At 44.3% G+C, this 115,343-nt stretch carries 115 protein-coding genes and 1 pseudogene (2 of these 116 cut by a window edge); 78 read left to right on the plus strand and 38 right to left on the minus strand.

The features are described 5' to 3' along the window. A protein-coding gene (locus WG943_RS07040; protein WP_340407752.1) for a cyanophycinase crosses the window boundary here: on the plus strand, positions 1–248 show its end. The gene continues 673 nt to the left of window position 1, outside the view; the window shows 248 of its 921 coding nt (coding positions 674–921); the start codon falls outside the window, past its left edge; it ends in the stop codon at positions 246–248. A 51-nt stretch (positions 249–299) separates the two neighbouring features. Here the strand turns inward: WG943_RS07040 and WG943_RS07045 are convergent, their stop codons facing one another. Continuing rightward, the gene (locus WG943_RS07045; RefSeq protein WP_340407754.1) at positions 300–1,235 is read right to left on the minus strand and encodes an isoaspartyl peptidase/L-asparaginase family protein; all 936 of its coding nucleotides are present in this window, start codon (positions 1,233–1,235) and stop codon (positions 300–302) included. Positions 1,236–1,413: 178 nt separating this feature from the next. Between WG943_RS07045 and WG943_RS07050 the strand changes: the two genes are divergently transcribed. The 3 genes from WG943_RS07050 to WG943_RS07060 all read left to right on the plus strand — a co-directional run bounded on the left by WG943_RS07050 (position 1,414) and on the right by WG943_RS07060 (position 3,130). After that, a complete protein-coding gene (locus tag WG943_RS07050) occupies positions 1,414–1,785 on the plus strand; it encodes a DUF3127 domain-containing protein (RefSeq protein WP_340407755.1) in 372 nt (123 codons plus the stop codon). Positions 1,786–1,945: 160 nt separating this feature from the next. Further along, positions 1,946–2,593: an AlbA family DNA-binding domain-containing protein gene (locus WG943_RS07055; protein WP_340407757.1), complete on the plus strand. Its 648-nt coding sequence runs from the start codon at positions 1,946–1,948 to the stop codon at positions 2,591–2,593. Positions 2,594–2,605: 12 nt separating this feature from the next. Beyond that, on the plus strand, positions 2,606–3,130 hold the full coding sequence (locus WG943_RS07060; RefSeq protein WP_340407758.1) for a hypothetical protein: 525 nt from the start codon (positions 2,606–2,608) through the stop codon (positions 3,128–3,130). Between the two features lie 42 nt (positions 3,131–3,172). Here the strand turns inward: WG943_RS07060 and WG943_RS07065 are convergent, their stop codons facing one another. After that, complete coding sequence (locus WG943_RS07065) at positions 3,173–3,637, minus strand: hypothetical protein (RefSeq protein WP_340407759.1); 465 nt, start codon at positions 3,635–3,637, stop codon at positions 3,173–3,175. A 271-nt stretch (positions 3,638–3,908) separates the two neighbouring features. Here WG943_RS07065 and WG943_RS07070 point away from each other — a divergent pair, with 271 nt between their 5' ends. Further along, on the plus strand, positions 3,909–5,330 hold the full coding sequence (locus tag WG943_RS07070; RefSeq protein ID WP_340407760.1) for a PhoH family protein: 1,422 nt from the start codon (positions 3,909–3,911) through the stop codon (positions 5,328–5,330). Between the two features lie 77 nt (positions 5,331–5,407). Here WG943_RS07070 and WG943_RS07075 read toward each other — a convergent pair whose 3' ends face one another. Further along, positions 5,408–6,022, minus strand: a complete 615-nt coding sequence (locus WG943_RS07075) for an FMN-binding negative transcriptional regulator (protein WP_340407761.1) — start codon at positions 6,020–6,022, stop codon at positions 5,408–5,410. A 58-nt stretch (positions 6,023–6,080) separates the two neighbouring features. Continuing rightward, positions 6,081–6,656, minus strand: coding sequence for an SRPBCC family protein (locus WG943_RS07080; protein ID WP_340407762.1), 576 nt, complete (start codon positions 6,654–6,656; stop codon positions 6,081–6,083). A 210-nt stretch (positions 6,657–6,866) separates the two neighbouring features. Between WG943_RS07080 and WG943_RS07085 the strand changes: the two genes are divergently transcribed. The 6 genes from WG943_RS07085 to WG943_RS07110 all read left to right on the plus strand — a co-directional run bounded on the left by WG943_RS07085 (position 6,867) and on the right by WG943_RS07110 (position 13,914). Further along, on the plus strand, positions 6,867–7,319 hold the full coding sequence (locus WG943_RS07085; RefSeq protein WP_340407763.1) for a YkvA family protein: 453 nt from the start codon (positions 6,867–6,869) through the stop codon (positions 7,317–7,319). A 275-nt stretch (positions 7,320–7,594) separates the two neighbouring features. Next, complete coding sequence (locus tag WG943_RS07090; RefSeq protein WP_340407764.1) at positions 7,595–9,919, plus strand: S46 family peptidase; 2,325 nt, start codon at positions 7,595–7,597, stop codon at positions 9,917–9,919. Between the two features lie 227 nt (positions 9,920–10,146). Beyond that, positions 10,147–11,019, plus strand: a complete 873-nt coding sequence (locus WG943_RS07095) for a TolB family protein (RefSeq protein WP_340407765.1) — start codon at positions 10,147–10,149, stop codon at positions 11,017–11,019. A gap of 80 nt (positions 11,020–11,099) precedes the next feature. Next, positions 11,100–12,287, plus strand: coding sequence for a dipeptidase (locus WG943_RS07100; protein WP_340407766.1), 1,188 nt, complete (start codon positions 11,100–11,102; stop codon positions 12,285–12,287). Between the two features lie 118 nt (positions 12,288–12,405). After that, a complete protein-coding gene (locus tag WG943_RS07105; protein ID WP_340407767.1) occupies positions 12,406–13,152 on the plus strand; it encodes a class I SAM-dependent methyltransferase in 747 nt (248 codons plus the stop codon). 114 nt (positions 13,153–13,266) lie between these two features. Continuing rightward, positions 13,267–13,914: a hypothetical protein gene (locus tag WG943_RS07110; RefSeq protein ID WP_340407768.1), complete on the plus strand. Its 648-nt coding sequence runs from the start codon at positions 13,267–13,269 to the stop codon at positions 13,912–13,914. A gap of 61 nt (positions 13,915–13,975) precedes the next feature. Here WG943_RS07110 and WG943_RS07115 read toward each other — a convergent pair whose 3' ends face one another. Further along, on the minus strand, positions 13,976–14,851 hold the full coding sequence (locus WG943_RS07115) for an SDR family oxidoreductase (RefSeq protein ID WP_340407770.1): 876 nt from the start codon (positions 14,849–14,851) through the stop codon (positions 13,976–13,978). Between the two features lie 126 nt (positions 14,852–14,977). On the opposite strand from WG943_RS07115, the gene WG943_RS07120 reads away from it, so the two are divergent. Continuing rightward, a complete protein-coding gene (locus WG943_RS07120) occupies positions 14,978–15,379 on the plus strand; it encodes a nuclease A inhibitor family protein (protein WP_340407772.1) in 402 nt (133 codons plus the stop codon). Between the two features lie 56 nt (positions 15,380–15,435). Here the strand turns inward: WG943_RS07120 and WG943_RS07125 are convergent, their stop codons facing one another. Both WG943_RS07125 and WG943_RS07130 read right to left on the minus strand, forming a co-directional pair. Beyond that, entirely contained in the window at positions 15,436–16,323 is an 888-nt protein-coding gene (locus tag WG943_RS07125) for a DNA/RNA non-specific endonuclease (protein WP_340407773.1), read from the minus strand. Positions 16,324–16,492: 169 nt separating this feature from the next. Then, the gene (locus tag WG943_RS07130; RefSeq protein WP_340407775.1) at positions 16,493–17,947 is read right to left on the minus strand and encodes a phytoene desaturase family protein; all 1,455 of its coding nucleotides are present in this window, start codon (positions 17,945–17,947) and stop codon (positions 16,493–16,495) included. A 74-nt stretch (positions 17,948–18,021) separates the two neighbouring features. Between WG943_RS07130 and WG943_RS07135 the strand changes: the two genes are divergently transcribed. From WG943_RS07135 to WG943_RS07150, 4 genes are all read left to right on the plus strand, one after another. Continuing rightward, positions 18,022–18,849: an SDR family oxidoreductase gene (locus WG943_RS07135; protein ID WP_340407776.1), complete on the plus strand. Its 828-nt coding sequence runs from the start codon at positions 18,022–18,024 to the stop codon at positions 18,847–18,849. Positions 18,850–18,960: 111 nt separating this feature from the next. Then, complete coding sequence (locus tag WG943_RS07140) at positions 18,961–20,193, plus strand: BaiN/RdsA family NAD(P)/FAD-dependent oxidoreductase (RefSeq protein ID WP_340407777.1); 1,233 nt, start codon at positions 18,961–18,963, stop codon at positions 20,191–20,193. 83 nt (positions 20,194–20,276) lie between these two features. After that, a complete protein-coding gene (locus tag WG943_RS07145; protein ID WP_340407778.1) occupies positions 20,277–20,729 on the plus strand; it encodes a ferritin-like domain-containing protein in 453 nt (150 codons plus the stop codon). A 74-nt stretch (positions 20,730–20,803) separates the two neighbouring features. Next, entirely contained in the window at positions 20,804–21,595 is a 792-nt protein-coding gene (locus WG943_RS07150) for a DUF6544 family protein (protein ID WP_340407780.1), read from the plus strand. Between the two features lie 319 nt (positions 21,596–21,914). Here WG943_RS07150 and WG943_RS07155 read toward each other — a convergent pair whose 3' ends face one another. Further along, positions 21,915–23,750 carry a DEAD/DEAH box helicase gene (locus WG943_RS07155; RefSeq protein ID WP_340407782.1) on the minus strand — a complete coding sequence of 612 codons (1,836 nt, stop codon included), beginning with the start codon at positions 23,748–23,750 and terminating at the stop codon, positions 21,915–21,917. A 624-nt stretch (positions 23,751–24,374) separates the two neighbouring features. Here WG943_RS07155 and WG943_RS07160 point away from each other — a divergent pair. The 9 genes from WG943_RS07160 to WG943_RS07200 all read left to right on the plus strand — a co-directional run bounded on the left by WG943_RS07160 (position 24,375) and on the right by WG943_RS07200 (position 37,243). Then, complete coding sequence (locus tag WG943_RS07160) at positions 24,375–24,914, plus strand: hypothetical protein (protein ID WP_340407783.1); 540 nt, start codon at positions 24,375–24,377, stop codon at positions 24,912–24,914. 237 nt (positions 24,915–25,151) lie between these two features. Further along, entirely contained in the window at positions 25,152–28,553 is a 3,402-nt protein-coding gene (locus tag WG943_RS07165) for a UvrD-helicase domain-containing protein (RefSeq protein WP_340407784.1), read from the plus strand. A 64-nt stretch (positions 28,554–28,617) separates the two neighbouring features. Continuing rightward, positions 28,618–30,861 carry an ATP-binding protein gene (locus tag WG943_RS07170; protein WP_340407786.1) on the plus strand — a complete coding sequence of 748 codons (2,244 nt, stop codon included), beginning with the start codon at positions 28,618–28,620 and terminating at the stop codon, positions 30,859–30,861. Between the two features lie 119 nt (positions 30,862–30,980). Continuing rightward, a complete protein-coding gene (locus WG943_RS07175; protein ID WP_340407788.1) occupies positions 30,981–31,535 on the plus strand; it encodes a DUF4287 domain-containing protein in 555 nt (184 codons plus the stop codon). 75 nt (positions 31,536–31,610) lie between these two features. Continuing rightward, on the plus strand, positions 31,611–32,045 hold the full coding sequence (locus WG943_RS07180; RefSeq protein ID WP_340407790.1) for a VOC family protein: 435 nt from the start codon (positions 31,611–31,613) through the stop codon (positions 32,043–32,045). A 16-nt stretch (positions 32,046–32,061) separates the two neighbouring features. Next, positions 32,062–32,352 carry a hypothetical protein gene (locus WG943_RS07185; protein WP_340407792.1) on the plus strand — a complete coding sequence of 97 codons (291 nt, stop codon included), beginning with the start codon at positions 32,062–32,064 and terminating at the stop codon, positions 32,350–32,352. A 38-nt stretch (positions 32,353–32,390) separates the two neighbouring features. Further along, on the plus strand, positions 32,391–35,288 hold the full coding sequence (locus WG943_RS07190) for a PD-(D/E)XK nuclease family protein (protein ID WP_340407793.1): 2,898 nt from the start codon (positions 32,391–32,393) through the stop codon (positions 35,286–35,288). 433 nt (positions 35,289–35,721) lie between these two features. Next, positions 35,722–36,597 carry an AraC family transcriptional regulator gene (locus WG943_RS07195; protein WP_340407795.1) on the plus strand — a complete coding sequence of 292 codons (876 nt, stop codon included), beginning with the start codon at positions 35,722–35,724 and terminating at the stop codon, positions 36,595–36,597. A gap of 289 nt (positions 36,598–36,886) precedes the next feature. Beyond that, a complete protein-coding gene (locus WG943_RS07200; RefSeq protein ID WP_340407797.1) occupies positions 36,887–37,243 on the plus strand; it encodes a DUF983 domain-containing protein in 357 nt (118 codons plus the stop codon). Positions 37,244–37,310: 67 nt separating this feature from the next. Here the strand turns inward: WG943_RS07200 and WG943_RS07205 are convergent, their stop codons facing one another. Both WG943_RS07205 and WG943_RS07210 read right to left on the minus strand, forming a co-directional pair. Beyond that, a complete protein-coding gene (locus WG943_RS07205) occupies positions 37,311–38,297 on the minus strand; it encodes an aldo/keto reductase (RefSeq protein ID WP_340407799.1) in 987 nt (328 codons plus the stop codon). Between the two features lie 65 nt (positions 38,298–38,362). Continuing rightward, positions 38,363–38,758 (minus strand): hypothetical protein, encoded by a 396-nt coding sequence (locus WG943_RS07210; RefSeq protein WP_340407800.1) that lies wholly within the window; start codon positions 38,756–38,758, stop codon positions 38,363–38,365. 269 nt (positions 38,759–39,027) lie between these two features. Here WG943_RS07210 and WG943_RS07215 point away from each other — a divergent pair, with 269 nt between their 5' ends. Further along, the gene (locus tag WG943_RS07215; protein WP_340407801.1) at positions 39,028–40,056 is read left to right on the plus strand and encodes an N-acetylmuramoyl-L-alanine amidase family protein; all 1,029 of its coding nucleotides are present in this window, start codon (positions 39,028–39,030) and stop codon (positions 40,054–40,056) included. 286 nt (positions 40,057–40,342) lie between these two features. On the opposite strand, the gene WG943_RS07220 is transcribed toward WG943_RS07215, so the two are convergent. Continuing rightward, complete coding sequence (locus WG943_RS07220) at positions 40,343–41,608, minus strand: serine hydrolase (protein WP_340407803.1); 1,266 nt, start codon at positions 41,606–41,608, stop codon at positions 40,343–40,345. A 225-nt stretch (positions 41,609–41,833) separates the two neighbouring features. On the opposite strand from WG943_RS07220, the gene WG943_RS07225 reads away from it, so the two are divergent. The 5 genes from WG943_RS07225 (at position 41,834) to WG943_RS07245 (ending at position 46,513) form a co-directional block, all read left to right on the plus strand. Next, on the plus strand, positions 41,834–42,430 hold the full coding sequence (locus WG943_RS07225; protein WP_340407805.1) for a hypothetical protein: 597 nt from the start codon (positions 41,834–41,836) through the stop codon (positions 42,428–42,430). Between the two features lie 104 nt (positions 42,431–42,534). Then, on the plus strand, positions 42,535–43,512 hold the full coding sequence (locus WG943_RS07230) for a hypothetical protein (protein ID WP_340407807.1): 978 nt from the start codon (positions 42,535–42,537) through the stop codon (positions 43,510–43,512). Positions 43,513–43,527: 15 nt separating this feature from the next. Next, positions 43,528–44,421 carry a M1 family aminopeptidase gene (locus tag WG943_RS07235; RefSeq protein WP_340407809.1) on the plus strand — a complete coding sequence of 298 codons (894 nt, stop codon included), beginning with the start codon at positions 43,528–43,530 and terminating at the stop codon, positions 44,419–44,421. 114 nt (positions 44,422–44,535) lie between these two features. Then, positions 44,536–45,108, plus strand: a complete 573-nt coding sequence (locus WG943_RS07240) for a GNAT family N-acetyltransferase (RefSeq protein WP_340407810.1) — start codon at positions 44,536–44,538, stop codon at positions 45,106–45,108. A gap of 28 nt (positions 45,109–45,136) precedes the next feature. Beyond that, positions 45,137–46,513, plus strand: a complete 1,377-nt coding sequence (locus WG943_RS07245) for an MBL fold metallo-hydrolase (protein WP_340407811.1) — start codon at positions 45,137–45,139, stop codon at positions 46,511–46,513. A gap of 228 nt (positions 46,514–46,741) precedes the next feature. Here the strand turns inward: WG943_RS07245 and WG943_RS07250 are convergent, their stop codons facing one another. The 4 genes from WG943_RS07250 to WG943_RS07265 form a co-directional block, all read right to left on the minus strand. Next, entirely contained in the window at positions 46,742–47,206 is a 465-nt protein-coding gene (locus WG943_RS07250) for an RES family NAD+ phosphorylase (protein ID WP_340407812.1), read from the minus strand. Continuing rightward, on the minus strand, positions 47,203–47,631 hold the full coding sequence (gene parS, locus WG943_RS07255) for a type II RES/Xre toxin-antitoxin system antitoxin (RefSeq protein ID WP_340407814.1): 429 nt from the start codon (positions 47,629–47,631) through the stop codon (positions 47,203–47,205). The genes WG943_RS07250 and parS overlap by 4 nt, the downstream gene beginning before the upstream one ends. Before the next feature lie 86 nt (positions 47,632–47,717). Then, positions 47,718–48,266, minus strand: coding sequence for a hypothetical protein (locus tag WG943_RS07260; protein ID WP_340407816.1), 549 nt, complete (start codon positions 48,264–48,266; stop codon positions 47,718–47,720). Further along, positions 48,256–48,741: an RNA polymerase sigma factor gene (locus tag WG943_RS07265; protein WP_340407817.1), complete on the minus strand. Its 486-nt coding sequence runs from the start codon at positions 48,739–48,741 to the stop codon at positions 48,256–48,258. The genes WG943_RS07260 and WG943_RS07265 overlap by 11 nt, the downstream gene beginning before the upstream one ends. Before the next feature lie 173 nt (positions 48,742–48,914). Between WG943_RS07265 and WG943_RS07270 the strand changes: the two genes are divergently transcribed. From WG943_RS07270 to WG943_RS07285, 4 genes are all read left to right on the plus strand, one after another. Next, the gene (locus WG943_RS07270; protein ID WP_340407818.1) at positions 48,915–49,640 is read left to right on the plus strand and encodes a tetratricopeptide repeat protein; all 726 of its coding nucleotides are present in this window, start codon (positions 48,915–48,917) and stop codon (positions 49,638–49,640) included. Between the two features lie 70 nt (positions 49,641–49,710). Next, positions 49,711–50,427: a tetratricopeptide repeat protein gene (locus WG943_RS07275; RefSeq protein ID WP_340407819.1), complete on the plus strand. Its 717-nt coding sequence runs from the start codon at positions 49,711–49,713 to the stop codon at positions 50,425–50,427. A 96-nt stretch (positions 50,428–50,523) separates the two neighbouring features. After that, positions 50,524–51,405, plus strand: a complete 882-nt coding sequence (locus WG943_RS07280) for a bifunctional transcriptional activator/DNA repair enzyme AdaA (protein WP_340407820.1) — start codon at positions 50,524–50,526, stop codon at positions 51,403–51,405. 103 nt (positions 51,406–51,508) lie between these two features. Beyond that, the gene (locus WG943_RS07285; RefSeq protein WP_340407822.1) at positions 51,509–52,387 is read left to right on the plus strand and encodes an OmpA/MotB family protein; all 879 of its coding nucleotides are present in this window, start codon (positions 51,509–51,511) and stop codon (positions 52,385–52,387) included. Positions 52,388–52,520: 133 nt separating this feature from the next. Here WG943_RS07285 and WG943_RS07290 read toward each other — a convergent pair whose 3' ends face one another. Both WG943_RS07290 and WG943_RS07295 read right to left on the minus strand, forming a co-directional pair. Continuing rightward, positions 52,521–53,396, minus strand: a complete 876-nt coding sequence (locus WG943_RS07290) for a c-type cytochrome (protein WP_340407823.1) — start codon at positions 53,394–53,396, stop codon at positions 52,521–52,523. Between the two features lie 16 nt (positions 53,397–53,412). Beyond that, the gene (locus WG943_RS07295) at positions 53,413–53,991 is read right to left on the minus strand and encodes a cupin domain-containing protein (RefSeq protein WP_340407825.1); all 579 of its coding nucleotides are present in this window, start codon (positions 53,989–53,991) and stop codon (positions 53,413–53,415) included. Between the two features lie 122 nt (positions 53,992–54,113). Between WG943_RS07295 and WG943_RS07300 the strand changes: the two genes are divergently transcribed. After that, on the plus strand, positions 54,114–55,109 hold the full coding sequence (locus WG943_RS07300) for a helix-turn-helix transcriptional regulator (RefSeq protein ID WP_340407827.1): 996 nt from the start codon (positions 54,114–54,116) through the stop codon (positions 55,107–55,109). Here WG943_RS07300 and WG943_RS07305 read toward each other — a convergent pair. Continuing rightward, positions 55,106–55,594 (minus strand): DUF2062 domain-containing protein, encoded by a 489-nt coding sequence (locus WG943_RS07305; RefSeq protein WP_340407829.1) that lies wholly within the window; start codon positions 55,592–55,594, stop codon positions 55,106–55,108. The genes WG943_RS07300 and WG943_RS07305 overlap by 4 nt on opposite strands. Positions 55,595–55,956: 362 nt before the next feature. Between WG943_RS07305 and WG943_RS07310 the strand changes: the two genes are divergently transcribed. The 5 genes from WG943_RS07310 (at position 55,957) to WG943_RS07330 (ending at position 61,625) form a co-directional block, all read left to right on the plus strand. Beyond that, on the plus strand, positions 55,957–58,743 hold the full coding sequence (locus WG943_RS07310; RefSeq protein WP_340407830.1) for an outer membrane beta-barrel protein: 2,787 nt from the start codon (positions 55,957–55,959) through the stop codon (positions 58,741–58,743). Between the two features lie 115 nt (positions 58,744–58,858). Next, the gene (locus tag WG943_RS07315; RefSeq protein ID WP_340407831.1) at positions 58,859–59,254 is read left to right on the plus strand and encodes a hypothetical protein; all 396 of its coding nucleotides are present in this window, start codon (positions 58,859–58,861) and stop codon (positions 59,252–59,254) included. A gap of 21 nt (positions 59,255–59,275) precedes the next feature. Then, positions 59,276–59,995 carry a helix-turn-helix domain-containing protein gene (locus WG943_RS07320; RefSeq protein WP_340407833.1) on the plus strand — a complete coding sequence of 240 codons (720 nt, stop codon included), beginning with the start codon at positions 59,276–59,278 and terminating at the stop codon, positions 59,993–59,995. 96 nt (positions 59,996–60,091) lie between these two features. After that, the gene (locus tag WG943_RS07325) at positions 60,092–61,276 is read left to right on the plus strand and encodes an acyltransferase family protein (protein ID WP_340407835.1); all 1,185 of its coding nucleotides are present in this window, start codon (positions 60,092–60,094) and stop codon (positions 61,274–61,276) included. Positions 61,277–61,418: 142 nt separating this feature from the next. Next, complete coding sequence (locus tag WG943_RS07330) at positions 61,419–61,625, plus strand: YgaP family membrane protein (protein WP_340408122.1); 207 nt, start codon at positions 61,419–61,421, stop codon at positions 61,623–61,625. A gap of 52 nt (positions 61,626–61,677) precedes the next feature. On the opposite strand, the gene WG943_RS07335 is transcribed toward WG943_RS07330, so the two are convergent. Further along, positions 61,678–62,778: a DUF5694 domain-containing protein gene (locus tag WG943_RS07335; protein WP_340407836.1), complete on the minus strand. Its 1,101-nt coding sequence runs from the start codon at positions 62,776–62,778 to the stop codon at positions 61,678–61,680. A gap of 151 nt (positions 62,779–62,929) precedes the next feature. Beyond that, entirely contained in the window at positions 62,930–65,356 is a 2,427-nt protein-coding gene (locus WG943_RS07340; RefSeq protein WP_340407837.1) for an outer membrane beta-barrel family protein, read from the minus strand. Between the two features lie 211 nt (positions 65,357–65,567). On the opposite strand from WG943_RS07340, the gene WG943_RS07345 reads away from it, so the two are divergent. Beyond that, positions 65,568–66,581, plus strand: a complete 1,014-nt coding sequence (locus WG943_RS07345; RefSeq protein ID WP_340407838.1) for a sensor histidine kinase — start codon at positions 65,568–65,570, stop codon at positions 66,579–66,581. A gap of 281 nt (positions 66,582–66,862) precedes the next feature. Next, positions 66,863–67,618: a LytR/AlgR family response regulator transcription factor gene (locus WG943_RS07350; RefSeq protein WP_340407840.1), complete on the plus strand. Its 756-nt coding sequence runs from the start codon at positions 66,863–66,865 to the stop codon at positions 67,616–67,618. 140 nt (positions 67,619–67,758) lie between these two features. On the opposite strand, the gene WG943_RS07355 is transcribed toward WG943_RS07350, so the two are convergent. Beyond that, positions 67,759–67,941: a multidrug resistance efflux transporter family protein gene (locus tag WG943_RS07355; protein ID WP_340407841.1), complete on the minus strand. Its 183-nt coding sequence runs from the start codon at positions 67,939–67,941 to the stop codon at positions 67,759–67,761. Between the two features lie 6 nt (positions 67,942–67,947). Then, positions 67,948–69,060 carry an AI-2E family transporter gene (locus WG943_RS07360; protein WP_340407842.1) on the minus strand — a complete coding sequence of 371 codons (1,113 nt, stop codon included), beginning with the start codon at positions 69,058–69,060 and terminating at the stop codon, positions 67,948–67,950. 128 nt (positions 69,061–69,188) lie between these two features. Here WG943_RS07360 and dbpA point away from each other — a divergent pair, with 128 nt between their 5' ends. Together dbpA and WG943_RS07370 are read left to right on the plus strand one after the other, a co-directional pair. Beyond that, positions 69,189–70,571 carry an ATP-dependent RNA helicase DbpA gene (dbpA, locus tag WG943_RS07365; protein WP_340407844.1) on the plus strand — a complete coding sequence of 461 codons (1,383 nt, stop codon included), beginning with the start codon at positions 69,189–69,191 and terminating at the stop codon, positions 70,569–70,571. A 46-nt stretch (positions 70,572–70,617) separates the two neighbouring features. Next, a complete protein-coding gene (locus WG943_RS07370) occupies positions 70,618–71,613 on the plus strand; it encodes a zinc dependent phospholipase C family protein (RefSeq protein WP_340407845.1) in 996 nt (331 codons plus the stop codon). 72 nt (positions 71,614–71,685) lie between these two features. On the opposite strand, the gene WG943_RS07375 is transcribed toward WG943_RS07370, so the two are convergent. From WG943_RS07375 to WG943_RS07385, 3 genes are read right to left on the minus strand one after another with little or no spacing between them, the layout of a single operon-like run. Further along, entirely contained in the window at positions 71,686–72,150 is a 465-nt protein-coding gene (locus WG943_RS07375) for a hypothetical protein (protein WP_340407846.1), read from the minus strand. Continuing rightward, complete coding sequence (locus tag WG943_RS07380; RefSeq protein WP_340407847.1) at positions 72,143–72,676, minus strand: hypothetical protein; 534 nt, start codon at positions 72,674–72,676, stop codon at positions 72,143–72,145. The genes WG943_RS07375 and WG943_RS07380 overlap by 8 nt, the downstream gene beginning before the upstream one ends. Next, entirely contained in the window at positions 72,673–73,221 is a 549-nt protein-coding gene (locus tag WG943_RS07385) for an RNA polymerase sigma factor (RefSeq protein WP_340407848.1), read from the minus strand. The genes WG943_RS07380 and WG943_RS07385 overlap by 4 nt, the downstream gene beginning before the upstream one ends. Positions 73,222–73,474: 253 nt before the next feature. Here WG943_RS07385 and rmuC point away from each other — a divergent pair, with 253 nt between their 5' ends. The 3 genes from rmuC to WG943_RS07400 all read left to right on the plus strand — a co-directional run bounded on the left by rmuC (position 73,475) and on the right by WG943_RS07400 (position 77,420). After that, the gene (rmuC, locus tag WG943_RS07390; protein WP_340407850.1) at positions 73,475–74,809 is read left to right on the plus strand and encodes a DNA recombination protein RmuC; all 1,335 of its coding nucleotides are present in this window, start codon (positions 73,475–73,477) and stop codon (positions 74,807–74,809) included. Positions 74,810–74,940: 131 nt separating this feature from the next. Continuing rightward, a complete protein-coding gene (locus WG943_RS07395) occupies positions 74,941–75,447 on the plus strand; it encodes a nuclear transport factor 2 family protein (RefSeq protein WP_340407852.1) in 507 nt (168 codons plus the stop codon). A gap of 143 nt (positions 75,448–75,590) precedes the next feature. Further along, a complete protein-coding gene (locus tag WG943_RS07400) occupies positions 75,591–77,420 on the plus strand; it encodes a M2 family metallopeptidase (protein ID WP_340407853.1) in 1,830 nt (609 codons plus the stop codon). A gap of 243 nt (positions 77,421–77,663) precedes the next feature. Here WG943_RS07400 and WG943_RS07405 read toward each other — a convergent pair whose 3' ends face one another. Further along, complete coding sequence (locus WG943_RS07405) at positions 77,664–79,322, minus strand: cation:proton antiporter (protein WP_340407854.1); 1,659 nt, start codon at positions 79,320–79,322, stop codon at positions 77,664–77,666. A 685-nt stretch (positions 79,323–80,007) separates the two neighbouring features. Between WG943_RS07405 and WG943_RS07410 the strand changes: the two genes are divergently transcribed. Then, complete coding sequence (locus WG943_RS07410; RefSeq protein WP_340407855.1) at positions 80,008–80,685, plus strand: DUF2490 domain-containing protein; 678 nt, start codon at positions 80,008–80,010, stop codon at positions 80,683–80,685. A gap of 4 nt (positions 80,686–80,689) precedes the next feature. Beyond that, the gene (locus WG943_RS07415) at positions 80,690–81,448 is read left to right on the plus strand and encodes a carbonic anhydrase family protein (RefSeq protein ID WP_340407856.1); all 759 of its coding nucleotides are present in this window, start codon (positions 80,690–80,692) and stop codon (positions 81,446–81,448) included. A 78-nt stretch (positions 81,449–81,526) separates the two neighbouring features. Here WG943_RS07415 and WG943_RS07420 read toward each other — a convergent pair whose 3' ends face one another. Beyond that, positions 81,527–82,747: a pyridoxal phosphate-dependent aminotransferase gene (locus WG943_RS07420; protein ID WP_340407858.1), complete on the minus strand. Its 1,221-nt coding sequence runs from the start codon at positions 82,745–82,747 to the stop codon at positions 81,527–81,529. A gap of 192 nt (positions 82,748–82,939) precedes the next feature. Beyond that, positions 82,940–83,395 carry an AAA family ATPase gene (locus tag WG943_RS07425; RefSeq protein WP_340407860.1) on the minus strand — a complete coding sequence of 152 codons (456 nt, stop codon included), beginning with the start codon at positions 83,393–83,395 and terminating at the stop codon, positions 82,940–82,942. Between the two features lie 137 nt (positions 83,396–83,532). On the opposite strand from WG943_RS07425, the gene WG943_RS07430 reads away from it, so the two are divergent. The 7 genes and pseudogenes from WG943_RS07430 to WG943_RS07455 all read left to right on the plus strand — a co-directional run bounded on the left by WG943_RS07430 (position 83,533) and on the right by WG943_RS07455 (position 89,586). Further along, positions 83,533–84,228 carry an SIR2 family NAD-dependent protein deacylase gene (locus WG943_RS07430; RefSeq protein WP_340407861.1) on the plus strand — a complete coding sequence of 232 codons (696 nt, stop codon included), beginning with the start codon at positions 83,533–83,535 and terminating at the stop codon, positions 84,226–84,228. Between the two features lie 425 nt (positions 84,229–84,653). Continuing rightward, positions 84,654–84,776 (plus strand): annotated as a pseudogene (locus tag WG943_RS21225) (sulfatase-like hydrolase/transferase); the annotation flags it as partial. A gap of 30 nt (positions 84,777–84,806) precedes the next feature. After that, on the plus strand, positions 84,807–84,932 hold the full coding sequence (locus tag WG943_RS07435) for a hypothetical protein (protein ID WP_340407863.1): 126 nt from the start codon (positions 84,807–84,809) through the stop codon (positions 84,930–84,932). Positions 84,933–85,366: 434 nt separating this feature from the next. Then, on the plus strand, positions 85,367–87,640 hold the full coding sequence (locus WG943_RS07440; RefSeq protein ID WP_340407865.1) for a TonB-dependent receptor: 2,274 nt from the start codon (positions 85,367–85,369) through the stop codon (positions 87,638–87,640). A 184-nt stretch (positions 87,641–87,824) separates the two neighbouring features. Then, positions 87,825–88,436: a trimeric intracellular cation channel family protein gene (locus tag WG943_RS07445; RefSeq protein ID WP_340407866.1), complete on the plus strand. Its 612-nt coding sequence runs from the start codon at positions 87,825–87,827 to the stop codon at positions 88,434–88,436. A 100-nt stretch (positions 88,437–88,536) separates the two neighbouring features. After that, complete coding sequence (locus WG943_RS07450) at positions 88,537–88,980, plus strand: RDD family protein (RefSeq protein ID WP_340407868.1); 444 nt, start codon at positions 88,537–88,539, stop codon at positions 88,978–88,980. Positions 88,981–89,124: 144 nt separating this feature from the next. Further along, on the plus strand, positions 89,125–89,586 hold the full coding sequence (locus WG943_RS07455) for a DoxX family protein (RefSeq protein ID WP_340407869.1): 462 nt from the start codon (positions 89,125–89,127) through the stop codon (positions 89,584–89,586). Between the two features lie 26 nt (positions 89,587–89,612). Here the strand turns inward: WG943_RS07455 and WG943_RS07460 are convergent, their stop codons facing one another. Next, positions 89,613–89,918: a ferritin family protein gene (locus WG943_RS07460; protein ID WP_340407871.1), complete on the minus strand. Its 306-nt coding sequence runs from the start codon at positions 89,916–89,918 to the stop codon at positions 89,613–89,615. Positions 89,919–89,984: 66 nt separating this feature from the next. Then, the gene (locus WG943_RS07465; protein WP_340407873.1) at positions 89,985–91,061 is read right to left on the minus strand and encodes an o-succinylbenzoate synthase; all 1,077 of its coding nucleotides are present in this window, start codon (positions 91,059–91,061) and stop codon (positions 89,985–89,987) included. A 234-nt stretch (positions 91,062–91,295) separates the two neighbouring features. Between WG943_RS07465 and egtB the strand changes: the two genes are divergently transcribed. The 5 genes from egtB (at position 91,296) to WG943_RS07490 (ending at position 96,929) form a co-directional block, all read left to right on the plus strand. Further along, complete coding sequence (gene egtB / locus WG943_RS07470; RefSeq protein WP_340407874.1) at positions 91,296–92,564, plus strand: ergothioneine biosynthesis protein EgtB; 1,269 nt, start codon at positions 91,296–91,298, stop codon at positions 92,562–92,564. 1 nt (position 92,565) lies between these two features. Beyond that, on the plus strand, positions 92,566–93,576 hold the full coding sequence (gene egtD, locus WG943_RS07475) for an L-histidine N(alpha)-methyltransferase (protein WP_340407875.1): 1,011 nt from the start codon (positions 92,566–92,568) through the stop codon (positions 93,574–93,576). Between the two features lie 70 nt (positions 93,577–93,646). Further along, complete coding sequence (locus WG943_RS07480) at positions 93,647–94,753, plus strand: pyridoxal phosphate-dependent aminotransferase (protein ID WP_340407876.1); 1,107 nt, start codon at positions 93,647–93,649, stop codon at positions 94,751–94,753. 174 nt (positions 94,754–94,927) lie between these two features. Further along, positions 94,928–96,277: an MATE family efflux transporter gene (locus WG943_RS07485; protein WP_340407878.1), complete on the plus strand. Its 1,350-nt coding sequence runs from the start codon at positions 94,928–94,930 to the stop codon at positions 96,275–96,277. Between the two features lie 67 nt (positions 96,278–96,344). Continuing rightward, positions 96,345–96,929, plus strand: a complete 585-nt coding sequence (locus WG943_RS07490) for a DUF922 domain-containing protein (protein ID WP_340407880.1) — start codon at positions 96,345–96,347, stop codon at positions 96,927–96,929. Positions 96,930–96,993: 64 nt separating this feature from the next. Here WG943_RS07490 and WG943_RS07495 read toward each other — a convergent pair whose 3' ends face one another. After that, positions 96,994–98,523 carry an FAD-dependent oxidoreductase gene (locus tag WG943_RS07495; protein WP_340407883.1) on the minus strand — a complete coding sequence of 510 codons (1,530 nt, stop codon included), beginning with the start codon at positions 98,521–98,523 and terminating at the stop codon, positions 96,994–96,996. 274 nt (positions 98,524–98,797) lie between these two features. Here WG943_RS07495 and WG943_RS07500 point away from each other — a divergent pair, with 274 nt between their 5' ends. Next, positions 98,798–99,154, plus strand: coding sequence for a tRNA-binding protein (locus WG943_RS07500; RefSeq protein WP_340407885.1), 357 nt, complete (start codon positions 98,798–98,800; stop codon positions 99,152–99,154). Positions 99,155–99,210: 56 nt separating this feature from the next. On the opposite strand, the gene WG943_RS07505 is transcribed toward WG943_RS07500, so the two are convergent. Beyond that, positions 99,211–99,591: a DUF4296 domain-containing protein gene (locus tag WG943_RS07505; RefSeq protein ID WP_340407886.1), complete on the minus strand. Its 381-nt coding sequence runs from the start codon at positions 99,589–99,591 to the stop codon at positions 99,211–99,213. A gap of 58 nt (positions 99,592–99,649) precedes the next feature. On the opposite strand from WG943_RS07505, the gene WG943_RS07510 reads away from it, so the two are divergent. The 8 genes from WG943_RS07510 (at position 99,650) to WG943_RS07545 (ending at position 105,740) form a co-directional block, all read left to right on the plus strand. After that, entirely contained in the window at positions 99,650–100,531 is an 882-nt protein-coding gene (locus WG943_RS07510) for a DUF58 domain-containing protein (RefSeq protein ID WP_340407888.1), read from the plus strand. Further along, positions 100,524–101,435, plus strand: a complete 912-nt coding sequence (locus WG943_RS07515; protein WP_340407890.1) for a hypothetical protein — start codon at positions 100,524–100,526, stop codon at positions 101,433–101,435. Before WG943_RS07510 ends, WG943_RS07515 begins: the two co-directional genes overlap by 8 nt. Further along, on the plus strand, positions 101,419–102,468 hold the full coding sequence (locus WG943_RS07520; protein WP_340407891.1) for a VWA domain-containing protein: 1,050 nt from the start codon (positions 101,419–101,421) through the stop codon (positions 102,466–102,468). Before WG943_RS07515 ends, WG943_RS07520 begins: the two co-directional genes overlap by 17 nt. 179 nt (positions 102,469–102,647) lie before the next feature. Then, positions 102,648–103,331, plus strand: coding sequence for a YggS family pyridoxal phosphate-dependent enzyme (locus WG943_RS07525; protein ID WP_340407892.1), 684 nt, complete (start codon positions 102,648–102,650; stop codon positions 103,329–103,331). Between the two features lie 155 nt (positions 103,332–103,486). Next, on the plus strand, positions 103,487–104,329 hold the full coding sequence (locus tag WG943_RS07530) for a glycerophosphodiester phosphodiesterase (protein WP_340407894.1): 843 nt from the start codon (positions 103,487–103,489) through the stop codon (positions 104,327–104,329). 117 nt (positions 104,330–104,446) lie between these two features. Then, positions 104,447–104,896, plus strand: coding sequence for a DUF2750 domain-containing protein (locus WG943_RS07535; protein WP_340407896.1), 450 nt, complete (start codon positions 104,447–104,449; stop codon positions 104,894–104,896). 114 nt (positions 104,897–105,010) lie between these two features. Further along, on the plus strand, positions 105,011–105,361 hold the full coding sequence (locus tag WG943_RS07540; RefSeq protein WP_340407898.1) for a hypothetical protein: 351 nt from the start codon (positions 105,011–105,013) through the stop codon (positions 105,359–105,361). A gap of 1 nt (position 105,362) precedes the next feature. Continuing rightward, a complete protein-coding gene (locus WG943_RS07545) occupies positions 105,363–105,740 on the plus strand; it encodes a DUF423 domain-containing protein (RefSeq protein WP_340407900.1) in 378 nt (125 codons plus the stop codon). A gap of 76 nt (positions 105,741–105,816) precedes the next feature. Here the strand turns inward: WG943_RS07545 and WG943_RS07550 are convergent, their stop codons facing one another. The 3 genes from WG943_RS07550 to WG943_RS07560 form a co-directional block, all read right to left on the minus strand. Continuing rightward, positions 105,817–106,263 carry a DUF1573 domain-containing protein gene (locus tag WG943_RS07550; RefSeq protein WP_340407901.1) on the minus strand — a complete coding sequence of 149 codons (447 nt, stop codon included), beginning with the start codon at positions 106,261–106,263 and terminating at the stop codon, positions 105,817–105,819. Positions 106,264–106,342: 79 nt separating this feature from the next. Beyond that, entirely contained in the window at positions 106,343–107,749 is a 1,407-nt protein-coding gene (locus WG943_RS07555; RefSeq protein WP_340407902.1) for an ATP-dependent DNA helicase, read from the minus strand. Between the two features lie 288 nt (positions 107,750–108,037). Beyond that, complete coding sequence (locus tag WG943_RS07560) at positions 108,038–108,508, minus strand: PaaI family thioesterase (RefSeq protein ID WP_340407904.1); 471 nt, start codon at positions 108,506–108,508, stop codon at positions 108,038–108,040. 37 nt (positions 108,509–108,545) lie between these two features. Here WG943_RS07560 and WG943_RS07565 point away from each other — a divergent pair, with 37 nt between their 5' ends. The 3 genes from WG943_RS07565 (at position 108,546) to coaD (ending at position 110,640) form a co-directional block, all read left to right on the plus strand. After that, positions 108,546–109,037 carry an NUDIX domain-containing protein gene (locus WG943_RS07565; protein WP_340407905.1) on the plus strand — a complete coding sequence of 164 codons (492 nt, stop codon included), beginning with the start codon at positions 108,546–108,548 and terminating at the stop codon, positions 109,035–109,037. An 81-nt stretch (positions 109,038–109,118) separates the two neighbouring features. After that, positions 109,119–110,000 (plus strand): DUF3822 family protein, encoded by an 882-nt coding sequence (locus tag WG943_RS07570; protein ID WP_340407906.1) that lies wholly within the window; start codon positions 109,119–109,121, stop codon positions 109,998–110,000. Between the two features lie 160 nt (positions 110,001–110,160). After that, complete coding sequence (gene coaD / locus WG943_RS07575) at positions 110,161–110,640, plus strand: pantetheine-phosphate adenylyltransferase (protein ID WP_340407907.1); 480 nt, start codon at positions 110,161–110,163, stop codon at positions 110,638–110,640. On the opposite strand, the gene WG943_RS07580 is transcribed toward coaD, so the two are convergent. Then, positions 110,594–111,274 carry an NUDIX hydrolase gene (locus WG943_RS07580; RefSeq protein ID WP_340407909.1) on the minus strand — a complete coding sequence of 227 codons (681 nt, stop codon included), beginning with the start codon at positions 111,272–111,274 and terminating at the stop codon, positions 110,594–110,596. The genes coaD and WG943_RS07580 overlap by 47 nt on opposite strands. A 109-nt stretch (positions 111,275–111,383) precedes the next feature. Between WG943_RS07580 and pyrE the strand changes: the two genes are divergently transcribed. Together pyrE and WG943_RS07590 are read left to right on the plus strand one after the other, a co-directional pair. Continuing rightward, positions 111,384–112,025, plus strand: a complete 642-nt coding sequence (pyrE, locus tag WG943_RS07585) for an orotate phosphoribosyltransferase (RefSeq protein ID WP_340407911.1) — start codon at positions 111,384–111,386, stop codon at positions 112,023–112,025. Between the two features lie 359 nt (positions 112,026–112,384). Next, positions 112,385–112,882: a metallophosphoesterase family protein gene (locus WG943_RS07590; protein WP_340407912.1), complete on the plus strand. Its 498-nt coding sequence runs from the start codon at positions 112,385–112,387 to the stop codon at positions 112,880–112,882. A 107-nt stretch (positions 112,883–112,989) separates the two neighbouring features. Here the strand turns inward: WG943_RS07590 and WG943_RS07595 are convergent, their stop codons facing one another. Then, complete coding sequence (locus WG943_RS07595) at positions 112,990–113,259, minus strand: hypothetical protein (RefSeq protein ID WP_340407914.1); 270 nt, start codon at positions 113,257–113,259, stop codon at positions 112,990–112,992. Between WG943_RS07595 and WG943_RS07600 the strand changes: the two genes are divergently transcribed. Then, entirely contained in the window at positions 113,252–114,295 is a 1,044-nt protein-coding gene (locus WG943_RS07600) for a threonine aldolase family protein (RefSeq protein WP_340407915.1), read from the plus strand. The two genes, WG943_RS07595 and WG943_RS07600, sit on opposite strands and share 8 nt — an antisense overlap. 156 nt (positions 114,296–114,451) lie before the next feature. Beyond that, positions 114,452–115,081, plus strand: a complete 630-nt coding sequence (locus WG943_RS07605; protein ID WP_340407917.1) for a DNA-3-methyladenine glycosylase family protein — start codon at positions 114,452–114,454, stop codon at positions 115,079–115,081. 102 nt (positions 115,082–115,183) lie between these two features. Here WG943_RS07605 and WG943_RS07610 read toward each other — a convergent pair whose 3' ends face one another. Further along, positions 115,184–115,343: the 3' end of a DNA topoisomerase IB gene (locus WG943_RS07610; RefSeq protein ID WP_340407918.1), read on the minus strand. Its footprint extends 929 nt past the window's final position; 160 of the gene's 1,089 nt are visible here — the last part of the coding sequence; its start codon lies beyond the right edge, outside the window — the gene reads right to left on this strand; its stop codon occupies positions 115,184–115,186.

Genomic DNA, 115,343 nt, shown 5'->3' on the forward strand with positions numbered 1-115,343 from the left:
TAGGTGAAGACACCGGTGTGCTTATAACAGAGGGCCACATAATTGAAACCATCGGCTCTAACCTGGTGGTAATTGCAGACAGCCACGAAATTAACTACACTAATGTAAATGAGGTTGAAATGGGCAGGCCGGTAGCAATATCAAACCTGATCATGCATGTACTGGCCAAAGGCAATGTGTATGATATTGAAACACGGGAGTTCTTTAAGGATGCAGCCGACTTTAAACCAGCAAGACTTCAGGTTTAAAGTCGGCTGCTATTAGCCATAGGTTCGGCAGCAGCTAGGTAACCTATACTTTTACCCCTCCCGGTAAATTGCCACAAAGGGCTCTTCATCATTTATCCTGCTTGCCCGATACATTCCTTCTGAATTAAAGGTAAGTGCAACATCGCCAGCTGGGCTTACAGCTATCAGTCCACCCTCACCGCCTAAATCTACTAGTTTCTTCAGTACCACCTCTTCACAAGCCTGCTGCAAAGTATAGCCTTTATATTCCATTAAACACGATACATCATAGGCAACCACGGCACGCATAAAATACTCGCCATGCCCGGTGCAGGAAATTGCGCAGGTGTTATTATTAGCATAAGTACCCGAACCTATTATAGGTGTATCTCCTATCCTGTTAAAGCGCTTGTTCGTCATGCCACCTGTAGAGGTAGCGGCAGCCACATTGCTTTCTCTGTCTACAGCAACTGCTCCAACTGTTCCAAATTTATCATCTACGTTTTCAGTATGGTCCAGCATAAAAAGATCGGAATCCCGTATCTCGGTCCATTGATCATACCGGAATTTGTTAAAGAAATACCGCTCGGGAGCAAACTCAATATCATGGTTAAGGGCAAACTCTTCGGCGCCATAACTACTGAGCATAACATGATCTGAGTGATTGATTACAGCCCGTGCTAGCTTAATGGGATTTTTTATATTTCTGACACCTGCTATAGAGCCTGCATCCAGGGTTTTTCCGCACATGATTGAGGCGTCCATCTCGTGTTTGCCCTCTTTTGTAAACACGGAGCCCCGACCAGCATTAAACAGTGGATTATCCTCCAGGTAGGCAACGGCAAGTTCTACGGCATCCATGGCATCTCCGCCATTTTTAAGAATGTTGTGGCCTGCCAGCAGCGCCTTTTCCAGCCCCGCCCTGAAAGCCTTGTCCTGATCGGCTGTTAAGGATGCTTTTGTAATGGTGCCTGCCCCACCGTGTATCGCGATAGCTATGTTTGACATATTAAATTTTTACAGTTTTGTGTACCGCTATAGCTTACGCCTACAACTATAAAGCAGTTAAGAATTTAGGTAAAGGCAAGTATATTTATGCAGAAATACTGTACTTTCAAGAACCTTTTTCAGCAGGAAAATAGTTATCTTTGTTCTTAACTAGATAACTTATTTTAAAAGATTAATTATGTCGTTTGATATCCAAGGTAAACTTTACGAGGCATTTGAGGAGCAGCAGATAAGCGAGAAATTCAGAAAGCGTGAATTCGTGCTGGAGATTCCGGATGGCTCTTTCACACAGTATGTAAAGTTTCAGCTAACGCAGGACAAGTGCAACCTGTTAGATCAGTTTAAGAACGGAGACGAGGTAAAGGTAACGTTTAACCTTACTGGCAAACCTTTCACTAAGAACGGCCAAACCATGTACTTTACCAACTTGCAGGCCTGGAGAATGGAGCCGGCATCTAACAATTTTGGCGGTGCACCAGCTGGCGCCCCGCAGCAGCAGGAAGCTCCTTCGTTTTACAGCAGCGATGCCGACAACGACTTGCCATTCTAATAACAGCAAGACCAATTATACCAAAAGCGAGCTCTGTGCTCGCTTTTTTTTTGATGTAAAGTATAACTTAAGGCTCCATTTTTGCTATAAGGAGAGTAGCACCACATCCATCCAAAGTATAAAGTATACTTTGTGCTATAAGCTTAATGTAATTACATACATGTTTAGCACGCCCTATAACCCACTCGAAGAACTAAGGCGCATGATCCTTCGTGGCGAAAACGACACTGTGGATTTTAAGCAGCGCATTACACAACCAGAAAAAATTGCGCGTACTCTTGTGTCGTTTGCCAACACGCGCGGTGGCACCATACTAGTAGGCGTAAAAGACAATGGCTACATCTGCGGCATAGATCCCGATGAGGAAATGCACACCCTACAACTGGCCTCTGAGTTTTATTGCGACCCGCCTATTCAATTAGATTACGAAGAGATAGAAAACGACCACCGCACTGTACTTAAAGTAACCGTACACGAAAGTAACTCCAAGCCACACTTTGCTAAAGTAAAGGAAGACGACTGGCGCGGCTATGTGCGGGTAAAAGATACCAGCGTGCAGACAAGCAAAATGGTAAACAAAACACTGCAGAACGAACAACCCGAACAGTTTGAGAAGCTACCCCTGGAGCGCCATGAGAACGCTGTACTGGAATATTTAAAGACTGCACCACGTATAACCCTAAAGCAGTACATGAAGCTGGCTAACTTATCGCAACGCAGAGCTTATCGTACCCTCGTAAAATTAGTTATACACGGCTACCTGCGCCTGCACGATAAAGAGAAAGAAGACTACTATACTTTAGTTTAAAATCTTTACTTAATGAAATACAGGCATATTCATTATCTAGACTTTGAACCTGGCATTGAGGAGAATGTAGTGCTGGATGCAGCTATTAAACTCGCGGAGAAAGGCGGCGAACCAAACTTTTTTCTGAAGGCTGCCAGTTTTCTCTGTAAACACACCCAGGCAGACTATGTGGCAATTGGATTACTGAGTAAAGACAAGCTTCACGTAAGTACCTGTATTATGCTATACAATAGAATAGTACAGGATAACTTTACCTATTCCTTAAAGGGCACACCTTGTGCTGATGTTGTCACACAAAAATTCTGCTACTACCCTTTCGGAGCTAAAGAGTACTTTCCAGATGATAAACTGCTCCGTAAAATGAATATTGAAAGCTACCTGGGCACCCTGCTTTTGTCGCCTGAAAGCGAGGCAATAGGCATTGTAGAGTTGCTCAGCATAAAGCAAATTGAGAATCCCGCATTAGCCGAACACCTGATCTTGGTGCTGAGCCCTGTATTAGAAACAGAACTGTTAAAGCATCAGGCTAAGAATTAACTTATGGTTGCCAGTAAAATAATTTGATTAGTAGAGTATAGGTTACTTCCTACCCACCAGGTTACCGTTACTGTAAACTTCAATGTGGCTGAAGGCACCGCTGGTGTCATATACTTCCCAGTCTCCGTACCAATAATATTTCTCCAGCGTGCTTGTTTCTATAAAGCGTGCGGTGCCTTTTCTGGCCAGTTTACCATTTTCGTGGTACTTCTCTACCTTAATATCATTACTCTTGCGGCTATATTTTTCTTTCATGTAGCGGGTACCGTTGGGGTAATAATACCTCCAGGTGCCTACTTCCCGGCCATGCCTGAACCTGCCGTTCCTGATTACTGTATTTTTCTCGCCAAAGTATACTTTCCAGCGGCCATGGTAACGCCCTTGCTTGTCTGTGCGGTTAATCTTAAACCAAAGGAAGCCTCTCTCTGGCTTAGACTTGATAACCTCCTGCGCTGTTCCAGAAAGGGGTATTATAGTAAGTAGGAAAAGTATGAGAAGTAAGCGCATAGTATCTCCGGTAAACATTTAGTGCTGCTAAAGTATAAATTTAAATTTTAATCAACTAATAATTTAGTTATACTTTTTATACTTTATAATGTTTTACAAATCAATTGGATATAAAGTATTCTGTAGCAAAACCTAAAATAAGGCACTCATAACTTCGGCCGGCAGGATCATATATTCGTAAACTACTATAAACAAGCACCTGTACGCCAGGAGCTGCCCCCGGACAAGAAGCACCTGTTAATTTAAGGTTTCACTCTAAAACCCTTCGCCTATGGCAACCATAAGCAAAACAACCCAAAACCCAGATCAGACTACTGCCCCCACACTAAACGGAAGCAAGAAAACAAAACCCAGAACCAAAAAACTTTCAGAAACAGACCAGAAGAAGATTTTTGTACTTGATACCTCGGTTATACTTTATGACCACAGTGCCATTAAAAACTTTCAGGAGCACGACGTGGCCATACCCATTACAGTACTCGAAGAGCTTGATAACTTTAAAAAGGGCAACGATATTAAGAACTTTGAGGCGCGTGAGTTTATCCGCTTCATAGATAAATTATCTGCAGAGCATAAGCTGCAGGATTGGCTGCCCCTGAATGGCAAAAACAAGGGTAAGTTTAAAGTGCTGATGAACAACAGCTCTAGTCTGGATGCTGTCAATATATTCGGAGACAAGAACGACCATCACATACTCAATTCCGCTCTGCAATTGCAGCAGGATATGCCAGGGCATAAAGTAGTGATGGTTACCAAGGACATTAACCTGCGCCTGAAAGCACGAGCCCTAAACCTGATATCAGAAGATTATGAAACAGGCAAGATACAAGATGTGGCTGGCCTCTATACCGGAAACGACACTGTAGAGGATGTACAGGCAAATGTTATAAACGAATTGTATGAGAAAGGCCAGTGCGATGTAACTAAGGTTTTTACGGAGGCGCCCACCGACAACCACTACTATATCTTAAAAAGCTTTAAGAACTCGGTACTGGCCTTTTATAATGCCACAGACAAGCAGTTAGAGCGGGTTGATAAGCTGAGTGCCTATAGTGTGAAACCGCGTAACGCAGAACAGGCTTTTGCGTTGCATGCCCTGCTAAATCCACAAATAAAGCTGGTATCAATACAAGGTGTTGCCGGTACAGGTAAAACCTTACTGGCGCTGGCCTCTGCCATAGAGCAACGCCGTGAATACAAGCAGATCTACCTGGCCCGCCCTATTGTACCGCTCAGCAATAAAGACATCGGGTACCTGCCCGGCGATATTAAATCAAAGCTGAACCCTTACATGGAGCCGCTTTGGGACAACCTGAAGTATATTCAGAACCAGTTTGCCGAAACTAGCAAAGAGTACCAGAAGATTAAAGATATGGTAGAACTGGAGAAGCTTGTAATCACGCCACTTGCTTACATCAGGGGACGCAGTTTGTCTAATATCATCTTTATTGTAGACGAGGCGCAAAACCTGACACCACATGAGGTAAAAACTATTATTTCTAGGGCTGGCGAAAATACCAAGATCATCTTTACAGGTGATATTTACCAAATAGATACCCCATACCTTGACTCGCAAAGCAACGGCTTGTCGTATTTAATAGACAGGGCAAAGAACCATCCTCTGTATGCACACATCACTTTGCAAAAAGGAGAGCGTTCTGAGCTGGCAAATCTAGCAAACGAACTGCTGTAAAGTATAAGCTATAATTAACGCAAAAGCCTGGGTATTACTTAAAGTAGCCCAGGCTTTTGCGTTATACTTGCATAGACTTAGCCATACTTTTCTTGCATGATCTCTCCAACTTTACGTACAGTGCGGTCCTCGCTTTTTAACAGGCTTTCCATTACACTTTGCTTATCAGCGTCGCTTTTATTCTGACTGATCTTATACTTTCCTTCTAGGCGGCTTACAGCAATCTCAAACATTACGATGCCTTTCAGCATGCCGAAAGTATACTTTTCGGGCAGGCTCCGGAACTGTTGCAGGTATTCAGCATCAAATGCCTTGATAGAGGTTTCCATAGCTGATATCATCTGCTCAGGCTCCACTATTATTCTGGCCTTTCCGTAAGCGTGCACAGCACAATAATTCCAGGTGGGCACGTTCAGTTGCTTTTCGTAAAGTGAAGGCGAGATGTAAGCATGCGGCTCCTGAAAAATGACCAATGCCTCCTGACCTGCTTCCAGATCCTGCCACTGTGGGTTTTGCTTTGCCATGTGGGTGAGCAGAACCAGTTGTCCCTCTTGTTCATTTACCACAAATGGCAAATGAGTGGCAACAGGTAATTTATCTTGTATAGTTACAAGAGTGGCAAAATTAAACGCACGGATAAAGCCAAGCAGCTTTTGCATATCTGTTTCCTGATAGTGTGTTGGCGTGTACATAGTTTTTATTTTGTATAGATTCGGATCATTAGAGAAAGGTAGCTTTGTTACTTTAAAATTACCTGTAGGCTACCCTGCGTTTGGAGGTTGGCTTGGCTGCTCTTTTCAATATTATATTTTGGAGTCCGGTTAATCCTTTGTCAATCTCTTCCTGCTTTTTATACTTCTGCCAAGCACCTACAAGTCTCGCTATTGGCTCATCCTTTACTGTGGCAGTTTGCTGCCAAAGTAATTTTGTGTTCCCGCCTTCCGTCTGTTCTAGCAAAAAGCTGCCTTTTGTGATTTCAGAAGTGGTTTTATCGCTTTGGGTATACGTAAGACGTTCGGGGCTGACACTTTCTGTAAAAACAACTTCTCCGGTACCAACCTTATCACCGCTCCACTGCATACGTGCACCGCTGCCAGCCATTGGTCCGCTGTACATCCTGATCATACTTGGGTCTGTGTTTGTATTTACAGGGTTCCACTGCTCCCACTCCGTAGGGTTTGCCAGCAAAGTATAAACCTGCTCAGGCTTGGCATCCAACACCATACTTTGCTCTACTTCTATCTGCAGTGGCAACTGGTAAGAGGCGCCAAAAAGCGCAATAGCCAGCAGCATCAAAGCCAGAATCACAATCTTTAGCAGTCTCATATTTTTTATCAGGAAAAAAGGTTGTTGGGTGTTATGCTGGCAGGATTTACCGTATCAATTTAACGGAGTATTTTGCTAGTAAACAAGAGCACTAGCTAAAAATATTTTTAAACCTATAATCATTATAAAGGTAAAGATAAGACCTAAAACATGGCTTAAAATTTGCTACTATCGTACAGGATAACATAGAGACTAAAATATATAGCTAACATGATAAACGACTGGATTCAGAAAGGCTTGCAATTCTCTCAGAACCCCATGTTCAAAAAATATATGGGTAGAGCTGGGAGTATACTGGCTAAGCCTGCCAAGATGGCATTTCTGCTTACCACCGCCTACAATAAACTGATTGATGCTGAAAGCAAAGAAAATGGGTTTCAGCAGGTTAAAAATGCACTACAGACATTTATGCGACTGGTACAGGCTTATATACGAGGTGAGTATCGCCAAGTATCAAATAAATCGATGCTAATAGGTGTAGCTGTGCTACTTTACTTGGTAACTCCACTGGATATTATCCCTGATTTTATTCCTGGGTTGGGCCTGCTTGATGACCTTAGCCTAATCACCTGGTTCGTAGATTCATTCCAAAAAGAAATTAACAGATTCCGGGAATGGGAAAGCGATCGCAGCTTCGACCACTCCAGAATTGGTACGCTATAGCTTGCTAAGGCTAATAAAAAAAAAGGCTGCTTTCTATCAAAGCAGCCTTTTTCTTTATCCAATTTATGTAGCTCTACTCACAGATTAGCTTAAATGCATTTTAACCCAAACTTCTAATCCAAACGCAAGTACTGGATTGCTACTACACAGCTTACCTTATTTCGAGCAAGTACTACTATCAACAAACTACCTTACACTCATCACTAATATACAAAAACCAACAACCAAAAAATGCTTAACTTTAGGCACAGATAAATTAATCAAATAACTTACTAATGATCAGCAAACGCATATTATCTTTTTTTGCGGCTGCTTGCTTAAGTATAGGTATTGCCACGGCTACACCTCCTGACGAGGGTATGTGGCTACCTATGCTGTTAAAGCAACTAAACGAAGCCGAAATGCAGAACAAGGGCATGAAGCTCACTGCCGAAGACATTTACAGTATAAACCAGTCTAGCCTGAAAGATGCTATTGTATCGTTTGGCGGTTTTTGTACTGGCGAAATGATTTCAGCAGAGGGTCTTTTGCTTACTAACCACCACTGCGGTTACGGCCAGATACAGCAGCACAGCTCAGTGGAAAACGATTATCTGACTAACGGTTTCTGGGCAAAAAATAAGTCTGAGGAGCTGCCTAACCCAGGCCTTACTGCCACATTTATTGTGCGCATGGAGGATGTAACAAAGCAGATTTTAGAAGGTACTGCCAACGCCAAAACAGAGGCTGAACGTGAGTCTATTGTGCAGCGCAACATGGCTAAAGTACGCAGAGAGTCTACAGCTGGTACGCATTACGATGCAGTTATTCGCCCGTTCTTCTACGGCAACGAGTATTATATGTACATCACCGAAACTTTCCGCGACATCCGTATGGTAGGCGCTCCGCCATCATCCATCGGCAAGTTTGGCGGTGACACTGATAACTGGATGTGGCCACGCCACACAGGTGATTTCTCTCTATTCAGAATTTATGCTGGCCCAAACAATGAGCCGGCTGACTACTCTCCGAACAACAAGCCTTACAAGCCAAAGCACCACCTGCCAATTTCGTTAAGTGGCGTAAAGGAAAATGACTTTACCATGGTGTTTGGTTTCCCGGGCCGTACAAACGAATACCTTACCTCACAGGCCGTAGAGGAGATTTACGCTGTTTCTAACCCGCACAAGATCAACATCCGCGAAACTAAGCTGAACATCCTGGATAAGGATATGAAAGCCTCTGATGCAGTTCGTATTCAGTATGCAGCAAAGTATGCCAGCATCGCCAACGCCTGGAAAAAGTGGATCGGTGAGAGCCGTGGCATACGCAAGGCCAATGCTATCGAGAACAAGAAGCAACTGGAGAAGCAGTTTGCCAGCTGGGTAGCAGCAGACGCTAACCGCAAGGCAAAGTATGGCAATGTACTTGCAGACTTTGAGAAGAACTACAAGGCACTGGATGGCATTACACTGTCACGCGACTATGTGATGGAGGCTGCTTATGGTGTAGAAATCATTCGATTTGCTAATACGTTTACAAAGCTGCAGGAGCGATTAGCAAATAACGCACCGCAGACAGAGATCAACGACCAGATCACGAAACTGGAAAGAACTATTGCTCCGTTCTACAAAGACTACAATGCCCCTACCGATAAAAAGGTGTTTGCCGCGTTGCTAAGCCTCTATTACAACAACGTAGATCCTAAAATGCACCCAACTGCTTTTGCCACTGTGCGCAGCAAGTATAAAGGCGATTTTACAAAGTATGCCGAAGAGGTATTCGCTAAATCTGTGTTTACATCGGAGGCTGGTGTTCGAAAAGCTTTAGCTGATGTAAAAGCAGGTAAGAAAGAAGCCCTGAAAAACGACCCTGCCCTGCAGTTAGCCAGTAGCATTACCGAGCATTACAGCAAAAACATCATGCCAACTTATGCGCAGGTAAATGATAACCTGAGCCTGCTGTACAGGTCATACCTTGCTGGTTTACGTGAAATGCAAAGCGACAAGAAATTCTACCCGGATGCGAACTCAACCCTGCGAGTAGCCTACGGTAAAGTAGAACCTTACCAGCCAGTAGACGGTGTAAAGTACATTCACTACACTACGCTGGAGGGTGTGATAGAGAAAGCTGAATCTGGTGTGGCTGAGGATTACGCCATACCTGGCCGCTTGAAAGAGCTTTACGACAAGAAAGATTATGGCCGCTATGGTGTAAATGGTGAAATGCCAGTTGCCTTTATCGCCTCTAACCATACTACAGGTGGTAACTCAGGTTCACCGGTTATTAATGCAAACGGCCAGCTTATTGGTACCAATTTCGACAGAAACTGGGAAGGTACCATGAGCGACATCGTTTACAACCCGGACCAGGTACGCAACATTTCGGTAGACGTGCGCTACATGTTGTTTATTGTAGATAAGTTTGCCGGTGCTGGTCACCTGGTGGAGGAAATGACGCTGGTAACAGACGATACTTCTGGTTTACCACAAGTGGATGCCCGCCGTAACGCAGCGCCTGCAGAAGCCACTGGTCTTTCTAAGAAAGAGCAGCGCAAAGCGGAGAAAGCCGCTAAAAAAGCAGCCAAAAAGAAAGCAAAAAAAGCCGCTGAGGTGCAGTAATTCTTAATCATCAGGTAAAACAAAAAGCCCCGTCTACAAAGTATAGGCGGGGCTTTTTGTTTTATCTATCAACAGGCACGGCACTTGCAAGCTTTCCCTAACAGTTTATTTTAATAACCCAAAAGTATACACCAAAAGCGATTGCACCTCCAAATTATAATCTATACTTTACAATTTGATACGATCTTAAATCACTACATTTAACTTAGATTTAACTAAATAACCTAATGAAAAAAGCCTTACTCTACTCCCTCACCCTCCTCTGCCCAACACTGCTGCAGGCACAAACTAATACTGATATCCTGCTGCTGGATATGGCTGTGAAGAAGAACCAGTTAGTGTTATCTAACCCACGTAACATTACCAACCACACAGGCTATGACAACCAGCCACACTTCCACAAGTCACAGCCATTTGTATACTACTCCTCAGCCAACGCAGATGGTAAAATGGATATCCGTCAGTTTGATTTCAATACAAAGCAGACCGCTGACGTAACCACTACACCTGAAAATGAATTCTCGCCTACCCTAACACCCGATGGGCAACACATCTCCTGCATTATACAGCGCGAAAATGGGCAGCAGGATCTGGGTATGTACAACTTAGCCAGCAAAGAAGTAACCGTATTGATTGATAACCTTACCGTAGGCTATCATGCTTGGATCGATGATAAAAACATGCTACTGTTTATACTTGCAGAAGATGGCCACGAGCTACAGCACTATAACCTTGATACAAAGCAGAACAAGATTTTGGCTAAAAGTATAGGCCGTTCGCTGCACAAAATTCCGGGGCAAAACGCTATGAGCTTTATCGATAAAACAGATAGCCAGCAGTGGCAGATAAAGCGCTATGACACGATGACCGGTACCATTACTACACTTGCTCCAACACTTGCCCAGAAAGAAGATATCACCTGGACGAAAAACGGGATGATACTGAGCAGCGACGGCGAAAAGATCTACAGCTTTATCCCGGGCAAAAGCAAAACCTGGCAAGAAGTTAAAGTTAAAGGAGATACTGCTTTACTAAAAGGTATAACACGTATGGCTTCTAACCAACGTAACAGCCAACTGGCAGTGGTGGTAAGCGAGTAAAGTATAAAATTAGTATATTGAGGCTGTAAACACATTTTAGTTTATACTTTGTACTTAACCTTAGCAACATGATTTATACTTTGAAGCGATCTATATTCGGTAAAAGCGCCCTTACGCTTGCTCTTGCCACGGCTGCTACCTTTGCCCATGCCCAGACACAGGACTACAAAGCCATACACGAAAAAGCCATACTTGTTGATACACACAACGATGTGCTCATCTCTATTCTGGAAGGTATGGACATTGGCAAAGACCTGAGGGGCAAAACACATTCCGACTTGGCCCGCTTTAAAGAAGGTGGCGTAGATGTGCAGTTTTTCTCGGTGTGGAGCGATGAGACAGGCGATTATAAATTTGCTTCACTTCAGATTGATACCCTGAAGACGGTGATAAAACGCAACCCTGCTGAAATGATGTATGCCACAACCTACAACGATGTTATGAAGGCGGTGGAGCAAGGTAAAATGGCCAGCCTGATCGGTGTGGAAGGCGGCCACATGATAGATAACGACCTGAAGAAACTCGACGGCCTATACCACCAGGGGGCTCGTTACATGACGCTTACCTGGAACAACTCTACTCCTTGGGCATCCTCGGCAGCCGACGAAACTTCTGGCAAAATGGCTAAATCTAAAAAAGGCTTAAAAGGTATAGGTAAGCAGGTAGTTAGGCGCATGAACGAAATGGGCATGATGGTGGATCTTAGCCATGTAGGTGAAAAAACATTCTGGGATGTGATGGCTATCACCAAAAAACCGGTGCTGGTATCGCACAGTTGCGTGCACAAGCTTAATCCGGTACCGCGTAACCTTAAAGACGATCAGATAAAAGCCATAGCTAAAAACGGGGGCGTCATTCAGCTTAACTTCTACTCCGGTTTCCTGGACCCGGAATACGACAAGCGCTATAAAGCTTTTCAAGAGAAGCACAAAGCAGAGCTTGATTCTTTACGCAAACTTAACTGGTCCAGCTCTAACATATCAGAGCACATGCGTAAAAAATACCCAGAAGATGTTGAGCAGGTTCGTCCGCCGCTTTCTATACTTTTCGATCACTTAGATCATATCGTAAAGCTTGTTGGTGTTGACTACGTAGGTATGGGTTCTGATTTTGACGGTATCTCCTCTACGCCACAGCAGCTTGATGGCGTTGAAGACTATCCGGTAGTAACAAAAGAGTTACTGGCGCGAGGCTACAGCCAGGAAGATATTAATAAGATTTTAGGCGGCAACATGCTGCGCGTAATGCAGGCAAACGAAAAGGAGTAAGTTTTACATTCTGATTCGATGCAGAGAATGTCATTTCGAACATCGGGAGAAATCTTTATAAAATTTTTAAGAGATCTCTCCCGGCACCGAAATGACATTTTTGTTTCCAGAAAGTCCTATGTTAAAGCAATACAAAGATAACTTCTCAGTGCAGGCTGCCTCTTATGCCGCATTTAGGCCGCATTACCCGCAGGAACTGTACGACTTCTTGTTTACGCTGCCAGTTGCCAAAGAAACTGCCTGGGATTGTGGCACCGGCAACGGACAAGTAGCAGCTGTGCTGGCTCAAAAGTTTGAGAAAGTATACGCTACCGACATAAGTGAGGCGCAGCTGCAAAAGGCCAGGCAAAAGCCTAACATTAACTACTATAAAGCAAGCGCAGAAGCCTCTGGTTTAGCAGACCAAAGTATAAATTTGGTTACGGTGGCTCAGGCGGTGCATTGGTTTGATTTTGATTTATTTTATCAGGAGGTAGAGCGTGTGGCTAAGCCTGGTGCCTATATTGCCATTTGGGGCTACGGCTTACTGCAGATTTCATCTGAAATTGATGCTGTTATCGATCACTTTTATAACCAAACCACAGGACCCTATTGGGACCCGGAGCGCCGTTATTTAGACGAAGCGTATGCCACTATACCCTTACCTTTTCAGGAAATCTCCTGCCCTAATTTTAAAATATCTGCTACCTGGACAAGGCAGCAGTTGATAGGATATTTAAGCTCATGGTCTAGTGTGCAACACTATATAAATAAAAATGGTACGTCGCCTTTACCTGAACTGGAAAAACAGCTTAAGGTACTTTGGCCTGATGGTAACTCCCTGGAAGTAAGCTTTCCAGTGTTTATGAGAGCGGCTTCTGTTTGATGGTAGTCTTCACTATACTTACAGAATTAAAAAATCAACAATATTTAAAATGACTATAGTTATTAAACTTTGAGGCGATTAACTTTATCCTTTTATTAAAACAAACTTATTGTCATGAAACAGTTTTTACACGCCTTTATTTTAATCATAATTGCATTACCCAGTGTTCAGGCACAGGACATTATCACTAAACGTACCGGTGAAAAAGTAGAAGCCAAGGTTTTGGAGATTTCTACTGATGAAATCAAGTATAAGCGTTACAGTAACCTGGAGGGGCCAACCTATGTGGTACCAAAAGCTGAGATTATGCTTATTCAGTACGAAGACAAGACAACAGAAGCCTTTGAATTAACAGCAACTAGCCCTGCGTTAGCAACCGCAACCGCATCTGCAGGGGCAGAGCATTCTGTAAAAATAACTCCGGTAGCAACCGCTGAGTTAGGAATACAGCAATATAATAGAGGTCAGGCTGATGCTTCTACTTTTTACGAAGGCTATAAAACGGCAGGAACAGTTGTTTTGGTAACGAGCCTGCTTTCTCCGCTTGTTGGCTTGGTACCTGCTGTAGCAACCTCCTCAACACCTCCTAAAACACACAACCTTGATGTGCCTTATAACCAGCTAATGCAGAACCCTGATTATGCAACAGGCTATAAAAAGAAAGCACGTAAAATAAAGTCCGGCAAAGTATGGACCAACTGGGCTATTGGCCTCGGTACAAACTTGGTGCTGGCACTGCTAATAGCGGGAAGCGCAAACTAAACGAAATTAAAAAAGCCTCTACCCAAAAGTAGAGGCTTTTTTATGATATCCTATTTAAAGCTTACTGCCCTTTGCCACGCATCTGCTTTTCCATAGCATCCCACATCTCCTGCGGTATCTGATCAAAAGCGTTAAACTCCCCTGCCCCGTACAGCCATTCGCCACCGTCTATAGTAACTACCTCACCGTTTACAAAAGAAGCATAATCGGATACTAAGTATGCCGCCAGGTTAGCCAGCTCCTGATGCTCCCCAAAACGACCCACTGGTATACGTTTAACCGGGTCTAGTTTATCAGCTAATTGTTTCGGAAATAAACGAGTCCAGGCACCCTCTGTTGGAAAAGGGCCTGGCGCTATAGCATTAGAGCGAATGCCATACTTTGCCCACTCAGAAGCCAGTGATCTGGTTAGAGCCAAGACTCCTGCTTTGGCACAAGCCGATGGCACCACATAACCAGAACCAGTCCAGGCGTAGGTGGTAACAATGTTTAGCATACTTCCCTCCTGCTTCTGCTCAATCCAATGCTTGCCAACGGCTAAGGTAAAGTTGTAGGTACCCTTTAATACGATATCAGTTACAACATCAAACGCTTTATGGCTTAGGCGTTCGGTAGGGCTCACAAAGTTGCCAGCAGCATTGTTTACGAGCACATCTATTCGGCCAAAAGTATCTAGTGTTTGCTGTAGTACTGCTTCAATTTCATTGTATTTGCGTACATCACAAGCTATTGGTAGTACCTTACCTCCTGTCTCTGCTTCCAGTTCTTTGGCTGTTTGTTCCAGCACATCCATTTTGCGGCTGCAGATAACAGCGTTAGCACCCAGCTCCAAAAAATATTTAACCATAGAGCGGCCAAGTCCCGTACCACCACCAGTTACAATAATGGTTTTACCACGCAGGGCACCCTCTTTAAGCATTGGTTCAGCTTTTATCATAGTATTTTCCGTTTAAGTTTATTTACACCAGGGAGCTATCTTTTCTGCCCCTTTTACGAAATATAAGCATATTGATGTATATATCCGGAAAAAGAGCACGCATTCATATAACTCAAGCCAAAAACTATGGAAATAGATCATCTAAAACAGGAATTACTCAAGGCAGCAGATGGCCTTGTGATGCTAAGTGAAACAGACGAAATTTTTGAGTTTTTTCATCATGAAAAACCCGATGAGCCTTTCACAAAAGAGACTGTGGTAGAATGGGACGGCAAGCCTGCCGGCACTTCTATAGAGGCTCTAGAAGTAGAAGACTTTCTGCACCGCATGAAAAACCCACACCCTGAGGCAGACCAAAAGCAAAAACAGGATGCAGAGCGCTTTAAGCAACTGGAGGCTAAACTAAAAGAACTGCTCCGCAACGTTAAAGCTTACAAAGTCAGCCAAACCACCATGCCCGTTTACATTATTGGAGAAACTGAAAACGGTGACTATGCCGGCCTTAAAACAATTGTAGTAGAAACGTAATAAAAAAACCGGCCTGCATTAGCAGGCCGGCTCTAATACAAGAAGCAATGTATGTTTTATTGTGTTGGACCATTATCAACACGCGCCTCAATCACACTCTGTACAGAGCTCGACACATTTGAAAGCAGGTTATACCCCATTTTCGCTTCAATGGCATCTACAGTTGTTCTATAAGTACCCCAATTAGTGTTGATTGTGTTTGAGTTTGGTGTATCTATGGCAATTACACGGGTGCTGCTTGTTACCCGGCTAGCGTCGCTGCTTCCTACCGGCAGCACTACAATCACTTTCCAGATACGGTTTGGTACCGTTACCTTACCGCCTGCAAGCGTTGTTTTATAACCCGCAGAACCATCGCCACCTGAGCCGTAACTACCCATAATCACATACAGCTCATTGCCTTGGCTTACCAGTGTACGGCAGTAATTTTCTAAACTAGCCCAGGCTTTCTGGTTGTTGTTCGGTGCCTGCGGAATCATGTTCGACATCAGAAAAGTAGCAGAGTTATCCGTAGTTGTAAGTGTACGATCAGCTGAAGGGCAGTTGTGGCCACGATCGAAACCGCTGCCAGTGTAATCAGATGAGGACACTTTGTAAAAATTACTTGGCAGCGAGTTATCTGCACGGAAATCATCCTGGCGCGGCGCTGAACCTAACCAAGCACTACTCAGGTGCCAGCTTACCCAGTTTGGGGTGCCCCTGTAGCTGTTGTACGACATAGCATACTGCGATTTAGTAACCAAGTAGTTTGAGTAGCTGGTGCCGGCACCACTTGGGTTACCCATGGCCAGGTTACTATCCTTGGTAGCTGTGGCATTAGCAGCTTGGCTTACTTTACCTATTTTCTGGCTATCTACGCCAGGTGTTACCTGCTCCTGAGAACATGAAACCAGCATCCACCCCATCAGGGACAGATACATGAATTGTTTAAAATGTTTTAACATAGACATATAGTGTTTTTAGTATACTTCAAATATGCCTGATGTTTTTGAATCGATTGTTATCTAAATATAAAATTTACGATTACAATAGCATAATCTATAAACAACTTAAAGTCAAATGGTTTAAATGCTATTATAGATGTTCGTACATGTGAATAGTAAACTTACAGCCTCAGAAATGATCCTGCCAAAGCTTCTCGGCAGCAATAATGCCACTGAGGCAAACACCAACTATGCCTTGCCCCGGGTAAACTGTATCACCGCATACGTAGACCCCTTTATTGTCTAGGCGGGCATCTTTCATTTGCCAGGGCTTTATACTTTTGTACTGCGGATAACCACCCACAGCACCCCAGGCACGATTGGTCCAGAAAATCCAGGCACCAGGCGTTGCAGATAGCTTGTATAATATACTTTCAGGTTGAAGTATTCCAGCCTTATGCAATGCCGTAAGAATGGCGTCTTCAATTACTGCTTTGTCCTGTATGTGCAGCTTTTCGGGGTGCACCACATGGGTACTAACAGAAGCAACTACCTCCCCTGCCTTTGCACGAAGCTTATCCTCCGGATGACTGAAGCTAATAAAGATGCTTTTGCCCCCGATAACAGGCAAACCAGAAGGTACATGCACCTGGTGATGCAGCACCTCTGGCAGTTCAGCCTTATCCAGCACCAGCGACATTGTAAATGCGCCGTTCAGTTTCTCGGAATGTAATAGGTATGGCTGCAGGCGCTGCTTTATACTTTTATCGGTAAATAGATTCTGCGTGTTGTTCAAAGGAATACCGCTGATGACATACTTACTGTAGTAGCTCCCTTTGCTGGTGTTAACCTTATACCCGTTCCTGAGCAACTCCACCTGCTCTACCTGTTGTCCATACTTTATTTCTCCTCCTTTTTCGGTGATATAGCTTATAACTGGCTTTACAAGGTTTATCAGACCGCCGTCTACATAATAATTACTGTAAAGAGTGTAGCAAAGTGCAGTAGCGCCAAACAATTCGTTTACTTCCTTAGCATGGTTTTGTGCCGTGATCAGCAGCTGTTCATTTACAAAATCAACAAACAACTGGTTTTGATGCAGGCCATACTTTTGCAATACATCATGCATGGTTCTGAAGGCGGCTGGCAACAAACTCAATTGTTCAGGACGTGCCCGTGTAACACATAATACCAAGTCTTTAAAATTAGAAAAAGGGAAACTGCGCTGCTGAAGTGAGGTGCGCCATACTTGCCTGCTTACGCTGTAGCAATGCTCCCAAAATTCCCGCTGCTTATGCTTGCTAAATACACGCTCTGCCTCGGCAATCCACTCCTGCAAGTTCCCGTACCTGGTTACCAACTGCCCATCCGGTAGATGCACCTGCATGGGTGGCTCCAGTTTACGAACAGGTACGTCTAACCCCAACTCATCCAGCAGGTAGCGCAACGGCATATCATCATCTAAACCAACCAATGTGGTGGCTCCTGTTTCGAACCAATAGCCTTTGCGCTTATAAGAGGTAGCACAGCCGCCGGGGTATTTTGCCTGTTCTAAAATGCATACACTAAGGCCGCGTTTAGCTAACAGAGCAGCCGCTGTTAGTGCCCCGAATCCTGAGCCTATAAGTATAACATCATAATCCATAGTTGCCATTTAACTGTTACTCTAAACCAGAAGCAGCTATATTTGTTAGGTTTTAAAACTAAACAAAGTATAAAATGGGTGACAAACAGGTAATCAGTGTGTTAGGTTGTGGATGGCTTGGCCTCCCACTAGCAGAGCAACTTGTAAAGGCTGGCTATACCGTAAAAGGCTCTACTACTTCTCCGGGTAAACTGGAGTTACTGGAGCAAAAGGGCATCGTGCCATACTTGTTAAATTTAACCGAGGAAAACCAGCAGATACAACATTTACCTGAGTTTTTAGCTGCTGATGTACTATTGCTCAATATTCCACCTAAGTTGCGATCCGATGGTGGAAAGGGCTATCTGCAGCAGATGCATACTTTACTTAAAGCTCTTTTAGAGTCAGACATTAGCCGCATACTTTTTGTATCGTCTACTTCTGTTTACCAAGACCTGAACCGTATCGTAACCGAAGAGGATATCAGCTTTACAGATGAAAAAGAACCTGATAACATGCTACTGCAGGCTGAGCGGTTATTCCAGGACCGGGAAGACTGGGTAACCACTGTTGTGCGTTTTGGCGGCTTAGTAGGTGGCGACAGACACCCGGGCAGGTTCTTAGCTGGCAAAAAACACCTTCCAAACGGTGATGCTCCCGTTAACATGATCCACCTGGATGATTGCATGGCCATACTTTACCGCATTATAGAGCAGGAAAAATGGGGCGAAGTTTATAATGCCTGTGCTGATGCTCACCCGCTGCGAAAAGACTTTTTCCCGAGAGCAGCAAATAGTTTAGGCTTAACACCCCCTGAGTTTGATGACATGCAGGAAACGCAGTTCAAGCTGATAAAAAGTCAAAAACTTAAAGACGACCTGGCTTATGTTTTCTTACACCCCGACCCTATGCTTTTCTTTTAGTATTTTTGTTGCTGATTGTTGATTGCTGGGGTGATTAATACTAAAACAGTAGATTCACAACACTTTACATTTTCTTTGAGAGCAACAACAATCAGCAATAAACACTCAATAATGAATATAATTGTAATAGGCGGTGGGGCGGCTGGTTTCTTTGGTGCAATTGCATGTGCAGAGGCTAACCCAAACGCGCAGGTCACAATACTGGAGAAATCAAATAAGTTGCTCTCGAAAGTGCGGGTTTCGGGTGGCGGACGCTGCAATGTGACCCACAACTGTTTTGTGCCTACAGTGTTTTCGCAGCATTACCCCCGTGGGGCTAAGCAACTAAAAGAAGCTTTTAAGAACTTCGGGGCAACTGAAACAATAGCATGGTTCGAGAAGCACGGCGTAAAGTTAAAAGCCGAAGCCGACGGACGCATGTTCCCGGTAACTGATAACTCTGAAACCATTATTGACTGCCTCATGCGCGAAGCAAAGCGTGCAGGCATTAGCATTAAAACTAGTACTGCCGTTGATAAAATAGAACCTCAAAGTATAAATGGTAATCCTCAATTTTTGCTTAACCTGAGCAACGGCCAAAGTATAACCGCTGACAAAGTTCTGGTATGTACTGGTGGAAACCCGAAATCGCAGGCTTACAATTGGCTGCGTGAGTTAGGTCATAATATACAGGCCCCTGTGCCGTCACTGTTTACGTTTAATGTGCCTGATAACGCCCTAAAAGAGCTGATGGGGGTATCGGTGCCAAAGGCTAAAGTGCGCATTGCTGGCCAGAAGCTGGAGTATGAAGGACCGCTATTGATTACACATTGGGGATACAGCGGACCAGCTGTACTTAAACTTTCGGCTTGGGGTGCCAGGTTGTTTCATGATATAGGCTATACTTTTACCGCGCTCATAAACTGGATACCGGAATATACTGAAGAAGCTTTGCGTGAACACCTGCAGGATTACAGGCAGTCACACCCTAAAAAGACTGTTAGTTCTAATCCTATTTTCGGCCTGCCGCAACGCCTCTGGAAAGCCCTAACCATACTTGCCGATATACCGGAGCAAACACGATGGGCTGAACTGCCTGCTAAGAATACAAACAAATTGATAGAAGCGCTGCACCGTGCGCCTTTTGAAGTGAAAGGAAAAACCACGTTTAAAGAAGAATTTGTTACCTGTGGTGGCATAGACCTGAGCGAGGTAAATTTTAAAACCATGGAGAGCCGTGTGCAGCCAGGTTTATACTTTGCAGGAGAGGTACTGGATGTAGACGGAATCACCGGAGGATTCAATTTTCAGGCCGCCTGGACAACTGGCTACCTGGCAGGAAAGGCAATGGCTGCAGCTCTCTGATTTACAGCATATAAAATCTTAGCAGGCAACAAATTTTAATTAATATCAGTACATCTGCATATTAGAAATAAATTTGTAAAACTATGGAAAATAATAAAGAAGTATACTCAACAGTACACCATTTAATAGAGCGCTGCAAAGACGGAGAAAAAGGATATAAGACTGCATCAGAAGACGTTGAAGACAAAGATCTGAAAGACCTTTTCAGAAAGTATGCCGTGCAGCGCGACAGCATGATCACTGAATTGCAGGATTATCTGCACCGCATCGGCCAAACCGATACTGAGTCAAGCTCTATTGAGGGTACACTTCATCGCGCCTGGATTGATTTAAAATCTGCTTTATCATCTAAAGACAGAACTCGTGTGTTAGAAGAATGTGAGCGTGGCGAGGACTACGCCGTAAGCGCTTACCGTGATGCCCTTAAGAAGGATTTGCCTGCTGAATTGAAAGCTATTGTAGAGCAGCAGTACAACGATGTAAAAAGTGCTCACGACCACATTCGCTCTCTGCGCGATGCTGCAAAGAGTGTGTAACAACTGATAAAATATAAAGTATAGAAAGGAGCTTCGGCTCCTTTTTTTGTTCTTTCATATAAATTAAATCAGCCATGTCTTTAAAGGATTTATACTTATACGAAATTCAACAGGAGCTCCAAAAGCCACAGCAAGTACCACAACAGTTAAGTGAAGCTCACCTTGAGGTTTTACCAACCTTATTACAGACATACCTTCGCAAAGCCGGCTTTTTGAACAAACCTATGGCCAGTAACTTTAGCTTAATATGGGAAAACACTTACTTAAAACTGAAACCTGATAAAGACTGGATGCACATAGACTGCAGCCAGTTTAATGCTGCAACTCAACCAACCAGAATAGCATTAATGCAGAGTAAAATGCTTGGTATAATTCCGTTTGCCGGAAAAGACAAGTATCAGCACAGCGAAGGCAATATGCTGATCAGGTTAGCCAACTTTACGGTAAGTAATACCAAAGGTCCAGAAATGAACGTATCGGCACTAGTTACTTTTCTTTCGGAGTCGGTGCTGCTGCCCGCTGCTTTGTTAAGCTCTTATATAAGCTGGCAACAAGTTGATACGCATACTTTAGAAGCCACCATTACAGATGCAGGAATAAGTGCTACCGGAAAGTTTTATTTTGATGAGAATGGTATGCCAGAAAAATTTGAAACTGAAGACAGGTTCTACTCCACAGGTGGAAGTCACTATCAAAAGTATACTTGGAAAGCGTACTACCTGGATTACAAAGATTTTAACGGATTCTATTTGCCCTCTACACTAAAAGCGGCGTGGCAATTACCTGAAGGAGAGTATACTTACTTTACAGGAAATATAAAACGTATAGCTTACGGCATAGAGCACATATCACAAATGGAAGTATGAAATAGTATGCCCTAAAATGCAACAAGGGTAAGATCCGTCTGATCTTACCCTTGTATTATCTAACTGCGTAAACAGTCAGCTTAATCTTCCAACCTTTTTATGATACTCCTTTTACGCCCCTACATTAGGAGAGGTTACAGAACTTTTAAAAATATCTTAATTTATTTTCGATGAGCTCTATAACAAGGCATAAAATCAAAAAGGCTGACGTTTCAAGTCAGCCTTTTCTAACAGATTTTGAAGTTTTTATACTCCTAAACTCTGTATGGTATTATATACGCCTACAAAAAGGCATTGTTACATCTGGTTAAAGAAAACTCTAGAATCTTCTTTTTCTGAAGCCGCCACGGTCACCGCCTCTTTCTCCGCCTCTGTCACCACCACGGTCACCTCTTCCAAAACCGCCACGATCGCCGCCTCTGTCTCCTCCGCGATCACCTCTTCCGTAGCCGCCACGATCACGATCTCTGAAAGAGCCGCCGCCGCCACTTCTGCGTCTTTCGCCGCCACCAGAGCGTCCTTCAAAGCCGAAGTCTTCACCGCCGCCTTCTTTTGGTCCGGAGCCTTTCTTCTGCGATTTCTCAACCACAATAGAACGGCCTTCATAGTCGATGCGGTTTACGCTAGCCACAATCTCTGCTGTATACTCTGTTGGCACTTCCACAAAACTAAACTTGTCGTACAAGTCGATATCGCCAACCTGGCTGGCAGGGATACTTGAGTTTTGAGCTAACAGGTCGATCAGGTCGCGAGGGTGCACTCTGTCTTTTTTACCAATGGTAATAAACAGGCGGTCCATTCCCTCTTTGGTAGCAGAAAGGGTTTTCTCAGCCTCAGCACCTTTTTCTTTCACCTTCTGCTCTTTCAGGCTCATTTTAAGAAGCGCTGAAGCTACATCAAGTGGTGTATAACCGTCTGTCTCGTTCACGAAACGCTCAATGCGCGCCACGTGCTTTGCCAGATGGCCTTTCTCTAATACTTCCTTCACTTTATCGAAGAAAACATTAGTGCGTATCTCGTTTACATCTTCCATAGATGGCACCTGCTGTAAAACAATCTTCGCTTTAGTATAGCGCATGATGTCTTTCAACTTGTACCCGTCTGTACGGCCACCTACAAAAGAGAAAGCCTTACCAGATTTACCGGCACGACCAGTACGGCCAATACGGTGCACGTAAGATTCTTCGTCCTGCGGAAGGTCGTAGTTAAATACAGCCTCTACGTTTTCCACGTCCAGACCACGGGCTGCCACGTCTGTAGCTACCAGTATCTCCAGCGTACCGTTACGGAACTTGCCCATCACGTTAGAACGTTGATTCTGGTTCAGGTCACCGTGCAATGCATCGGCAAAATAACCGCGTGCCTGCAATCCCGAAACCAGGTCATCCACCATACGCTTGGTATTACAGAAGATGATAGCTGATTTAAGGTTATACATATCCAGTAAGCGCGAAAGCACTTCCTGCTTCATGTTGTTTCTAACCTCAAAATAGAACTGGTCTATGTTGCTAACGGTAAGCTCCTGGTGTACTACTTTAACCAATACCGGATCTGTCTGATAACGCTTGGTCATCTCCATGATCGGCTTAGACATAGTAGCTGAGAAGAAGATCGTCTGGCGGTCTTCTGGGATGCGCTCCAGCACATACTCGATATCTTCACGGAAGCCCATGTCCAACATTTCGTCCGCCTCATCAAGAATGATCTTGCGCACGTTATCCAGTACTAGTGTACCACGATTAATGTGGTCCATCACACGGCCCGGTGTACCGATCACGATCTGCACACCCTGCTTAAGGGCACGCAGCTGGCGGTCGTAGCTCTGGCCACCGTAGATCGGAACCACGCTGATACCCTGCTTGTACTTAGCCAGTTTCTGGATCTCGCCTGATACCTGGATAGCTAACTCGCGTGTAGGGCAAAGTATAAGTGCCTGCACGCTTCTATCGGAAGTATCAATGCTTTCGATGGTAGGTATACCAAAGGCAGCGGTTTTACCAGTACCCGTCTGGGCCTGGCCAATAATGTCTTTTCCTTCTAATACAACCGGAATGGCTGCTGTCTGAATGGGAGAGGCTTCTTCGAAGCCCATGTCTGCAATTGCTTTTTGAACCTCCGGCGAAAGCGGAAGCTCATCAAATCTGATTTTGTTCATCTAATTACTTAAACTGTTTATGACACATCTGGAATCAGTCTGCTTATCAACTTATCTCTACGCAGAGAGCGACACGAAGAACTAAAACAACCAGGTTATGCCAGCAATGGAGTATCCAGTTATACAGTAATCAGACCGTATCCAAATAAGGGGGCAAAGGTACAATATTTAATTTGATTAAACTATTTTATTTAAAATTAGTATATCTACCCCGAAAATATATCGGTTTACCCACTCCAAGAGCAATTTCACTTACTATACTACCTATTTATATCTAACTAATATTTAATTTATATATTTATGTTTAAAATTAAATTTTTTATTAGAATAGGTAACTATATACTTTTTCACACGTTATATCCTGCAATTCACCCTTATTAATAACACGTTTACCATATATAGCAATTACAGATGTAAACCAAATGTCTTTGCAGCGTAGTACTGAACATATTAACCCAAACCACTAACCTAAACCCTTATGACCGCAAATTACTATAGTACCCATCTGCCCCTACTAACCTATTAATTGTGTGACAAGCCTTATTTACCTAAGCTAATGAGAAGCAGGCATAGCGCCTGATAGCTAGTTAAATGAAATCCTTAAACCCTCTAGTCCCATTTATTATGTTACACTTTTCCAAAATTTCAACTCAAGGTAAAGAGTTCAACCTGATTGCTTCTGGTGCGTTAGCATTTAAGATCCACAACAAAATCCTGAAAGACGAAAGCTTCCATCAGGGCACCAAAATTACCCGCAACATGCTTCTAGGCAGTGCTCCGGCACGCTCAGCAAGTTCAGAACAGAAAAAAGTATTTTTTGTGATCATTTCTGACCTGGACAAAATGAACATCGAATCACTCTGCAAGACTATACAGGCGGAAAGAGCAAAAGGCAGCTACGCCGTATGCCAGGTAATACCGATGTATTACAACGAACCATCCTTCAAAGCATTAAAGATGCTACGCCAGAACTTTGATGAAGTAATGGAACTAAGCAAGTTTAACCTCGGCAACAGCAAGGCACTTGTGAGTCCGGAACAGCAGCATTGTATTATTACTGATTACTCGGTATCGATGGCGCGCATTATGTACCATGTGTGCGTAAAAGATTTTGCCACAGCTTCAAAACCAGAGGTAAAAGTAGCTGAGCCAGTTTATGCATAAATAGTAGTTCCTACTATAATATAAAGCCTTTCCCTGCACAGGAAAGGCTTTATTGTTTTTAATGCATTAAGTTTTCCCTCTCAAGTAATCAAGTCATTATTAAATTCTGACGCACTAGTCACGTCATGAACTACCTTTAATTTATCATTGGTGATAAATGCTTCTCATAAATCTTTTTAGGTATAATTTGTAGATGGCAACAGCTTCGCATTATCTTTAAAGTATAAACGCTGATCCATGCCCTCTGTTTTTAAAATATACTCTTCCTCTGCCGGCTCAGGCAAAACATACCACTTAACAAAAGAGTACCTTAAGCTGGCTCTGCATACTTCTGATCCGGATTACTATCGTTCTATCCTAGCCATTACATTTACAAATGATGCCGCCGCTGAGATGAAGGTGCGTATACTGGCAGCTTTGCGTAATTTTAACGACATTAACCTGCCAGAAAAAGAGAAAGCCAAAAGTGAGAGCCTGCTGCAAAGTATAACAGAAGATCTACAGCAGGAGTATCCGGAAGAGCAGCTTGATGTAGAGGAAGTGCGCCAACGTGCTGCCAATCTGTTCCGGCAGATTCTTTACAACTACTCCGACTTCAGTGTCAGCACCATCGATAGCTTTGTAAATAAAATTGTGCAGGCTTTTACCAGGGAGCTAAACATACCGCATAACTTTGAGGTAGACCTGGATTCTAACTCGCTGCTAAGTACGGCTGTTTCGCTGTTGCTTGATAAGGTTTCTGATGCTAAAGACGATCTGCTTTCTCAGACGCTGGAGCAGTATGTGCTAGAGAAAGCCCGCGAAGGTAAAAGCTGGACCTTGCTTGCAGAAGACCTCATGGACTTTGCACGTAACCTGCTTAATGAGCAAGTATATGAAGCCATTACCGACATTCAGCAACTTAACCTGGAAGATTTTAAGCTGGTGCGCCAGGAGCTGTTTGATGCAAAACAAAAGATTGAGGAAGCCGTGCAGGAAGCAGGTAAACAAGGACTGCAACTTATTGAAAATGCAGACCTCTCCCCTGCTGATTTATACCAGGGCAACCGCGGCATCTGGAGCTACTTTAATAAGTGGTCGCAGAAAGATATAGACCTGAACTACGGTAACAGCAACGCTGTAAAAACCATAGAGGAAGATAAGTGGGCAGGTGGCAAAGCAAGCGCCTACACCAAAAGCCAGATCGAAAGTATAAAGCAGCCGCTAACCGATCTGTACTACCACATCGAAAGTATAAAGGAGCAGTACTCCGAAACCTATACATTAATACAACAGATCGTACCGCACCTGTACAAGGTATCCGTATTAAACGAACTGGAGAAATGCCTCCAGGAAATTAAGCTTGACCGAAACACAGTTCACATCTCGGAATTTAACAAGCGCATCATTGATATTGTACTGCAGGAGCCGGTGCCATTTATCTATGAGCGTTTGGGCGAAAAGTATAATCATATTCTTATTGATGAGTTTCAGGACACCTCGGTTCTGCAATGGAACAACCTGCTACCGCTTGTAGACAATGCACTTGCTTCGGGCCATTTTAGCATGGTGGTAGGCGATGCGAAACAGGCTATTTACCGCTGGCGCGGCGGCGAAATGGAGCAAATTTTACACTTGTACAAGCAGAGCACGAAACAACTGTACGAGAACCGCCGCCACGGTCCGCTTATTAAAGAAAGGTATGATTCTGTAGACCAGGCATTAGAACCGGCAAATTTAAAAACCAACTACCGCAGCCGCTCCGAAATCATCGATTTTAACAACGAACTATTCTCATTTATAAGCGAGGGCCACAAAGAGTTTGGCATGTTCACGTCTATTTACGACGAGGACTTTAAGCAACAAACCCCTGTAGGAAGCCAGAACAACGGAGGCCAGATACAAGTACTGTTTACCCACGACGATGACCTGAACTATAAGTATGATCTGAACAACTGCTGCAGAACAGAAGCGTTTTATGATGGATATACGCAGCCCAAGGCCTTAACTTACAATGAAAGTACATTAGACATTGTGCTGCAGCTGGTAACGGAGGCAATGGCTGAAGGCTATGAACTAAAGGACATGGCCATACTTTGCCGTACCAACGTTAAGAGCAAGCTTATTGCTAATTTCTTAAAAGAGCGTAAGTACGATATCATCTCACAGGATTCGCTTTCACTTCAGTTTGCAGAAGTAATTAACCTAATTGTAGCCATGTTCCGGGTATTTAACCGGCCCAACGATTCCTTGGCTAAATCAGAGGCTTTATACTTGGTATGCAAAGTGGCATTAGGCGTGATACCGGATGTGGAGATGACCAAAACTATTGCCGACATTGCCAACGAAAAAGAAAACCAATCTTTCTTTGATCAGCTGCGTGTGTTTGGTTTTGATGTGCAGGAGCGTGAAACAGGTAACCTTTCAATTTATGAGCTCACCGAAAAGCTTATTCGCATCTTTAACCTGCTGGGTAAAAACAACGAGAGCGAGTACCTTTTCCGATTCTTGGACTTAGTGCTGGAGTATAGCTTAAAGCACAGCAACAACCTGAATAATTTTCTAGCTTACTGGGATGTGCAGAAAGAGAAATTAAGCATCAACACACCCAAAGATCGCAACGCTATCACCATCACCAGCATACACAAATCCAAAGGATTGGCCTACCCTATTGTAATCATACCTTTTGCCGACTGGAGCACTGAGCCAAAACGTGGATCGTTGATGTGGAGCCAATTGCCAGAGGAAATTAGTGTAACTGGTAAATTACGCAGTGTGGCAGTTAACATAAGTTCTAAACTAGAGAATACTATACTTGCAGAGCAGTACAGCACCGAGATAGAGAAAACCTTTATCGAAAACCTGAACATGCTGTATGTGGCTCTCACCCGACCCATCGAAAGATTATACTTGGTAGCTAGTGCCAAAGACCTGCAGGAAGAACGCAAAGCACCAAAACCAGACGGACAAGCGAAGAACGTAAGTCACCTGCTGTACCGCTACCTTGTGCATAAAGACCTGTGGGAGTTTGGCAGACATTGTTATCAGTTGTCTAAAGGTGCCCCACGCGCGCAGCGTGCAGGCACTGAACTAAACAATACCTATACGTTAGATCACCTGGTGGCAACCGACTGGGAAAAGCGCCTTAAGATTAAGCAGCATGCCAATAACGTATTCGACTTTGAGACACAGACAAAGCAGCGCCAACTAAACCGTAAACTACATTTTGCCTTGGCACGTATTGCCTTTGCTCCAGAACTGGAGAAGGTGCTGCGCCAAATGGTGTACGAGGGAATTATAAGCGAACGGGAGAAACCTGAATTGCGTACTAAACTGGCAGAAGTGCTAAACCATAAAGAGTTGGCTAAGTACTTTACAGGTAATGTGGTGGTAGAACATGAAAAAGAAGTACTTGATGCAAGAGCCTATCTGTACAAACCAGACCGCATTGTTTTTGAAGATGATGGAGTAGTATTGATAGAATTTAAAACACCGCCACCAGAGCCTGAACATCGTAACAAACTAGATCATTACGCAGTAAGATTCAGGCAGCTAGGCTATACAAAGGTAAAATGCGTACTTTATTATTTTGATACACAGAAAGTATTAACGTGGCACTATGGTGGCAAGCAAAAACAGCAACTTGGCTTAGCCTTCTAAAATTAAGCTTACCTATTTCCAACTTATTAAAAAGAAGTATCTGGTAAGCAGCCAGGAAAGATTAATGCAGAATTATAAAAACCTCAAAGTAGACCTAAGCAACTGCGATAAGGAGCCCATTCAAATCATCGGCAGAATACAGCCGCATGGCTTCATGCTAATCCTGGATAAAGAAACTCATAAAATAATACAGGCCAGCGAAAATATTCACAGCTTTTTAAATACTCCGGCAACACAGCTTTCAGGTAAAACACTAGCTGCTGTTGCCTCTCCTAAAGAGTATAGCATACTTAAGAAACAAATCGAAAGCGGCACCACTATAAGTCCGCAGGCCATTGTTTTGCAGCAAAAAAACTTCTTTTCCTTTATCCATGAAAGCGAAGGAAAACTGGTACTTGAGTGCGAGCCAATGGAAATATCCGGGAATGAGAACAGGCTAGAAAACACATTAAGTTTTACCCATTTCCACTCAGAACTTAATTCCCTACAAACATTTCAGGAACAGACAAATGCACTGGTAAACTATGTGCAGCGTTTGTTTGATTACGATCGGATAATGCTTTACGTCTTTGATCAGGACTGGAATGGAGAAGTAATAGCTGAAAAAACGAAACCGGGTGCGCGCTCTTATCTTCACCACCACTTTCCAGCAACAGACATACCGGCACAGGCGCGCGAACTGCTGCTAAGAAAGCATGTAAGGCAAATACCAGATGTGCATGCTGAAGCCGTAGACATTATACCCTACTTCGACCCCAAAACAAACGCCCCAACAAATATAATCCAATCAGAGCTTCGGAATCCATCAGAGATTCACTTGGAGTATCTTAAAAATATGGAAGTGGGTGCCACGTTATCTGTTTCAATTATTGTACAGGGTAAACTTTGGGGTATCATCGCGTGCCAGCACCAATCGGCCAAGTTCATTAATTTCTGGAAGCGCCAGACGTGTCTTGTAACGGCACTGACGTTTGCAAATACTGTACTGGCAAACCAGGAAAAGACAGACCTGGAAATTATGGAACGCTACAACACCGCTGAGCAGAAACTGGTGGAACAAGTAAAGGCATCTGGTAATTTTGAACAGGGTTTGTTTGGTGAGGCTGTAAATTTACTTTCCATAACACAGGCACACGGAGCTGCCATGTGCTTGCAAAGAAGATTGACAAAAATCGGTAACACACCCAGCGATAAGCAAATTCAAGAGATATTAAAATGGTTGTCTACTGCTGAGGTTGACCAGGTACTTTCTACCCGCGAATTGGCAAAACATATACCTGCCGCACTAAACTACCGTGATGTGGCCAGCGGCATACTTGCCATTGAGATATCTAAGAGTAGAAAAGACTTTATACTTTTCTTTAAACCAGAGATACAAGAAAAACGCATCTGGGCAGGCAACCCAGAAAAGCCTTTGCCGGGTGTTGATGCACGTATCCACCCGCGCAAATCGTTTAACAATTGGGAAGAAATTATCAGAGGCAAATCTCAGCCTTGGTCTTTTAATGATGTAACCATAGCGCATACACTCCAAAAAGATATAGTAGCCTTATTGATGGAAATACAGGCTATCATGCTGCAAGACTTAAATGAAGAACTAAACGCATCGGCAGAGGAGCTGCTTCAAAAGAACAGGAAACTTGAAGACTTCACTCAAATCATCTCACATAACCTGCGATCCCCTTTAAGTAACATCAAAGGCCTATACCAACTGTACAATGCAGAACCAACCCCTGAAACAGGCGCTGAAGTTATTGGAAGGATGAACATGATGATCGAAAACATGTCGGCTACGATAGATGACCTGAACATGGTTCTTCACGCTGCCATCAAGCAGGATTTAAAAACAGAACCAGTACAAATTGCTGCTATAGTTGACAAAGAGATGCAGAACCTTCAAGCATCTATACTTCAGACAGATGCCTTAATACAAACAGATCTGGAAGTGCCAGTTGTAAGTGTACCGCGAATTTACCTTGAAAGTATACTACATAACCTCCTTTCTAATGCATTAAAGTATAGCTCGGAGCAAAGAAAACCCCAAATACTTATTCGGTCGTGGGCAACAGTGGATCAGATACACATATCGGTTTCGGATAATGGTTTGGGCATTGACTTAGACAAGGTCCGCTCAAAACTATTTGGCTTGTATAACACTTTCCATCAGAACAAAGACTCTAAAGGCATTGGCTTATACTTAACTAAAACGCAGGTAGAGCAAATGGGCGGAAAAATTGAAGTGCGAAGCACAGTCAATCAAGGTACAACTTTCATTATAACCTTTCCGCGAAGTATAGCAGAAGCATAAACACCTTGCTGTAGCTACTGGCAAAAAGCAGCAATACCTAAAAATTAATTAGCCTCATCATCTCAATTATACTTACCTTACAATGTAAAAACGCATTTAGAAATCATACTTTAGAAACTATGGATCAGGCCACCCAAACTATGATCGATAACCTGCAGAAAAACACAGGTAAGTCGCTTAACGAATGGATAAGCATTGTAAAAGCTTCTGGTATTGAAAAGCATGGTGAGATAATAAAGCATCTGAAAACTGACCAAGGTTTAACGCACGGGTATGCCAACCTGGTGGCACATAAAGCTAAAGAAAGCGAAGCTGGCTCTGCAGAAGACCCGCAGCAGCTAATAGCAGAACAGTACAAGGGCAAAGAAATCCTTTATCCTATTTATGAGAAGCTACTGGACAAAGTAAAGCAGTTTGGCCCGGATGTAGAATTTATTCCAAAAAAGACCTACGTTAGTATAAAAGCTAAAAAGCAGTTTGCACTGATACAGCCCTCTACTAAAACAAGATTGGATGTTGGCATAAATCTGAAAGGAAAAGAGCCTGAAGGCAAGCTTGAAAAGTCTGGCAGCTTTAACGCAATGTGTTCGCACCGGGTAAGAACAGAAACCCCGGATGATGTAACTCCTGAACTGATAGCTTGGCTAGAAGAAGCTTACTTGCAATCCAGGTAAAATCTAAATCAAAGTATAAACTAATATATTACCCGGTTACTACCTGTATTACATGGAGGCCATTAGACCATTAAAATGGAGCAAAGATTAACACTTATTACCATAGGCGTAAAAAACCTGCAGCGTTCCCGCGATTTTTACCTGAACGTGTTTGGCTGGAAGCCCACGGAAAGCAGTACAGAAGGAATAGTGTTCTTTCAGCTAAACGGTATACAACTGGCTCTTTTTCCGCAGGAATCATTAGCTGATGATGCGGGTGTTGAACCCGATGGCAACGGCTTCAGGAGATACTCGCTGGCACACAATGTACGCTCGGAGCAGGAAGTAGACCAATTGGTGACACAACTGGAAGACAAGGGGGCTCGTGTGGTTAAAAGGCCAGAAAAGGTGTTCTGGGGCGGCTACAGCAGCTACATTGCTGATCCGGATGATAACCTTTGGGAGATCGCCTACAACCCGTTCCTACCACTGGATGATCATGGGAATACGAAGATGCCGTCGATACATTAATTAAAGCGATTTATGTATGTTTAAGCTTAAAGTTATGGCATGGGTTACTGCCATACTATTATTGATTACGGGACTTTACATCGACTTTAATTACTTTACTAAATCTCCTCAGAGTTACATACTTTTGATAGATGGAACAGTACAGTTAATTATGATTGCAACGGTAGCTATTGCACTAACCTTGCTTGTATCTATCATACCTTATCGCGACCTACGTTTTTCTTCCAAATTCAAATTTGTTTTGCCTTTTAACTTTGTCATTTTAGCAGCTTTAAAAATTTCTATGCTGATTAAGTACATCGCTTAATATTCAATTAACCACCCATTCAAAATCAGATTACCTACGTGCAAACTTTCCTGGAGCTAACGGCAAAGTATATTTTCGAAAAGTATAAAGAAAACATCAGCGACCTGTGCATTGTACTGCCGTCGAGGCGTGCTAGTTTTTTCTTTAAAACTGCGCTAGCACAGGCTTCACCAGAGCCTATCTGGTCGCCGGAGGTGTATGCCATGGAAGACTTTATCCGGAAGATGGCGCAAACGGATGTGGTGGAACCGATCAACCTGCAGCTGGAGCTATACGACCTGATGCGCGAGCAGGACCCAAACCTGGACTTTGACCAGTTTGTAACCTGGGCCGGCACCCTGCTCGACGACTTTAGCCGCATAGACCAGAACCTGGTAGACACAAAAAAGCTATTTGAGTACCTAACCGAGGCCAAAGCCCTGGAGCGCTGGGACCCTAAATTTTTAGGAAAAGAAGTTTCTCCTACCCTACGTAAATACTTCAGCCTTTGGGATAACATCGAAAAAACATACCACAACCTGCAAAAGCGCCTGCTCGAAAACAAGCAGGCTTATGCTGGTATGGCTTTCCGGAAAGTAGCCCGCGAAATTGAAAGTATAGCTAAGTCTTCGGAGTGCCAGCAGTTCATCTTCATCGGGCTTAACAGTTTAACCACATCCGAAGAAAAGATCATCAAAACACTACTGAAGCACGAAAAGGCAGAGGTACTGTTCGACAGCGATGATTTTTATATGGAAGAGAACACACCTAACCGTGCCGGCAGCTTCCTGAGAAAGTATAAAAACACCTGGAAACTACCAGAGTGGCGATGGCAGCAAAACCTGCTATTAACGGAGGAGAAAGAAATAAACGTAATTGGTGTTGCGAATGCCAGCATGCAAGGCAAACTGGCAGGCCAGCTGCTGCAGGAGATACGCGAAAAAGACAAGCACGCGCAGGTAGCCATTGTTTTGCCAGACGAAACCCTGCTCCTGCCGGTGCTGCACTCCATTCCGGACGAGATTCCGACCTATAACGTAACCATGGGTCTGAGCTTCAAGGGTACGCCGCTTTTTAACCTGATTGATTTGCTCTTTGAGGTGCACCTGACCGGAGTTACGCAACTTCACGACACCGGATACAAAGTACACCAGTACTACCACTTGTCGGTTACGAAACTGCTCACGCACCCTTTTATCCGCAGGTATGAACTGCACCTGAACGACAGTCCGGAACAGGTAAAGTATCACGGCATGATACAGACAGTGCTGACCAAGATGGTGCAGGAAAATAAGGTGTTAGTTCGAGCAGAGGAACTGCTGGAGTTAAGTAATCACCACCCTTTGTTTGAAGTGCTGTTTACCAGCTGGCGCGATTGTGAAGATATTATCGTGTCGATGTTTAAGCTGATCGAGCTGCTGCGCGAAGTATACAGCCACGGCCACAACACCATTGAGACGGAATATCTCTATATTTTCTATACGCTTGTAAAGCGGCTTGATACCATCTTCGACTGCCGGGAGCATAAGATATCGGTGCGTAGTTTTAAGAAGTTCCTGTATGAACTAATTAGCCAGACACGACTCCCGTTTAGTGGTGAGCCAATCTCTGATGTGCAAATTATGGGTATGCTGGAAACGCGTGCTCTCGATTTTGAAAACCTAATTATACTTTCTGTAAACGAAAATACTTTGCCGGCACCAAAGCGCCACGAGTCACTGATGCCATACGATGTGCTGCGCCAGTTCGGATTGCCAACCTATGCCGAAAACGAAGGCTCGATGGCCTATAACTTTTACCGCCTGCTGCAACGCGCCAAACGTGTAAACCTGCTGTATGTGCTGCCCTCCGATACCTATGGTTCCGGCGAAAAGAGCCGCTTTATACTTCAGCTGCAAAACGACCTGGCCCTGCGCAACCCCCGCATCACCTTCCGCGACATGACTGCCGCCGTAGAGCAGGAACAGACACGCAAGTATGAAGAGGATATTCTGATTGAGAAAACCCCGGAAACCATTGCCCAGCTGAAGAAGGAGTTGGAGCGTGGCCTCTACCCTTCGCACATGAACATGTATATCAATTGTTCGCTGCAATACTACTTTACCCGCATCGCCAAAATGCAGGAGATAGACGAAGTGGAAGAGCAATTGGGTGATGACCAGTTTGGTACCATTGTGCACCAGGTGCTGGAAGATTTCTTTAAGCCGCATGTGCAAAGCGGTGAGCCTATACTTGCAGAGCACGTAGATCAGATGCTACAAGCCCTGCCAGCTAAAACAAAGGCTGAGTTTAGCAAAGTAACGCAAGGTGCCAAACCAGAGCGCGGCATGAACTACCTGCTCTTTAAAGTAGCCGTAGAAGTGCTTGAGAAATATCTGCAAAAGCTCAAAGCCTCAGACGAACTGCCGCTTTACGTGCTGCGCCTCGAAGATACCCTGGATGCCATACTTCCGGTGCATGTAAACGGCGAAACGCTGCAGGTACGCATTGCTGGCAAAGCAGATCGCATCGACCTGACAGGCCATGAACTGCGTGTGATAGACTATAAAACCGGTAAGGTAGAAAAGGCCCAGCTTAACGTAAAGCCAGAAGAGGTAGAACTGCATTTTTTAACAGATGCCAAGTATGGTAAAGCTCGCCAATTATGGCTTTACGAGTATATTTTGCACCGCACCCTACAACGCGAGCCAGAGAAAATTTTGCACAATGCCCAACACGTTTCTCCGCTTAGTGTAGATCCTAAATCTGGTATCATATCGTTCCGTAACCTAGATCCCGGTGTGCTGTCTTCAGAGTTTAATTTTATGGAGGCCGTGGGTAAGGATTTTATACCAGCCTCGGAGCAATTGCTCTCTGAATTTGTAAACCGGATGCTGAATCCGGCAGAGCCTATAAAGAAAACCCAGGACCTGGATGTATGCCAATGGTGTGCCTACCGGGGGATTTGTGCGAGGTAGACCGGTGATTAAGGGGATTAGGTTTGATTAAAAAGATTTTATCTACAGACGATTTATTTCTGATTTTCCTTTTGAATGTGCTGGTACGATAGCCCCATATTAATAGTACATTCCTCGGACAGGTCGCGACCTGTCCGAGGAATGGCCTTAACCACAGAGCCTGGTTCTCAATTCAAGTAACGACGGAAAGCTCCCCTCCGAATCCGATTCGGAGTCAGAGACTTTGGAGTCGAAGATCCCAAACTTGATTTTGGAGGCGTGACTTCAAAGGGGATGACAATCGTATACATGAAAATATACCCATAGACTCGGTTCGCAACCTGCATACGTAGCGTATGTGATTATACTCTCCCGATCACAAATGCATAGAGAAGCCCAAAAATCAAATAAATCCTCATTAACTGTGGTATTTTGCCGACAATAACTCAAAGCCATGGCCAAAGAACAACTTCCGATATACAAGATTGAGGATTTTAATAGCAGGAAGAAAAACGCAAAGTTCTTTTATCTGTGCAGGCTGGCAGAGCACCTGCAGGAGCATAAATTTATACAACGGCCACACAAGCACGATTTCTACATTGTGATGCTGGTTACCCGTGGCACCGGCATCCACACCATCGATTTCAGAGACTACGCGGTTCAGGCTGGCATCGTGTTCTTTCTTACTCCAGGGCAAGTGCACAGTTGGCAATTATCCGACGATGCCGATGGATTTATACTTTTTTTCACACAGGAATATTACCTGGAGCGGAAGAAACTTTACCAGTATCCATACTTTGCCACCCTTTCCGACAACACACCGCTTCCTGTTTCAGAAGCAGAGCAGGAACAGCTACTGCAGATCCAGAACCATATGCAACAGGAGTACCAGCACCAGCTGGTGATGAAGGATGATGTGCTTCGCGACTATCTGGACATCCTGCTGGTAAAGCTGCTACGCACCTACAATGCACAGGGCTATAGTACTGCCTCCTCTCCTGCCGCACTACCAGAACTGCTACAGCTGCAACGCCTCATCGACCTGCACTACAAAGAGCACCAGCCGGTAAGCTTTTATGCTGAGATACTTCACACCTCAGCTAAACACCTGAACGAAGTATGCAAAAAGTCTCTTGGCAAAACCACTACACAACTTATACAGGAAAGGCTAGTGCTGGAGGCAAAAAGACTACTGATCCACTCGGCTTTAAGTATAAAACAGGTAGCTGCAGAAATCGGCTTTTTCGAGGTTTCCTACTTCTTCCGGTTCTTTAAAAAACACACAGGTCAGACACCAGAGCAGTTCAGGCAGGAACAAAGTATAGGTTAAAGTAAGCTATAATCATCTTACTCAGGGCCACTTCATTTTCTTCTTTGCTGGTGCGGATCTGCGATTCGTGACTTATTACAATGTTGAATCTGAAATCCAACCTGGCCAGAGGCCCAAACTATAGTTAGTCACGAGCGACCTCGCCTTATCCTGTTCATTTAAAGAATTTTGTACACTATTTCGTTTTAAAAGTGCATCGAGTAAGGCAGGCACTTGGACTACTTTTGTATAATTAAAAAAGTAAGAAGTAATGAGCCTGAAAGGAAATAAACTATACAGCATTTTATATATGAAGTGCCCCAAATGCCACGAGGGAGACATGTTTGAGAAAGGGACCCTTTACAATTACCGCAGGTTCTCAGAAATGAAGGAGAAATGTGAATGTTGTGGGCAGCACTTTGAGCCAGAGCCTGGTTACTACTACGGTGCCATGTTTGTGAGCTACGCCTTTAGTACAGCCATATTTATTGCGGTATGGATGGCCCTTTCTTTCTTTGTGGAAGAGGTAACGATCCTGATGATGACTTTTGCGCTGTTTAATGTAGTTATAGGTTTGTTACCTATTACCTTTAGGTTATCCAGATCGATCTGGATCAACATTTTCATGAGTTATCAGGGTAAACCGAAACAAGTAACTACTAAATAACACAGAAAAGTATAAAATGCCGGAGAGAAATGCACACACCTCATCCCCGGCATTAAAACTCTGTTAACTATACATTCACGCTGGCCATCTGCTCATCGCGGTACCGGCCACCAGCTGCCACACCTTTTGGCGCAATCTCGTCTAACTGCCGCATCTCTTCCTGCGTCAGCGAAACATCCAGGGCACCCACATTTTCTTCTAGATACTTACGCCGCTTTGTACCGGGTATCGGCACCAGATCCTTGCCCTGCGCCAGCAACCAGGCCAAAGCTAATTGCGAGGGGGTACAACCTTTTTGCGAAGCAAGTTCTTCTATCTTCCTTACCAGGTCCAGGTTCTTCTGAAAGTTCTCTCCCTGAAAGCGTGGTGATTGCCGCCTGTAATCATCTTCGGCTAGGTCATCAAACGTTTTGATCTGCCCTGTCAGAAAACCTCTGCCCAGCGGACTGTACGGCACAAAGCCAATGCCTAATTCACGAAAGGTGGGTAGTATCTCGTCCTCAACATCACGGCTCCAGAGGGAGTACTCTGTTTGTAAGGCAGTAATAGGATGCTCCTTATGTGCCTTTCTGATAGTTTGAACTGATGCTTCTGATAAACCCAGGTACCGTACCTTCCCTTCTTTTACCAGTTCTGCCATAGCGCCAACTGTTTCCTCAATAGGCGTTTCCTTGTCCACTCGGTGCTGATAGTATAAATCAATGTAATCTACACCTAAACGCTTCAGGCTGGCCTCACAGGCTTTCTTTACATAATCTGGCTTTCCGTTAACACCTAAAAAAGAACCGTCTGCGCCCCGCACGTTACCGAACTTGGTGGCTAAGATAACCTTATCTCTCCTCCCGCGGATGGCTTTGCCAACCAGCTCCTCATTTGCACCTACGCCATACATATCGGCTGTATCCAGAAAATTAATACCCAGTTCCAGGGCACGGTGAATAGTGGCAATAGATTCATTATCATCGCGGTTGCTGTAAAAATCAGACATGCCCATGCACCCCAGACCGAGGGCAGAGACTTCCAGCCCCTGGTTTCCAAGCTTTCTTGTTTCCATAGCTTATACATTAAGAGCAGGCTTCTTCCAACCTACTCTGGTTTTATACTTTCTAAACTTGATGATTATTTCTGCTGCAGCTGACTGTAGTCAAAAGTAAGCAGGTTCTGGATCGCATCGCGGTGTGCGTCGGTAGACATACTTTGTGCATCTTTGTCTACCATGTCTTCCGTGCCGATGAGCAGCTGGCGCTTAATGTTGTCTGGATCTTTAGGCCTGGAGAAGTACAAAGCTACATAGTCTACTTGACCGAAGTTGCCTTCGCGGCCCATGCCCATTTCATTTAAAATAGTGTTCAGTTTGTCTACAACGCCTGGCTCAGCCACATCGGCAAAACCAAAGTACTTAAATGGGCCATCCTGTACCTCTTTGCTTCGGGTAAAGTGCTTCTTTATGCCTTGCTCAAAGTATTGCGTATGCTCCTGCCTGTCGAAGTGGTATAACAAAACGTAATTATTCATAAGATCAAGTTGTTTGGTTTCATAGCATTGTCTCTAAAAGTACGTCCCTAATAAGCAATTGTTAAAACCAATAGCAGCCATAGTAGTACAAGAGACAGTTTATGATTTCCCTGCTATCAGGAGCCTTAATATACATATAAGCTGGTAAGGGAATATACTTTTATAGTGAATAAGTTGATTTACGGCGTTAACCTGTCGCCTTTCCTTTTATGATTCGCCCATTTTTAGTAATATCGCTTTACCGAAATTCACTTTTTAAGCTGATTGTTTTGCGCGTAGTAACTTTATTTATCCTCCTTTTGCTTTTCACCTTACAGGCATTTAGCCAAACCACCATGCTACGTGTGGTTGCCAAGCAGGGAGACGGTATTTATACTTTGCTGCGCAGGCATAGCCTTCCCACAACCGTTCTCCCTGAATTTCTGGAGCTTAACAAGGAGAACTTGGGCGAAAACAATAGCCTGTACGCGGGCAGAACGTATATTTTACCAGGCAGTACCGGCATTGCCGCTGCTACCACAGCTGTAGCTACCAACAAACCAGTAGAAACCTCTAAAAAAGTACTGACAGTACCCTTGTTTGGCAAAAAGTATGAGCGCGTTGAGGTGCTGGACCAGAAGCTGCAGGGTGCGGTATATTATCTGGTAAGCGGCCACGGCGGACCAGACCCCGGTGCAGTAGGCAAATATGGTCCCTATGAACTGGCAGAGGATGAGTACGCTTATGATGTAACAGTTCGGCTTGCACGACGCCTGATGGAGCATGGAGCAACTGTGTATATGATTGTACAGGATAAGAAAGACGGCATACGTGATAGTAATATCCTGAAAATGGATCGTGATGAAGTAAACTACAATGGGCAAGCCATATCTTTAAGCCAGACACAGCGCCTGCGCCAGCGGGTTAACTCTATTAACGCCTTACACGCAAAACATAAAGGGGCGTATCAGCGCATGCTATCCCTGCACATCGACAGCAGAAGTGAACGAAAAAACATCGATGTCTTTTTTTACCACCACGAAAACAGCTCTGATGGCCAAAAACTTGCTGAAAGTATACATAAAACCTTTTACAACAAGTATAACCGTCACCAGCCCGAGCGTAGCTACTCTGGCACAGTTTCGCACCGCAGTAGCCTGTATGTGGTAAAGTATAGCCACCCACCTACAGTATTTATAGAGTTAGGCAACATCCGAAACAACCTGGACCAGCGCCGTTTTGTGATTCCGAATAACCGCCAGGCCCTGGCAAACTGGATAACGGAAGGAATTATTTCTGATTATAGAAAAAGCAAATAGCTTAAGTAAAGCGAGCTTTTCCAGCCTCTGCACCTAATATGTATAGTTTGATTTTTTGCAAATACTCCAAGTTATAGCCTGCTTTAGTCTATTTTGAAGCTTATACTTTGTTGTAAATGATCAATTGACATTGTCATGGCCAAAGTGCCTGTACAGGTTTACTATAGACCCAAAATGCGTTTCAACCCAATTTAGGGATAGCTTTATCAATCGCAAACTTCGTGTGAATTATCAACCTGCCAGTAAGAAAAGGTCGTAAATGACAGTGCGCTACCACTTTAATAATTTAAAGTTGTTCCTCGAAAACCTGAAATTTAGAAAGGTCTGGCTTATACTTTCGCTTGCGCTCTAACTCGTGCTCATATACTGCCTGGCCAAGTTTCTTCATAAACGGAAAGCCAATGGTGTCATATTGATAGTCGTTTGTGTTAAAAACCATGGCTTCGTTTACAAGTATAACGGCAGTCAGCATAAACTCTACCTTATTTTCAAAGTTCACGATGTAGGCATTGTCAATTAAAAAACCGTAGGCATCCCCTACTTTGTTAAAGCTACGAATGTGTTTAGGCATTGCCTCCTTATCGCTGCCAAACAACAAAAACTTTACATAGGCATCGTAATAGTCGGTGGAGTTATAAGCCGGATAGTTGCTTTCGTGCGGCAGCATACCCATGTATTTGTACAGGAAAGTGTAATCCTCTGCAGTTAGATTAAAGCGTTGCTTTGCCGGTACCGCCTCCGGAAATATAAGTGATTGAAGTATGGCTTGCTGCGAAGTGATACTCATAAAATTCATGTTAGAGAAATCCATCGGCTCCGAAACTAACTTTCCATTTTGGTAATATCCAACACCAAGCTTCGTGCTTTTAAGCTTGTTCTGATACTCGTTTGGGTTGTACGCTAAAGGCTGATTATAAATTAGCTGACCATTCTGGTAAAAAGTAATCGGGTTAGTGTATCTCCTCCTTTCTCCGCTATCGCCAACAGATAAACGGTGTATAATTCGCACGTCTTCATGGCCTTTTTTGTGTAGCGCTTCATTTAAAGTTTGTTGCCCTACAAACTCATACAAGCGGTTATAGGCATCATTGTCGCTTACCAGCAAAACCTTTTTAATATAATGCCCTACAGATGGCAGGCCATTGGCAGAGGTAGAATCTGTAACGGCTCTGGTTTGCATGGCATAGGCGCTGTCGGTGCGCATGGGGGTATTACGCGTTAGGCCACTAATCTGCAGGCTGTTCAGCTTTTCTAAGGCTGCTGCTGCAGTTGCCAACTTAACTGTGCTGGCCGGATAATAATAGCGTTCTGGATCTACGCCTAAAGTATAGCTTTTAAAACTGGGCTGGTTGTTTTTGTCCCTGTCAATCTGGGTGTACAAAACCTGCACATGATACTTCTCCTGATACTTTAGCACATGGTTCAGCAGAGAGTCTTTCTGGCTCTGCAACAGTTTTGTCAGAAACTTGTCCTGAGACTTTTTTTGGGCAAACAAACCAAAGCCCGGCAGCAGAAAGAACGATAATAAAAGTAGTTGGCGCAGATTAAGCATACTTTATTAGTTTTTGAAAGATCAAGGTACAAAGTTTTACGCATTTCTGCCTCTCAGATCTACAGTCAATCAACTTAACCGGTTTAACTTTTTATCTGCCTGCACTTATACTTTAACTCTCTGAACAACAACGAATAACATATATTTTTATAAGGCCGTTTTATATATAACACCCTATCAGTTAGCTCATTATTAACAATTCATAACTTCTAAATTTTACACAATATGAAAAAGACTTTAACTACTCTGATCATGCTATTGGCCTTTGGTTTTTGCACTTTGGCACAGGACTTACCAACTCCACCGCTCCCTCCCACCTCTGCTAACGTAGCCGACGATGCTATAAGCAAAGGTAACTGGCTGGTAGGCGGCAGTATTGCTTCTACCGGTTTTAACTTCAGCACCGATACCTATGATTTATTTATAAATCCAAAAGCCGGATATTTTATAGGCGAGAATTTTGTGTTGGGCTCAGAGGTTATTTTAGGGTTAACTATTTTTGATGGTGGCACCAATTTCCAGTATGGTATTACTCCGTTTGGTAGGTATTATTATACACAAGGCGGTGGCCCCTCCGGACGCATTTTCCAGGAAATTGCTTTTGGTATAGCTGGCAGTTCTATTAAAGATAATGAGCAGGATGAACCTGTTTCGTTGTTGGTTGGCGTGCGTGGTGGCTATGCTCACTTTATAGCGCAGAATGTTGCCTTAGAAGCTATACTTGGCTATACTTACATTAAAGCTGACATAGATTCTGACACAGGTTCCGGTGGCTTAGGGATCTCTTTGGGATTTAGTATTTACCTGCCAGGCAGGCAATAGTAAAAGGCTTGTATCAGCATTGTGTAGCATTCTCTAAAAATCGATGTGTATTAGAGGTAAAACCCATTCTAAAGCCTAGATTTGTAAAAAGTATACAAAATTACATGCTACACCTAAAACCTATATTAACTGCTGCCCTGCTGGCAGTTAGCTTTGGCTGCTTTGCCCAAACGCAGCTGCAGATGCCACGAAACATACAGCAGGCCTACGAAAAAGGCACCCGATCAGCCGATGGCACACCCGGCCAAAGCTACTGGCAAAACAGCGCAGACTATGACATTAAACTCAACTTTAACCCTGCAACCCGTCTACTCTCCGGTACGGTTCATATTGAGTATAGCAACCAAAGTCCCGACACTTTAAAGCAGATCTGGTTTAAGCTGTACCCTAACTTTTACAAAAAAGGAGTGGCACGGGCCAGAAATATAAACCCAAGTGATGTTACCGATGGGGTGCAGATACAGCAGTTGGCTGTGAATGGACAAGCAGAAGACCTCACTAAACTAAGAATTGATGGTACCACCCTGCCGCTCAACATAAAGCCACTCGCTCCCAAATCTAAAGCAAGTATAGCCATTACCTACAGCTATACTCTAAACGAAGGGTCTCATAACAGAACCGGCCAGGTGGATGAAGGCTCACATTTTATTGCCTACTTTTTCCCGCGCGTTGCCGTTTACGACGACATTGATGGCTGGAGCCGATTTGCCTATAATGGATCGCAGGAGTTTTACAACGACTTCGGAAACTATAAGTTTGAGGTAACAGTGCCAAAGAATTTTGTAGTGTGGGCCACCGGCGATCTAACTAACGCCAAAGAGGTGCTGCAGAAAAAGTATGTAAAGCGCCTGGAGCAGGCCGAGAAGAAGGATGCCATTATCACGATCATCGACAGCACCGACCTTGTACGAAAAGACATTACAGCCCAAAATACTACCAACACCTGGAAGTATGAAGCCAAGAACGTTGTTGACTTTGCCTTTGCTACCAGCGACAGGTACATGTGGAAGTCCACCAGTTTGGTGGTAGATCCAAAAACCAAACGCCGCACCCGCGTAGATGCCGCTTTCTTACCTAAATAAAAAGACTTTTACGAGGTGGTAAACTTTGGCCGCAAAACTGTAGAGGCCATGAGTTATACTTTCCCGAAGTGGCCCTTCCCTTACTCGCACATAACTGTTTTTCAGGGGTTGGCGCAGATGGAATACCCGATGATGGTGAACGACAACCCGATTGAGGACCGAGCCGAGACCATCATGCTGACTGACCATGAGATTTTCCATACGATGTTCCCCTTCTACATGGGAATTAACGAGACAAAGTATGGCTGGATGGACGAAGGCTGGGCAACTATGGGCGAATGGCTCATCACCCCGATCATCGACCCAAGTATAACAGATGATTACGGTGTGGCACCTTACGGAGCAGTAGCAGGAACTGAAATCGATTTGCCCATTACTACGCTTACCACTCAGCAGAACGGCACTACCATGTTCCTTAACTCTTATCCAAAACCGGCCTTAGGCTATTTATATGTGCGTGATATGCTGGGAAATGAACTTTTTGAAAAAGCCCTGCACTATTACATTGCACAGTGGAACGGTAAGCACCCGCAACCTTACGATTTCTTTAATGCCATGAACACTGCCTCAGGCCGCAACCTGAATTGGTTCTGGCAGCGTTGGTTTTTTGATGATGGCTACCCTGACCTGGCCATTGCCGATGTGCAAGAGCAAAACGGCAGCTCTACAGTTACAGTAGCGTCAGTTGGTACCAAACCCGTACCGGTAGACTTAATAGTTACTTATACCGACGGCACCAGTCTAACACTGCACAAAGACATATCGGTTTGGGAGAAAGGCAACAGCACCATGCAACTTACCTTTAAACCTACCAAACAGGTAAAACAGCTGGAACTGAAAGGCACTTATACCCCCGACAGCAACAAAAAAGACAATATATATCATGTGAAGCAGCAACAGTTGAATTAAAAAAACCTACATTATTAAAGGCCGCTTCAGGAACTACCTGGGGCGGCCTTTTCTGTACATTTTACTTTCCCATTTTTTATACTTTGCTTCGTATACTTTACCAGACCTTATACTATGAAATCAATTCAAATCGCTTTTGAAACAGAAGAACTGAGGCTTGTACCCCTTACACTGGACCAGCTTGAGAACTTTAATGAGAATCCGGAGAAAATTGCGCTGGAACTGGAAGTGCGCGACCATAAACTTTTTAACCCCGAGCCACTGCAAAGACTCAACACCCACGTTTTACTTCCGAGATTGCGAAATGCCTTGCCCAATGATGAAATATATTGCACCCGTTGGCTGGCTATCTCCAAAGTAATGAACAAGGTAGTGGCTGATTTTATCATTAAAAAATTACCCGATTCTAACGGTGAAATTGAAATAGGCCATGGCGTTTACCCCAAGTATGAAGGCAAGGGTTGGATGACAAAAGTAGTAGCCGCTTTTATGCTTTGGGCCCAACAGCAGCCGCGCATCAAAACTGTTATGGCCGAAACAGCTAAAAAGAACCTATCCTCTATAAGGGTACTGCAGAAAAACGATTTTAAACTGAGCCGCGAAACAGACAAATTTTACTACTGGAGGTGCTGCTTAAATACGAGAGAAACAACTTATACTAAAACTAACATTAGTCATTTTCCCTGACATCATTCAAGCGTAGTTTTACCATGATATGAAAGATATACAGCAACTGCAGCTTAAATTCTTAGGAGGAGCAGGCACCGTAACTGGCTCCAAGATTCTAGTTAAAACAGAGAAATACCAGGTACTTATTGACTGTGGTCTATTCCAGGGTTTAAAGGAACTGCGCCTGCAGAACTGGAAAAAACCTCCGCTGCATGTTCCTGATCTCGATGCTGTTATACTTACCCACGGCCACCTCGACCACTGCGGCTACTTGCCCGTGATCACAAAGTATGGGTATACCGGGCCGATCTATGCCACCGAACCTACCCGCGATGTAACCGAGATCATACTCCGCGACAGTGCCCGGATTCAGGAAGAGGATGCGCAGGAGGCAAACACACATGGCTACACAAAACATCGGCCGGCCAAGCCACTCTACAACATGCGCGACGTAGATCGCACCATGCCTCTTTTCGAGACTTGCCCACAAGAAAAATGGATAGAGCTGAATGAGGAAATGAGGTTCAGGTTCCGGAACAGCGGCCATATTCTGGGGTCTTCCATTATAGAATTAGAGTGCCTTGGCGAAAAGCTTGTTTTTTCCGGTGACTTAGGCCGGCGCAGACCATTGCTGATGGAGCCACCTGCACTTATACAGGACGCGGATTACCTGGTGCTGGAGTCGACCTACGGTGACAGACTGCACAGTGAAGTATCGCCTTATGAAGAGATAGCCGGAATCGTAAATCATACCTACCGCAAAGGCGGCATACTCGTGATTCCGAGTTTTGCCGTAGAGCGTGCCCAGGAGTTATTGCTTATACTTAACACGCTGCGTTACGAGCAAAGTATACCTGCCATTCCAATTTACCTCGACTCACCGATGGGTATAAACGTGACGCAGCTATACCTGAACTACTCCGACTGGCACAGCCTTAGCCCCGCCGAATGCCGCTCCATGATGCACGAGGTTCATATCATCCATGAATTTGAACACTCACTTCATGTACTCGACAAGCAAAGCCCTAAGATTATTATAGCAGGTAGCGGCATGGTTACCGGCGGACGTGTACTTTACTACCTCGAGAAGCTTTTAGGAGATAAAAAGAACACCATACTACTGGCAGGTTACCAGGCACCCGGCACACGCGGAAGCCTTTTAGGAAGCGGCACCAATGATGTTAAAATTCACGGCAACTACTACCCTGTGCACGCAGAGATAAAGCAGATCGGCTCCCTCTCCGCCCACGCCGACCAGGGCGACCTGCTGTGGTGGCTAAGCAATTTTAAAGAGAAGCCCAAGCGTATTTTCCTGAATCACGGCGAGGCACAGGCCAGTGAAGAGTTACGGTTAAAGATCAATGATAATTATGGCTGGAATGTAACAATTGCTAAAATGGGGGCTGTGTATGATCTGTTGTAAGGATGACTTTAAGTATAGTCTGAATCAGGATATTCAAGATTTTAAAGATGATCAAGATAAATATCCATAGTATACATCTGCCCCTCCTGAGCTTTCAGAGCTCCTTTAGAATGTAATGAGAAATCCTGCTGCAACTATTTCTTACATCTCAATCGCAGTAACTCTCCTTCTTGTCATACTGTTAAGCATCTTGGCGGAGGGGAAGTTAAGCTTGAGACACAACGCCTTTTATTCCTTCACAAACAACCTCTTATCAAACTCAAAAGGCTCTGAACTGATGATCTTTACTTTGTTAAAGTCGGGATGGCGGGGATTGATAAGGTAGTTGAAATTGCCTTGTACTGTTGCAGAGGGAGCTTTTAAGATAAGGTGCTCTTCGCCAAGTATAAACTGATCGCCAATATCCTGGGTAACGCTGCTGTGCGGAAAACTTTTCCATACTTCTGGCATGTCCTCTATTTTAACTTCCGGGATAAAGTCCAGTTCAGGCAGCTCGATGCGCACGAGGTGGTAATCTAAAGGTACAATGCCCAGCGGCATGTGTACGGCAATCTCTACAGTGCACAGCACAATGGATTCGCTGGTGTAGAGCATCGGAACGCCTTTACTGTTCCAGCGTCCGCCGGCCAGTTCTGCACCTTTGCCCGATAAATCGTTCCGGAATTTGCTTCTGCTAAGGCGGTAAACGATCATGCCAGAACGCCGTGTTCTATACGTGTAAGTTCGTCTTTTAAAAGGCCGATGCCAAAGGTATTATCAAGAAGCTCTTTTGGCTTGATACCGCCCAGTGCCACGTTTTTTGCCTCCAGCCAGGCATCAAAGTTTGCCTTGTCGCCAAACACTTCCACTCCTTTGTTGTATACCAGGGTTATCTCTAAAATTTTTTCAGAGTGCAACGGATCAAAGGTGCGCTTCTCTTTTTTATAGCGCTGGAAGGTACGCTCAGAAAGATGGAGAAAGCCAGACCATTCAGCCGTGCTAAAGGGACTTTTATCAGCTATACTTTGAAACAACTTATACTTTATTCCTTCGCGCACGGTGCTTATCAGCATAAACACATCGCGATCATCAATTAGCTTATAGCTAAGGCCGGCTCCAATTTCTAAGGCTTGTCCCATGGTTAGTTTTCTTAACAGATCAAATATACGAAACTTGTCTTAAATAAAACGCCAATTGTCGCAAATAAGTTTTACAGCAAGAAAGGCTAACTTTCTAGTTCATCAATAGACTGACTGATACGGCCAATCCTTTGCGACCAGGTGCGTGATGATAAGTATAGAAAGACCATAGTTACCCCTGCCAAGGCGGCAAATACTAGTATAAATTTCATATTTATACTTAACGCAGCTGTAAAAAACACCCACAATGACACACTGAACACAACCATAGCTGTGAGTGAAAAAATCTTAGCTCGCTGCAACTGATGCAAAAAAGTATGTAATGAACCAACAATGCTGTCAGCACTAGCAGTATGTTTTAATGTAATGAAACTGTAAAGATTGCTGGCCATGTAAAATAGTACGCCCACCACCAGCACTACAGATGCATAGACTGGCTTTAAGTGCCCATCAAAAATATTATAAAATATAAGTAGCAGAACCGTCATGGCTACAGCTTCTACCATTAGTTTTATCCGGATGCGGCCTAAAACAGGATGCAGGCTTATTTTTGTCATTTGCTCAATCTGTTTTGTGCTAAGTCCTTTTTCTGTGCCGGCCTGTTGCCAGCTTTGCTTTAGTTGGTTAAGATCCATGACTGTATACTTTTATGATGTTTTTTAATTTACTTTTAATTCTGCTCAACCTCACTCCTACATTGCTTTCACTAATACCCAGCACCTCTGCTATATCTTTGTAAGACATATCTTCCAGAAACAGTGATACCAGCGCCTTTTCGCCATCGTTTAGTTGCTTAAGTGCTTTAAACAATTGCACCTGCTGATCATCATCTTGAGTGCTGCTTTCGCTAAGTATATCTGGCAGCGCGTCAGTATAGTCTATTGCCGGGGTTACTTTTCTAAAATCGGATAGTGCAGTATTTAGAGAAATTCTGTACATCCAAGTAGTTATGCTCGATTCCTGCCTGAAATTCGGGAAAGATTTCCAAAGCTGATAAACCACTTCCTGAAACAGGTCTTGCCTGTCTTCGGGAGTATCTCGGTAAAGTTTACATAACTTATGTATGATACCTTGATGCTGTGTGATCAACTCCAGAAAATCATTTTTCATAATTATTTGGTGCATGTACTGCCTTATTAGTTGCAGCCATTTAATTTTCCTTACAGAAAAGGTAATAAATATTTACTCAAGCCATGCTCCAGGCAGAAGAATAGGCTAAAAAACTACCTCATAGCACTATTTAAGCAACTACAGCGTTACCTACCAAACCAAAAGAAAGTATAATGCGATATTGGATAGTGGCGGTTGGTTTGCTTACCGCAGGAGTGAGCGCCTGCAACACCCCAACCGCCATCACTCAAAAAGAACAACCTGCACCACAGCCTGCCCTTACTATGGCTGACGTGGTACCAGTAAAAAAGCCAAAAACAGCAGCTCAGAAGGCAAAGCAGCAAAAATTTCTGAAAGAGAACACCAAACGTTTCAGAAGCAAAAAGCTGGCAGGCAAGTATTATGTGTTGCAGGGGCAGCGCACGTTTAACGAGCATAAGCTCGACTCAGCAAGCCATTTGTTTGGCCGCGCCTGGCTCATGGATAGTACTAACAACGACATACTTTGGGGATACGGCAAATTATACGGCGAGCAAAAGCAATACGATAAAGCCCTGTTTGCACTGTACAAGGCACTAGAAAAAGATAAGAAAAACCCTCAATTGCTTACAGATGTTGCCACCAGTCACCTGAACCGCTTCTATAACACCAGCAACCCTAACGATCTTGTACAAAGCAAAAAACTACTTCATGAAGCTGTAAAACTAGACCCAAAGCAAACTGGAGCTTACTATAAACTGGCCATCAACAGCTATTACCTAAAAGAGTATGAGCAGGCTTGGGACTATTTGCACAAAAGCAAAGTAAAAACCGATGAGGCAGACAAGGCTTTCTTAACAGCTCTCCTGAGCAAACACAGAGACCCTAAGGGAGTTTATACCCGTGCAAGTGTGCAATAAGTTTGCTATTAAAGCACCATTAACTTAAATTTATAGCGTTGCATAACCGTAACACGAAGCTACTTTAAAGATGAGAAGACTATTATTTACCCTTGCCGTTGTACTTTTCGCAACCGCTACTAGTTTTGCCCAGGAGCAGCAGGCAGACCAAAGTCACCTGGTTCTACCTATGTTTGGTAACAAGCCTAAAACAGAAGCTCAGCAAAAGAAAGACGAGAAGTTCCTGACAAGCTGCGACAAAAGCTTTCTAAACCGAGATGAAGCTAGTAAGTTTTTTATGGAGCGCGGTTGGGAATATTACGCCGAGGGGCAGATAGACACCGCCATGTACCGTTTTAACCTGGCATGGTTGCTTAACCCAAGCAACAAAGATACTTACTGGGCATTCGGGTTAATTACCTCATCAAAGAGCAACAACAAAGAGGCTATTTCATACTTTGAAAAAGCCAGAACACTGGACCCCAAAAATGCTATGCTACTTTCAGATATGGCTTCTTCCTACTTGGGCGTTTACAGAGAAAGCAAAAAGAAAAAAGATCTGAAAAAGGCCACTGCCCTACTAGATGAATCTATCGCAGTAGAACCTCAAAATGCCTATGCACTCTACAATTATTCACTTGTAAAGTTCCATCAGAAAAAATACGCCGATGCCTGGGACTACCTGCACAAGAGCCGTACCCTAGACTTAAGCGTAATCGATTATAGTTTTATCAGCCAAATAGTAGAGAAAATGCCGGACCCACAGGGATTCTTCCGGTCTTCGGACGCTACTGCAGAACAGAAATAAAGTATGAGCCCTGGCAACCCGCCGGGGCTTTTTAATTCTGATAATTTCAGCAAGATTCGGATTGATAGTTTAGGCTGCTTTTCTGTCATTTGAAGTATGGAGCATTCTATTAAAAGTATGGGGCATTATCAAACCATAGCCAATGCAATGGCCTATATCAGGGCAAATACAACAAAGCAACCCAGCTTGGATGAACTGGCTGAACATGCTTGTATGAGCCCTTACCACTTCCAACGAGTGTTTACAGAGTGGGCAGGCGTTAGTCCTAAGAAATTTTTGCAGTACCTCACGCTGCAGCATGCAAAAGCAGTTATATCCCAAACCGGAAATTTAGCCGAAACAGCAGATCATTGCGGCCTTTCGGGCACCAGCCGCCTGCACGATCTTTTCTTAAGTATAGAAGCTGTAACACCTGGAGCTTTCAAACAACTCGGCGAACAACTGCGCCTAAAGTATAGCATCAATACCTGCCACTTTGGTAACTACATGGTAGCCTCTACCGAAAAGGGGATTTGTTACCTTCACTTTTTTCAGGATCAATTCATTGCTTTGGCAGAACTGCAACAAACATGGCCTAAGGCAGAGCTGGTACAGGCAAACGATGAACACCATGTGCAGGTACAGGCTTTTTTCCAGAACACAAACCTGCAGGGGGCCAAAATAAAGCTGCACCTGCAGGGCACGCCGTTTCAGGTAAAAGTATGGGAGGCGCTGTTACGCATTCCAGAAGGCGGCCTTACCTCCTACGCAAGCCTGGCACAGCACATAGGGCAGCCAACAGCTAGCAGAGCTGTGGGCACAGCCATAGGCAGCAACGCGATTGCCTTTCTCATCCCCTGCCACCGTGTAATCAAAAGTATAGGAGGTATTGGAGAGTACAGGTGGGGCAGCGAACGTAAGATGGCCATGATCGGTTGGGAAGCAGCACGAAACCAAGTACAAATTGAACAGCTACCGGAACAACTTTCAATGTTCTGAGCAACAGTATAAATAATTCTGTATTTTCCGCCTCGGCATTCATATTTTGCTATATTTGTTCATCAGCCAAATGCACACATTTAGCCAAAGTATAATTTACCTTATGAAAAAGAATTTACTCAGAGCGTCGGTTTTCCTATTGGCAGGAAGTATGGCGCTATCGTCTTGCGTGGTGTCTAAGAAAAAATACGACGACCTGATGAGCCGCAAGAACACCTTAGAAGTTGAGAAAGCCGAACTGGAAAAACAAAAACTGACGCTGGAGCAGCAAAAAGCGCTTCTGGAAGAAGAGAAAGCCAGCCTGGAGCAGGCAAGAGCTGAACTGGAGCAGCAGAAAACAGAATACCAGCAAAGCCTGCAGAAAGCTCTGAAAGAAGGAAAAGCGCTCGGCGAGAACCTGAACCTGAGCAAAACGCAGATAGAACGCCTTAATGCTGATCTGAAAGCCCGTGAGCAGCGCCTGGCAGAGTTGCAGCGTATCCTGGATGAGAAAGAAAGAGCTGTTGCCAACCTGCGTAACAAAGTAACCAACGCTTTGCTTGGCTTTAATGATAAGGATCTGACCATTAACGTGCGTAACGGTAAAGTATACGTAAGCCTTGCCGAGCAGCTGTTGTTTAACTCCGGCTCTACCAAAGTAGACCCTAAGGGTGTTGATGCACTGCGTAAACTGGCAACAGTATTAAAGGAACAGCAGGATGTAAACGTACTGATCGAGGGCCATACAGATGATGTGCCGATAGCAAGAGGTACAGTAGGCATGCAGGATAACTGGGACCTAAGTGTGCTTCGTGCAACAGAGATCACCCGCATCCTGACAAACGCCGGTGTAGACCCTACCCGTGTTACGCCGTCTGGCCGTTCGCTGTATGTGCCATTAGATGAAGCCAAAACTAAAGAGGCGCGTCAGAAAAACCGCCGTACAGAAATTATCCTTACACCTAAACTGGACGAGCTGTTCCAGATCTTAGAGACAACCTAAGATTTGATCTGATACTTGAACGAAAGGCCAGCCCCTATCAGAGGCTGGCCTTCTTGTTACAGAAGAAATGCATAGCCAAGCTACCGAAGCAATCCCATCTATTAAATCAATTCGCTTAATCAACAGTTACTCCCTACTGATCATTCAAGAAAGCATAGAGTGCCTTGAGTTCTGTATCAGTATAGGCTTTGGTCATTTGCCACGGCATTTCCTCGTTTTTCATCTGCTTGCCTTCGGGTGTTTTGCCCGTGCGCAGTGTCTGTATAAACTGCTCCTCTGTCCAGCGACCAACATTGCCAGATGCTGTGATATCTGGGTAAGGCTTCATACCGGGCACTTTGGCTTCTCCCCCTTTAAAGTTACTGTTGTGGCAACCGGAACAGGATACAGCGAGGTACTTACCAAAGGAGGCGTTAGGGAGTGCCTCCACTGCAGCTGGTGCCTGGTAAGTATGATCAATGGCCTCGGCAGCTAACAACGGGATCTGATCCAAAGCGGAAAGGACGGTGCCCAATGGCCTGAGTTGTACAGGAGGCACTTCTTTGTTTACCGGTGGCTGACTCATACAAAAAGCGATCAGGGCACTTATATCCTCATCTGACATTTTATATAATTCCTGCGATGGCATGACCAGCAGCGGTTTGCTTTCTTTGTTGAGCCCGTGCCGCAGCGCCCTCACCCAATCTTTGCTTGTGTAATCTGCGGGTAATCCACCCTCACCATACGTAATGTTGGACCCTGCAATTAAACCAACTGCAGGGTCGTCAAGCATTATTTTACCGCTGAGGTCGGGGCCGTGGCAGTCTTCGCAGCCCTTTATGGTGTACAGGTGCCTGCCTCTTGCCAGTAAGGCATCATCTGCAGTAAACTCCATTATCCTGGGTTCAACGGCATATGCCTTTTGTATGCGGGTATCCAGCGAGTAAGCCAGGTATAGGTAAGTAAGCGCAAGTAGTAGGAGCAAACCAGCAATTACCCTAGCAGTGATTTTAAAAATTCTTTTGATCATAGTTTTACTTTATACTTTAGGCAGCTATACTTTCATTCTTAACCTGGGGCAGGTAATATTTCTCAAGCTCTTTATGTTTGCCACGGCGGCGGGCTTCTGTAGAGAGCAAACCAGCTAACCACACCTGCAAGCGCAGCGGAATTCCGGGCAGGTAGGATTCTCCCATATGAAACATGAGGGCCATGTGCCATATACTTTTCGGTATCCCCTTGCTGTTCGTCAGGCCATCATTGATCAAACCATAAGCAATTCTAAGCATTTGTTCGAACTGGCGTGCAGGGCGTATAGTAACCAAGAAGGTACAAGAGCAATTCTCGTCCTGGTTAAAAAAGCGGTGCAGCTTATTTAATGGTGCTACTGCCTTCTCTCCTTCCCTAATGCTGATCACTTCTTTTTCCAGTTCAATGCTCAGTGTGCCCTCCAGCACCTCAAACTCTTCGGTAAATGTGGTGTGATAGTGCAGTGCGTTCCCACCCTTAGGTGCCAGTTCCACTTTCACCAGCACATATTCACCATTCGTTTCTTCCCCAGACATCAGAAAAGTTACCCTGTCTTTTGACAGAGGATTGTAAATTGATTTTGGCAATGTACTCATAGTTTTATTTATAGATATTACACGTATATTTATAACCTCAAAAGTATAGCAGAAAGCAGGCAGCGGTACTACGAAAACAGGAGAAAGACCTACGCTAAAGGGAGAGTTTGAATCTTAGTAGCATGAAACTGAAGCTGACAGAAAATTTATTACAGGAGCTGATACAGGAGCAGACCACAAGTGCTGTGGCGCTGGCCCATCCTCTGTCGGCAGAGCCTCCTGCTACTTCAAAAGGCATTGCAGAGCCGCTACTGGGTAAGTTTTTTCAGCAGTACCAGCAGCACGAGCATTTTACCATAGCCGTAGTGCAAACCCAGCTAGAGAATGAATTAGAGCTGACAACAGAATCGGTATTGCCGGGAGTGAACATGAACTTTATATTAAACGGCCGAATCTCTACCAGATTTTCTGATCTACCCCAGGAAATTTACCTGACAAAGGCCCAGCACAATCTGCTTTACATCAACAATACCAGCGGCGATCACCTGTTTCACAAGGGAGGCCTTTTCGAGAACCTGCACATAAGCCTAAGCGAAGCATACTTTAAAGAGCTATGCCCTCCTACAAGCAAAGCATCAGAACGCCTGCACACCCATATGCTGAAGCAGCTGCCTGCGCTGGCATCTCAGCAGCACGGCAGCATTACACTTCAAATGCAACAGGCAATACAGGGTATATTGAACTGTGAATTTAAAGGCGCCATGCAGAAACTGTACATGGAGGCCAAGGTGCTGGAGTTACTGGCCCTGCAGCTTAACCAGTTTGAGCTGGAAAAGGAAAAACAGCTAACTACGGCCAACTCAGATAAAATACTGGCCGAAGAGCTAAAGATTTACCTGCATCTCCATTACCTGAACCTTCCGGTGCTGAAGGAACTCTGCAAACTATTTGGAACAAACGAGTTCAGGCTGAAAAAAGTATTCAGGGAGCATGTTGGATGTGGTATTTTTACCTATGCCCAGCAATTGCGTTTACAGCATGCCCACGAGCTTCTTAGGGATGAACAGAAATCTATTACAGAAGTAGCAGACCTGATAGGTTACAGCCACGCGAACCACTTCAGCAACGCCTTCCGGAAGCAGTTTGGTTACGCCCCCTCCAGGCTAAAGAATAACTAAACCTGCACCTTTTTTGGCAAGAACCTATTAAGCAACGGCAACACAAGCAGGTACAGAACAAACCCTACCGGCAATGCAAGCAAAGCCCAGGCTGATACTGCAGCTAAATTAGCCTTCCAGAGCAGATTAAGTGCAGCCAACCAGTCAGCTTTGAACATACTGGTTATCTCATCAAAGGTAAAACGCAGCTCCTCCAGCCCAAACATAAATATACCTGCCCGAACGAAAGGAATGAAAAAGATGATCTGGAGCGGCTGCATGAGGTAACTGATAAGTATGGTAGCTGCAATATTTAACCTGAATCGCGCTGCAAGTGCTGTACCCATTACAGTTGTCAGTCCAAAAGCAGGCACCACTCCCACCACTGTGCCCAGTGCTACGGTAACGGCAAGCTTGTGCGGGGTCATGCCCTGCTTAAGCAGATTCGCAACAGGGTTTATGATCCTGCGCCTGAAAAAACTAACCGTTAAACCTGATAAAGACATTGTATAGGGAAAAAGTATAGCACTTGGCTATCAGCAAGACTCTCCTCGAGCGAAATTAGTTGCAGGACAATTGCCTTTGCAGAAAATAAAACCTTTAGAGTGGCTAACTCCAATTAATACAATGCAAAGTAAAAAGTAACCTTATTGATTTTAGCAAATTGGTGCACCTCCATTAAACTTAAATAATTAGCAGGTTAAAAGCCAATAACCCTAATCATAAGACCTTAATAGTCAACACACTAACACATTTCTTCATATACCACAAATTAAAATACAAATCTTTTCAAATACCATATTAAACCAAACCTGCTATATAGTGTCAAAATGAGCACTATACCTTACTATACATCATTAATTTCTAAATGAAGAAAATATTACCTTTTCTGTTTATGCTGATAGGCACAATGCACGCCTATGCACAGCATGTAGCCGTATTTGGTACCGTTCAGAGTGGCAGCGATAAAACTGCTTTGCCAGGCGCGAATGTGGTACTAAAGAAAACAAGCGATGCCTCTTACACGGCAACAGTTACAGATGCCGAAGGTCGGTTCAGGTTTGAACGCGTGGCTAATGGGCAGTATACTGTTGAGATAAACTACATAGGCTTTGATAAATTTTCTAGGGCAATTCAGGTACAGGGCGCACCGCTAAACCTTGGCCAGTTGCTGCTACAGGACGGTTCTACAGCCTTAAAAGAAGTGCAGGTAGTAGGGCGCGCGCCGCTTGGCGAACAAAAAGGCGACACTACGCAATTTAACGCAAAGGCTTTTAAAACTGCGCCAGACGCTAGTGCCGAGGACTTAGTAACTAAAATGCCAGGCATAGCGGTGCAGGAAGGTAAAATACAGGCACAGGGCGAGGATGTGCAACAAGTAATGATTGATGGCAAACGCTATACAGGCGGAGATGTTAACTCAGCTGTTAGAAGCTTGTCTGCAGATATGATCGAGAGTGTAGAGGTATTTGACGGGCAAAGCGACAGAGCCGCGTTTAGTGGTTTTGATGATGGTAACCGTGTAAAAACCCTTAATTTCAGAACAAAGAAGGAAGCCCGTATAGGTTATACAGGTAAAGTTTCCGCAGCCTATGGCACCGATGAAAGATACATGGTTGGTGCAGCCGTAAACTTTATGAACAACAACCGCAGAATTACAGTTACGGGCCTCACGAACAACATCAACATGACCGATTTTTCGGTTGGTGAGACTCCTGGTGGCGGTATGAGAGGCCGCAGAGGCTGGGGCGGTGGCACACCAGATGGCATCACAAACACAAACAGATTTAGCATCAACTACAACGATAACTGGGGAAAGAAAATAGAAGTTGGCGGTAACTATGATTACTTAAACCGCGACATGTTTAATAACCAATATAAATTCCGTGATTATGTTGGTGACGAAACAGGCTTAAGGTATACAGAGAACAGCCGTAACGAAAATGATGAGGAGTCGCATAGTTTAAACTTCAGGTTGCAGTATAACATGAACGAAAACAACAGGTTCCTGATCACGCCTAGGCTATCTATACAAAATAACAATTCGCTTACCAGCCGTGAGGCAAGCACGTTTAACAATACAGGTCAGCTGATTGACTCAGACAACAGAAACACTGCTGAAGGCGCTAACATCAACTTTAACAACAACATTTTATACTCGCACCGTTTCGGGTCGTCTGGCCGCATTGTAACTGCGAATTTTAACACCAGTTACAGCAACTCAAGTAGTGAGTCATTCTTAACAGAGAACACAGACAACCTGGAGAATCCGGAGAATGATATTAACAGAAACCAGTTTACCAACTCTGACCGTGAAAACATGTCCTGGTCTGGTAATATTGACTACTCGCAGCGATTGGCCGAGAACTCTCGTTTGCAACTTGAGTACAACATCAGCAACAGAATAAATGATGCCGATAAGCGTACATTCGATTTTGAGGAGACTACAGGCGCTTACAGTGGTTTTAACCCGATCTTCAGCAACACTTTTAAAAGCGACTACCTTACTCAGAATGTAGGCCCAAGCTATCAGTACAGAAGTGAAAAAGTAAGGTTCCAGGCGAATGTACGATATGAGTACGCGACACTCAAAAGTGACAGCGAATTTCCGGAGCCTTATACTTTAAAGAGACACTTCTCAAACTTACTTCCTTCTGCAGAGTATGAGTTCAAGTTCTCGAACACCAAAAACCTGAACATCAGCTACCGCAGCAACACCAACGAGCCTTCGGTAAACCAGTTGCAGGATGTGCTGGATATTTCGAACCCGCAACAGCCAAGCATAGGTAACCCGAACCTAGACCAGGACTTTCAGAACAGGTTTAACCTACGCTACAGAAGCTTTAATCCGGAAAACAACCATATGTTTTTTATGGGTATATTTGGTACCATGACGCAGAATTACATTACCAACAGCGTTTATACAAACGGAGCACCTGAGGAGTACTTAAACGGCTATGAGCTTCAGCCCGGCACAAGGCTTTCGCGCCCTGTAAACATGGATGGATACTGGAACGTGCGTTCGTTTATGAGCTACGGCCAGCCGCTAAATGTTATAAGCTCTAACATTAACTTCAGAGGCTTTGCCGGATACTCTAGAATACCAGGTATGATTGATGACCAGGTGAATTACGCCAACAACATCAGCTTCGGCACAGGCCTGAACATCAGCAGCAATATTAGTGAGAAGGTTGATTTTAACATCTCTTCTAACTTTAACTATAACATTGTAGAAAACACGCTGCGCACAAACCAGAACGATAACTACTATACTTTTAGCAGCAACCTGCGCTATAACTGGATACTTTGGAAAGGCTTCGTATACCGCACCGAGTTAAACCACCAATTTAATTCAGGCCTATCTGCAGGCGTAGACAAAAGCTATCTGCTTTGGAACATGAGCGTTGGTAAAAAGTTGTTTAAGAACCAGCAAGGTGAGATTAGCCTAAGCGTAAACGACCTGCTAAAGCAAAACGTGAGCGTACAGCGTAACATTGCTTCAGACTTTATTGAGGACGTACAGTCCACGGTACTGCAGCGTTACTTTATGGTTACCTTTAGCTATAACCTGCGCAAGTTCAAGAGCGGTGGCAACCAGCCAGACCAAATGCAAGAGCGCCGTGGCAATTGGGGATCAGGCACGCGCAGCAACTAAACTTAACTGTTCTTAAAAATGAAAAGGCCCGCAGCAATGCGGGCCTTTTTTGTTTACACTGCAGCAAAGTATGGTAATACATAAAATTTGTATATTGCTTTATACTTTGTGCGCAATGGTAACAGATTTCTTCCGGTTCGATTGGTACACGGCTGTGCTGCTGGTGGGTGTGGTGCAGGGCTTCTTTCTTGCCTTGCTATTCCTGGCAAAGCGGCCTCACCGTCAGCCTTACCACCACTTGTTACTGGCTGCGCTTGTGTTTTGCTTTGCCTGCCTTTTGCTGGAGATTTTCCTGTGTTACTCCGGGCTCATGTTTCGGACACTGCCGTTGGTTGATTTCTCGGAGCCGATAAATTTTGCCATTGGCCCCCTTACCTACTTACTTTTCCGGAGTTTGAGCGGGAAAAACTGGACTCGTAAGCAATGGCTGCATCTGCTCCCGTTTGGCTTATATTTTTTGTATCACCTGCTCTTCACCATACAACCGGATGCAGTAAAGTATAACGGGTAAGTCAGTGCGTACTTTCCAGAAATGGAGCACTTGCCAGTCTCCTATCGTGTTCACCCAGACCCCTTGCGCCTGTCAGAGTTTGTAAATGAATTAAGTATACTGCACATTACGTGGTATTTAGTTCTTAACTTTTTCTTACTGCGCAACTACCGCTCTGCTAATAACCATAATCTATATTTCTACTCTTGGGCAAAACTGCTGCTTATCTTCTATGCTGCTACGCTGGCATTATTAGTTGCGGTTAAGTTAACGTATGAGCGCGATTTGGGTGATCACCTACTGGCTATGTTCCTGGTAGCGCAGCTATTTTACATAAGTTTTAAAATACTGACAGGCTCTACTTTCTTTCAGCCAGTGGTGCAAGTAAAGTATGAGAAATCGGCATTAAGCCAGGAAGCAAAACAAGACCTGCTGCAAAAATTAAAAACTGCCGAAGCTGAGAAGTTCTATATACAGCCATCTGCCTCTCTCCCAGCCCTGGCAAAACAACTGCATACTTCCCCGCACTACCTTTCTCAGGCGCTGAACGAGTGCTTGGGCAAAAGCTTCTTCGAGTACCTGGCGGAGTTACGCATACAGGAAGCCAAAAGTATACTTGCCAATGCATCACAGCAACACCTGAAGATTGAGGAAGTGGCCGAGCAAACTGGCTATTTATCAAAATCAGCTTTTAGTGCGGCCTTTAAGAAGCATACTGGCCAAACTCCCGGCGAGTACCGAAAAAAGGCCATTTTGAGTTAGTTTTAGTACTTCCCTATAGTCTAGCACTCCGAACTTACCGGCAGATTCTGCTATTTTATACTTCCTTGTTTAGGTTTGCATCAAAACGTAAACGCTATGGAAAAACAAGTTAAAATCAGACGCTATGAGTTCGACTGGCTACGTGTGCTGGCCTTCTCTTTGCTCATCTTCTACCACACCGGTATGTTCTTCGTGAGCTGGGATTGGCATATAAAAAACGATCATTTAAGCGAGGCCCTGGAGGTGCCAATGACTCTTATGAGCCAGTGGCGTATGTCACTTATATTCCTGGTTTCGGGTGTGGGTGTTTACTTTGCCTTGGGCTACAGAAGCGCAGGCACATTTATCAAAGACAGACTAAAACGCATTTTTGTGCCACTGCTGGTGGGTATGCTGCTCGTAGTTCCGCCTCAGGTATACTTTGAACGCGTAACGCAAGGCTTTAGCGGAAGCTACCTCAGCTTCTTCCCTTCTGTTTTTGAATTTGAGCCATACCCTGCTGGTAATTTCAGCTGGCACCACCTATGGTACTTGGCTTATATCCTGCATTATAGTATACTACTGCTGCCACTGCTGCTCTTTTTGCGCAGGACAAAACTTAGTTTTCACAGAATAAGCAGACCTGTACTTCTGTTGGCTCCTGCCCTATGGCTTAGTGGTGGTGCCATACTTCTGAACGAAAGGTTCCCGGGAACAAACGCACTCATTAACGACTGGGCAAATCATTATCTCTACATCACAGTTTTTTTGATTGGATATATACTTATGAAGGCCCCGGAACTGCAGGAGAAAATCAGAAACTTACGCTGGTACAGTTTGGCCATTGCCACGGTTACGTTAATTATACTTTATACTTTCTATTGGCTAAACTGGCAGGAAATTAATGGTGTAGAGGTAGCACTTTACTATCTGTTGAAACAGAGTAACCGCTGGTTTTGGCTGATGACTATACTTGGTTTTGCCATGCAGCACCTGAACATCAAAAACAAATACTTGGTGCAGGCTAATGAGATGGTTTACCCTTTCTATATACTTCATCAAACTATTATTGTGGCACTTGGCTTTTACCTGCGTGAGGTTCAGTTATCAGTAGGCACTAAATTTACCTTAATGTCGCTGGGCACGTTTGTACTTTGTTTTATACTTGTGCGGTATGTGATTAAGCAGGTAAACTGGCTGCGGGTGCCTTTTGGACTAAAACCAAAAACACAGCCTGTCCTAAGAGCAACTACTGAGGCAGCAGCAAGTACTTACATCGCAACAAGTGAGCAAGCTCATTAAATTAGTTCATAACAGTTGATCAATATCATTGAATTACAGACCATTACAAATTTACTTTGCTTTATAAACTTGGTGCTTAACTTACTAAGTTACAAGTAAAGAATAGTTAACGATTTAAATATATTGATCTATGAAAAAGAATATGGGGATTGCAGACAGAACTATCCGATTGTTAGTAGCGGCTATTATAGGTGTGTTAGCCTTTGCGGGAGTTATTACAGGAACATGGGAAATTGTGCTATTGGTTATAACCGGGGTTTTCGTGCTGACTAGTCTGGTAGGATTTTGCCCATTGTATGCCATCTTCGGTTTGAATACCTGCCCAAGAACTACAAAACATCATAATTGATGATTTAGGGCCCAGCTGAAGTTACAGCCGGGCCCTGATAATATTGCTCAACCTAAGGCAGGTCGTTGTAGTTTACAACTTTTACACCGGGCATCTTGGCTAAAATTGCTTCAAGGCTTTTGCGGTGTGCCGCGCCCACGCCCATCACCACTTTGGTAGCCCCGTTTTCCCGGGCCTGCCGGATGAGGTTTTCGCAAATGCCCTCGTTGCGCTTTTGCCACCAATGCAGCATCCCCAGCACCTCCTCTTTGGGGTATCCAGGCATGTCGTAGAACTTTGCACCTCCGTAGAAGTTTACCACATCGCTGTAGTCGCCGTACAGGTCGGTGCTCATAAAGCCGTAGTCCTTCGTGTCTATTTCCTTCGATTTTTGCTCTGCCCATTTATAGTAACTTTTAATCGCCTTTACAACCTGCGCTTCCTCAGATGCTGTGTCTGCTTTGGCAACGGCGTACATCTTTTTGATGAGAGAATCGGTTTTGGCCCAGGCCTGGTTCCAGTTGGCGTCGTACTTCTGGCAATCGGCTGCGTAAATTTTCGAATGGCCTAACTCGTAAGCCAACGGGAAGTATATTTTCTGGTATTCACTGTTTTTGCGGATCAGGCCCACTTTGCGCAGTGAATCAACGCCTCCGAACATCTTTTCGAACACAGCCTGCTCGCTTTTTTCAAACTTGGGCTGCATATGCTGCTCCAGCACGTAAAACTGGTATTCTGCGTTTGCTTTGTCGAAGTTCAGGAATAAGTTGCGCGCCAGCTCCATGCGGGTTTTGTGGTAATTTTCAAATTTGCTAAGTGCCGCGTAAGCCTGTGCTATGTCTTTTTGTGGGTTCTTGGGCGTTTTCAGGTGCTGCTCCAGCAGGTATTCCCGCTTTTTCAAATCAGATTTCGTAGCGTAATAGTTTTGAGCGATGGCCTGTTGGTGGTCTTCCGGGGCAAGGTATTCGCCAAACACCATGTCCGGCTTATAATTTTTAAGCTTTTCTACCACATAGCGGTATTTCTCAGCAGATTCCGGGTTTTGGTGCGAAGAACCCACAATAACTACCTCCAACTGTTGCTGGGCGCTTGCCTGCACGTTTACAAGCAGTATAGTGCAGGCAAGGATTAAGATGCTTTTGAACTTAATGGTAAAGTATGATACAGTTTTCATGGTACAGTTACTTTAGTGCGATGATGATATAAATGTATTACCTGAGACCGTTTTCAGGAATTAAATTATTTCAACCCCTCAGAATATTATCCGAACCGGTAAAAGGTGGCAGATTACAAGAGATGTTGTAGCTCAATTGCTTTCAAGTTCATTACAGCCTTCCCTCTTCCTCGCTGGTGCCTGATCTGCGGTTACGGGCAGCTTTAACTTTAGAGTTACCGAACTTGTAGTTAAACGTCAGGTTTAAGCGGCGGCTTTCCCACTGGTTTTTCCAGTACATGTCCACGTTGTTATACTTTAAGGTGCTTCTGGAACGGCTGCTGTCAAAAATATCACTCAGCTTCACGCTAACCGTGGCTTTATCATCCCAGAAAGATTTTCTTGCCCCTAAGTCCAGCTGAAAATTAGCTTTTACGTTGTACAGGCCTTGCACTGATGGCGAGCTGTAGTAGCCTGAAAGCTGCAGTTTGTAGTCTTTCGGCAGTTGAAAGTTCTGCTCTGCACTGGCTTGCCACGATAGTTGCTCCTGGTTATAATCTATGCCGCTTATAGGAGTGTTAATGCGATTAAAGGATCCCGATAGCTGCAGGCTTGTATTCCACCAGTTGGTGATAGGCATCATGCCGCCGCTGCTCAGGCTCAGGTAAGTTGCTTTGCTTAAGTTCTCTGGTCTGCTAATGCTTACTTTTGTCTCATCGTTCTGATCGATCACACTTGTTACAAAGTTATTAGTTTCCAGAAAGCTGATGCTTAGCAGCTGAAAGCTCTTATAAGTATAGTTTGCCTGTACAGAATTGGAAAAAGAAGGCTGCAGAAACGGGTTACCCTCATGGGCTGTGTATGGGTCCGAGAAAAAGGTAAATGGGTTTAAGCTGCTATACGAAGGGCGGCTGATGCGGCGGCTGTACGAAGCTGAAAAACGGTTATTATCATCAGGATTATAGCTTACAAAGAAACTTGGGAAAAACTGCAGGTAATCCTGGTCTACGCTTGGTTTGGTAGTAGCAGACTTACCCTCGGCAATGGTACGTTCTGCCCTGATACCAGCTTTCATGCTAAGCTTATGATTAAATTTTTTGCTCAGGGTCAGGTAACCGGCCTGTATTGTTTCGTTGTACGCAAAGCTGTTGGTACGCTTTTCATCAGTTACCCAACCCTGCTCCTGCAGCTCCCGGAATGTAATGTTGCTGTTGTTGCTAACCCAGCTGGTCTTTACTCCTGCCTCTGCTTTATAACCGGCTCCCAAGGGGTGCACATAGTCTGCTTTTAATGATTTTATACTTGCCTCAGCACCGCTCAGGCTGCGCAGCTGTGTAGGGGCTTGGGTAACTTCTCCTGCTGCACCGTAAAAGTTGTTTGTGAAATTGTCGTTTGCATTTCTGCTGTAGCGCACATGATCTGCATCAAAGCTAAACGTGCGTCCGGTGCTGTCAATGTCATACTTGTAGTTCAGGTTCATGCTGTAGTTGTCGGAACCTAATTTACTCTGGTTTCGCATGTCCATGGTGCCAAACAGGTTTCCGGCTGCATCATAGTTAACAGAGTTGCTGGTAGTAACGGTATTCTCCGGTGAGCTGTAGCCTTTTGCCATAATGCCTACTGTATGTTTCTTGCTGATGAAGTAGTCGGCACCTGCAGCCAGGCTGTAGCTTTTGGTAATGGGGTGCCAGTAGTTTACCTGGTTGTACAGGCTATCGTTGATGTTGCGCTTCAGGGTAAGGCGGTTAAAGGAGTTATAATGCCCCATGTTAAGACGCGTAAAAAAGCTTACTTTTCCGGTGTTATAGTTCAAATTCAGTCCGCCCCAGGCTTTCTCATACTTCCCGTGGCCCGCACCTAAAGTAGCGGTGCCATTCATTCCTAGGGTTTCGTCTCTTTTTAACTGTATGTTGATAATGCCTGCTGTGCCTGCCGCGTCAAACGAAGCCGGAGGGTTTGCCATCAGTTCTACTTTGCTAATTGCCGAGGCAGGCAACGATTTAAGGTAGTTCTGCAGTTCAGCACCACTCATGTAGGTCATCTTGCCATTGATCATCACATTCACGCTGCTGCTGCCCCTGAAAACGATGTTGTCGTCTTTATCCAGCCGTACACCTGGTGCATACTTTAGTACCTCCAGGGCATTCTCGCCGGTGGTGTTCAATTGATCCACGTTCATCACCAATCTATCGGCCTCTTGCTCAAGCAACTGTTTCTGCCCTTTTACAACTACCTCCTGCAGCGCATTGGCTTTTTCGTGCAGTTGTATTACCGGAACCTGCACCAGCTGCTGCTTTACCTCAAATGCCCTACTTTTTGCCGGAGAAAATGCTACCATTAAAGCTTTTACAGTATAATTGCCTGGCTTTACCTGCGCAAAAATATAGGCACCTGCGGCGTCTGTCATCTCAGAAGATACTACCGAAGAGTCTGGCAACTGCAGCAACACCACCGACACGTAATCCAGGGGTTGCTGTGTTGCGGCGTTTGTCACAGTGCCTTTTACCGTAGCAGAAGTCTGCGCCCGGGATGTAAATGATATCAAGCATAAGCCAATCAGTAAAAAGAAGAAGCGAAGCGAGGAGTAACGAGTTTTCATAATTGAGTGCGTTTATGTTAATGATGACTCAAAGATGCAGCACGCTTAGCTTCTCAAGAATTAAACTATCCTAACACCACCAAACATTATCCTAACCTGTAAATGCTGGGTTTATTGGTTTGATATAAGAAAGGCGGGGTTTGAAAACAGAAACAGGGCGGTTGGGATAAAAAATGTGTTCCAAAAGCTTATTTATCTATAGCTTTAGAACATGAACGCAACAAAGAAAACAATTGGGCTGCACGTTTTAGGATGGGCACTTTATATAGGATATGGTATTTTAGGCTACTTCCTGTACAGCTGGAGGTTCGAAGTGCTGTTGCTCACACTTTCGCAGTACGTGCTGCAATTAGTAGAATTCTATCTGTGTTATTTGCTGGTCTTCCCGCTCTGGATGAAGCATAAAAAATGGTGGATAATGGCAGTGGGCATAGCTGGAGTGATGTTTACTTACATCGGACTGCGTTTTGTTATAGAAGAAGTTCTGTTCAAGGCTGCGTTTGGTTTTAGTAACTACTCCACCATAACGTTCTCATACTATATATTTGACAATCTGTACTGGGCCATGCCAGGCATTTTCCTGGGAGCCGTAGTATGGGCTTTACAGGCTACGCTGCAGAAAGAGCGCGAAAACCGCACACTGCGCCAGGAGAAGACACAGGCAGAGCTGGCTTTTCTGAAAACGCAGATTAACCCGCACTTTCTCTACAACACGCTAAACTACATTTACTCACTCGCTTATCCTGTATCCGATAAGCTGGGCAATGCTGTGATCAAATTATCGGAACTGATGCGCTACATGCTAAATGAGAGCAAAGACGGCAAAGTAGAGTTGCAAAAGGAAGTGGATTACCTGCACAATTACCTGGCTATTTACCGCCTACGCTTCGAAGATAATTTCTTTGTAAATTTCGATATTAAGGGTCACGTAAACGGGCAACGTGTAGCTACTTTAGTACTTATTCCCTTCGTAGAAAATGCCTTAAAGCATGGTGTGGTAGATGACCCGGAAGCCCCAGTCCAAATAAACCTGCACCTGCAGAACCAGGATCTATACTTTGAGGTAAGCAACCTCATCAACCAGCACCAGAAAGACCATACCACAGGTATCGGACTTGCCAATATCCGCCGCCGCCTTGAGCTGATTTACCCCGGAAAGTATAACCTGGACATACAAGACGATGGCCAGCAATTTAAAACTGTGCTGAAGCTGCAGGAAGTATAATATTCCAGCCCTCGTAATGTCTTTATGAGCCGCAAGTGTCTGGCTTAACTGCTACATAGCATCTGCTTAGTGGTTAGATGCTCGTAAGAGCTACGCACGCTGCGAGGTCTTTTGCAAACAGCATGAATCAGGATTTTATGATGAACAGTATCTTGAATTTAATGAACTTGCAATACTAGATATTAACTATATTTATGTTACTTTAATCCTGAGTATACCTAAACATCCTGTAACTCCTGATTTAGACTAAATTCTCTAACACTCTAACTTCCAGACTTAATATGATTCGCTGCATTGCCGTTGACGACGAAGCTTACGCTACCAATATTATTGCCGACTATATCAGCAAAGTACCTTTCCTGGAGTTGGTTGGTACGACCACCAGCCCTATCGAGGCTATAAACTGGGTGCAGGATGGCAAAGTGGATTTAGTTTTTCTGGATATACAGATGCCAGAACTAACAGGTATACAGTTTCTGAAGATATGCGGCAACAAATGCAAGGTTATACTTACCACTGCCTACCCGGAGTACGCCTTGGAAGGCTACGAACACGATGTAATCGACTACCTGCTCAAGCCCATCCCCTTCGACAGGTTTTTTAAAGCCGTACACAAAGCGCAAAGTATAATGCAACGAGATGCGGCTAATGCCACGGCATCAGCTACGTTACCTGAAACAGAGACGGGAATAACAACTGCTGTACCAGCTGCCGATTACATGTTTGTGAAAGGCGAAAGCAAGAACAAATTTCTGAAAGTGGCTTACAGCGACATCTTGTATGTAGAAGGACTTAAAAACTATGTTTCCATGTACCTGCCGGGGCAGCGACTGGTAACGTACCAATCGCTTACAGACCTGGCAGAGCAGCTGCCTCAGCCCCCATTTTATCGTGTGCACCGCTCCTACATCATCTCTATTGATAAAGTAAGTATGGTAGACGGCAACACCATTTACATTGGCGACAAAGACATTCCTGTAGGAGAAACTTACCGTGACGGCTTCCTGAACATGATCAGGGAGAAAAGCAAAGTATAAAAGCTATACCGCGCGAAGCACCTTTTTAAGGGCTGTTATACTGTAAAGTATAAGTTCGCCGGTCATTAGGAGCATACCGAGGTTGCCTGTTAAGTTAGGCCATGCAATACCGAGCAGTAACACCTTAGCTATTACGGTAGTCAAAATATCTCCACAGACTGCGTAGCCTCTACAGCAGCCAGTGCTGCACTATAGGTGCGGGCCATATGTGTAGCTTTAAAAAACAAGATGCTATAGATTACAACAGAGCTAAGGGCAATGATAAAAACAGCGATCGATTGCGTTTCGCTTAGCAGGCCGGCTTGGCTGTAGCTAAAGCCCATTATCAACTACGCACCCTTCCCCTTCAGCCCAACAAGGCGCTTTAATTTGTCGAGTGTAAATGCATGTTTTTCGGTGCCCTCTGTGCCCAACAAAAATGAAAAGGCTTGTAGGTCTGGTTTGTTATCGCAGTAGATCTTAAGCATGCCCATTAACGGTATACTTACAAACATGCCCGGTAACCCCCAAATCATTCCGCCGATAATAATGCTCAGAATCGTAAAAAGCGGGTTGATGTTTACTTTACTGCCCGTAATAGTTGGGGTAAGTATATTGTTCTCCGTAAACTGGATCAAAATAAAAAGTATGATTACCCCTAACGCTCTGTTAGGCTCTCCCTGAATAACTAAAGTATAAAACAGTGGAATTGCGCCGCCTATCAAGGTACCAAAGTAAGGTATAAAGTTCATGATGGCAGAAAGAATGCCTAGCAGGAGTGCGTATTCAATCCCGATTATCCATAACCCAAATGTATTAATGACACACAGAATCATTATCACAATGACAACGCCTGCCATATAGTGCCTCGTAACATGTGAAATCTGAAAAATAATGCGGCTTGTGTTATCGTGTGTGGCTGGTGGCGTAAGTCTGTAAATAAAACGCTCGAGTTTGTTGCGGTAATAGAGCATCAGAAAAATGTAAACCGGCATTAGGGCAAATTTTGTAACTGTATTGGTTGTTGCCATAAAAGCCTTTCGAATAAAATCGCCGCTGAACTCAAACGCTGCGGTTACCTGGTCCTGAAGCCAATGGTTGTCTCTGGATGTTCTGATGCCAAATGTGCTTTCGAGGCTATGTTGCAGCCTGTCCAGGTTGGCCATGGCTTTACCCTGTAAGTCCGGAAAATCTCCTAAAAAAGCTCCTAGTTGCTTGTAAAGCAGGAGCAGCAGGCCTACAAGCATAGCCATGCTTGTGATAATAGTAAGGAAGTTTGCAAATATACGCGGTACTCCCCATTGCTCCAGCTGCTTTACAACAGGGTATAGCAGATAGGCAAAGAGCAGCGCCATAACAACAGGGTACAGAAAATCGCGGGCAACCACCAATACATAAACAAACAGTATACCGAACAGAAGCCCGAATGTTAAGCGCTGAAGTGTCTGAAATTTTCCTGCCATACTTATGCATACTGCAACCCACATAGCAATAGTTATAAAAACCTTTAAGCACACATAAGTAGCAGTTTATTTAAAACTGATATTGTTGCCTCCAGAAACCGTACCTTTGTATAAATTATACGAAAGCCATGGCTACTTTTAATGATCTGAAACTACACTCCTCGCTGCTACAAAGCCTTGAGGAGTTAAAGTATACTTCTCCCACTCCCATACAGGCAAGTGCTATACCGTTGCTGCTACAAGGCCAGGATGTAGCGGGTCAGGCAGAGACAGGCAGCGGCAAGACAGCTGCCTTTGGCTTACCGCTACTGCAAAGTATAAACACAGAGCTACAGCAGGTGCAGGCCCTGATCATTGTGCCTACCAGAGAGTTAGCCGTGCAAGTGAGGCAGGAACTAAAGCAGTATGCCAAGAAAATTGAGAACCTGAAGATCAGCGCCTTTTATGGAGGCCACTCTTTTTCTCAGGAGCGTGCTTCGTTATCGCACCCGCCGCAGCTTTTAGTTGCCACACCCGGCCGCCTGACCGACCATCTAAACCGCCGAACTGTAGATTTAAGTAAGGTAAAGCAAATTGTTTTAGATGAGGCAGATAAACTGTTGGAGATGGGCTTTGAAGAGGAACTGGATCAGGTGATGACAAGCCTGCCGCAAAAACGCCAGACTATTCTTTTCTCAGCCACCATGCCCGATGATGTAAAAGAGCTGATAGCCAACTCGCTTAAAAATCCCCAGTTTGTGAAAGCCTCAACCAATGCTATTCCAGACAAGGTGAAGCTGATAGGTATAAAAGTAGATCATGACAAAAGAAAGGAAATAGTTGGCGCATTGTTGCAAAGTATAAACCCTGTAGGTACTGTGGTATTTACAAACACACGTATTGCCGCCGATGAGATAGCTGCGCAACTGCAAACGGCAGGCTTTGCAGCCAGACCGCTGCACGGAGGCATGGAGCAGAAAGATCGTGACAAGGCTATGATGCTTTTCCGTAACGGCACCACCCAAGTACTGGTGGCCACCGACGTAGCTGCCCGTGGTCTGGACATTGACAAGCTGCAGAACATTATTCATTACGAGTTGCCTATAGATGCAGCAGCTTACCTGCACCGCAGTGGCCGAACCGGTCGGGCCGGTAAAAGTGGCACCGTGTATACATTGGCAACTCCCCGCGATGAAAAACAGCTGCGCGATTGGGAGCAGGTGCGCATGGATGATTGGCTGACGGCAGAAAATCTAACTTCAAAAGCCGCTACCCCGGATCAAACTGTTCAGCCTGCTTTTGCTACACTCTACATCAGCGGCGGACGAAAGGATAAGATCAGCCCGCGCGATATTGTAGGAGCCCTGATAGCAGAAGCCGGTTTAAAAGCAGACCAGATTGGCAAGATTGAGATTCAGGATCGCATGAGCTATGTGGCCGTACCTGAGTCGCAAAGCAAAGGCATAGCCCAAAAACTGAGCGATGGAAAAATAAAGGGCCGCAAGTATAAAATACAACTGGTAAAAGACTAAAACATAATTCTGCTTAACTTTGCCGCTGTTTAGCATATAGTATAACATGACGAAAAGAATCGCGTTGCTCGCTACGGCTCTCGTAGCCTGCAGCATTATATCTTACGGTTGGGGCTTTTTTGGCCACAAGGTAGTGCATCAACTGGCCATCTATGGCCTGCCAAAACAAATGCAGGGCTTTTTTTACAAAAACCAGGACTACCTGGTGCAGCAGTCCGTACGGCCTGACGAACGTAGAAACCATGATCCGGCAGAGGCGCCTCGCCATTTTATTGATGTAGACGTGTACGGTAAAGATGCCGTTTATACCATGCCGCAGTCTTGGGAAGCTGCTGCAGAGAAATATCCGGTGGATACCCTGTTAAAGTATGGCATTGTGCCATGGCACGTTATGGAGATGAAAGCACGCCTTACTGACGCTTTCCGTCAGCAAAACGCCGACAGCATACTTTTTTATGCCGCTGACCTAGGCCATTACATTGCGGATGCGCATGTTCCGTTGCACACTACCCTTAACTACGATGGACAGTTAACAAACCAAAAGGGCTTGCACAGCCTGTGGGAGTCTAAAGTACCGGAGATGCATGCAGAAACTTACAGATTGCAGAACAAAAAGGCTGAGTACTTGAAGGACAGCGAAACGGCTATTTGGGAAGTTGTACGTGCTTCGCATAAGCTTTTCCCGGATGTGCTTGCACTGGAGCTAGAGGCATCAAAGTCTTTTACGCCGGAAACTAAGTATGTAACTGTAGAGCGAAACGGTAGAATACGCCAATACTATTCTGATGATTTCGCTAAAAAGTATGCAGAGCTGCTCGGCCCTACTGTGGAGAAACGCATGCAATCGTCTGCAGAGGTAGTCTCTAACTTCTGGTATACTTGCTGGGTAGACGGTGGCAAACCAGACCTGGATAAACTAATGGGTGGTAAGCTATCTAAAGAGGAAAAAAAGGCGCTGAAGCAGGAGAAAAAATCCTGGAAGAAAAATAAGCTTTTCCAGGAAGATAGAGTGCTGGCTACAAAGAAGAAGGCAAACAGCTAAGTATAAAAACCAATTAAAAAAGGCTATACCCACATCAGGTATAGCCTTTTTTGTTTTAGCATAAAATATACTTTACTTGCCTGTCCTGTTGCGTAGGCGCCTGCGCAACTCCTGCATCACTTTTCTGTTTAATTGGGCCTCGGATTTATAAAGTTTGAAAACCTGCTGTGGGGTTAATACCGTTTTAAACTCGTTATAATACTTCCGGCGGATAGTGCTGATCTTTATCGCGTTATCCAGCTGCGCTGTTATCAGCTTGTCTGCTTCTTCAGCGCTAAGGCTGTCTGGGTTTGTGCGCAACAGCCTGCCCTGTCGCGGAAAAGTGATTTCATTTTTTTCTGTTTCGTAGCGTTTGTAGATTGGCGTCAAAGCCTTCATTTTATCCTCACTCAACACCAGCGCTTTGCTTATTTCCACCAGCTTTGCCTGCGATATCCGCTCCTGCAGTTTCGGATTCCTACTTAAATCCTGTGCCTGTCCTGTAAACTGTAACAGAAATAGCATGCTGATAAATACGGTAGTTAAAAGCTTATTCATTTTCAAAAGTTTGTTCATATACATGTAAATCAGTTTCTGCTACGGCTGCAAGTAGCATCAATTCTTCATCCGAAATAGTAGCCAGCACATCATCTAGCGTCTCAGGCATTTTGGAATTTGTGAGTTGGTTTGTTCGCGGCTTTATACTTGGGTCTTCAGGTTTTGTAATAGCCGCCAAGGTTTGTTCTTCTGGCTTAGCTGGTGCCGTTTCAGTTTCTTCCTTTACCTCATTGGTTGGCTGCTCCACTATAACCGGAGCATTTTGCTGCTGACCGGTTTCTGTAGTCGCTATGGCTGGCTCATAGGCTTTGTTAGCTGTGTACACAAAGTACCCCACCGTGAGTAATATAGCCAAGCTAGCTGCTACTGCCATAGCACGCCATACAAACAGAACTGGCTGTTTATGCTTATTGCCTCTGCGTTCTGCCTCGGCCAAGGTGCTTTGTGTAACCTGCTCAAAAAAGTCTGGTGGCACTTTGTAAGGCATCCGCTTCCCTACTCTATTAAAATCGAAATCTTCTTTCATGAGTTATTTAGCATGTATTCTTTAATCTTGCTGCTAGCGTAGTGATAGTTTGTTTTTAAAGTGGCTACCGAGCTGTCCAGTATCTGGCTGATTTCTTCGTAACTGAGCTCGTCGTAGTAGCGCATGTTAAATACCAATTGTTGTTTTTCCGGCAAGCGAAGTATGGCCTCTTGAAACGTAACCAGTAGCTGGTCTACATCTGTGGTGGTGCTTTCGTGAAGCTGGTTGATAAGCTTCTCGTTTACCTCACCTTCAGCTACCAGAAACTTTTTCTTATTCCGGAACAGCCGCAGGCACTCGTTGGTAGCAATTCTATAAAGCCAGGTATAAAGCTTACTCTCACCGGAAAAACCATCAAGTCCTTTGTACACATTGATAAATGTCTCCTGCAAAACATCCTGCGCATCGTCATGAGACACAACCAGGCGCCGAATATGCCAATAGATCCGTTCATTGTATTTGTTCATCAACAAAGTGAAACCTTCGCTTTTAGTGCTCTGCTCACGAAACAGCGACAAAATCTCTTCGTCTGTCGTCGTTACCATTTATAAGGGTGCATAAAAATTTATATTATGTACTTTAGAAACCAACAAGTACAAAAAGTTAAAACCCGAAGTCAAAATAATTTTCACCCTGCATCAAGTCACAAAACCATAGAGTTGTTGAGGCATCTTAAACATTTGCTAAGGCTTTGGCTAATACCTAGTTTCGTAAGAGCTGTACAGCTAAGTCCTTGCTTTAACTAATTTCATTAGCAAAACCATTGTTGCACTTGCTAAAATCTTTTACCTTTACCTTATGGAGATGATCGTAGGAATAGCCGCATTTTTAGCCGGACTGGTAGTTACTTTTTTAGCACTGAAAGGAAAGCTGAACGCATTGCAACAAGCAGCTAATCAGGCTGCCATTACGCAGGGCGTGCTGGAGGCCCAGGCTAAACAGAAAGCAGGAGAAGCAGACCAACTAAAAGCACAGTTGCGCGAGGCACAAACGGAAACGCTGGAGCTTACCAATGCCCTTACCAAAACCGAAACTGATTACGAACACCTGAACAAGCGCCTGCATGAACAAAATAAGGAGCTAGAGCAACTCCGCGAAAAATTCCTGCAACAATTCCAAAGCATCTCCAACCAAGTGTTGATGAACAACGCCGAGCATTTTAATAAAGCCTCTTCCGAAAACCTGGAGCGTGTACTTGCTCCTTTGAAAGAGCGTATTAAAGAGTTTGAATCAAAAGTGGAGCAAACCTACGAAAAGACATTAAAAGACAGTGTTTCGCTGAAAGAGCAGATAACGCAGTTGGCAACGCTGAACCAGAAAATGAGCCAGGATGCACTTAACCTAACCCGTGCCCTTAAAGGCGAAAGCAAAACACAGGGCAATTGGGGAGAGTACCTGCTGGAGAGCCTGCTAGAAAAGTCCGGGCTACGCAAAGGAGTGCATTACGAACGCGAAGAGGTACGCCAAAACGACGACAAAAAAGTATACCGCCCAGATGTGATCGTGCGCCTGCCAGAAGGTAAACATCTCATCATCGACTCCAAACTCTCTTTAGTTGCCTATGAAGCCTACTGCAGCTGTGAAGACGATGATCAGCAGGAAGTATACTTGCGTAGCCACATCAACTCCATCCGTACACATTTTACAGACTTAGGCCGCAAAGACTACCATAGACTCACTGGCATCAACTCACCAGATTTTGTGATGATGTACATTCCGCTGGAGCCAGCCTTTAGCTTGGCCTTACAGCACGACCACGACCTGTTTACAGATGCTTTTGAGCGTAACATTGTGCTGGTTACCACTTCTACTTTACTGGCAACGCTGCGAACAGTGGCTGGAGTATGGCGTCAGGAAGATCAGAAGCGCAACGTTATAAAGATTGCTGAAGAAAGCGGTAAATTGTACGACAAGTTTGTTGGCTTTGTAGACGATTTAAAGACAATTGGTAAGCACTTGGAGCACAGCCAAAGCTCCTATAATGCTGCCATGAACAAACTAACAGATGGTAAGGGTAACCTGATCAGAAGGGTGGAAATTTTAAGGGAATTGGGTGCTAAAACAAGTAAAACCATCGATGATAGCTTGCTACAGGAGGCGCAGTTACCCGAAAACACTGAAGAACCAAAGTAGGAAGTATAAATTAGGTTGTTTTACATCAGGCACTGTTAATTTAAAAGCAGCATCATCTTGTATATTGCTAAAAATCTATACTTTAGCAGTTGCAATGTGTAACTAACCTTATGAAGAAAAACCTGATCGCTATGGCAATCTTATCAAGCACTACCCTCGCCTGCCAACCCAAAACAGAAACGGCAAATGCTGCACCTCCAGCAGAGGCTACAATCACCACACAACCGCAAACTGTACAGGTGATGCAGCAGATGTTCGAAGCATTTAATAAACACGACCTGGAAGCCATGGCTGCGCTGTACGCGGATGATGCTGTGTTTACCTCACCTGAAATGATAGAACCGAAAAAGGGCAAAGCTGCTGTAGCCGAAATATATGGACCGTTGTTCGAGATGGCTCCTGATGTGCAGGATGAAGTGAAGCATTATATTTACAATGGCAAAGATGAGATTGCCGTAGAATTTTTATCGAAAGGAACAGTAGAGAACATAGGACCAAACGATCCGCCACACATGAAAGGCAAAGAATTTGAGCTGAAGATCTTCTGCCGCCTGAAAGTAAAGGACGGCAAGATAATAGAAGATGTAACTTATTACGACCAGCTGGCCTTTTTGCAGCAGCTAGGCCTGTCAGAATAAAAAAAGTATAAACGCAACCGCATACCGGTTGCGTTTATACTTTATAGCGCAGGCAGTACCTCCCCCATACTTATCACGTATATGCGTTATTGCTTCTGCACCAATAACTTAGTATATTAGTAAGACAACCACGAACTAACCTCATGAAAAAACTGATTTTCACTGGTTTAACCGCCGCCATACTTTTAAGTGCATGCTCCAGCCAAAAAACGGAGACAGCTGAAATAACCGCAACAGCTGAACTAACGCAGGTACAGAAAGAGGCACAGGCATTTCTGAACAAATACTCTGCAACTTACCAGGATCTGTACACCAAATCTGCAGAGGCTGAATGGGCATCAAACACCAAAATTGTAGAAGGCGACACCACCAATGCTGCTGCCACCCGCCGTGCAAACGAGGCATTTGCAGCCTTCACCGGCAGTGTAGACAACATTAACACAGCCAAGGCTATGTTGGAAAAGAAGGACCAGCTTACACCGCTGCAGATAAAGCAGTTTGAGGCTATACTTTATACAGGCGCGAATAATCCGCAATTAATACCAGATATTGTAAAAGCAAGAATAAAAGCTGAAACTGAGCAAACGGAAAAGCTCTATGGCTTTGATTACCGGATTTACGAGAAGTCAGTCACAACAAACCAGATTGACGAAATTTTGAAAAATGAAACCGACCTGAAAAAACGCCTCGACGCCTGGAACGCCAGTAAAGAGGTAGGTCCGGGACTGAAAACAGGTTTGTTAAACCTGCGCGACCTGCGTAATAAAACGGTGCAAAGCTTGGGCTACGACGATTACTTTACCTACCAGGCTTCTGACTATGGTATGACGCGACAGGAGATGATGGACCTGATGAAGCAGATAAACGATGAGCTTCGTCCGCTTTACCGCGAGCTGCACACCTTTGCCCGTTACGAGCTGGCTAAAAAGTATAACCAGAAAGAAGTACCGGATTACCTGCCTGCGCATTGGCTGCCTAACCGCTGGGGCCAGGATTGGAGCTCGATGGTAGAAGTGGAAGGCATTAACCTGGATGCTGTGCTGAAGCAAAAAGGCCCCGAGTGGCAGGTAAAACAGGCAGAGCGCTTTTATACCAGCCTCGGCTTCCCGAGCCTACCAGAATCGTTCTATACCAAATCGAGCCTTTACCCGCTGCCGGCAAACGCAAACTATAAGAAAAACAACCACGCCTCTGCCTGGCACATGAACTTGAACCAGGATGTTCGCTGCCTGATGAGTGTAGAACCGAACGCGGAATGGTACGAAACAACACATCACGAACTTGGCCACATTTACTACTACATGACCTACACCAACCCAGATGTACCAGTACTGCTGCGCGGTGGCGCTAACCGTGCCTACCACGAAGGCATTGGCTCACTAATGGGATTGGCTGCCATGCAAAAGCCATTCCTGGCAGAACTTAACCTGATAGATAAAAACACGCAGACAGACGAAGTACAAATGCTTTTAAAAGAGGCATTGAGCTACGTTACCTTTATTCCTTTCGCCTCGGGGGTGATGAGCGAGTGGGAGCATGATTTCTATGCAAAGAACCTGCCGGCTGATCAGCTGAACAAACGCTGGTGGGAACTGACCAAAAAGTATCAGGGTATGGTGCCGCCTGCAAACCGTAGCGAAAATTACCTCGATCCTGCTACCAAAACACACATCAACGACGATGCAGCACAATATTACGATTACGCCATGAGCTACGTGATCTTATTCCAGCTGCACGACCACATCGCCAAAAACATCCTCAAGCAGGACCCGCACGCTACTAACTACTACGGCAGCAAAGAAGTAGGCAACTTTCTGCGCGACATCATGTACCCGGGTGCCTCCGCCGACTGGCGCCAAATGCTGAAAGAGAAAACCGGAGAAGAACTAAGTGCCCGCGCCATGGTTGACTATTTCCAGCCGCTGATGGTTTACCTGAAGGAGCAGAACAAAGGCCGGAAGTATACGCTTTAAGAAGTTAGAATTCTAAATATACTAAGCACAAAAACGAAAGCCGCAACAGGTTATACTGCTGCGGCTTTTGCTATTTATTGGTGATGTTAAGGTTTTAACGGCGAAGTATAAGCGTTATTGCGCGACTTCAGAGCTATTTACTATCCGCCTTCCACAAGATTCTTTAAGAGCTATAATGCTCGATTAAATTAAATCAATTCGACTCACATAAAGTTTATCCGATATTAGTAGCCGGTTCTTGTTTTATTCTAACCTGCTCTTTAAATAGGAATTGTAAAAGTCTGAAGCAGCCATTTGATGAGGTAGTAAAACACTTTCAACCTCATATTTAGATAGTTCCTGAAAGTCTTTTGAAGTCACTGCCGTTACAAAAAGTTTACCCTGATAGTTGCTTCTTTTTAAGGACTTTATCAAACTAATGGATAGCTCCTTGTCCGGTACTGTGCTAATAATTAGCCTGCTTTCTTGAAAAGGAGTATGTTCCAATATTTCGGGATCTTCTATATCCCCGTATTTCACATCCCTTCCTAGTTGCCTCCATTCCTGTATAACATTGGGGTCAAAATCAGTTCCTAAATAGTTGATCTTGGGGTGTTCATCCAGCATTTCTGCTAACCGGTTACCAAATCTCCCTAAGCCAAGTATGATAACGTCATACTTCTTTGATTTTCGAAAGTGGCTCTCTTCGTCTTCTGTAGATCTTTTATTTCGTTCAAATATGCTTAAGGCTGGTGAAATCCAATTATATATTTGATGAGAATACAGAATCAGATAGGTGGAAAGCCCAATTGTAATCAGGCCCACCAAAGTAATCAGACCCATGATCTCGTTTGTTATATGCCCTACGGCCAAGCCCAAGCCAGCGAAAATCAAGGAAAATTCGCTAATCTGAGCCACTGTTAGACCCGCTAAAAAAGAGGTCCGTTTCCGGTAACCCATCAATCCCATAATGATCAAAACAATAATGGGATTCCCTATAAGCACAAAAATGGAAAGATAGAGAGACGCAGCCACCTGTCCTCCAATTAATGACAAATCCAGGTTGGCACCTAGATGGACAAAGAAAAATAAGAGCAAAAAATCTCTTAAACTTACCAGTCGGCCGCTGATGGCTTCCCTGTATTCTGATGAAGCCAAGGTAATACCTGCCAGAAAGGCCCCTACTTCTCCGCTGAAACCAACAAGTTCACTTATTGATGCCAGCGTGACTGCCCATCCAATGGCAAAGAGCGTGATCAACTCTTGGGATCTTGCCAGTATTTTACTAAGCCCGGGTATAACCCATTGCATGGCAATGAAAGCGAAGGCCATTAAACAGAATCCAGCAATAAGCGTCCTGATAACATCTTCAGTTAAAGATGTTTCCCCGCCTTTCTGCATGGTAGATAAAACGATCATCACTAGTATAACAACAATATCCTGAACAATGAGAAAACCAATAGCGATCTGCCCGTGCAGTGAGTCAATTTCTTTTTTGTCCGAAAGAAGTTTAACGATAATAATGGTGCTGGAAAAGGTAAGCGCTACGGCAATATAGAAACTATGCAGAGAAGAAAAGCCAAGGGATATGCTTATGATATAGCCAAATAGGGAAGTGAACAACACTTGGCCCAGTCCAGTGAGCAAGGCAATTTTTCCGATAGATTTAATAATCCGAAGGTCTAATTTCAACCCAACTATAAAAAGGAGAATTGCTATACCAATCTCAGCGAGCAGGTGAATTTTTTCATGTGAGTGAATAATATCAAGCACTGAAGGCCCCACAATAATTCCAAGGGCTATGAACATAACGATCAAAGGCTGCTTCAACACCTGCCCGACAACACCTAATAGTGCAGCCAGGGCCAGAATAATGCTAAACTCATAAAAAGGATTTTCTGCTACTAATGCGAACCAATTCATTTGTAGATAACAGTTTAAAGAGTCCTACCACAACATACCAGCTCATTGATCGTGAATATCCTCAAAATAATATCCTGAAGAAATCTGGAAACCTGTTGCAAAACAAGATAAGCTTCCTGCAACATGTCATACTTAAAGGCTTCAAAAACACCCTTTCCCTTATTGATTTTTAAAGTTGAATATAGCTCTGATTATTCTCCTGAAGATGATTTAGATACTTATTTGCCCTGTTTCCATTAGGAACATCATCTTTAAGAATTATTAAAATCTTCACCGCCTCCGTTTGGCATTTACAAGCCGATAGTATGGCTATTAACTGTGTTTTGATATCATGTATTTACAATCAACGCCATATAAAAGTTTTTTTAGGCATGGCAGTCAGTCTGCGTTCCGTAATAAACCCAATCAGAGGATCAGAGTCATCCATAATTTATTAAGGTAGTACTATGCTTCAAAGCTCCTGTCCCCTTCATCTCCGCCAGTAGTCAGTCAAAATTATGGTCTATTTTAATTTCACTATGTATAAAAATAACAATGCTTAACTTAATGAATTACAACTATTTACACACAATTATTTTATCAACAAAATAAAACTTAAAGTGTTACTAACGGTTGTGATTGTAATACTCATATTAGTGGTTAGATAAACGGAAAAAATTTAACTACTTCCTAATTAATATGTAAAATGAAATGGTTCTGTGCCTTTGCGTTATTTCTGATTGCTACCTCTAGCGCACGGGCGCAAAGTAGCAGCGTTGGCAGTTGGTACATCTACATTGGCAGTCAGCAGTTAAGCGAGAAATTGAACTGGCACAACGAAGTACAATACCGAAACTTTAACGCCGCAGGAGATCTGGAACAGCTCTTGCTTAGAACGGGAATTGGCTACAACCTTACACCCGCAAACAACAACCTGCTGCTGGGATATGCCTACATCTACTCTGAAGCTTATATACCCGGTACAGATCTGAAAAGAAGCTTTTCGGAACATCGTGTTTTCCAGCAGTTTATTACCCGTCAGCAGTTTAGTCGCTTTTATCTGCAGCACCGGTACCGGTTCGAGCAACGGTTTATAGAAAATTCAGACTTTAAAATGCGATATAGGTATTTTCTGTCTGTTAACGTGCCCCTCACTAACAGGGAGATGGTGCCTAAAACTGTTTACTTGTCTGCTTACAACGAAATCTTTATTAACAATACCTCCCCCCTCTACGACAGAAACCGCTTGTACGGTGCCTTAGGCTACACAATCAATAAATACTTAAGAGCCGAGCTTGGTGTAATGTCGCAGATACTTGAAAACAGGCACCGGGAGCAGGTGCAGGTTGTGCTCTTTAACAACATACCATTTTACGAAGATTAAAGTCATGAAAAACACAGTAATGATTAACCTGGCCGTTTGGATACTGTGCCTGGTACTTATCTCATGCAAAACAGCAAATGAGGGAAACACCGAACAAACTACACAACGGGTTGAAGTAAACCAAGACAAAGGTTTGATAGAAGAAGTATTGACAGCTGAAGAGCAGGCCGCACTTACACCAGATGAGGTTCTGCAAAGCTTAAAAGACGGAAACCAAAGATTCAGGAACAACGATTTAACCAGGCGCAACCACTCGACACAGGTTAGGAAAAGTGCTCTTGGCCAATACCCCAAGGCTGTTGTACTATCTTGCCTCGACAGCAGAATACCTGTAGAAGATGTTTTTGACAAAGGTATAGGCGACGTATTTGTGGCGAGGGTGGCAGGCAACTTCGTGAACGAAGATATTCTTGGAAGTATGGAGTTTGGTTGTAAGGTGGCTGGATCTAAATTGATTGTGGTAATGGGCCATGAAAGCTGCGGTGCTGTACAAGCAGCAATAGATAATGTGAAGATGGGAAATATAACAGCTATGCTAGAAAACATACGCCCGGTTGTGCTACAGACGCAGGATTACCAAGGGGATAGAACAAGCAAAAATATGGCTTATATTACCCACGTCTCTAAGGCCAATGTTATGAACACTGTCCAAAACATTAAACAGCGAAGCCCTATCCTAAAAGAAATGGCTGACAAGAATGAAATAAAAATTGTTGGAGCCTTTTATGATATGGAAACCGGCATTGTAGAGTTTCTGGAATAGAGCACACCAATTTCTATAAAGATAACACACCTTCATGTGCACTATAAACAAATGCACATGAAGGAATAGCCTCTGCCTTTAAACTAGAAGTTTCTGCTGATAAGCTCCTAGGAAGTTAGCTAACCTATCCAACGTATAACTTAATTCCGTCGGCTCCGGTAGGTACACTACTCTAAAGTGGTCGTGCTGCTGGTAGTTAAAACCTGTGCCCGGCACCAGCAACACATGCTGCTCTGTTAGCAGATCCAGGGCAAACTGTTGGTCGCTTTCTATGCTGAACTTCTTCATATCAAGCTTCGGGAACATGTAAAAAGCACCCATGGGCTTCACGCAGGTAATGCCCGGTATGGTTGTTAGTTTTTCGTAAGTGATAGCACGCTGCTGACCTAAACGTCCGGTTGGTAAGGTCAGGTCAAGTATGGTTTGCTCGCCTTCTAGGGCAGTTTCTATGGCAAACTGGGCCGGAACGTTGCTGCACACGCGTAGGCTGGCCATGGTGTTTAGGCCGTCGAGATAGGCTTTTGCTTTATACTTTGCTCCGCTCACTAGCATCCACCCTGCCCTGAAACCAGCTGCCAGGTAGTTTTTAGACAAGCCTCCGAAGGTAACACAAAGCACCTCCTCCGAAATAGTGGCCGTGGAAGTATAAACTGTTCCATCATACAGGATCTTGTCGTAGATCTCGTCGGAGAAAACCACCAGGTTATGCTCAGCCGCCAACTGCACCAGTTGCTGCAATAACTCTTTGGAATACACTGCGCCGGTTGGGTTATTCGGGTTAATTATAACGATGGCTTTCGTTCGGCTGTTGATCTTACTCTTGATATCTGCAACATCAGGGTACCAGTCGGCTTCTTCGTCGCAGCGGTAGTGCACGGCTTTGCCACCTGCAAAACGCACGGCAGCAGTCCAAAGCGGATAGTCCGGCGATGGCACCAGCACCTCGTCTCCGTTGTTCAGCAGGGCCTGAACCGCCTGCAAAATTAACTCGCTTACGCCATTGCCCAGGCAGATATCATCGGTATGTATGCCAGCAATTCCTTTGTTAGTATAATAACGTTTGATGGCCTCACGTGCACTTAGTATACCTTTGTGGTCGGAGTAGCCCTGCGCATGGCTAAGGTTCTTGATAATCTGTTCTGTAACCGTTGCCGGCGCATCGAAGCCAAAAGGTGCAGGGTTGCCAATGTTCAGTTTGGTGATGTTGTGCCCGAGCAGTTCCAGTTCTTTCGCTCTCTCATATAAAGGCCCGCACAGGTCATACGATACGTTGTTCAGGCGCTCACTTCTGTTGATCATAGTCAAAAAAATTTAGCGAATATACTATGCCGGAAAGTATAAAGTGGTAGGTTTTCTTCTGAATTTCAGGTTAAATATTGACTATTTGCTGCTGCCCCCTAGCCCCCTGGGAAGAGTATTCCATGCACAAGCAAAATTACTTTCCTGTAAGAGGTGCGTGTAAATTATAAACAGCCGATTACGGCAACAGCTTTAATCCAAAGGCATCTCCTCTACAGGGTGCACCTCGTAACTACCAGATGGTAGCAATTGCACACGGTACAATTGGTCATAACCTTCTTTCATAGTTGGCACTTGTAAATGTTTTTGAGTACCGAATATTCCCTTTTCAGGCACCTTAAACCTACCTATGCGCCGGTTGTTGCGTGCAAGAGCTGCTGCGGTACTGCTCTCGAAAAAGTAGCCAATTATTTCATACTTTGCTGCCCTGGCCAACTCTATGTACCTGCTGCGCTCTAATATGGTAGAATTAGTGTTATCTACTACAAAACGCATTTGTGTACGCAGGCAAACATCCAAAAGCAACTTCTCGCGGTTACGCGTCCGTAGTTGGTCCAGGTTAATGCGCAGGTGTGTATCAAAGAAGCGCTCTTTGTAAAAAGTGCTCTTCCCGCTGCCTTGTATGCCACAGAAGATGATTGACTGCATGGTTTATACTTTAGTTAACGTATAGGCAACTGTATGGCTAAAGGTTGTGCATGTACTGTTGCAGCGTTTAACGTAGCAGTTTTATACTTTAAGAGCAGTTTCGTAAATTTAAAATGTAAAGCAACAAAGATAAGCCTATGAAAAAGAAACTGGTGGTGTTAACAGGAGCCGGTATAAGTGCAGAAAGTGGCATTGCTACCTTCCGGGATGCAGACGGACTTTGGGAGGGGCACGATGTAATGGAAGTTGCCTCTCCGCAGGGATGGCGCAAAAACCCTGAACTGGTGCTCGATTTCTATAACCAACGCCGTAAAAACGCTCACACCGTGCAGCCGAATACGGGTCATAAAATACTAGCCAATTTAGAAACAGACTTTGATGTGCGCATTATCACGCAGAATGTTGATGACCTGCATGAGCGAGCCGGCTCTACCAACGTAATTCACCTGCATGGTAAACTTTTTGAAAGCCGCAGCACTTTAGATCCTACCTTGGTTTACCCAATAGAAGGCTGGGAGTTAAATGTAGGTGATAAATGTGAGCGCGGTTCGCAGTTAAGACCTAATATTGTATGGTTTGGCGAAGCCGTACCCATGATGGAAAAAGCAATGGAAGAAGCCGTGCAGGCTGATATTTTTTTAGTTGTAGGCACTTCCTTGGTAGTTTACCCCGCCGCTAGCCTGGTTGATTTTGTAGACGATGAAGCCCCTATTTTTGTGGTAGATCCCAAATTACCGGAAATGCGAAAGCGCACAAATACTTACCTTTTTGAAGAAAAAGCAACCACAGGTATGGAGAAAGTAGCCTCCGTATTGAGAAGCAATTATGTGTAATTCAGTTAAAGTATAAACAAGATGTTAGCTTAGCTAAGTAAAAATTTGAGATTGATATATAAGTATAAAAAGGTGATCATTGTCTCTTATAAAGCTTAGATAATGTTGCTCTAGTAAGTGTACCAGAAATGCTGCACTAAATTTAAAAATTTGTTTCTAAGCGATTGTATCTAACGTCATTTACGCAGAGGACAAATGCTTTTAAATTTAATATAGCATTTTACCTGCTGATCTTGCTGGCACTCTACATAAGTACTTTTATTTTAATTACATGATTGGCTACAAATTGCCATTCAAGTTCTGGAACAGACTTTCGCTACATCCATTTGCACTTGCCTGAAGCGTTGTACTAACGCTACCATACTTCTTTATTAGCAGAAGAAAAGGCTATTATTATCATTATTGGTCTTTGTATTACTTACCTGCTGGCCAGGTACATAGAGGCAGTAAATTACACAGATAAGGCAATTGAAGCGGTTCTGCATAATCTGGAAAGAACAGGCACTTTAGAGAATACTGTCATAATAATAACCAGCGGCCATGAAGCATTCACTATAGAACAGCGCAGCAATCTGCTCATGAAATCACGGAACAGGAACCTATCAACCGACGTGCCTTATGTCCCGCTTATACTAACCAATGCGCCTGCAAAATTTAATTATACTTCGGTGTTAGGCCAAGTAGATATTTACCCTACGCTGTAAGGTGTTCATAATATCCAAAACTACCCTTGGAAAGGAGTAGAGCAGTATTTTATCAGAAAATAAAATGCCTTTTGCTATTACTTCCACTTGGAGTATTACCAGAGACATATCTTTTATAGTGCCATCAACTGTATGGGCAAGTAATAAAGCATGATATGTTAAGTATACCATTTCTCTTAAAAAATTTCTCGACCTGCGCCTAGGTATAATTAAGTCCTCTCAAAGTCGCTTTTACAGATAAGCACCAGCCTTAGCATATAAGGTTTATTCTCCTGCCATTGCTAATAACTTACCTTTATACACTATATATACAATTTAGCAAAGCTCCATAAAGTGCAACAATAAAAATATATATCAAATTTATTTTTTAGATAAATCTAAATCAACAATTTTGCGTAGCTAAATATAATTATACACTGCCTAAAACTTAAATTATGATAAAGCTTATACTTTTATTGTGTACAGTATTGCCAGCCATTGCATCTGCCCAAACAAATGCAGTAAAAGGAAAAATAACCTCAAAGGATGGGCCCGTAATCTATGCCACCATTATACTTAAAGACACAAAATGGGGTACATCTGCAAACGAAGAAGGTAATTTTGAGATAAGCGGAGTTGAGGCTGGCACTTACCAATTAGTAGTCTCAGCGATAGGCTACAGACAGCAAATGCAAAGTATAAATTTAACAGGCGGCGAAACAGCAACAGTGAACATAAACCTATCTACTGCTGATGCCACACTTAACGAGGTAGTTGTAACTGGCACCCGCACCGAACGCCGGCGCTTGGAGAGCCCTGTAGCCGTGAACATTCTCGACAGCAGAACCTTTAGCCTTACCCAATCCAACACTTTGTCGGAGGGGCTTTGTTTTCAGCCGGGCCTACGCATGGAAACCGACTGCCAAACGTGCAATTATACCCAATTGCGCATGAACGGATTAGGGGGTTCTTACTCTCAGCTGCTGGTAAACAGCCGCCCTATCTTTACCTCTCTTATGAGCCTTTATGGGTTAGAACAAATACCAGCCAACATGATAGAACGTGTGGAGGTAGTGCGTGGAGGCGGCTCTGTGTTATATGGTTCTAATGCTATTGCGGGCACTGTAAACATCATCACCAAAGAGCCTCAGGAAAGCTCGTTTACCCTAAGCAACAACGCATCTGTTATTGACGGAAAAGTATGGGATCATTTCGTAAATGCGAATGTAAACGTGGTAAACGAGGAGCAGAACGCCGGTGTGTCTTTTTTTGGCTCACATCGCGACAGGCAGGCCTACGATGCTAACGGCGACGGTTTCTCAGAGCTATCGAAGCTGAAGAACAATTCTTTTGGCTTTAACGCATACTTTAAGCCCACTGACCAGGATAAACTGGAGGTAAACGGTTGGAGCATTCATGAACTACGCCACGGAGGAGATAAATTAGATAAACCCGCCGACCAAGCCAACCAGTCAGAGTATCGCATACACGACATACTGGTTGGTGGCCTAAACTACGACAGACGCTCCAATACCGGTAAAACCTCTTACAGCATTTATGCTTCAGCCCAAAACACAAAACGCACCCATTACACTGGCATCAACCAGTCGGATGGTTGGGGAAATACCAAAAATCATACTTTGCAGGCAGGCTTTCAGTTTAACTATACTTCGCACAACTTTTTAGGCGGCACAAATACTTTTACCACAGGTGCAGAGCATTTATATGATTATACTTTTGATGAGATAGAAGCCTATAATTTTCTTGTAGACCAGAAAACCAACCTCACCGGTGTGTTCCTGCAAAGCGATTGGGATGTTACTCCTGCCATCACCATACTTTCGGGGGTAAGAGCCAACAAGCACACTAACGTAAATCAGCTAGTATTTACGCCTCGCCTGAGCGGAGTGTACAAAGCCGGAAGCTATACGCAGTTTCGAGCATCTTATGCCAGAGGGTTTAAAGCTCCGCAAGCCTTCGAAACAGATCTGCACATAGCCTTTGCTGGCGGCGGTATTTCCCTTATTCAGGTAGACCCTAACCTGAAAGAGGAAACATCAGACAGCTTTAATGCCTCCGTGGATTTTAACAAACCCAACGAGCACATGATCTATGGTTTTACACTAGATGCTTTTCATACGCGCCTTTACGATGCATTTGTGCTGGAAGAGATAGGCACAGATGAAAACGGAAACCAGCAACTGCTGCGCAGTAACGGCGGCAACTCCACTGTAAAAGGCATAACCTTAGAAGGCCGCCTTAACTACGACCAAATGTTCCAGCTTGAGTCCGGGCTTACATTGCAACGCTCCCGCTACCATTCGCCAGTAGCCTGGTCTTCTGAAATTGACGGCACCCGCACCTACCTCCGCACACCCAATACTTATGGCTATTACGTGCTTACACTATTGCCACAAAGCCGTTTTACAGCAGCTTTCTCGGGAGTAATAACAGGACCGATGTTGGTGCCGCACTTTGGCGGCGCACCCGGCGTTGTGGAAGATGTGCTGTATACTTCGCCAACTTTTGTAGAAAACAACCTGAAGTTGGCCTATCGCTTTACGCTTAAAAGTATAAAACAGGACCTGCAGCTAAGCGCTGGGGTTCAGAACATGTTTAACCAATACCAACAGGACTTTGATATCGGAAAAAGCCGCGACAGCAACTATGTGTATGGTCCGGCACGCCCCCGCACATTCTATGTCGGCTTAAAGTTCGGACTGATGTAAAAGACCTCGCAGCGTGCGCAGCTCCTGCGAGCGTCTGGTTGCGGGGAAACTTTAGAATGAGCGAATATTTATACTTCAACTCTCTACCTCTATAACTCTTTCAGACGCTACGAGGTCTTTATTCTAAGATTATACTTTCATATATACCACCACTCCCCTATCTTGCCCAGCTAAAAAGAAGCCTTTGAGTATACAATACATACTAGAACTACTGGGTACATTTTTCTTTGCCATGTCGGGGGCGCTGGCCATGAGCGAGCGTGACCAGGAGCAGGATTGGTTTGGAGCCGCTTTTACGGGTTTTGTTACGGCTATTGGTGGCGGTAGCCTCCGTGATATGCTATTAGGAAGTTACCCACTTGTATGGATCGGCAATATTCAGTTCCTGTATACAATTCTGCTCGGCATTATCTGTACCGGGCTCTTTTATAAATGGGTAGCAAAACTTAGACGCACGTTACAGCTCTTCGACACGCTGGGCATTGCACTGTTTACCATAGTAGGTACCGAAAAAGCTTTGAGCCTTGGTGTTCGCCCTGAAATTGCGGCCATTATGGGTATGTTTACAGCCGTAATGGGTGGTGTTATTCGGGATATGCTTACAAATGAGGTGCCTGTGCTGTTCAGGAAAGAAATCTACTCCAGTGCCTGCCTTTTAGGAGCCGCTTTATACCTAATCATGTATGGTCTTGATGTAGAGCGCAATACCAGCTTTTTATTAGCCGTCGCCTTCATCATTGTGCTGCGCCTGCTGGCCGTAAAGTATAACCTAACCCTGCCTAAATTCAGGAGATAATTTTGTGAAGGCTATATAAATAAGTGTATCCTTTGTTATATTTACCTATCAGTTCATCAGCTGCTCAATTAATTATACTTTTATCACATTAACTTATCGCATGCCATACCTCGACTCAAAGAATTTTGAAACAAATGACCCTTTTCTTTTTGAAGATGCAGAGCCTTTATATGAGGTAAGCAAATCAAAGCGTTTTATCCATTATCTTATTGATTTGGTATCATTCTATCTTTTTGCATTTGTAATGGGTATTCTCCTTGTTTTGGTGGGAATGGAATTTATTATAGAGGAGGTAAATGAAACGATTCTTGGACTAATGATTATGTTTGTGTATTATTGGGGCTTCGAAAGCGTTTTTGGTCAGACAGTTGGCAAGATGGTTACAGGTTCGATAGTTGTAACAGAGGATGGTGAGAAGATCACTCCTACAGATGCCTTTAAAAGAACACTATGCCGCCTCATCCCTTTCGAAGCGTTATCATTCTTGGGTTCAGGTCCGGGATGGCACGACACTATTTCGAAAACTAGAGTAGTTAAAAAATAACATTCAACTTTTAGCCGAGTTGAAAACAGGGAGTCTGGATTATTTCCGGCTCCCTGTTTTATTTAACAGCAGTCTATTAACAGATTAAATATCAATTATATACAAATTGCGTAAATGTTTGTATCCGATAATTTAAGCGGCTATATGAACTTTAAGCATCGTTTACTGAACACTCCTGATACCTGGAGCCTCACCATAATCAGGGTTATGCTTGGGCTGGTGATGTGGGCTCATGGGGCACAAAAACTGCTAGGATGGTTTGGAGGCCCTGGGCCAGCTGGATTTGTGAGTGGCTTTGAGCAGATGACGGGACTGCCCGGCTTTCTGGCCTGGCTTGTTATTCTGATCGAGTTTGTGGGTGGCATCTGCCTTATGGTCGGCTTCTGGACCCGCATTTGGGCATTTGGCGTGCTGTGCCTCTTTATTGGTATTATACTTTACGTGCACCTGCCCTATGGTTTCTTTATGAACTGGGGAGGCAACAAAGCCGGCGAAGGCTATGAATTTCACCTGCTGGTAATTGGCATGGCCTGGGCCTTAGTAGTGGGCGGAGCCGGCCTGATGAGCGTAGACAAAACCATGTACTCGAACCAGCGTGCTTTCTAACGTATAAGTTTATACTTTAAACCTGTTTAATCTTCTGCCTCCTCGCCTTTTTCTACAATATCGCCTTCAGTAAAAAGGATAATCTTCATCATTTCGCGCCAGTGCGGCTTTTTGCGAAGCAGAAACTCGAGGTTCATACCAAAATGCTTAAACTCTTCCTGCTGGGCATTCTGCATAATGGCTTTGGCAACTGGGTCTTGTTCTACGGAAATGCGCTGTTCGTACCAGTTAATGGCTTCAGCCTCTTCTATCACAGATGTTATCATGCGGGCAAACGTACGTGTTTCCTGCGAGAGCTCCTGCGGTGGCTCGTGGTATTGTTCTGTCGGCATCTTAAAAGCGATTTTATACTTTAAATCATACTTTATAACGCCAATAAATAGAGCAGGTTATACTTTTTAAGAAGGCAACTCTCCCCAGCTTTGCTCCTGCTCATACCAAAGCTCTCCATTCCTGATCTGCAGCGGTGATGCGATATTGTTGTGGTAAAGCTGTCCTGTACCCAAGCCCTGCGGTAAGGTAATATCATGTTGCGCCGTAAACTGGCTGATGGCGTTCAGGCCGATATTTGATTCCAATGCCGAAGTCATCCACCAGTCTATACTTCTTTCCTCTGCCAACGCTATCCATTCGGCGCTGGAGGCAAGGCCACCTACCAGTGTAGGTTTTAAAATGATGTATGGAGGTTTGATTTTGTCCAGCAGCTCCTCTTTTGAGTCTTTGCCTAGCACTCCGATCAGTTCTTCGTCTAAAGCTATGGGCACTGGCGAGTAGGCACACAATTCAGCCATTTGTTTGTGCTGCCCCTGCTTAATCGGTTGTTCAATAGAGTGGATGTCATACTTTGCCAGGCGTTCCAGCTTTTTAAATGCCTCCTGCGGCGAAAAAGCTCCGTTGGCGTCTACGCGTATGGTCAGGCAGTCGGCAGGGGTGCGCTCTCGTATGCTTTGCAAGATCTCCAGTTCCTGGCCAAAGTCCAGTCCTCCTATTTTCAGTTTCAGGCAAGTATAACCCCCTTTCAGTTTCTTTGCGATCTGCTCCTGCATAAAATCTGCATCTCCCATCCAAATAAGCCCATTAATCGGAACACCAGCTTCTCCCCGGCTAAAGCTGTTTTTGTAGAGCAAGCGCTTTCCGCCATTTTTTAAATCAAGCAAGGCGGTTTCAAGGGCAAAGTATAATGCCGGCCATTGCTGCAGCTTAAGCTCCTCCGGGAGAGGCGCACCTTTCTCCAGTTTTACCTTTTGCGAGTTGATGAGGTCTGCCACCTCTTTTATTTTCTCCTCCAGATCAGGCCTGTAATCTATACTTAAGCCAGCCAGTGGTGCGCACTCTCCTACACCAATTACTTCAGGCTGTGCATCTTCAGACAAACTGATATAGTATACTTTATGCTCCTTAATGGCGCCACGGGAGGTACGGGCATCAAACTTGAATTGTAAAGTAAAAGGTATATAGTGCAGTTTCAGGCTCATAAAATCAGGTACTTGTTCAGGTGGCAATTTAAACCATTAACTATAATTATGACGTACAGTGCGTATAAAGTATAAACATACGTTAGCCGGGCAGGTGTAAGTTTTGAAAGTATACTTCGAAAATAACGCGCTGTAAACGGCTGCTGTTTATTAAAACGGCCTTAAAAACCCTCTGCTTGATAAACTGTTATACTTCTAAAGCGCCTAAAGCGGCGCCCTAAAATAATAGCGCCTATGACCATAGCCATTGCCCCTGACACAAAAGACATAGTACTGCTTTACCAGCAGATTCGCAGCCAAACGGAAACTATTTGCCAACCACTGGAGCCTGAAGATACGGTTGTGCAACCGATGGTGGATGTGAGTCCTCCCAAGTGGCACATGGCACACACTAGCTGGTTTTTCGAAACTTTCCTGCTAAAGCCGCACCTGCCAGGCTACAAGGAATTTCATCCAAAGTATAATTACCTGTTTAACTCCTACTACAACAACGTGGGCAACAGGGTACAGCGCGACAAGCGCAGCACGCTTACCAGGCCACCTCTTCGGGATATTTATACTTTCAGGCAGCACGTGGATGAGCACATGCAGAAACTGTTGCAACGCATAACCGATGATAAGCTGACAGAACTGATGCCGGTACTGCAACTAGGCCTGCAGCACGAGCAGCAGCACCAGGAGCTACTGGTAACCGATATTAAGTACATTCTGAGTACCAATCCATTATTGCCAACATATACTCCTCAACCTGCTAAACCTGCCACAACAGCTATAGAAGCCAAGTTCTTAGAAGTACCCGGCGGCACCTATACAATTGGCTACCAGGGCGAGGGCTTCTGTTTTGATAACGAACTGGGTGTGCATGAGGTGCTGCTGGAGGACTTTACTATTATGAACAGGCTTGTAACCAACGGTGAGTACCTGGAGTTTATGCAGGATGGCGGTTACCAGGACTTCAGGCATTGGCTGGATGAGGGGCTGGCTATGGTCCGAAATGATAACCTGGAGGCACCACTTTATTGGCTGCAGCAGGACAATGAATGGTACCGCTTTACTTTGCACGGCCTGCAAAAAGTAGACTTGAACGAGCCGGTAACGCACATCAGTTTTTACGAAGCCGATGCCTTTGCTAATTGGTCGGGAAAGCGCCTGCTTACAGAATTTGAGTGGGAGGCAGCCTCACAAATGTACCCTCCGGCCAAGGGCAATTTTGTAGAAAGCAAGCTACTGGAGCCAACTGCCGCAGATGCCGCCATAAAGGGCATGCAGCAATTATACGGCGATACCTGGGAATGGACCTACAGTGCTTACCATCCCTACCCCGGTTTTACCAAAGCACCCGGAGCCATTGGCGAGTACAACGGCAAGTTTATGATCAACCAGATGGTACTGCGTGGCGGCTCCTGCGCTACGCCTGCAAATCATATCCGAACCACATACCGTAATTTTTTTCACCCTGATAAACGCTGGCAGTATACAGGAATACGCCTGGCATCAAAATAATATGGAAGAACTACATACCACGCTTACCCCTATGATTGACCTTAGCCGCAAACAAGACGGCACCAGCGACCTGGCAGCATTTGCAAAAGATGTGGCTGAAGGGTTAAGCCTGAAACGTAAAGACCTGCCATCGCGCTACTTCTACGACAAAAAAGGAAGCCAGCTTTTCCAGCAGATTATGAACCTGCCGGAGTACTACCTGACACGCGCCGAGCATGAGGTTTTTTACTCGAACAAAGAGGCTATGTGCTCTCGCTTTGCTGATGCAGGCTTCTTTCATCTGATAGACTTGGGGGCAGGCGATGCCTATAAAACCAAGATACTATTGCGCCAGTTAGCTCAGCAGAATGCTGCATTCGATTATGTTCCGGTTGATATCTCGGGAGATGCCATGCAGGAATTAAGCAACAGCCTGCAAACGGAGTTACCTGAGGTAGCAGTGCAGGCCGTAATCGGGGAGTACTTTAAAGCTCTGCAGTGGCTGCAGGAAAACAAGTCGGAGCGTAAGGTGGTACTGTTCCTCGGCTCCAACATTGGTAACTTCGAAAAGCAGGATAGCATTGCATTTCTGCAAAGTATACGTAGCTACCTAAGTACCGGCGACAGGCTGCTGATGGGCGTAGACTTACGCAAAGAACCCGAAATCATACTTCAGGCCTATGACGATGCTGCAGGCGTTACCGCTGAGTTTAACCTGAACCTACTGCGCCGCATTAACCGAGAATTGGGCGGTGAATTTATACTTGATCAGTTCCGTCACTACGCCATTTACAATCCATTAGAGGGTGTAATGCGCAGTTTCCTAATTAGCCTTAAAGAGCAGGATGTATACATAAAAGAAATTGACAAAACATACCATTTCAAGGCTTGGGAGGCAATTCATACAGAAAACTCTCATAAATATTTCATCCAGGAGATCGAAGAACTAGGCAAACTTTGCGGCTTTAACATTGAGACAGTATACCACGACCAGGAGAAGCGCTTTGCTGATGTCTTGTTTACAGTTTCCTGAGTTGAGGTAACATGATAAAGTTTATACGTGTATACTTGCAGGTATAATTTTATACTTACAGATGCCTTACATGGAGTTTATCTCACTTGCCTCAGGTGCCAGTTATTTTCAAAGCCCTGCTATGGCCACAGATGTCGCTATCAAATCACTAAAGCATGGTTATACCTACTATGGCCCAACGGAAGGCACTGGTAGTTTACGGCAGGCTGTTTGCGAGAAGTATAACCAACAAAACCAGTTGGTGCAGCCAGAGCAGGTACTGATAACCCCTGGCAGTAAACAGGCACTTTATAACCTGTTCACGGTGTTGCTGCGCCAGGGCGATGAAGTAGTAATTCCTACACCTGCCTGGTTCGGCTTTTATGGGCTGATGAAGTATAGCTGCGGCAAGCTGGTGCCTTTACAGACTAGGTTTGAAGATAATTACAAGCTAACGCCGGAAATGCTGCGACAGGCACTTAACGAGAGCAGCCGTATACTTTTACTGACCAACCCCGGCAACCCCACTGGGCGCATCTACACTAAAGATGAGCTGGAGGCACTACTGCAGGTAACCAAAGAGTACCCTAACCTTTATATTATATCTGATGAGATTTACGACTATATTACTTACGGCCAGCCTTTTACTTCTCTCCTATCCTGCGTGGGGGCAGAAAAAGAAAAAATCATCCTCGTAAACGGCTTCTCTAAAAACTTTGCCATGTCTGGCTGGCGAATCGGCTTTATACTTGGCCCTGAAAATATAATTAGAAAATGTGCCGACTTCCAGGGAAGTACTTTATCTGGAGTAAGCATTTTTCTGCAAGATGCCGCACAGGCCACCATGCAGCAGCATGCTGGAGTCCTGGAACAAATGTTACCTATACTTTCTGCTAACAGAAAGCTAATGGCTGATGCCTTGGATGCCATACCCGGTATAAATTATTACTTACCAGAAGGTGCTTACTACTTTTTCCCCGACTTCAGTACGTACCTAAATAAGGTAACATCGGAGGGTAAAACCCTGGAGACAAGTATAGATCTGGCTGATCATTTGCATCAAAAGTATAAACTGGAGGTTGCCCCCGGCGATAACTTCGGAGCTCCTGGCCATGTACGTTTATCTTTTGCCATAGAACCAGAAAAGCTTCAGAAAGCGATGGAAAGATTAAAATTGGCCCTCGCAGCGTTGCTTTAAGTGTTTATTAACCTTTTGTAAGCTGCGCTTTGTAAACTGCAAATCTGAAGGAAAGTATAAAATTTACTGCAATAGATGAATCGCTGTAGCTTCTTACTTCCCGTGTATTATTATACTTACCACTACTACCCTTCCAAATAAATAAACTAATTTTGCGGCTCGAAAAGCACTGAGATGAATACCGCAGAATACAAAGAACACTTCTCCAAAAATTTTACCCTTGCATTCCCGGTGGTGCTCAGCCAACTGGGGCATATCATGGTGAGCGTGTTCGATAGTTTAATGGTAGGCCAGATTGGTACTTTGCCATTGGCTGCTTCATCTTTGGGCAACAGTATATTCATGATTACCATGGTGTTAGGCCTGGGCGTATCGTATAGCATAACCCCGTTAATAGCCGCTGCAGAAGGTCGCCGTAATTACACACGTATTTCGTTGCTGCTGCTAAATGGCTTGGTATCTAACGTATTGCTGGGCATCCTGCTTTTTATCGCGGGTTATTTTCTATCACCTTTTATTACATATCTAAATCAACCTGAAGAGGTAGTGAGACTGGCTGTGCCATACATCAATATCCTTTTCCTATCTATGGTGCCGCTCATGGTGTTCCAGGCGTTCAGGCAATTTGCAGAGGGACTTTCGCTTACGAAGCAGGCCATGTATATTACCCTAATTGCCAATACACTAAACATCATACTAAATTACATCCTGATATACGGAAAGCTTGGCTTCGAACCGATGGGATTGGTTGGTGCTGGCTGGGCAACCTTTATATCGCGGGTAGTAATGGCGCTGATGATGGCTGGGTATGTGCTGTTTGCGAAACGATTTGAAGTGTTCAGGCACTTTTTAAGATTGCGTCATCTGTCGTTCCTGCACGTATACCGCATCTTTAAGCTAGGCTTGCCAATTTCTGGTCAGATGATCTTTGAAATGGGTGCTTTCAGTTTCTCTGCTATAATGATCGGCTGGCTTGGTGCCAAGCAGTTAGCAGCGCACCAGATTGCCATTAACGTGGCATCGGTCACATACATGATGGCTAGCGGCATTGCTGCAGCTGCCACCATACGTGTAGGCAACCAAAAAGGCTTGGGCAATTTTAGAGGTATGCGCGTTGCCGGACTTAGCAGTTTTGCCATGGGTGCACTGTTTATGCTAGGGAGCGGCCTGCTGATGGTAGTAGGCAATAAGTTTATACCTATGCTTTACATTGATGATGCAGAAGTGATTCAGTTAGCCTCTACTCTACTGATTATTGCAGCCCTTTTTCAGATTTCAGATGGTGTGCAGGTGGTTGGCCTGGGAGCTTTACGTGGGCTGGAGGATGTGCGTATTCCAAGCCTTATCTCTCTGATTGCCTATTGGGTAATTGGCCTGCCGGTAGGTTATTTGCTTTGCTTTAAATTAAACTTTGGCGTAAACGGTGTTTGGATGGGATTGCTGGTAGGATTATCAGTTGCTGCCGTACTCTTATTCGTTCGTTTTAAGGCACTTAGCAATCGCTACAAAAAAATTGCATTATAACTTGGCACTAAAAATATAGGTAGCGCGTTGCGCATATATAAATTATCAACTTTTTAGCCGAAGTTACATGTTTATTGCCTCATTTTTCTTGTCGCTATGGGCAGGGCTTATTGCGCCTGCTGTAGCCACACCTACTGCTGCTGCCTCGGGAAACAACACCTCGGCAAAATCAGCCGAAGTTAAAAACTCCGAAAAAATTAACTGGTCTGCCACTCGTAGGCTTACCTGGGAAGACTTTAAAGGTGCACCAGAAACAACAAACCCACATCATGCCCTTACAGCAGCAAACTTGGCCGTAGATGCCAAGTGCAACAGCAACAACTTTACATATGAAGTTAAATGTGTGTTTTTGCCGGAAGAATCCTGGTCAAAAAATAAAAAGTCCCCGTCGCTGCTGTACCACGAGCAATTGCACTTTGACCTGACGGAGGTGCATGCACGCCTACTACGTAAAAAGTTAAAGGAACTGGGCACCAGCTGTGGCAACTTAAAGGGTAACCTAAACAATACTGTAAGCGCAGCCTTTAAAACGTGGAAAGACGAGCAGGACCTTTTTGATAAATCTTGCAGCCACGGCCTTAATAAAGAAGAAGAAGCAGCCTGGGCACAGCATATTGAGCAACGCCTTAACGAGTTACAGTCCTATAAGTAGTAAAAGTATAAACCAAGAGGGCCAGCTGAAATCCAGCTGGCCCTCTTGGTTTATACTCAGTAAGCTAGGCTTTGTCCAGGTTCTTAACAGCTGGCCCTGTTATTACTCTACCATATGGGTCGAAGCGTGAGCCGTGGCAAGGGCAGTCCCAAGACTTTTCTACGTTATTCCAGCTAACGATACAGCCCAAATGTGTGCAAACAGCCGAACACTCATGGCGTACGCCATCGGCATCGCAGTATACAGCCACTTTAGTAGTACCTTTGCGCATTAGCCTGCCTGTACCCGGCATTACTTCTGATGGGTCATCTACCTCACCGGGAGTAACATAATCTTTCATTTGTGCCGCCACGTTTAGGTTCTCTTTCAAAAACTCCCCTGCCGATTTTAAGCTGATACGTGCCGGGTCATAAATTTTCTCCCATTCGTTTTTACGATTCATGATCAGGTCTGTGAGCAGCATGCCGGCAATAGTAGCATGCGTCATACCATGGCCCGAGTCGCCGGTGGCAATGTAAACATTAGGGCTGTCGCCTGGGTTACGACCGATAAAGGCCAGCCTGTCTACCGGCTCAAATACCTGTCCTGACCATCTAAACTCAACCTCCTCAGCCATCGGGAATTTTAGTCTTGCCCAACGCTCTAATGCATAATAATGCTTATCAGGCTGATGGTCTTGTCCGGTTTTATGATCTTCGCCGCCTACAATAAGCAGATCTGTGGCAGCGCCTCTTTCCTCTGCTTTCTGCAAGCGTATGTAATGGTAAGAATCATCCATATCCCAGTATAAAGCATCGGGCACCACACCTTTAGGTACCGCTAAGCCTACCACGTAAGTGCGATAGGGCGCTTGTTTGGTATGCATGGTTACCATATCGTTTACCGGAGTGTTTGTGGCCACTACCAGGTGGTTAGATGCTACGGTATGGCCATCTTCTGTTACAACGGTATTTACAGTTCCAGTCTTAAAATCTACTGCCTTGGTATCGGTATACACCTGCCCACCCTTGTCTACAAAAGCCTTTAATAAACCGGCCATATACTTCATCACATGAAAACGGCCTTGATCCGGAAATTGCAGGCAGGGCGAGGCAGTGAGTGTTGCTACGGGGCACTCTTTTCGCATCACCACATCGCGCCATCCAATCTGCTGTATCGCCTCCAGTTCTTTCATCAGTTCAGTATCCTGCTCGCGGTTATTTACAAACAGGTAGCCGTTTAAGCGTTGAAAGTCGCAATCTATTTTTTCATCTTTTGCGATCTGCTCAATCATATCAATGGCACGGGCGTGGCTTATGCAGGCTAGCCGGGCACCATCTTTTCCGAATAGGTTTATTAGATTAGAGTAGCGATCATCAAGTGCATTGGAAAGATGTGCTGTTGTGCGGCCGGTTTCGCCGCCGCCTATCGCTTTTGCCTCCAGCAGCACAACTCTTTTGCCTTCTTTCGCCAGCAGGTAAGCCGTAGTCAGGCCGGCTATTCCGCCACCAACCACACATACATCGCAGGTTATATTATCGTTTAATTTGTGCGTGTCCATAAACGACACATCCTTTACCCAAAAAGGCACGCTAGCTCCGGATTCGTTTTTCATAGTATAAGTTTTTGCTCAAATAGGCTCCTTTACATATAGAATTACCTGTGCATTGCATTACGGTGTGTATATCCTTTAGTTTCTGAAGAGCCTTATAGAAGCTTATTTATACTTTTTGAGGAATTAAGAATACACTTTGGAAAGTCGTGTAGTAACTACTTTACCTGTTACTAACAAGCCATTGCACTTTGATTTGTGAGAGAGTTGTTTTATACTTATAAACTGGCAGAGAATAAATTTATACTTTACAAACTCTTAACGATCTCATTTAACCATGCATGCACCTTCCGAAACAATGGACATTATTACCTGGCAGCACTTTGAGCAAACCGACATTAGGGTAGGAACTATAACTGCTGCAGAAGACTATCCGGAAGCACGAAAGCCTGCTTATAAGTTAACAGTAGATTTAGGTCCGCTTGGCTCAAAAAGATCAAGCGCCCAAATCACCAAGCATTATACAAAAGAAGAGTTGGTGGGCAGGCAAGTGCTGTGTGTTACAAACCTTGGTAATAAACAGATAGGTAAATTTATCTCGGAAGTGCTGGTAACTGGCTTTGCCGATGAGAACGGCGATATTGTGCTTGCACAGCCAGCTGGAAAGGTGCCCAACGGCAGCAAGTTAATGTAATACGCTCAGGAGGAGTACCATCATACTTTATGTACAATAGTACTCCTCCTTTACAATTATTCTATTTCATTTATCATCTCCACAGTATCATCGCCACTCGCCCTCATTTTGGTTTCGCGTAGGCTTAATGTGTCTACAATTATCTCGTAGAGCTTATCCATCTGTTTCAGATTCTCTTTATAGTAGTTGTAGGTATCGCGGAACTCCTGCTCCGTTATGCCGTGCTTTTTAAAGATTTCCTTCTCCTGGTGGTTAAAGACCATCAGCGCAGTGTCCGGGTAAACGATCTTTGATTCTATCTGGGCCTCCGCAATATGAATATCAGTCAGCACCTGTACCATTTTCTCTTGTGGCAACAGGTTGGCAGGCGTTTTGTCTTCATTGTTGCCGCAGGCAAGCAGGCTGAAGCAAAAAAGTATGTAGAAAAGTCTTTTCACAGCTTAAAATTACGAGAATATATCATAATTTTAAAATCTGAGGCTACCGTGTTCCTAAATGAAAGAGCTTGTTCAGAAGCTACGTAAGTATGAGATACGCATTCGCAAGGCTATAACCACGCAAATGCAAGGCGATTTCCATTCTGTTTTTAAAGGAACAGGGCTGGAGTTTGATGATGTACGCTCTTACCAATACGGCGACGATGTTCGGACGATAGATTGGAACGTATCGGCCAAAGGCCACGGCACTTTTGTAAAAACCTATCGCGAAGAAAAGGAACAGTCTGTTTTCCTGATGCTGGATGTAAGCGCATCGCAAAGTATAGGCACCGGCAAGCAGCAGAAAATTGATGTTGGAAAAGAAATCTGTGGTGTACTGGCTTTGTCGGCAGCACAGCAGCAGAGCCAGATCGGAATTATTTGCATTTCAGATCAGAAAGAAAAATACATTAAACCGGCCAAAGGTATACAGCAGGCTTATACCATTATTAAAGCCTTAAACGAACTTGTGCCAAAATCAGGTAAAACCAACCTGGCAGCAGGCATGAAACTTACACTTGATATTATCAAGCGCCGCAGCATTATCCTGCTTATTTCCGACTTTATAGATGTTGACTATGAAAAGGAACTTGCGATGCTGGCCAAGCGCCACGACCTGATCGTGATGCACCTGCAGGACCTGCGCGAGCAGAAAGTACCGCCAATGGGTATTGTACCTGTGCTGGACAAGGAGACAGGAAAAACGATCTGGCTGAACACGTCCGGGGAAGAGTTTCAGAAGCGCTACATTGCTCAGTACACCGAAAACCAGGACAAAGTAGTACGCATCTGTCAAAAGTATCAGGCTAATTACCTGGCCATCCAGACGAACGAAGATTATGTGCCGCAGCTGGTAAACCTGTTCAGGCTTAGAAATAAAACAACAAAACGAAGTGCGTAATCTTACCCTAGTTATACTTTTGCTCCTGTTGCAGGTAACGGTTTACGGGCAGCAGGCAAAAAAACCAGTAGGCAGTTTCGCCCAGGATACGGCAAAGCTGGGGCAGCTGCTGCAGTATAATTTGGTGCATCAACATGCGGCTACACAAGAGGTTATATTACCAGACTCAAACTATAACTTTACTCCTTTTGAGTTTGTTTCCAAAACATACTTCCCTACCGCAACCAAAGCTGGTATAAGCACCGACAGCGCCATTTATACGTTGCGCACTTTTGAAACGGAGCAACAGCAGCAGCTGGCGTTACCCGTGTATATACTCCACGACTCAGACACCATACAAATATTTGCTGACAGCGATGCCGTAACAGTGCAGCAACTGGTAAGGCAGGTACAAGAGCCTTTAAAGGTAAAAGACAACACCGCACTAGTTACAGTGGCAGAGCGGTTTAACTGGCCGCTGCTGCTGCTTTACATCGTGGCGGGTCTGGTATTTATAAGCTTGGTATGGTTTATCTTTGGTCAAGCCATTATCCGGAAGTATAAACTCTATCGCCTTCGCAAGGACCACTTATACTTTGGCTCGCGCTATAACTCACACCTAGATAGGTTTGTAAAGTCTGGCTCGTCTCAAAGTATGGAAAAGGCCGTATCGCTCTGGAAAAACTACCTGACCAAGCTGGAACGAAGCGCCATTAACTCCTTTACTACCAAAGAAATTGTGGAGTATTACAACGACGACGAAGACGTAAACAACGCTTTGCGTACCTGCGACAGAGCTATTTACGGCAGTGCCGCTGCAGAAGCCGACACCGAAACAAAACAGGCATTAAGCATGTTGAGGCGATTTGCCAAAAATCGTTATAAAACACAACGAGAAATAATTAAAAATGCGAAGGCTGCCTGATGATTTCTGGGATTGGCTGGACCTGCAGTGGTTCAGTTACAGCACCCTCCGCTCTTTTGACTGGGTGTATCCGGTGGTGCTTTACGCGCTGCCTGTCGTTTTTGTACTTTTTCTGCTTAGGTGGCTGTTCTCTCTAAATAACAAGAGCAAGCTGGATATGGCCTTGTTCTCTGGCAAGGTAAAATGGCAGTGGACCAGCATGCTACGGTTTGTTCCTACACTTGTATTCATGCTGTTTATGATGCTGATTTTGGTAGCCCTTGCCCGTCCGCAACGTGTAAACGAGCAGATAGAGCAAAGTGCAGCTGGCATCGACATTGTGCTGGCGCTGGATGTGTCGGGCTCGATGGAGTTGACTGATATAAAACCAAACCGCCTGGCTGCTGCCAAAGAAGTTGCCCTGGAGTTTATTAACGGCCGCGTGCAGGATAGAATTGGAATGGTGGTATTTGCCGGTGACGCCTATTCTCTTGCTCCCCTCACTACAGACTACGACCTGCTACGCCAAAGTATAAACTCAGTTGGCTTTAAGATGATCCCAAATGATGGTACCGCCATTGGAAGTGCGCTCGCTGTGGCTATAAACCGCATGCGCGATTCCGAGTCGAAGAGCAAGGTAATCATATTGGTAAGTGATGGAGAAAACACCGCCGGAAGCCTGGACCCGGCACTAGCTGCACAATTGGCTTACGCATATGGCATTAAGCTATATACCATTGGCATAGGCAAAGATGGCCAGGTAGCATATGAAGACGAGAACGGACAAATAATTTATGTCGATACCAAACTAGACGAATCAAGCCTCCGGCAGATTGCCCAAATCGGAGAAGGCACATTTTTCAGGGCTGACTCTAAAGATGCGCTACAGGTTATATTCCAAAATATCAACCGACTCGAAAAAACAGAAATAACAGAAAAGCGGTTTAGAGATACCAAAGATTATTACCAGGTATACTTAAAGTGGGCCCTGCTCCTGTTGCTGATTTGGATGCTACTTAAAAACACTTTTATCACGAACGTGCTGGAAGACTAAGCAGAGTAAGTGCGCTTAGGTGGTAGAGACTTATGAGGTAAAGGAAGCTGAGGAATAGAGACAATATACTTTTATCTTATCCGCATTTAACTCAAAGTATAGCCATTAGTGAGTATCCTGTAAGTTACAAAGCCATGCTTACTTCGTATAATTAAAAATTGCAAGATCAACTTTAAACTATGAGCATTAAAGACAACATTTTATACTTCGACGAGCAACTTAGAAATACCCCCTGCAGACTTGTAGCCGTTACCAAGACCCATCCCATAGAAACAATACAAGAAGCCTACAATGCCGGCCATCGCCTGTTTGGAGAAAATAAAGTGCAGGAGTTAGTTGATAAAAGAGACAAACTGCCACACGATATTGCCTGGCACCTGATTGGTCATCTGCAAACAAACAAAGTAAAACAAATCGCGCAATTTATTGATACCATTCAGTCAGTAGACAGCCTGAAGCTGCTGGTGGAAATAAATAAGCGTGCCGAGCAGTTTAACCGCACCTTACCTGTAAAGTGTATGCTGCAAATCTCCATTGCCGATGAAGAAACAAAGTATGGCATGACCACGGATGAAGTAGAGGCGCTGCTGCAATCCGAGGAGTACCGCCAGATGAAGTACATACAGATTACAGGCGTAATGGGCATTGCCACTAACACAGAAAATGAGCAGAAGCTACGTGGCGAGTTTTGTTACCTACGCGAATGCTTTGATCATCTAAAAGAGAAATTCTTTATTGCTAACGATGACTTTAAAGAGATCTCGATGGGTATGACTTCAGACTGGAAACTTGCGCTGCAGGAAGGTAGCACAATGATACGTGTTGGTAGCGGTATTTTCGGGAGCCGTAACTACAACCGCTAAGTGTAAAGGTTTTGTTAAGCCTGAAGGGATAGCTTTGTAAAGCTGGGTATCTAACACCTTAAAGCCTAAAACATATCCTGATGCGGAAGCTTATACTTTATTTTATACTTCTTATCTTTTGTTGTGCATCGTGTAAATCAATAAAACCGTTGCCTATGAACACTACTGCGGCTACTCAACTTCCTGCCTTCGATTTGGAGGGTCACCGTGGCGCGCGCGGCCTTATGCCCGAAAACACCATTCCCGCTATGCTGAAGGCGCTGGAGTTGGGCGTTACCACCCTGGAAATGGATGTGCATATCAGTAAAGATGGTCAAGTGTTGCTGTCTCACGACCCATACTTTAACCGCCAGCACGAATTACTGCCGGATGGTCAAGAGATTTCTAAATCAGAAGCAAAAACTCATATCCTATACCAACTCACCTACGATAAGATAAAACGCTATGATGTAGGCTCTAAGTTTTATAAGAATTTCCCGGAGCAGCAGCTTCAAAAAGCATATAAACCTCTTTTATCCGAAGTTATTGATACTGTGCAGGCCTACATTGCCGAGCACCAGCTGCCGCAGGTATACTACAACATCGAGACCAAATCTAAACCATCCGGTGATGGAAAATATCATCCGGTCCCAGCTGAATTTGTGGAGAAACTAATGGCTGTTATACTGCAAAAAAAGGTTGCCCCTTATGTAGTTATACAGTCTTTTGATGTGCGTACACTGCAGGTGCTAAAACAGGAATACCCAGCTATAAAAACCTCGCTTCTCGTAGAGAATCTCCAAAGTATGGATCAGAACCTCGAAAAGCTAGGCTTTGTACCTGATATTTACAGCCCATACTACAAGCTGGTAACGCCAGCCATGGTTAAGAATGCACACCAAAAGCGTATGAAAATAATCCCCTGGACCATTAATAAGCTGGAGGAAATGAAAGAGCTAAAAAATATGGGCGTAGACGGTTTAATATCAGATTACCCTAACTTATTTAAGCAACTGTAACAGAGTTTACTAAGAAAACCAGCAGGTAAGCTAATGTAAATTATAAGAAGCATATCTTTCTTGTACGCTCAAAAGTATACACCTTTGTATCAGATAAAACATAAAAAAATTAAAACCATGACTCAAAGTGCAGCCGACAGCGAAAAAAGTTATAAGACGTTTGTAAAGACGATCGTAGAAACGAACAAAGTTTGGGGCCTTGCCAAAGACGATACTTGGGCTACGTCAAGCTCTGCTGAGTTTGAAGACACCGAAGTTATTTTGTTCTGGTCTGATGAAGCCGGTGCCAAAGCATGTGCTGAAGACGACTGGGCAGATTACATGCCAGAGTCTATTTCTGTGGTTGAGTTTTTAGAGAACTGGTGTGTGGGTATGTACAGCGACGCGCTTCTGGTGGGACCTAACTGGGCAGCTGACCTGAGCGGTAAAGAAGCAGAGCCGCTGGAGGTAGCGCTTGATGTTGTGCAGGAACTGAAAGAAAAAGGTAAAACGCTGGAGTTTACACAATATGACAGCCAGCAAGAGTTTGAGGAGCAGGTAATAGAGGCGCTAGAGGGCGAAGAGTAGAATACGAATCGATTTTATTGGGATGCTACATCAGTTAAAGAACTAGACAAGAAGTCTCTTATAGCTTCTGCAGTAACCGGATTTTACTTAATTGCTTTAGTCTGGTTTCATGCAGTGATTTTTGAAGCTTTCTATGCTGTAACAGGTATTTTACTAAGCATTTCATCTCCCATTTTAGCACTAATCATACTTTTTGTGCTCACAGCACCTACAGGCATCGTATTTAGTAATCTTCTTAGCAGAGAAAAATTACCATACGAAAAGGCACTTATAGCAGGAATGATTACTAACTATACTTTCAGCTTTGGCCTTTTTCTACCTATTTTTATAGTAGGCAGAGCCAGCATGTCATTATACTCCGTTGTTGGAATAACATTTTTTACAATACTTTTCGGATTTATCCTGTCAGCACTAGCAGCGGTACTAAATGACAAAATCTATCCTGAAAGAAAAATCTTAAATTAACGTGACGCAAAAAACTATACTTCTGATTGCCAGCGCGCTGGGAGGTTTAACTGTAGCCATAGGCGCCTTTGGAGCACATGCCCTTGCTAAGTTACTGGAGAGTACCGGCCGGGTAGAGACCTTTGAAACTGCTGTTAAGTACCAAATGTACCACACACTGGCACTGCTGGCGGTGGGCCTACTGTTGTTTAGAGTGGAGCAGCCAGCGTTGCAGGTAGCTGCCTGGTGCTTTTTTATAGGAATACTTATTTTCTCTGGATCGCTTTATGTGCTTACTCTTACAGGCATTACCTGGCTGGGCGCGATTACTCCGATTGGCGGCACTTTATTTATTGTAGGCTGGGGAGCACTTTTCTATGCTGTTCTTAAAGCACTTTAAGTATAACCAACTTTAAAAAGGAAAGGCTGCCAATACATGGCAGCCTTTCCTTTTTATACCTATGTGCTAATGCAACTTATTGTTTTGCACTCGCAGCAGCTTTTTCTTTGATGTTGGTTACAATATACACATACTTAGCGCCGTCCGCTGAGTTAGAGTGCACAGTTATTGATTTCTTCTGCTGGCCTAATCTGCCTGCACTATTATACTTCGCAGTTACATAACCAGTCTTTCCTGGCATTACAGGCTCTTTTGTCCAGGCTGGGGTGGTACAGCCACAGGTAACATCTACGCGCTCAATTACAAGAGGCTGTGTACCGGTGTTCTTAAACTTGAACGTGTGCTCTACCACATCACCTTGTGTGATATCACCGAAGTTGTGCTCAGACTGCTCAAAAGTAAGGGCCGGGCCATTTACTGCTTGCTCCTGTGGAGCAGTAGTTTTAGCTTTTGCTCTCTCCTGAGCAGAAGCACCACCTGCAACAAGCGCTGCAAACACGAAAGAAAGAAGTAATTTTTTCATTTTATAAAGGGTTAGCGTTAATGCGATAGCTATTATACTAAATATGCAGCTAAAACGATGCAAATTAAAATATCTTTTGTCAGCTAACTAATAATTGAGGGTTAAAGTTCAGCAGATACAGTTCTTCAGATGAACGTGTTAAAGCCGTATACAGCCACCTGGCAAACTCCTCGTTCACCATATCATCTTTCAAAAAACCCTGATCAACAAACACGGCTTTCCATTGGCCACCCTGTGCCTTGTGGCAAGTAAGCGCATAGGCAAACTTAACTAGCAGCGCGTTTAAGTAGGGGTTTTTCTTCAGTTCTTTATAACGATCACGCTTATTCTTGATATCCATGTAATCCTGCAGCACTTCTTCGTAAAGCTTCTTGTTCTGGTCCTGTGGCAAAGCAGGAGCATCAGTGTAAAGTGTATCCAACATAATCTTTACCTCCTCTTCCTGCGCATCCGGGTAGTCTATAAATCGCACACGCACATCGGCAAACCTAAAGCCATACATATCTTCGTACCGGATAATCTTAGTAACCTCCACAAAGTCACCGTTGGCCATAAAACCTATATCAGAATCCTTTGGCAGCCAAAAATAGTTGTTACGCACGATCATGAGGTAGTCGCCTACGCCAATCTCATCTTCGGCAAAGAAAATGCGCCTGCGGATGTGCTGGTTGTAAAGGTTTGCCATTTTGTTGGAACGGCAAATTACAATAGTGCCCTCCACACCATACTTATCATAAGCATAACGTAAACCATCCTCCAGCTTCTCACCGGTCATTTTGTAGATGTCGCGCCAGCCTTTAGTAAACAGCTTGATCTCCAGGTTTTCCTGCTTCATCTGGTCACGCAGCTGCGTGGCGTTCATCAGAATACCCGATGCTTCAGCCTGGCGCATTACCTGTTTCAGCTCCATCTGCTGCACATGGCAACGGAAGTTGCTCTTCATATACTCAGCATCGAGCGAAGGGCTTAGCGTCTGCCCCACCGGCGGCAGCTGGGCAGTGTCACCTATCAGCAACAGCTTGTTATTCTTTTTTTCGAACACATACTGCAGCAGGTCCAGCAACAGGCCATTTTCACCGAAACCACTTTCATCCGATATCATAGAGGCCTCATCCACGATGTAAACCGTGTTATCAGACTTGTTCGGCATTCGGGTAAAGGTCAATCCTTCAGAGAATGGGTTAGCTGTTTGGCGGTATATTTTCTTATGGATAGTATGCGCCGGCTTACCGCTGTAGCTCGACATTACCTTAGCGGCACGGCCTGTGGGTGCCAGCAATACATACTTATAGTTAAACTTGTTCAGGATTTTTACCAGCGAGGTGACTACTGTGGTCTTTCCGGTACCGGCATAACCCTTAAGTAAAAACACCTGGCGCTCCTGATCCTTTGTAAGTATGAACTCATCCAGTTTTGTGAAAAGCTTCGCCTGGTCCTCGGTTGGCTCAAAAGGAAAACTGGAACGTAAGGCTTCTACTGGACGCATTAGTTTGAATTATAAATGATGAATTAAGAATTATTGGGCACCTAAATCGTTAAAAGCTCAAATGTTTAATCACTAACCCAAATCAATAGTAAAGGTAAAATCCCTCTTAAGAGTGTCTGGGGCAGGTTATACCTATTCTGGCTTTTAGCACTCCAATTATACTGGCTACACAACAGAAAATATGTTGTTATAAATCCTTGGCGTTAGTTAAAAAGACGATTACTTCGTAGCTATCAAAAGGCAAAGTATTGCGTCACTACATCCCATACTTTTAACTTCCAAACTCTTTTAACTTTCTACCTCTTTGACTCTCTTGGCTATATCCTCAGGGGTGATGGTGGCCATACTTGTTGTAGCCTTGGCTATGAGCAACGGTTCTGCATCACCTTTTACCACGTATACTTCGGCTTCGCAAAAATTGAGTTTACGGCCCTGCTTTATCACGTAGCCCATAGCAATCAACTTATCTCCTACTCCCGGATGAAAGTATGAAACTTTGATTTCAGCAGTTACCACATGATGGTTTTTGGGTACAAGGCTCACAGCAGCGAAACCAGCCACGATGTCGGCTAGTGTAGCAATTACGCCTCCGTGGGCAAATCCTTTGTGCTGTTTATGCTTTTGCTCAAGTATAAGTTCGCCTTCTATGCGGCCAACTTCTATCTTTGTAATGTTAAAGCCCATGAGCTTCATAAATTCCTGCCGCTCCAGCTTAACACGAATGTCCTGTTCAAAATCAGGATTAAACGTTTGTATCATTTCGTAAATTTACGACCAAACCCTTTGCCTCACAAGCATGCCAAAACTAAATCCGAAAGCCCTACCTTACGCAGACAATCTTCGTGTACGTGTGTGTGGCATCTGCATTACCGATCATAAATTGCTGCTGGCAAAACACGAGCATACTATTGGCAATAATGCCTTCTGGGCGCCTCCGGGCGGAGGATTACTTTACGGCGAAACCATGCAAGACTGCCTGAAGCGCGAGATGCTGGAAGAAACCGGATTGACTGTAGAAGTGAATCGCTTTTTGTTTGTAAATGAGTTTCTCCAAGCTCCCCTGCATGCAATTGAGTTCTTCTTTGAAGTAAAAATAACAGATGGCAACTTGATGACCGGATCAGACCCAGAAGTTGAGCAGGAGCAGCAATTAATAAAAAATGTACAGTGGCTTAGCATTAAAGAAATTCTGGCTATACCCATACCTGATAAGCACCGTGTACTGCAGCACCTTATCTCCCTGGACGACCTCCTGGGCTTGGATCATAATTTTATGGCAGGCAATTAGCTTTGCGGCTGTTTGCCATATTTTTTTTATACTTGCAAAGGCACTACTTAGCTCAATAGGCATTGCTATAAAATCTATACCTTGAACACTACTAGCATCCACTTCAGGCTTTCCCATAAAATTCAGGACGAAGCGTTCTCCCTGGCTCAGGTTTCTACATGTAATCTATACATATCTGTTAGCCATAAAGCTATTAGGCTGGCTGTAGTAGATACTAACAGAAACAAATTTGTAGTGCTTCAGGATTATGAATTGATATCGGTTTTTAACCCGCAGCAAATAGCAGAACAATTGCTGCTGATAGCCACCGACAGTCCTCTGCTGCAAGAGAAAAACTGGCTTACTGTTAGAGTATCTGTTAGTAACCAGCACTTCACCTTAGTACCCGAAACGCTTTACGACCCTGAACACCAAGTAGATTACCTGCGTCTGCATGCTCAGGTAAACCACCATGAGGTAATTATGGCTTACAGGCACAATGGTCTGGAGGCCATGAATATTTTTGCCATTGATGCAGCCATTCATGAGGCTATACTTTATACTTTTCCGGAAAGGCAAGTACAGTTTGTACACCAAACCAGCGCACTCACTAAAAGTATACTGATGCAGGCTGATCGTACAGCACGTAAAATTTATGCGTTTATAGAGCGTAACTATGTAACGGTATTAGTAGCAGGACCTGCCGGTTTAGAGTTCTGTAACATCTTCCATTACCTAAGCCCGGAAGACTTTATTTACTATGTAGTATTTGTGATGCAGGAAATGAAGCTAAACCCTGAGCAGGAAACTATAACCGTGTGGGGCGATATCACCCACGACTCCACCCTATTCTCGACTCTGCAAAAGTATATCCGAAACGTAAAGCTTGGCAAAAAACCCGCTGATGTAGAATACAGTTATAAGTTCCAGGACTTGTTTGAGCACCGGTACTTTGAACTGTACAGCATGCACTTGTGTGAGTAAAATTGATTACTGCTTATCTAGTTGTTATGGAGGTAATTAACTATAACAGATTATCAGGAGTACATTCCTAATAGAATTAGACAGAGCGTACAAGCATCAACTACAGCAAACTTTATACATCACAAAACAACCAACAATTTAAAAATCAACAAATAAGTTCATGAAACGCATCGCTCTCTTCCCAGGATCATTTGACCCTTTTACTAACGGCCATTATGACGTGGTGCTACGTGGTGCGAAACTGTTTGATGAAGTGATTGTAGCCATCGGAAATAACAGCAGTAAGCAACGCTATATTCCGGTAGAGAAGATGGTAGAAGTGATGACACGCCTGTTCGCAGACCAGCATAACATCAAGGTTGATACTTTTAAAGGATTAACTGCAGAGTATGCCCGTGAAAAAGGCGCTCAGTTTTTATTGCGCGGCTTACGCAACACCACAGATTTTGAGTACGAAAACACCATAGCCCAAGCCAATAAGCACGTAAATCACGATCTTGAAAGCGTTTTTCTGATCACGTCACCACAACTTGCCGCCATCAGTTCCTCTATTATCCGTGAGATTCACCGTTTCGGAGGCAATGTGGATGAGTTTATACCTTTCCGGTTTTCTGAGATTGCAGATAGTGTCTTACGATAAAAGAAATAGAAGTATAGGCATTAGGTAGCACCTCCATCACCTCTTCTGGTGTCATCCAGCGAACTTCCTCAATAAACTCCTCTGCCTGTGGCTTCATGAGGCTGTCGTCGGTGCAATTCATCAAAAACCAACTGGTCTTCTTCAGTATCTTTTTGCCCTTGTAAGCATAGGAATGCCAGGTTTTTGGCAGCTTCTCCAGCACCTCTACCTGTATGTTGCACTCCTCCTCTACTTCGCGTAAGGCGCCTGCTTTTACTTTCTCTTTCTTATCGAGCTTGCCCTTCGGCAGGTCCCACACGCCAAGGCGATACATCATCAAGATCTTGTCATCTTTTATAACAAGTCCGCCGGCTGCTTTTACTATTTTAAACTGATCCTTCAGGTGCGCTATCAGGCGTTTCTTTTTATCAGCAACGAGCGTCAGCGACTTCAGTTTTTTCAACTTTTTAACTTCCATCAGGCGCACCAGCCTGTCAATTAACACGGCGTCAGCATCTTTTATGAGCACATCTCCCACCAAATCTTTAGAGGTAAAGTGGTCTGCTGCCTTCAGAATAAGGTCATACTCATGCTTATACGTCTTTTCAGATGCTTTCTTAAGGATCAGGGGAATATCGTTTATAAAAACGTTCATGCAGTTTGGTACGTCAGATGAATGCGAAATTTACACAAATAGATAAAAAAACCACGTTAATCAAAACCTCTAAACTTAAAAAGGAAGAATATTTACGTAAATTCGACCCATGGATTCTACGAACACAGCACATCAGGTAGCCTCATACTTGCTAGAGACAGAGGCCGTAAAACTAAGACCAGAGCAGCCGTTTAAGTGGAGCAGCGGCTGGAACTCACCTATTTACTGCGATAATCGCGTTACGCTCTCTTTCCCCTACATCCGTAGTTATATAAAGCAGCAGCTGGCAGAGCTCATCAAAGAAAAATATCCGGATGCCGAGGCCATAGCCGGTGTAGCAACAGCTGGTATTGCACAAGGTGCACTGGTGGCTGAACTGCTGGAGATGCCTTTCCTGTACGTTAGGCCTGAACCTAAAAAGCACGGCATGGGCAACCAGATTGAGGGCAGATTGCTAGAGGGCCAGAAGGTGGTGCTAGTAGAAGACCTAATCTCCACTGGTGGAAGCTCGCTTAAAGCAGCCGAGGCAGTAAAGGCAGCTGGTGCCGAAGTAGTAGGTATGGCCGCCATTTTCACCTATGGTTTTGCCGTGGCTGAAGAAAACTTTAAGAAAGCCGGAATATCACTGCATTGCCTAAGCAACTATAATGCGTTAACAGAGGCAGCACTTGCCAATGGTTACATTCCGGAAAGTGCCATGGATGCTCTTGCTGATTGGAGGAAATCGCCAGAGACCTGGAATCAGGATTAGCAGTGTTCATATAGTTGCCAAGATCTCGCAGCGTCTGAAGGTCCTGCGAGCGCCTGGATAATAACCTCGGTTTTTAACTTTTGCAGTCAAACTACCCATGCCCTCCTTTAAACAAGGAGGGGAGTTTTGCCGTTACTGACCAAAATATAAGTTTTGTAGCACAGCCACAACGTGGGCAGGTCGCAACCTGTCCCTGCAAAAGATAAATAATGCTCATTCGGATTTCTTAATTCGAAAGGTAGCAGTAGTGCCTATACTTTGACTTTTGGCTATTCAACGCTATATTATACTTCATCCAGAAAATCAGTTTAAATTAGTTTAACCCCTAAGTTCATTCTGTTCATCCTAATATCCTGATCATGAAAATAGGCCTCCTCTCCGATACCCACTCCTACCTCGACGACCAAATCATACGCCTGCTCTCTGACAGAGACGAGATATGGCATGCCGGCGACTTTGGGAGTATGGAAGTATCTGAAAAACTAAGTGAGATAGCGCCGCTGAGAGGAGTTTATGGCAATATTGATGATGCTGCCATCCGCCAGGTGCACCCAAAGGTTAACCGATTTACTGTAAATAGGCTGAATGTAATGATGACACACATTGGCGGTTACCCTGGCAAATACCACCCTGATGTGCGCCAAATTATAAAAGATAACCCACCACAGCTATACATTACAGGCCACTCGCACATACTTATGGTGATGACGGACAAAAGCCTGAACAACCTCCTGCACATTAACCCAGGGGCGGCCGGCAAGCACGGCTTTCACAAAATCAGGACAATGGTGCGGTTTGACGTGGAAGAAGGCCAAGTGAAGAACCTGCAGGTAATTGAGCTTGGCAAGCGGGCATAAAAAAAGTGTGCTTGCTATAGCAAACACACTCTGAAATCTTTCAGTAAACCCGCCAACCTAGCTTAGTCAGCGTTGGCAGGCAGATGGTATACTTCGCCGTAAAAAGACTACTCAGCTGAAGTTTCTTCTGCTGGTTTGTTTTTTGGAGCTTCACCGAACTGAGCTCTAAGCTCGTCCATATCTACGTTTTTGATAACTGGTGTTAACAACAGCTGCTTAATTCTAGCAACCTTGTTGTTTGCTCTTGCCTTATTTTTACGGTCTTTTCTTTTAAGTCTAGTAACTCCCATCGTTGCAATTATTAAATTTGAAGGGCAAAAGTAAAATATTATTTTTACAAAGTAAAGTATTTTTCTGAATCTAATTGATATGAACATAACAGACCTACGCTCCGACACCGTCACAAAACCAACTCCAGAAATGCTAAAAGCCATGTTTGCGGCACAAGTTGGCGACGATGTGTACGGAGAAGACCCAACTATAAATGCACTGGAGGAGAAGGCCGCAGCCATGTTTGGTATGGAAGCCGGCCTGTTCTGCCCTTCCGGCACCATGACCAACCAGATCGCTATAAAAGTGCACACGCAGCCGCTAACAGAGGTTATTTGCGATATTACAGCACATATACATCAATACGAAGGCGGTGGCATTGCTTTTAACTCTGGTGCTTCTACAGCCTTGGTCCATGGCAACCGTGGAAAAATGACGCCTGCACAGATAGAGTCCAATATTCGTCCGTTGGATAACATACATTTTCCGGAGACTAAACTTGTAGCGCTAGAGAACACCTGTAATAAAGGTGGAGGTACATTTTATACTTTAGATGAAATTGCAACCATTTCGGAAGTTTGCAAGCGCCATAATTTAGCCCTACACTTAGATGGTGCCCGTGTTTTTAATGCCTTGGTTGCCTCCGGTAATGCTGCAAAAGACTACGGTTTATACTTCGATAGCATTTCCATCTGCATCTCTAAAGGACTGGGCGCTCCGGTAGGTTCTGTGTTGCTGGGCAGCAAAGAATTTATAAAAAGAGCCAGACGCGTGCGCAAAGTATTTGGTGGTGGCATGCGCCAGGCCGGTTACCTTGCTGCAGCCTGTATTTATGCCTTAGATAATCATGTAGAGCGCCTCGCAGAAGACCATCGCAAAGCCAAAGCTATGGAAGAAACGCTGCTGCAGACAGACTATGTGGAAAGTGTGCTGCCTGTAGAAACAAACATCGTGATCTTTAAACTGAACCAAAAGTATACCGATGCTGACTTTGTTGCTGCACTTTCAAAAGAAGGTATCCGTGCAGCAGCTTTTGGCCCCCAGATGATCCGCTTTGTAACTCACTTGGATGTAACCGACGAGATGATGGAGCATACGCTGCAGGTGCTAAAGTCGCTTAGTAAGCATCAGGTAGAAGCATAATTTATTGTCATTTCGAACGCTAGTGAGAAGTCTGGAGTATTTCATGCCCCACACTATTTCGGATTTCCCCCGATGATCGAAATGACAGACTCTTTTGTAATTGAGTTTATTACAATTCATAATTAACAATTCAGCATTCATAATCACACTAAAACTATGAGCTCCTCTCCTGCCTACCCATCTGCCGAAGTGATGGCCGTTTTGTCCCAGGACCCAATTATTACCGCTATAATTGAGCAGGGACAATCACTGCAATCCTCCAAATCCGAAGATCTATACTTTAAACTGCTAGGCTCAATCGTATCGCAGCAGCTAAGTACCAAAGTTGCGGCAACAATATTCAGAAGATTTAGAGAACTGTACCCGGAGAGCTATCCGCATCCCCAACTGGTGCTCCAAACACCTGACGAGACTTTACGAGGTGCCGGACTTTCATTTCAGAAGATTGGCTATGTGCGCAACGTGGCTGTTTTTGCATCGGAGGGTAATTTAGAGCACGCTACCATAGATGCCATGCCAGATGAGGAATTAATACAGCACCTGACGCAGATAAAAGGAGTAGGCCGCTGGACAGTAGAAATGCTGTTGATGTTTGCGCTAGAAAGGCCAGATGTATTGCCTGTAGATGATTTGGGAATACAGAATGCTATGAAGCGCCATTATGGTTTAACAGAGGCAGGCAAAGCCTTAAAACTACGCATGCAGGAAATTGCCGAAGTATGGCGCCCTTATCGCACCATCGCCAGTAAGTACCTGTGGCAGTCTCTGGATAACATGCCAAAGTAGGCTTAGGTCAAAGTGATTAGACTGATTGCGTTGGGCTACAGTGCTGCTAACAATCTCTCTAATAAGCCTAAACCGTTTAATCTGTAAGTTCATCGATTTACTTCATGCAGCACTTTTCTCCTGCTCTTTTGCGACCTTCTGAAGCATCTTTAGCACCAACTCTTCAGATCCCGATAAGTTTTTGTTTTTAGAGGCGGTGGCTTCGTGTTTTTGCAAGTAACGCAACAGTTTATCTTCTCTAAACAAGTTTACCACCTCCGGA

Source organism: Pontibacter sp. H249 (assembly GCF_037892465.1).
Taxonomy (GTDB): Bacteria; Bacteroidota; Bacteroidia; order Cytophagales; family Hymenobacteraceae; genus Pontibacter.

Excerpts from the sequence above, each read along its gene's own strand:
- WG943_RS07230 (WP_340407807.1), top strand. The coding sequence starts at position 42,535 with ATGCTACACCTAAAACCTATATTAACTGCTGCCCTGCTGGCAGTTAGC.
- egtB (WP_340407874.1), top strand. The coding sequence starts at position 91,296 with ATGACCATAGCCATTGCCCCTGACACAAAAGACATAGTACTGCTTTAC.
- WG943_RS07525 (WP_340407892.1), top strand. The coding sequence starts at position 102,648 with ATGAGCATTAAAGACAACATTTTATACTTCGACGAGCAACTTAGAAAT.
- WG943_RS07440 (WP_340407865.1), top strand. The coding sequence starts at position 85,367 with ATGATAAAGCTTATACTTTTATTGTGTACAGTATTGCCAGCCATTGCA.
- WG943_RS07050 (WP_340407755.1), top strand. The coding sequence starts at position 1,414 with ATGTCGTTTGATATCCAAGGTAAACTTTACGAGGCATTTGAGGAGCAG.
- coaD (WP_340407907.1), top strand. The coding sequence starts at position 110,161 with ATGAAACGCATCGCTCTCTTCCCAGGATCATTTGACCCTTTTACTAAC.
- WG943_RS07370 (WP_340407845.1), top strand. The coding sequence starts at position 70,618 with ATGACGAAAAGAATCGCGTTGCTCGCTACGGCTCTCGTAGCCTGCAGC.
- WG943_RS07275 (WP_340407819.1), top strand. The coding sequence starts at position 49,711 with ATGAGAAGACTATTATTTACCCTTGCCGTTGTACTTTTCGCAACCGCT.
- WG943_RS07305 (WP_340407829.1), bottom strand. The coding sequence starts at position 55,594 with ATGTCTTTATCAGGTTTAACGGTTAGTTTTTTCAGGCGCAGGATCATA.
- WG943_RS07405 (WP_340407854.1), bottom strand. The coding sequence starts at position 79,322 with ATGAATTGGTTCGCATTAGTAGCAGAAAATCCTTTTTATGAGTTTAGC.
- WG943_RS07415 (WP_340407856.1), top strand. The coding sequence starts at position 80,690 with ATGAAAAACACAGTAATGATTAACCTGGCCGTTTGGATACTGTGCCTG.
- WG943_RS07120 (WP_340407772.1), top strand. The coding sequence starts at position 14,978 with ATGGAAATAGATCATCTAAAACAGGAATTACTCAAGGCAGCAGATGGC.
- WG943_RS07165 (WP_340407784.1), top strand. The coding sequence starts at position 25,152 with ATGCCCTCTGTTTTTAAAATATACTCTTCCTCTGCCGGCTCAGGCAAA.
- WG943_RS07580 (WP_340407909.1), bottom strand. The coding sequence starts at position 111,274 with ATGAACGTTTTTATAAACGATATTCCCCTGATCCTTAAGAAAGCATCT.
- WG943_RS07055 (WP_340407757.1), top strand. The coding sequence starts at position 1,946 with ATGTTTAGCACGCCCTATAACCCACTCGAAGAACTAAGGCGCATGATC.
- WG943_RS07175 (WP_340407788.1), top strand. The coding sequence starts at position 30,981 with ATGGATCAGGCCACCCAAACTATGATCGATAACCTGCAGAAAAACACA.
- WG943_RS07205 (WP_340407799.1), bottom strand. The coding sequence starts at position 38,297 with ATGGAAACAAGAAAGCTTGGAAACCAGGGGCTGGAAGTCTCTGCCCTC.
- WG943_RS07280 (WP_340407820.1), top strand. The coding sequence starts at position 50,524 with ATGGAGCATTCTATTAAAAGTATGGGGCATTATCAAACCATAGCCAAT.
- WG943_RS07550 (WP_340407901.1), bottom strand. The coding sequence starts at position 106,263 with ATGAAAAAATTACTTCTTTCTTTCGTGTTTGCAGCGCTTGTTGCAGGT.
- WG943_RS07290 (WP_340407823.1), bottom strand. The coding sequence starts at position 53,396 with ATGATCAAAAGAATTTTTAAAATCACTGCTAGGGTAATTGCTGGTTTG.
- WG943_RS07265 (WP_340407817.1), bottom strand. The coding sequence starts at position 48,741 with ATGAAAAATGATTTTCTGGAGTTGATCACACAGCATCAAGGTATCATA.
- WG943_RS07075 (WP_340407761.1), bottom strand. The coding sequence starts at position 6,022 with ATGTACACGCCAACACACTATCAGGAAACAGATATGCAAAAGCTGCTT.
- WG943_RS07135 (WP_340407776.1), top strand. The coding sequence starts at position 18,022 with ATGGGTGACAAACAGGTAATCAGTGTGTTAGGTTGTGGATGGCTTGGC.
- WG943_RS07225 (WP_340407805.1), top strand. The coding sequence starts at position 41,834 with ATGAAAAAGACTTTAACTACTCTGATCATGCTATTGGCCTTTGGTTTT.
- WG943_RS07560 (WP_340407904.1), bottom strand. The coding sequence starts at position 108,508 with ATGATACAAACGTTTAATCCTGATTTTGAACAGGACATTCGTGTTAAG.
- WG943_RS07260 (WP_340407816.1), bottom strand. The coding sequence starts at position 48,266 with ATGGATCTTAACCAACTAAAGCAAAGCTGGCAACAGGCCGGCACAGAA.
- WG943_RS07115 (WP_340407770.1), bottom strand. The coding sequence starts at position 14,851 with ATGATAAAAGCTGAACCAATGCTTAAAGAGGGTGCCCTGCGTGGTAAA.
- WG943_RS07210 (WP_340407800.1), bottom strand. The coding sequence starts at position 38,758 with ATGAATAATTACGTTTTGTTATACCACTTCGACAGGCAGGAGCATACG.
- WG943_RS07130 (WP_340407775.1), bottom strand. The coding sequence starts at position 17,947 with ATGGATTATGATGTTATACTTATAGGCTCAGGATTCGGGGCACTAACA.
- WG943_RS07410 (WP_340407855.1), top strand. The coding sequence starts at position 80,008 with ATGAAATGGTTCTGTGCCTTTGCGTTATTTCTGATTGCTACCTCTAGC.
- WG943_RS07420 (WP_340407858.1), bottom strand. The coding sequence starts at position 82,747 with ATGATCAACAGAAGTGAGCGCCTGAACAACGTATCGTATGACCTGTGC.
- WG943_RS07195 (WP_340407795.1), top strand. The coding sequence starts at position 35,722 with ATGGCCAAAGAACAACTTCCGATATACAAGATTGAGGATTTTAATAGC.
- WG943_RS07200 (WP_340407797.1), top strand. The coding sequence starts at position 36,887 with ATGAAGTGCCCCAAATGCCACGAGGGAGACATGTTTGAGAAAGGGACC.
- WG943_RS07355 (WP_340407841.1), bottom strand. The coding sequence starts at position 67,941 with ATGGGCTTTAGCTACAGCCAAGCCGGCCTGCTAAGCGAAACGCAATCG.
- egtD (WP_340407875.1), top strand. The coding sequence starts at position 92,566 with ATGGAAGAACTACATACCACGCTTACCCCTATGATTGACCTTAGCCGC.
- WG943_RS07335 (WP_340407836.1), bottom strand. The coding sequence starts at position 62,778 with ATGAAAACTGTATCATACTTTACCATTAAGTTCAAAAGCATCTTAATC.
- WG943_RS07520 (WP_340407891.1), top strand. The coding sequence starts at position 101,419 with ATGCGAAGGCTGCCTGATGATTTCTGGGATTGGCTGGACCTGCAGTGG.
- WG943_RS07160 (WP_340407783.1), top strand. The coding sequence starts at position 24,375 with ATGTTACACTTTTCCAAAATTTCAACTCAAGGTAAAGAGTTCAACCTG.
- WG943_RS07565 (WP_340407905.1), top strand. The coding sequence starts at position 108,546 with ATGCCAAAACTAAATCCGAAAGCCCTACCTTACGCAGACAATCTTCGT.
- WG943_RS07060 (WP_340407758.1), top strand. The coding sequence starts at position 2,606 with ATGAAATACAGGCATATTCATTATCTAGACTTTGAACCTGGCATTGAG.
- WG943_RS07535 (WP_340407896.1), top strand. The coding sequence starts at position 104,447 with ATGACTCAAAGTGCAGCCGACAGCGAAAAAAGTTATAAGACGTTTGTA.
- WG943_RS07425 (WP_340407860.1), bottom strand. The coding sequence starts at position 83,395 with ATGCAGTCAATCATCTTCTGTGGCATACAAGGCAGCGGGAAGAGCACT.
- WG943_RS07250 (WP_340407812.1), bottom strand. The coding sequence starts at position 47,206 with ATGATCGTTTACCGCCTTAGCAGAAGCAAATTCCGGAACGATTTATCG.
- WG943_RS07465 (WP_340407873.1), bottom strand. The coding sequence starts at position 91,061 with ATGAGCCTGAAACTGCACTATATACCTTTTACTTTACAATTCAAGTTT.
- WG943_RS07605 (WP_340407917.1), top strand. The coding sequence starts at position 114,452 with ATGAGCTCCTCTCCTGCCTACCCATCTGCCGAAGTGATGGCCGTTTTG.
- WG943_RS07510 (WP_340407888.1), top strand. The coding sequence starts at position 99,650 with ATGAAAGAGCTTGTTCAGAAGCTACGTAAGTATGAGATACGCATTCGC.
- WG943_RS07270 (WP_340407818.1), top strand. The coding sequence starts at position 48,915 with ATGCGATATTGGATAGTGGCGGTTGGTTTGCTTACCGCAGGAGTGAGC.
- WG943_RS07400 (WP_340407853.1), top strand. The coding sequence starts at position 75,591 with ATGAAAAAACTGATTTTCACTGGTTTAACCGCCGCCATACTTTTAAGT.
- WG943_RS07555 (WP_340407902.1), bottom strand. The coding sequence starts at position 107,749 with ATGCGTCCAGTAGAAGCCTTACGTTCCAGTTTTCCTTTTGAGCCAACC.
- WG943_RS07500 (WP_340407885.1), top strand. The coding sequence starts at position 98,798 with ATGCATGCACCTTCCGAAACAATGGACATTATTACCTGGCAGCACTTT.
- WG943_RS07320 (WP_340407833.1), top strand. The coding sequence starts at position 59,276 with ATGGAGCACTTGCCAGTCTCCTATCGTGTTCACCCAGACCCCTTGCGC.
- WG943_RS07080 (WP_340407762.1), bottom strand. The coding sequence starts at position 6,656 with ATGAGACTGCTAAAGATTGTGATTCTGGCTTTGATGCTGCTGGCTATT.
- WG943_RS07395 (WP_340407852.1), top strand. The coding sequence starts at position 74,941 with ATGGCAATCTTATCAAGCACTACCCTCGCCTGCCAACCCAAAACAGAA.
- WG943_RS07490 (WP_340407880.1), top strand. The coding sequence starts at position 96,345 with ATGTTTATTGCCTCATTTTTCTTGTCGCTATGGGCAGGGCTTATTGCG.
- WG943_RS07495 (WP_340407883.1), bottom strand. The coding sequence starts at position 98,523 with ATGAAAAACGAATCCGGAGCTAGCGTGCCTTTTTGGGTAAAGGATGTG.
- WG943_RS07590 (WP_340407912.1), top strand. The coding sequence starts at position 112,385 with ATGAAAATAGGCCTCCTCTCCGATACCCACTCCTACCTCGACGACCAA.
- WG943_RS07145 (WP_340407778.1), top strand. The coding sequence starts at position 20,277 with ATGGAAAATAATAAAGAAGTATACTCAACAGTACACCATTTAATAGAG.
- WG943_RS07150 (WP_340407780.1), top strand. The coding sequence starts at position 20,804 with ATGTCTTTAAAGGATTTATACTTATACGAAATTCAACAGGAGCTCCAA.
- WG943_RS07480 (WP_340407876.1), top strand. The coding sequence starts at position 93,647 with ATGGAGTTTATCTCACTTGCCTCAGGTGCCAGTTATTTTCAAAGCCCT.
- WG943_RS07340 (WP_340407837.1), bottom strand. The coding sequence starts at position 65,356 with ATGAAAACTCGTTACTCCTCGCTTCGCTTCTTCTTTTTACTGATTGGC.
- WG943_RS07095 (WP_340407765.1), top strand. The coding sequence starts at position 10,147 with ATGAAAAAAGCCTTACTCTACTCCCTCACCCTCCTCTGCCCAACACTG.
- WG943_RS07185 (WP_340407792.1), top strand. The coding sequence starts at position 32,062 with ATGTTTAAGCTTAAAGTTATGGCATGGGTTACTGCCATACTATTATTG.
- WG943_RS07105 (WP_340407767.1), top strand. The coding sequence starts at position 12,406 with ATGTTAAAGCAATACAAAGATAACTTCTCAGTGCAGGCTGCCTCTTAT.
- pyrE (WP_340407911.1), top strand. The coding sequence starts at position 111,384 with ATGGATTCTACGAACACAGCACATCAGGTAGCCTCATACTTGCTAGAG.
- WG943_RS07085 (WP_340407763.1), top strand. The coding sequence starts at position 6,867 with ATGATAAACGACTGGATTCAGAAAGGCTTGCAATTCTCTCAGAACCCC.
- dbpA (WP_340407844.1), top strand. The coding sequence starts at position 69,189 with ATGGCTACTTTTAATGATCTGAAACTACACTCCTCGCTGCTACAAAGC.
- parS (WP_340407814.1), bottom strand. The coding sequence starts at position 47,631 with ATGGGACAAGCCTTAGAAATTGGAGCCGGCCTTAGCTATAAGCTAATT.
- WG943_RS07600 (WP_340407915.1), top strand. The coding sequence starts at position 113,252 with ATGAACATAACAGACCTACGCTCCGACACCGTCACAAAACCAACTCCA.
- rmuC (WP_340407850.1), top strand. The coding sequence starts at position 73,475 with ATGGAGATGATCGTAGGAATAGCCGCATTTTTAGCCGGACTGGTAGTT.
- WG943_RS07110 (WP_340407768.1), top strand. The coding sequence starts at position 13,267 with ATGAAACAGTTTTTACACGCCTTTATTTTAATCATAATTGCATTACCC.
- WG943_RS07045 (WP_340407754.1), bottom strand. The coding sequence starts at position 1,235 with ATGTCAAACATAGCTATCGCGATACACGGTGGGGCAGGCACCATTACA.
- WG943_RS07430 (WP_340407861.1), top strand. The coding sequence starts at position 83,533 with ATGAAAAAGAAACTGGTGGTGTTAACAGGAGCCGGTATAAGTGCAGAA.
- WG943_RS07485 (WP_340407878.1), top strand. The coding sequence starts at position 94,928 with ATGAATACCGCAGAATACAAAGAACACTTCTCCAAAAATTTTACCCTT.
- WG943_RS07285 (WP_340407822.1), top strand. The coding sequence starts at position 51,509 with ATGAAAAAGAATTTACTCAGAGCGTCGGTTTTCCTATTGGCAGGAAGT.
- WG943_RS07460 (WP_340407871.1), bottom strand. The coding sequence starts at position 89,918 with ATGCCGACAGAACAATACCACGAGCCACCGCAGGAGCTCTCGCAGGAA.
- WG943_RS07350 (WP_340407840.1), top strand. The coding sequence starts at position 66,863 with ATGATTCGCTGCATTGCCGTTGACGACGAAGCTTACGCTACCAATATT.
- WG943_RS07300 (WP_340407827.1), top strand. The coding sequence starts at position 54,114 with ATGAAACTGAAGCTGACAGAAAATTTATTACAGGAGCTGATACAGGAG.
- WG943_RS07155 (WP_340407782.1), bottom strand. The coding sequence starts at position 23,750 with ATGAACAAAATCAGATTTGATGAGCTTCCGCTTTCGCCGGAGGTTCAA.
- WG943_RS07140 (WP_340407777.1), top strand. The coding sequence starts at position 18,961 with ATGAATATAATTGTAATAGGCGGTGGGGCGGCTGGTTTCTTTGGTGCA.
- WG943_RS07450 (WP_340407868.1), top strand. The coding sequence starts at position 88,537 with ATGCCATACCTCGACTCAAAGAATTTTGAAACAAATGACCCTTTTCTT.
- WG943_RS07360 (WP_340407842.1), bottom strand. The coding sequence starts at position 69,060 with ATGGCAGGAAAATTTCAGACACTTCAGCGCTTAACATTCGGGCTTCTG.
- WG943_RS07180 (WP_340407790.1), top strand. The coding sequence starts at position 31,611 with ATGGAGCAAAGATTAACACTTATTACCATAGGCGTAAAAAACCTGCAG.
- WG943_RS07070 (WP_340407760.1), top strand. The coding sequence starts at position 3,909 with ATGGCAACCATAAGCAAAACAACCCAAAACCCAGATCAGACTACTGCC.
- WG943_RS07345 (WP_340407838.1), top strand. The coding sequence starts at position 65,568 with ATGAACGCAACAAAGAAAACAATTGGGCTGCACGTTTTAGGATGGGCA.
- WG943_RS07170 (WP_340407786.1), top strand. The coding sequence starts at position 28,618 with ATGCAGAATTATAAAAACCTCAAAGTAGACCTAAGCAACTGCGATAAG.
- WG943_RS07595 (WP_340407914.1), bottom strand. The coding sequence starts at position 113,259 with ATGTTCATATCAATTAGATTCAGAAAAATACTTTACTTTGTAAAAATA.
- WG943_RS07375 (WP_340407846.1), bottom strand. The coding sequence starts at position 72,150 with ATGAATAAGCTTTTAACTACCGTATTTATCAGCATGCTATTTCTGTTA.
- WG943_RS07125 (WP_340407773.1), bottom strand. The coding sequence starts at position 16,323 with ATGTTAAAACATTTTAAACAATTCATGTATCTGTCCCTGATGGGGTGG.
- WG943_RS07380 (WP_340407847.1), bottom strand. The coding sequence starts at position 72,676 with ATGAAAGAAGATTTCGATTTTAATAGAGTAGGGAAGCGGATGCCTTAC.
- WG943_RS07435 (WP_340407863.1), top strand. The coding sequence starts at position 84,807 with ATGAAATCACGGAACAGGAACCTATCAACCGACGTGCCTTATGTCCCG.
- WG943_RS07325 (WP_340407835.1), top strand. The coding sequence starts at position 60,092 with ATGGAAAAACAAGTTAAAATCAGACGCTATGAGTTCGACTGGCTACGT.
- WG943_RS07310 (WP_340407830.1), top strand. The coding sequence starts at position 55,957 with ATGAAGAAAATATTACCTTTTCTGTTTATGCTGATAGGCACAATGCAC.
- WG943_RS07455 (WP_340407869.1), top strand. The coding sequence starts at position 89,125 with ATGAACTTTAAGCATCGTTTACTGAACACTCCTGATACCTGGAGCCTC.
- WG943_RS07245 (WP_340407811.1), top strand. The coding sequence starts at position 45,137 with ATGAAAGATATACAGCAACTGCAGCTTAAATTCTTAGGAGGAGCAGGC.
- WG943_RS07065 (WP_340407759.1), bottom strand. The coding sequence starts at position 3,637 with ATGCGCTTACTTCTCATACTTTTCCTACTTACTATAATACCCCTTTCT.
- WG943_RS07315 (WP_340407831.1), top strand. The coding sequence starts at position 58,859 with ATGGTAACAGATTTCTTCCGGTTCGATTGGTACACGGCTGTGCTGCTG.
- WG943_RS07240 (WP_340407810.1), top strand. The coding sequence starts at position 44,536 with ATGAAATCAATTCAAATCGCTTTTGAAACAGAAGAACTGAGGCTTGTA.
- WG943_RS07090 (WP_340407764.1), top strand. The coding sequence starts at position 7,595 with ATGATCAGCAAACGCATATTATCTTTTTTTGCGGCTGCTTGCTTAAGT.
- WG943_RS07330 (WP_340408122.1), top strand. The coding sequence starts at position 61,419 with ATGGGGATTGCAGACAGAACTATCCGATTGTTAGTAGCGGCTATTATA.
- WG943_RS07385 (WP_340407848.1), bottom strand. The coding sequence starts at position 73,221 with ATGGTAACGACGACAGACGAAGAGATTTTGTCGCTGTTTCGTGAGCAG.
- WG943_RS07220 (WP_340407803.1), bottom strand. The coding sequence starts at position 41,608 with ATGCTTAATCTGCGCCAACTACTTTTATTATCGTTCTTTCTGCTGCCG.
- WG943_RS07530 (WP_340407894.1), top strand. The coding sequence starts at position 103,487 with ATGAACACTACTGCGGCTACTCAACTTCCTGCCTTCGATTTGGAGGGT.
- WG943_RS07295 (WP_340407825.1), bottom strand. The coding sequence starts at position 53,991 with ATGAGTACATTGCCAAAATCAATTTACAATCCTCTGTCAAAAGACAGG.